We start from the raw sequence: 113,417 nt of genomic DNA on the forward strand, positions 1-113,417 counted from the left end.
CACTTTCTCCTGTAAGAAGAACATTGCAATCTGAATTTTTTATCTGTTCAATAATATTTAGGATATTTTTCATGCTTTCACTTTTACCAATGAAAGAGGTTTTTTTGTTTATTTCAAGAAATGTTTTTAATGCTATATTTTGTCTTTCAAGAATTTTTTTTTCCTTAATCTTGGAAATTTTGAGAATTAATTCATCCAGATCAAAGGGTTTTGTAATATAGTCATATGCTCCTTTTTTCATAGCTTCAACTGCTGAGGCAATGCTTCCAAAACCTGTAATTATAACAATTTCAATATCTGGCTCTTTTTTCTTGGCTATTTCAAGAAGTTGAATCCCGTCAATCTCAGGCATTTTAATATCTGTTATGAGAACATCAAATTTGTCTTTTTCAAGCATTCTGAAAGCTTCAAGTCCGTTGGTAACTCCTTCTACTTCATAGCCTTCTGCCTTAAGAGCGTATACAAGATGTTTTAATGTGATTTCTTCATCTTCTGCAACAAGAATTTTAAAGTTCATAAGATGTTCCCGGTAATAAAATTCTAAAGGTTGTTCCTTTGCCTTCTATACTCTCTACAAATATTTTACCATTGTGCTTTTGAATAATATTATAAACTATTGCAAGACCGAGACCTGTACCTCTATTTTTTGTAGTAAAAAAAGGTTCAAATATCTTTTCTAATTTGTCAGCAGGAATTCCGATTCCTGTATCTGATACAGATATTTCTACAAAGTCGTTTTTCTCTAAAATTTTTAATTTTATCTGTCCGTCCTCATGCATTGCATCTATTGCATTATCAAAAAGATTAAAAAATACTCTTTCCAGTTGATCCGGGTCAGCAGTGATTACAATTTCTTCTGGAATTTCTTTTAAATCTATATTTTTAAAGTTTCTCTGTTTGATTATTGAATTAGAGGCTTTTAAAATAATATCTTTTATTCTTACCTTTTTAAAAACTGGCTCTTTACCTCTTGCAAATTCAAGTAAATCTTCTATAATTCTTTTTACTCGTGCAATTTCATGGGATACATCATTTAAAATCTCATTAACAAATGCAGAAGGCTCTTTTAACTCTTTTTGTAAAATTTGTACTGAAATATAAATATTGTTCAGAGGATTGTTTAATTCGTGGGCTACTCCTGTAGCAAGAGTACCAATTGCAGCGAGCTTTTTTGATTGAAAAAGTTGTTTATTTTTCTCTTCAAGTTCTATTTTTCTTTGCATAAGCTTGTTTTCCATTTCATTGATTTTTCTGATAAGTAAATCAATTTCATCTTTTTTAGAACCATTAGAAATCTGAATAAATTTACCCTCACCAACTTTTTCCACCACAGAAGTTACTAAATTTAATCTTTTTATGATATTTTTTCCCACGATCCAAAAAATTCCATTGCCGCCTAAAAAAAACAATGTAAGGAATAGAAAAAACATTCCATATGATCGCTTCATTACTTTCTCAATATTGTCCCTTGAAATTTGATCAATTTTTTTTGATATATTTACAATTTCTTCTCCTGTTTTTCTGAGCTCTTGGATATTGTTATCAAGTTTTTTTAATAAAACAATCAGTTCTTTATTGTCTTCTGTGCTGGATTGCTTTAGAAAATCTATTACTGCACCTGGATTTTCTAACAGTGCAGAGTTTATAAGGATTAATTCTTTAGTTTTGAATATCTTATTTTTGTCAAGTTCCTTTTTAATCTGGCTAATTAAAATTAATAATTCATTGAATTTTTGCCTGTAATGAGCAATTAAATTTTTAAGATTATGTAGATATCCTGAGCTGTCGTATGGAAGATTGTTATTTACAATATCGTCCATTTCATCAAGATAGTTGTATAGTATTTTCATTTCTTTATTAGATTCTCTATAACCGAAAAGAAAAAAGTTTTTTTCATGTCTTCTTATTTGTAAAGATTTACTTTTTATTACATCAGATACTTCCAATTGTTGAATTTCATGTATTATTCTGGAAAAATTTAAAAATTCAAAAATACTTAAAATTACTACAATTGAAATGCTAATTCCCAATCCAATAAAAATTTTATTTTTAATAGTGAATTGCATCTATTTTATTCTATAAATATCATTAAACTTAAAACAAGATGTTTGTATAAAATTTTAAATCATTGACAAAATCATTGTGTTTTTTATATCTTAGTAAGTGCTTACATGCTGATATTCTAAGGGGGCAAAATGAATACAATGAAAATAATTTCATTGATTTTTTGTTTTTTTCTTCTTTTTTCCTGTTCAAAATCTCCTAAACAGAAGCACATGCCTTCAGTTCCTGTTATTGTTTCTCAAGCAATTATTAAAGATGTGCCAGTTCAGATTACAGCAATAGGGAATGTGGAGGCTTATTCTTCAGTTACAATAAAATCAAGAGTTGAAGGACAGCTTATTAAAGCAAACTTTAAAGAGGGAGATGAGGTCCATAAGGGACAACTTCTTTTTGTGGTTGATCCAAAACCATTTGAAGAAGCTGTGAGACAGGCTGAGGCAAATCTTTTAAGAGACAAAGCACAGCTTGAATTTGCTCGTGCTGATCTTGAAAGGTATGATGAACTTGTAAAAGAAGAGCTTGTTTCAAGACAACAGTATGAAAAAATAAGAACAACTTATGAATCTCTTAAAGCAACTGTAAAAGCAGACCAGGCAATTCTTGAAAATGCAAGATTGCAACTTAATTATTGCTATATCTATTCGCCAATTGATGGCAAAATTGGTTCATTGCTTGTTCATCCAGGAAATATGATAAAGGCAAATGACACTCAGATTGCTATAATAAATCAAATTGTTCCAATATTTGTCCGTTTTTCAGTTCCAGAACAAGAGCTTTTAAGAATAAGGAAAGCAATGTCTCAGGGATTGCTTAAAACAGAAGTTGTTGTTAAAGGTACTGATACCAGCTATACTGCACAGGGTAAGGTTGTTTTTATTGACAATGCTGTTGATGTAGCAACAGGAACAGTCAAGCTTAAGGCTGAGTTTGCCAATAAAGATAAAATGCTCTGGCCCGGACAGTTTGTTAATGTTGTTTTAACTTTGGGGGTTAAGAAAAATGCAGTGGTAATTCCATACAGAGCTCTTCAGACAGGTCAAAAAGGTCAGTATGTATGGGTTGTTAAAGAGGATAAAACTGCTGAAATAAGAGAAGTTACCCCTGGGTTGAGATTTGGCGATGATGTAGTAATTGAAAAAGGACTTAATGCTGGAGAAATTGTTGTTGTTGATGGACAGTTGAGACTAACACCTGGAGTAAAAGTGGAGATCAAAAAATAATGAACTTCTCTCAGCTTTTTATCCAACGCCCAGTAATGACAACTCTTTTAATGGTTGCTATTGTTGTCTTTGGAGTAGTGGGATATCGTTATCTACCAATAGCTGAACTTCCCAATGTTGACTTTCCTACAATACTTGTTTCAGCTTCGCTGCCAGGTGCCTCTCCGGAAACAATGGCATCAGCAGTTGCAACACCTCTTGAAAGAGAGTTTTCTACAATTTCAGGATTAAAATCAATGAACTCTGTCAATGCAAAGGGGCTAACCCAGATAACTCTTGAGTTTGACCTAAACAGAGATATAGATGCAGCAGCGCAGGATGTCCAAACAGCAATTGCAAGGGCGAGTAAAAATCTTCCCTCAAACATGCCAACTCCTCCTACTTACAATAAAGTTAATCCTGCTGATATGCCAATTCTTTATTTCGCAATTACTTCTCCTACAATGCCTCTTTACAGGCTTCATGAGTATGCAGATACACTTTTAGCACAAAACATTTCAATGGTAAATGGAGTGGCACAAGTTCAGATATTTGGAGCTCAAAAATATGCTGTTAGAGTAAGAATAGAACCACAGAAAATAGCAAGCAGAGGAATTGGAATTGATGAGGTAGAACAGGCAATAAAAAAGGGTAATGTTGAGCTTCCTACAGGCACACTTTATGGTGATTATCAAGCATTTACAATTGAGGCAACAGGACAGCTTCTGAATGCTTCCCATTATAATGAACTGATTGTAAAAAGTAAAGAAGGCTTTCCTGTAAGAGTTAAGGATATTGGAGAGGCTATTGACAGTGTTGAAAACGATAAACTCGCTGCATGGTACGGAAGTGAAGGAAAACTTCAGAGAGCAATGGTTCTTGCAATTTACAGACAGCCTGGAACGAATACAGTTAAGGTGGCTGATGATGTAAAGAAGAAAGTAGAAGAGCTTAGAGCACAGATGCCAGCAAGTGTTTCTTTAAATCTTCTTTATGATCGTTCTCAATCAATAAGAGAATCTGTAAGAGATGTGGAGTTTACTCTGCTTTTTACTGTTTTTTTAGTGGTAATGGTAATTTTTGTCTTTTTAAGAAGACTTTCAGCTACTGTAATTCCTTCTGTTGCCCTTCCAATCTCAATAATTGGAACATTTGCTGTTATGTATCTTCTCGGATACAGCCTTGATAATCTCTCTCTTATGGCACTTACTCTTTCAATTGGCTTTTTAGTTGACGATGCAATTGTTATGCTTGAAAACATTGTAAGGCATGTTGAAAAGGGAGAAAAGCCCTTTCAGGCAGCCTTAAATGGTTCAAAGGAGATATGGTTTACAATTCTTTCAATGACTCTTTCACTTGTGGCAGTTTTTATTCCTGTGCTTTTTATGGGTGGAATTATTGGAAGACTCTTTAAGGAGTTTTCTGTAACCATCTCTGTTGCAATTTTAATTTCAGGATTAGTTTCTCTGACGCTCACCCCAATGATGTGTAGCAGATTCATTAAAGTGGAAAATCAAAGACATGGTAGACTTTATAATGCGTTAGAAAAAGGTTTTGAGTGGATGGTTAATGTTTATAAAGTGGCTTTAAGATGGTCATTAAAGCATCATAAATTAATGATGATTGGCTCTACAGGCATTCTTCTTCTTACGGTTTACATTTTTACGAGGATTCCTACTGGTTTTCTTCCCAGTGAAGATAAGAGTCAGATTTTTGTAATTACTGAAGCATCAGAAGACATATCCTTTGACGAGATGGTGAGACATCAGCTACAGCTGGCAGATATCATTTTAAAAGAACCATCAGTTCAGGATTTTATGATCTCTGTGGGACCTGCTCCTGCATCTCCTGCTCCAAATAATGGAAGAATGTTTATGCATTTGAAATCTTCATCAGAAAGACCCCATGTAGATAAACTAATTGAACAGCTTAGAGCAAAGCTTAATTCAATCCCAGGGCTTAAAGTATATCCTCAAAATCCTCCAACAATCCGCATAGGAGGGACTCTTACAAAAGCTCTTTATCAATTTACTCTCTCAGGAAGCAATCTTCAGGAGCTTTATTATTATGCTCAAATTCTGGAAGCAAAAATGAAGCAGATTCCAATTATTCAGGATATTTCATCAAATTTGCAGATAAAAACTCCGCAAATTAATATAGAAATTGATCGGCCTAAAGCAGAGTCTTTAGGTGTTACAGCAGATCAGATAGAAAATGCTCTATGGTCAGCATTCGGAAGCAAATGGATTTCCACAATTTATGCTCCAAATAATCAGTATCAGGTTATTCTTGAACTTAAGCCTGAGTATCAGAAAGACCCTTCAGCACTTTCAATGCTTTATATTCGTTCATCAAAGGGAGAGCTTGTTCCACTTAATTCTGTTGCCACTGTATCCCAGAGCATTGGTCCATTAACTGTTAATCATACAGGCCAGCTTCCTTCTGTAACAATATCATTTAATCTTAAGCCAGATGTCTCTCTTGGTGATGCGGTTACTGAGATTCAGAAAGTTGCAAAGGCAACACTGCCTGATACAATAATGACAAGCTTTCAGGGTGCTGCGCAGGCATTTAAAGAGTCTTTTCAAGGACTGTGGTTTTTGCTTGTTGTTGCAGTATTTGTTGTCTATTTAGTTTTGGGAATACTTTATGAAAGCTTTATCCATCCACTTACAATTCTTTCTGCTCTTCCCTTTGCAAGTTTTGGAGCTCTGGTTACTTTGCTTGTCTTTGGAGTTGAATTAAACATTTATGCCTTTGTTGGAATAATCATGCTTATAGGACTTGTTAAGAAAAATGGAATTATGATGATAGATTTTGCACTTCATGCTCAGAGAAATGAAGGCATGAAACCACAGGAAGCAATTTATAATGCCTGTCTTATAAGATTTCGTCCAATAATGATGACAACTGCTGCAGCAGTGTTTGGAGCGCTTCCAATTGCGCTTGGAATTGGAGCAGGTGGTGAGGTTCGCCAGCCACTTGGTCTTGCAGTTGTTGGAGGCTTGCTTTTTTCACAAATGCTTACCCTTTTTGTTACACCCGTGTTTTATCTTTATATGGATAGGCTTCAGAACTGGCTTGGCAAGAAAAAAAGTATATGATATAATTACATAAAAAGAGGAGGTGGCATATGCAGCTTCACTCTATAAAAGTTGAAATTCCAGAAGGATGCAACATAATTCTTGGACAGACTCATTTTATAAAAACTGCTGAAGACCTTTATGAAATTCTTGCAACCCATATTCCCCATGTAAAATTTGCAGTTGCCTTTACAGAAGCCTCAGGCCCATGTCTCATCCGTTCTGAAGCAAACGATGAAGAGCTAAGAGAGGTTTGCATTCGCAATCTTCAAAACATAGGAGCAGGTCATGTATTTTGTATTCTTATGAAAGGAGCTTTCCCAATAAGTGTTTTAAACGCAATAAAAATGTGTCAGGAAGTATGCACCATTTATTGTGCAACCGCAAATCCTCTTGAGGTAATAGTTGCAGAAACAGAGCTTGGTAGAGGAATTCTCGGAGTAATTGATGGAGCAAGCCCGAAAGGTGTAGAAAAAACTGAAGATAGAGAGCATAGAAAGGGATTTCTTAGAAAAATAGGCTATAAAATTTAATCACTTAAAAATGTATTTTTTAAATTAACAAAGCCTATTTTAAGGTGCGTAACATTTTTTAAGTCAATTGGAGGAGATGAAAATATAACATTTTCTTTTGTTACTTCTTCAAGTATTCCTAAGGCAATGCAGTCTTCGGAATTAAATATGCCCAAAATTGTTCCTTCAAGATTTTCTGTTATTTGCTGTTTTTTAAGCAGTCTTTTTTCCAAAGCAAAACTTTCTAATTTTTCAAAGTACTTTTTAAATTTAGATAGTCTATAGCTTGCTCTCTGGGCAGAATTTCTTGGTATAATCCTGCTGGATGGCTTCAGGGTTATTACTTTAGATTTGATTTCATTTATAATGTGGTCAATCTCTCCATTTTTGTTAAAGGCAATAACCAGATCAGGCTTGAAGATTTCAATTTTTCGTAGCTTTAGTTGTTTTCCTTGTTCTGCTGATATTAATCCAGTGGTGTCAATTAATGTAGTAGTATTTAAGTGTTCAGCGAACTCAGCAGCTTTTTTAAATTCATCTAAAAATATCTGGGGACACACTGATGGAGTTGTTGCTCCTACAAAATAAATTTTATCAAAATCTATAAGAGGAGATTTTTCTTCAAACTTAGTTGCCTCTTCCTTCTTGTAATATTTTAGAGCAATGGTTGTCGGGATACCGATACTGCTTTGACCTATGTCAGAGTCAATAAAAATTAATGGCTTTTCAAGATTAAGATTTTTTATTAAATATTTTATAAAGGTAGATTTTCCAGAATCAACACTCCCAATGACTATAACTTTTTTACATTCTTTTGCCTCTTTTAATACAACTTCCCAATCAGGTTCAGGTATCATACCTGTAGTTATGGCAGTCCAACTCCGTTAATTTCTGTGCCACAATTCATGCATTTTGAGTTTAATGTATTTATTTTTGAAATAAAATAACCAAATCTTTCAATTACAATGTTTTTGCATTTAGGGCAGCAAGTATTTTCTCCACCTTCACCAGGAACATTTCCAGTATAAACAAACTTAAGTCCTTCTTCAAAACCAATATTTCTTGCTTTTCTTAATGTTTCAACAGGTGTTCTTGGTTTATCAGTGAGCTGATATGTTGGATAAAATTGAGTTACATGCCATGGAATTGAAGGATCAATGGAGACGAGAAAACGGGCTATACTTCTTAAAAATTCCTCTGAATCATTGAGTTCAGGAATAATCAAGGTTGTTACCTCAACCCATACTCCAAGTTCTTTAAGAAGTTTTATATTTTTCATTACAGGCTCAAGCCTTGCTCCGCAGATTTTTTTATAAAAATCATCGTCTCCTTTAAGGTCAACATTTATTGCATCAAGATAGGGTGCAACAAATCTCAAAGCTTCATCTGACATGTAGCCATTGCTTACCCATACATTTTTAATTCCTTCCTTATGAGCTAAAACCATGCAATCATAGGCAAACTCAAGAAATATAGTTGGTTCAGTATAGGTGTAGGAAATACTCTTACAGCTGCTTGCTCTTGCTTCCTTTACCACATCTTCGGGTGTGAAGTCTTCACCAGGAATATCTTTATAAAGCCTTGGATATTGAGAAATTGTATAGTTCTGGCAGTGAAGACAGCGGAAATTGCATCCAACTGTAGCAATTGAATAGGATACAGAACCTGGATAGAAGTGGAAAAGAGGCTTTTTCTCAATGGGATCAATGTGATAGGCAATTATTTTTCCATAGACAAGACTGTAAAGTTTGCCCTCTCTGTTTTCCCTGACTCCGCAAATGCCTCTTGCCTGAGGAGAGATTATACAATGGTGATTACAAGCTCCACATTTTACCTTTCCATCAGAGAGTTGTTCATAAAATAAGGCTTCTTTCATGATTTTTTGCCTCTACTTTTACCTTTTTTTGTTGCAGAGCCTGTCTTACAAACTCTTCTGCCTCTTTTTTTAGGTTTATCCTCCTTTTCTGCTTCAGCAGTTTGAGACTCTTCCTCTTGTCCTATAAGTCCGTATTTAACCATAACAATTTTTTCAGCTTCAAGCCAGTTATCAAGATCTCTTCCTGGAATGCATCCGCTTTTAACATAGAGTTCATAGGCAACCTGCCTTATTTCTTCTTCAAGCCTTTCTCTGTCAATCATTTTTACACCTCCAAATTAAATTTTAAGAGTTATTTATCCCTCAAGCATCTTTTTTAAATTATATCAAACTTTTCAAAAAAGTTTTTTGGCTATCCTTAAATTTTCATACTTATTGCTTCACATAAAAATCATATTTTACTGCCTGTGCTACGGCATACAGGCCTGCCAAATAGGCGGGCAGGTCGCTCAAGAACTCTCTTAAATATCCAAACCTTTTGCCTATACTCCAATGCTCCACATGACAATTATCATTTTTTCAATAAGGTCTTGATCTTAGTAAAAACTATAGCTTTTTCATAAAGATAGATTTTTAAATGAGACAATTCGCTTAATTTATCTGTAGGCAATTTCAGGTTATGTTATAATTTTTTCTATGCAATACACTATTGACTCTATAGGAAGCATAAAAATCTGCCAGCCTGAGGAAGGTTATCGTTTCAGTGTAGATGCTTTGATTCTCGCTCATTTTGTTAATTTAAAAAGGGTCAAAAAAGCTTTGGATATTGGTGCAGGAACCGGAATAATTGGAATTATTCTGGCAAAAAAATATCCAGAAGCTTATGTTACAATGATAGAAATTCAGCCAGATCTTGCGGTGCTTGCTCGTATAAGCTCTAAATTAAACAATGTTGAAGATAGAGTCAGAATACTATGTGCTGATGCAAAAGAATTTAATGATTCCGGTTATGATTGTGTAATTTCAAATCCACCATTCAGAAGACCAGGAACAGGTAAGATGAGTCCTCTGGGAAAAAGGGCTCTGGCAAGGCATGAATTGAGTCTTACGGTTAAAGATATCTCCCAGGTGAGTCAGAGAGCATTAAAACATAGAGGTAGACTTTACATGATTCATCTGCCTGAAAGACTAACTGAAATTATTAAAATAATGGATAATTACTCTCTTGAGGTAAAAAGGGTTCGTTTTGTTCATTCAAAAATAAATGCAGAGGCAAAAATGGTTCTCATAGAAGCAGTCAAAGGAGGTAAGTCGGCTCTTAAAGTAGAACCTCCCCTTTTTATTTACAGGGAAGATGGAAAATATACAGAAGAAATGGAATTAATATACAAACTATGATTTACATCATAAATCCTGCCTGATTTCCTGTGATAGAATTAATTATATCAATTAAATTAAAAATGGACAGTGGATTTCACGAAAATTTATTGAAGAACAGAAAGTTGCTAATAGCATGTCCCAAGCTTGATGATGCTGGTTTATGTATCGAAAAACTTGCAGAGGTTTTCAGGTTGAATGATATTAAATCCATAACTGTTTTAAGAATGATAGTTCCATGTTGTGGAGGATTAAACTGGATTGTAAAGGAGGCAATAAAAAGAGCTCAGGTAGAAATTCCAATGGAAGAGAAAATAGTGGACATAGAGGGTGTTTTAAGGATTTCCAAATAACTGCATTTTATTGTAAAATTTAGTCTATGCTTTTTTACATACTCAGGCGATTTTTCCTGATGATACCGATTCTCTTTGGTATCACTCTTATATGTTTTGTTGTAATAAATCTTGCACCAGGCTCACCTGCGAGCTTTACTGAAGAACTATTACCAAAGGCATCTCCTGAGGCAATGGAGGCTCTAAAAAAGCTTTACGGACTTGATAAACCACTTCATGAAAGATACCTTAACTGGCTTAAAATGGTTATTACACTGGATCTGGGAAAGAGTTTTGTTGATGGAAGGCCTGTTAAAGAGAAAATTAAAGAAAGACTTCCAATTACTGTCACCCTTAATTTGCTTTCTCTGCTTTTTATTCTTGTGGTCTCTATTCCAATTGGAGTTTTTTCAGCTTTGAAACCAGGAAGCCTCTTTGACAGAGCTCTTACAGTTTTTGTTTTTACAGGCTTTTCTGTTCCAACCTTCTGGATTGCTTTACTTGCTATGATTGTTTTTGGTGTAAATCTTGGTTGGCTTCCCATTTCTGGAATTCAGAGCGTCGGAGCTGAAACAATGCCATTTTATGAAAGACTCCTTGACTGGGCAAAACATCTTATTTTGCCAGTTACAATAATGTCCTTTGCAGGACTTGCTGGAATGTCCAGATATACACGTTCAAGCATGCTTGAAGTGCTGAGACAGGATTTTATAAGGACAGCAAGAGCAAAGGGCTTGCCTGAAAGAGTAGTGTTGATAAGACATGCTTTAAGAAATGCTCTTTTGCCAGTTGTAACGCTTTTAGGACTTGCAATTCCAGGACTTATTGGAGGAAGCGTTATTTTTGAAAGCATTTTTTCCATTCCAGGAATGGGACAGCTTTTTTATTCTTCTGCCATGGCAAGGGATTATCCAACAATAATGGGTATATTGCTGATCGGTGCATTATTGACATTGATTGGCAATCTTCTTGCCGACCTTGCATATTTTGTTATTGATCCAAGAATAAGGGTAAAACGGGATGTTTAAGCTGATACTGAAACGAATTTTAAGAAATAAACTGGCAGTTGGTGGTCTGATATTTATTTTTTTTGTATTTTTTATTGCAATTTTTGCTTCTCATGTTGCCCCATACGATCCATACAAAATTAATGTTTATCATGTTCTTGAACCACCATCAAAGGAGCATCTCTTTGGCACTGATGAGCTTGGACGGGATGTTTTTTCAAGAATAATATACGGTGCAAAAGTCTCTCTTAAAGTAGGATTTCTTGCAATGGGAATTGCTATTTTTACTGGAACAGTGCTCGGTGCAATTGCAGGATATTACGGAGGATGGATTGATACATTGATAATGAGAGTTGTTGATGTAATGCTTGCTTTTCCTACACTTTTTTTAATACTTGCTGTTGTTGCTGTGCTTGAGCCGAGCATTTACATAATTATGGTAGTAATAGGGCTTACAGGATGGATGGATGTGGCAAGACTTGTCCGGGCAGAAGTTTTGTCATTAAAGGAAAGAGAGTTTGTTCTTGCTGCAAGAGCAATTGGTGCAAGCTCTGGCAGAATTATCTTTAAGCATATACTTCCTAATGCAATCTATCCTGTTATTGTAGCTGCCACTTTCTCGGTTGGCGGAGCTATATTAATTGAAAGCGGTTTAAGCTTTCTTGGACTTGGAATCCAGCCGCCTGAGCCAAGCTGGGGAGGAATTTTAAGCATTGGTAAAGACTACATTACTGTTGCATGGTGGATGAGCCTGTTTCCTGGTTTAGCCATATTTTTAACAGTGCTGTCCTTTAATCTTCTTGGTGAAGCATTAAGAGATGCTCTTGATCCGAAGCATTGGACTGAGGATTAAATAGTTTGAACTGATAGGTAAAAATTAAAATATGGTTCTTCTTCTAATTCGTAACAGTCTGATTCAACAAGATGTTTTAAGAAGTTTATATGAGCAGTGTGTCCACCCTTTTCAATTATAAAATGTCCCTGAACTGGATAACCTAATAAAGACAGATCACCGATTGCATCAAGAATTTTATGTCTTACAAATTCATCTTTGAATCTGAGTTTTCCTCCTACAACACCTTTTTCATCAAGAACAAGAGCATTTTCCAATGAACCTCCACGAGCAAAACCGTTTTGAAGAAGATACTGTATGTCCTTTAAAAATCCAAAAGTCCTCGCAGGTGCTATTTCTTTGAGAAAATTTTGTTCATTGATTTCAATGGATAGAGATTGTGCTAAAATTAACGGATGTTCATAAAAAATTTTATAGGTTATCCTGAAGCCTTTGTGTGGTCTGGCAACGATCCGTGAACGTGACTCTTCGTAAATACAAGGCTTTGTTATTTTTAATGTAGGGATTGTTTTACCCTGTTTTGCAATGCCTGTTTTCATAATGAGTTTTACAAAATCCTGAGCACTTCCATCCATCACAGGGATTTCTGAACCATCTATCTCAATTATAAGATTGGTTATTCCAAAAACATAAAGCGTTGCAAGCAGATGCTCAACAGTTCTGACTTTTACTCCATCAATTCCTATTGTTGTTGCAAAAGATGTATCAATAACAAATGGAAGTTTTGCTTTAATTTGCAATCCTTTATCTGTTCTATAAAAGATTATCCCTGTATCCCTTTGGGCAGGAATAAGCCTTATATTAATTCTTTTGCCAGTGTGTATTCCCACACCGGACAATGCAATTTCTGATTTTATAGTCTTCTGAAAAGGCATCAAGAAATAATATACAAAAAAAATGCCAGAAAAAAATTGCTGAAATTATTAGTTCAACCAGGATATTAATGTGGTAAAAATGAAACATTTATGGAAAAAATAAAACATTTACTTTGCTTGTCCACCAACAACTATCTCAGGAATTCTTACTGTTGGCATTCCATCTGTAACAGGAACTCCCTGAGAGTTTTTTCCACATGTGCCAATGGAAAATCCCAGATCATTGCCAACCATATCAATATTTTTTAGAATCTCCTGTCCAGTGCCAATCAATAATGCACCCCTTACAGGCTCTCCAATTATACCTTTTTCTATAAGATAACCCTCTTGAACTTCAAAAACAAACTCTCCAGTAACAGTGTTAACCTGCCCACCACCCATTTTTTTAACAAACAGCCCTTTATCAACTGAGCGAATTATTTCTTCTGGATAGTGTTTCCCAGGGGCAATAAAAGTATTGCTCATTCTTGGAATTGGATAATGCTCATAAGACTGTCTTCTGCCATTTCCTGTGGATTTTTTTCCTTCTTTTATTGCAGTGTATTTATCATAAAGATAATTAACGAGAACTCCATTTTCAACCAAAACTGTCCTCTGTGAAGGCGTTCCTTCGTCATCAAAAACATAGGACCCCCTCATATTGGGAAGAGTTGGATCGTCAATTACCGTAATTAATTCTGAAGCTATTTTTTGACCGATTCTGCCACTGTAAACTGAAAGTCCTTCCTGAACAAGGTCTGCTTCAAGTCCATGTCCTATTGCTTCATGTATCATTGTTCCACCTGCTTCAGAGGAAATTACAACAGGCATTCTTCCTCCTTGTATGCGTCTTGCCTTGAGCATCATTAAAGCTCTCTTTGTTGTCTTAAGTGAAATCTCTTCAGGTAGAATTTCCTCAAAAAGCTCAATTCCTTTAAATCCTCCTACTGCTTCATATCCTGTTTGAATAACTCCATTTTCATGGGTTACAACATGAATCAGAAAAAGCGTTTGAATTCTTTTTTCTTCCGAAAAAATTCCTTCTGAACTGGCTATTTTAATTTTCTGAAAAGAATCAGCATATAACACTCTTACCTGTTTGACTTTTGAACTTTCTTTCCATGCCACTTCATTGGCTCTTTTTATAAAATTTATTTTCTGTGATATTTCAACATCTGCTGGATTGATTTTTATAAAAAATTGCATTGAAGGTTCAATTTTTTTCAGATTGATATGGTTACCATTATCCTTGCTTTTTAAAGAGGAGATTAACTCTTCAATACCATTTTTAGTTAAATCATTTGTGTAGGCATAAAAGGTTTTTCCTTCTTTGATTACTCTTACTCCCAGTCCTTTATCAAAAACTGAAGAGCATTTTTGAACTTTATTTTCTTCCATCTGAAGCTGATTTGTTATTTTTTCCTCAAGGAAAATATCAACATACTCTCCTTTTAACTTTCTTAATATGTCACTGAACAAATCCATAAATACCTCCTTAGAGTTTTCTCAAACCCGAGCACCCTCAAGTTGCAAGGAATCTCTTTATTTCTTATAATAGCATATAAAGGTTTGAATTTTGATAAAATGTTGTGGTATTCTTTAATTTATGTCGCAGGATTACAAGAATACTCTTAATTTACCGCAGACAGGATTCCCTATGAAGGCAAATCTTGCTGAAAGGGAGCCTGCAATTTTAAAATTCTGGAAAGAAAATAGGATATACGAGAAACTTCAGGACAAAAACAGGGCTTCTGGTGGAAGATGCTTCATTCTTCATGATGGGCCTCCCTATGCTAATGGGCATATTCATATCGGGCATGCGTTAAACAAAATTCTCAAAGACATAATTGTTAAATATCATTCAATGCTCGGGCAGTACTGTCCTTTTGTTCCTGGATGGGATTGTCATGGTCTGCCAATTGAGCTACAGGTAGATAAATCACTGGGAAAAGAAAAAGAAAATATTGATATTTTTAAAAAACGGCAGCTCTGCAGGGCTTACGCTGAGAAATTTATAAATATTCAAAGGGATGAGTTTATCCGTCTTGGAGTTTTTGGTTACTGGGACACCCCTTACATAACTATGTCCAATGACTATGAAGCCACAATTGTAAGAGAGTTTCTTACCTTTTTTAAAAATGGTTATGTTTATCGTGGCAAAAAGCCTGTTTACTGGTGCCCTTCCTGCGTAACAGCACTGGCTGATGCAGAAGTTGAGTATGCTGATAAGGAGTCTCCATCAATATTTGTAGCTTTTGAAGTTATTGATAAAGAGAAGTTGTCAGTTAAAGAATCTCCAGTGTATATAGTAATATGGACAACAACTCCCTGGACTTTACCTGCAAATCTGGCATTAGCTGTTCATCCAGATTTTGATTATGTTGGAGTTAAAAGTTCAAAAGGTGTGCTTATAATAGTTAAAGAAGCAATTAAGAATTTAAAAGACAAAGTTGATGTAGATGAGACACCTCTTTTTGAAATTAAAGGTAGAGATCTTGAAGGAATAAAAGCTAAGCATCCTTTCATAGATAGAGTTTCAAAAGTGGTAGTGGCTGATTTTGTTGAAATAGGCGAAGGCACTGGTGTGGTTCATATAGCACCAGGACATGGAGAGGAAGACTATGAAGTTGGTTTAAAATACGGACTTGACATTTACGCTCCTGTTGATGATAGAGGAAGATTCACAGAGGATGTTCCTTATTTTGCAGGGGAAAATGTTTTTAAAGCAAACAGAGCAATAATAGAGCATATGAAGAAAAATAACTCACTTCTATGGGAAGGCAGTATTAAGCATTCTTATCCCCATTGCTGGCGGTGTAAAAAACCAATTATTTTCAGGGCAACAACTCAGTGGTTTATTTCAATGAGCCATGGCGAACTTCGTAAGAGGGCTCTTGCAGAGATAGACAAAGTCAGATGGATTCCTTCATGGGGTAGAGATAGAATTTATTCTATGGTAGAAAAAAGACCAGATTGGTGTCTTTCCCGCCAGAGAGCATGGGGCGTGCCGATTACATTATTTGTCTGTAAAAAATGCGGATATATAATAAATGATGAAAATTTATTTGACAAAATTTGTAGTCTTGTTGAAATGGAAGGCTCTGATGTATGGTTTAAACTCAACCTTGAAGATTTAATGCCCGGGTATAGCTGTCCAGAATGTGGTTCGAAGGATTTTCAAAAAGAAAAAGACATTCTTGATGTATGGTTTGACTCTGGAGTAAGTCATGCAGCAGTTCTTGAAAGAAATCCTCTGCTAAGCTGGCCAGCTGATATGTATCTTGAAGGAAGTGACCAGCACAGGGGATGGTTTCAGAGTTCATTAATTGCTTCACTTGGGAACAAAGGAAGAGCACCTTATAGAATTGTTCTTACCCATGGATTTACAGTTGATGGGCAGGGAAGAAAGATGTCCAAATCTCTTGGAAATGTAATAGCTCCACAGGAAATTATAAAAAGTAACGGAGCTGATATTGTAAGATTATGGGTTTCTGCAGAAGATTATAGAGATGATATAAAACTTTCCCAGGAAATTCTTTCAAGACTTACAGAGGCTTACAGAAAAATAAGAAACACATTGAGATATCTTCTTGGAAATATCCATGACTACGATGGTAAAGATTATTCAGACTGTCTTCTTGAAATAGACAGATGGGCAATGATGAGGCTTCAAAAACTAATTAAAAAAGTGAGAGCTGCTTATGAAAATTTTGAATTTCATCAAGTTTTTCATGCAGTTCATAATTTCTGTGTTACTGATATGAGTGCCTTTTACCTTGATATTTTAAAGGACAGGCTTTATACATTTAAATCTGACTCATCAGAAAGAAGGGCAGCTCAATGGGTTTTGTATAATATTGCAGAGTCTCTTATTAAATTAATTGCTCCAATTCTTTCATTTACAGCAGAAGAGGCATGGCAACATCTTCCTTTCAGGAAAACAGAAAGTGTATTTTTAGAAAAAATGCCAGAAGTTAAGGAAAATTTCATTGATGAAGAGCTTCAATTGAAATGGGAAAAACTGATTGAGATAAGGGATGAGGTTAATAAAGCTCTTGAGATCGCAAGACAGGAAAAATTTATAGGAAATTCTCTTGAGGCAAAGGTGGTGCTTTCTGTTAATGAAAAATTAAAGAGCTTTTTAGAACCTTACTATTCGTTTTTACCGACTTTATTTATTGTCTCCCAGGTGCAATTAATAGACTCTCAGGATACTGAATTTACCGTTACAATAGAAAAAGCTGAAGGAGCTAAATGTCAGCGCTGCTGGAATTATTCTGCCATGGTTGGAAAGCTTGAAATTCCTGATGTATGTCCAAGATGTTATCATGTCCTTAAAAATTCATAAAGCATTGATTTTGATTTTTCTTGTTGTTTTCTTTGATCAGCTTACAAAGTATCTTGCTATTAAGTTTTTAGCTCCACGGGGAGTAATTAAGCTTTTACCTTTTTTTAATCTTGTTTATGTTGAAAACACAGGCACAGCCTTTGGAATGTTTAAATTTTTAGGTGCAGGATTTTTTATTGTAATTGCTTTATTTGCTATAGTATTTCTTATTTATATGTATTTCAAGGATTCTCAAAACTGGTTGATTTACTCACTTATAATTGCAGGAGCTTCAGGAAATATTCTTGACAGGCTTATTTATGGTTATGTTATAGATTTCATAGACCTTCATCTGAAAAATCTTCATTGGCCAGCTTTTAATGTGGCGGATTCAGCTATAAGCATAGGAATTGTTCTTTTTCTTTACAAGAGCCTGAAAAAATGAGGATTTTTACCTACTCAGAGGAAGAAACAAAAATTCTTGGTAAAATGCTCGGAAGTTTTGCACAGAAACAGGGAATAAAAGTTATAGCTCTTTATGGAGAAATGGGAGCTGGTAAAACTATTTTGACAAAAGGAATTGCTTCATCATTTGGTATAGAGGAAAAAGATATAGCAAGCTCAAGTTTTGTAATAGTTTCTCATTATCCAGAAGCAGACTTCTGTCATATTGACCTTTACAGGCTTGACAATGTAAAAAATGAAGATATTGATTTATGGGAATACTTTGAAGTTTGTACATGTGTAATAGAGTGGGCTCAGAGACTCAGTGATTTGCCTGAAAATGCTTTAAAGATTAAAATAGATTTAGTTGATGAGACAACAAGAGTTTTTGAGATGGAGATTTAAATGTTTAAAAAACTTTCAATTCTTTACAAGGAAAATGATAATTCAGCCATTGAAACAGCCATTAAAGTTCAGGATTGGCTGAAAAATAGAGGCGCTGAATGCATAGTTTTCCATTCTGTTGGAGTTTTTTCCAGTTTTAATCATTCTGAAATAATGGCAATTCAAAGTTCTGATGCAGTTGTTGTTCTTGGTGGAGATGGAACAATGCTCAGTGCTTCCAGACTTATTGGAGGAAAAAAAATTCCCATAATTGGAATAAACATGGGAAGGCTCGGATTTATAACAGAAATTCCAAAAACTGATTTATTTAATTCCCTGGAGCAGATATTTTCAGGAGATTATGAGATAGAAGAAAGAAGCATGATAAATGCTCAGGTTCTGAGAGATGAACACATAGTCAATGAGTATCTTGGACTTAATGACATTGTAATTGGTAAAGGTATAATGGCAAAGATTTCAGACTTTGGTTTAATCATAAACAATATATATGTTTCCACAATAAAGGCTGATGGAATAATAATTTCTACACCAACAGGTTCAACAGCCTATAATCTCTCAGCAGGAGGTCCTATTCTGTATCCCACATTAAAAGGCTTAGTATTCACAACAATATGCCCCCATACATTGACTGTTAGACCTATTGTTCTACCAGACGATTTTGTAATTGATGTGGTGATTTCTTCGCATGTTAGAGACATATTTTTAACAGTAGATGGACAGATTGGTTTGCCTTTGCAGAAAAATGATAAAGTTAGATGCAGGATAGCTGATGAAAAAACTTATCTTATTGCACCTCCAAGGAGAAATTATTTCAGAGTTTTAAGAGAGAAGCTGAGATGGGGCGAAAGATAGACAATATAGTTGATATCCTGAATTTTTATAAAAATCTTGGCTTTAAAGATCTACCAGGGCAGTTTGTTCAATCTTTGTTGGAGCAGTTTTCTGAAGAAGCATTTCCAGCGAACTATGATGAATCTTCAGAACATGGACAGTTAGCCATTGAGAAATTGAGTGACGAAATCAGACAATGTAAAAAATGTCCTTTGAGCAATTCAAGAAAAAATCCTGTATGTGGTGAGGGTTCTATTAATGCAAAACTAATGTTTGTTGGTGAAGCACCAGGAGTTGATGAGGATTTGCAGGGCAGACCTTTTGTTGGTGAGGCAGGTAAACTTTTAACAAGCTTAATAGAAAAAATGGGATTTAACAGAAAAGATGTTTATATAACTAATACTGTAAAATGTCATCCTCCAATGAATAGAGATCCTTTAGAAAGTGAAATTTTAGCGTGTTTTGATTATCTAAAAAGAGAGATAGAAATAGTTTCTCCTCAAGTAATTATGTGTCTTGGCAGAGTGGCAACCTATACATTAATGGGTATGGATGGAAAACTAAAGGATTTGCATATATCTAGAATAAGAGGAAAAGTTTTCTTTTACAATCAAATTCCTGTTATCCCCACATTTCATCCAGCTTATTTACTTAGAAACAGAAAAGATAAATGGCTTACATGGCAGGATGCACAGGAAGCTTTAAGGAGGATTAAATGAAGGTTTTATGGGCACCATGGAGAATTGAATACATACTTGGACAGAAAGAAAAGAGATGCATATTCTGTGACAAACCAAAAGAAGACAGAGACAGAGATAACCTGATTCTTTACAGAGGCAAGCTTTCTTTTATTATTATGAATAAATACCCTTATAACTCAGGACATCTTATGGTTGTGCCATACAGACATGTTCATACTCTTGAAGAACTGAATACAGAGGAACTCACAGAGTGTATGATTCTTACTGTTAAATGTTTGAAATGTCTTAAAAAGGTAATGCATCCTGATGGATTTAATATAGGACTTAATATAGGAGTTGTAGCATCTGCAAGCATTGATGAGCATCTTCACTGGCACATTGTTCCCAGATGGGCAGGAGATGTGGGATTTATGACCATACTTGAGGATGTGCGGGTAGTACCAGAGCATATCTTTGTAACCTATGACAAACTCTATCCATGTTTCAAGGAGGAAGAATAAATGCAGATAGAAGACAAAATCAGAAAAGCCTATGAAGATTCAATCAGGGTTAAGGAGCAATTTTTCAGAGAAAATATAAAGCTGATTAAAGAAGTTGCTGAAATTATTGCAAAAACTCTTAATGAGGGCAGTAAAATTTTAATTTTCGGTAATGGTGGAAGTGCCACAGATGCCTCACACATTGCTGCAGAGTTTGTTAACAGATTTAAAAGAGAAAGGCCAGGACTTCCAGCAATTGCTTTAAATACAGATATGGCTGTGATTACAGCAATAGCTAATGATTATGATTATTCTGAAGTTTTTTCAAAGCAGATTAAAGCATTGGGAACCTCAGGGGATATAGCAATCGGAATAAGCACATCTGGCTCATCAAGGAATGTTATTAAAGCAGTTGAGGTAGCTAAAAAAAGAGGACTTAAGACAATTGCCTTTACAAGCATAAGAGGTGAAAAACTGATTTCAAAAGTTGATTACGCTTTTGCTGTTCCGTCAGAGGATACTCCAAGAATTCAGGAAACTCATATTACTCTTGGTCACATTCTGTGCGAACTTGTGGAAGATATATTATTTGAGCTTCCAGCAACTAAAAAGAAAGTGAAATAATGATAGTCATAGGTATTGACCCTGGCAGCAGACATTTTGGCTATGGAATAGTGGATACTTCAGCGGGGACTGGAGCAATTCAAAATTCAAATTTCAGAATTCAAAGTTCAAACTCCAATGACATAAGATTAATCCATGCTGACACTATAAATATTTCTCACAATGTAAGCCTGCCAGAAAGACTTAAATTTATTTATGAATCTCTGTTAGAGGTAATTGAAAAATACAGTCCCTATGAGATGGCTGTAGAGAAAATATTTGCAGGTAAAAAAATTCCTTCTTCCTTTGTTCTTGGATATACTCGGGCGATAGCTTTTTTAGTTGCAGCTCAAAAGCAAATTTCTGTTTATGAATATAGCTCTACTGAGATAAAAAAAGCTCTTACAGGATATGGAAGAGCTCACAAGGCTCAGGTCAAAAGCATGGTACATAATTTTTTAAGCATTGATAAAAAAATTTCCTATGACTGTGCTGATGCTCTGGCTGTAGCAATATGCCATATTCATTCAAGGAAGCTTTTAAAAGTGTTAAAATAAATAAATGCTTGACTTTATAAAAGGTAAAGCTGTTACAGTTAAACCTGACAGAGTTGTTATTCAAACAGGCGGTCTTGGTTATTCAGTAAAAATACCAGTTAGAATTGCCAGATACATTAATACAGGCGAGGAAATTCAGATTTACACTTCTTTGATTTTAAAGGAAGAACTTGTAGAGATTTATGGATTTTTAGATAGCTCTGAAAGGGATCTGTTTCAGGAATTGATAAAAATTTCTGGTATTGGTCCAAAAATGGCAATAAACATTCTTTCAACCTATGATAAAGAAACTCTTTATAAAACCATTGAGCAGCAAGACATAAAATCACTGAGTAAGATTCCAGGAATTGGTAAAAAAACTGCTCAGCGAATTTTTCTTGAATTGAAAGGAGTGCTGCCTTCTTTAACATATGAAAAAGATCAGAAATATGAAGATGTTTTATCAGCTCTGGTAAATCTTGGATATAAAAGATTGCAGGCAAAGGAAGTTCTTGATAAAATTTATGATAATGAAAAAGACGAAGCAACAATAATCAGAGAGTCCTTGAGCATCTTAGCAGGGAAAGATGGAAAATAATGAAATTTTAGATATAACACTCAGACCAAGAACATTAAAGGAATTCATAGGTCAGAAAAAAATCAAAGACAATATAGAAGTTTTTATTAAAGCAGCTCTTATAAGGCAGGAACCTCTTGATCATGTTCTTTTCTGCGGTCCTCCTGGACTTGGAAAAACAACTCTTGCAACAGTGATAGCAAATGAACTGGGTGTTAACATTAAAAGCACATCCGGTCCTGTTCTTGAAAGAGCAGGGGATGTGGCTGCAATTCTTACAAATCTGTCTGATAGAGACATTTTATTTATTGATGAAATTCACAGGCTTCCAAGAGTTGTTGAGGAAATACTTTATCCTGCAATGGAAGACTTCACCCTTGATATAATTATTGGGCAGGGACCTTCTGCTCGTTCAATAAAGATAAATCTTCCAAGATTTACACTTATTGGAGCTACAACAAGAACAGGCTTGATTACATCTCCTTTGAGAGACAGATTTGGTGTTGTATTCAGGCTTGAGTTTTATAATCCTGAGGAGCTTAAAGAGATTGTACAAAGATCAGCAAAAATTTTGGGAATTTCCATAAATGAAGATGCTGCAATGGAGATTGCAAGAAGGTCTCGTGGAACTCCAAGAGTGGCAAACAGACTGCTTAAAAGAATAAGAGATTTTGCGCAGGTTCAGGATAAAGAAATAATAGATTTAGATATAGCAAAACAGGCTCTTACAGCAATGGATGTTGATAATTACGGACTTGACGAGATGGATAGAAAAATTTTGTTGACGATAATTGAAAAATTTAATGGTGGTCCAGCAGGAATTGAGTCAATTGCAGCTTCTTTAAGAGAAGACAAGGATACAATTGAAGATGTTTATGAACCCTATCTAATGCAGGAAGGATTCATTGAGAGAACAGCAAGGGGGAGGGTGGCTACCCGACTTGCTTATGAGGTTTTAAAAAGAAAGGTTCCTGAGAGGTTGTTTTGATGAAAATACTGCTTCATACATGTTGCAGCAATTGTGCTATTTATCCTTTGGAGGTTCTTACAAATAAAGGATTTGATGTAATTTTATTCTGGTATAACCCAAATATCCATCCCTATACTGAATACAGAGCAAGAATTGATTCTTTAAAAAAGCTTGAACAGCTCTGGAGCCTTAAAGTTATTTATGATGACAATTATAGAGAATTTTACAAGTTCTTAAGAGCTGTGGTAGGGAAAGAAAAAGAAAGATGTGAAATATGTTATAAAATGAGACTTGAAAGGACAGCTGAAAAAGCTAAAGAACTTGGAATTGAAAACTTTACAACCACTTTGCTGGTAAGTCCATATCAAAAATTTGATAAAATAATAGAGATTGGAATTGAGATAGGCAAAGACAACACTGTTAATTTTATTTCTGAGGACTTTAGAGGATGTTTCAGAAAAGCGATGAAAACAGCAGCAGAGCTTGAACTTTACAGGCAAAAATATTGTGGGTGCATATATTCAGAGGCTGAGAGATATTTAAAAAGGATAGATTATGAATGAGATTGGAAAGTTTTTAATTCTTGTTGGAATAATAACAGTGGTAATAGGTTTAATTCTGATGCTGGCTGGGAAAATTCCTTTCATTGGAAGACTTCCAGGTGATATTGTAATTGAGAAAAGAAACTTTGTGTTTTACTTTCCCTTAGGCACATCAATACTTTTAAGCATTATCCTCAGTTTAATATTTTACCTTTTAAGCAAAAGATGACCATGAAGAGAGTAATTTTATCAATTCTGATTACATTGTTCTTTACTGTTCAGGTCTATGGAATGGATAAAAACGAGAATTCTTTTATAAGAGTTCTTATAGGAGATAGAAGACCTGCTTTGAATGATTTAAAAAAAATAAAGAAAGTTTCAGCAAAAACAATTATAGATGGTTCAACCTATTCTGGAGAAATTGAGATATGGAAAGGGTCTGAAGGATATTTTTTGATAAATGTTGTTCAGCTTGAAGACTATGTAAAAGGAGTGGTGGCATCAGAAGTTGGAATTGACTGGCCAGAGGAAGCTTTAAAAGCACAGGCTGTTTTGGCAAGAACCTATGCGGTGGCGCACATTATCAGAAACAGAACTAAAAATTTTTACGATGTTACATCTTCAGTGTTTCATCAGGTTTACAGAGAAGATGAAGAAAAAGAAGAAGTGAAAAAAGCTGTTAATGATACAAAAGGTCAAATACTTACCTATCAGGGCGAACCTGTAATGGCTTTTTATCATGCATGCAGTGTAGGACAAACTGAAGATCCTCAAGAGGTTTTTGGAAGACAGTATCCTTATTTGAAGCCTGTAAAAGTTCCTTCAACCCCTTCACCTTATACCTTTTGGGAAAAAAAGATTTCTTTCAATACTCTTAAAAGTGTTTTATCAATGGGTAAAATATCTGATGTTAAAATATTGAATTATACATCTACTGGAAGGGTAAAAGAGATTGAATTCAGTGATGGAAAAAATAAGAAATTAATAAAAGCCACTGAATTAAGAAGACTTCTTCACTGGACAGCTCTTCCAAGCACAATGATTAAGTCTATTAGAGTTGAAGAGGATGGAGTTGTTTTTGAAGGAAGCGGATATGGTCATGGAGTAGGGATGTGTCAGTGGTGTGCTTTTCAGATGGCGCAAGAAGGAAAAAATTATAAAGAAATACTTCAGTATTTCTATCCCGGGACAGAAATAATAACAATCAATGAAAATAACTGAACTCGATTATTCTTTACCAGTAGATCTAATTGCCCAGTATCCTTTGCCAGAAAGAGATAAAGCTCGTTTAATGGTTTTACACAAACAAACAGGACAGATAGAGCATAAAATTTTTTCTGAAATCGTAGAATATTTTTCCAGAGGTGATATGCTTATCATCAATAATACAAAGGTAATTCCTGCAAGAGTTATCGGGAAAAAACCAACAGGAGGCAAAATAGAAATTCTTCTTGTTAAGCAAAAAAAAGTTTCCCATGATTGTGTAATCTGGGAAGTAATGACAAAGTCAGGATATGAAGGTGAGGTTCTTATTGATGAAGTTAAAGCCGAAATCAAAACTAATTGTGATGGAAAACAGATTGTTTTCAGGATGACTCCTCAGGATGTAAAAAAACTTATAGATAAAAAGGGTTTTATGCCTTTACCTCCCTACATTAAAAGAAAACCTGAGGATTCTGACAGACATTACTATCAAACAGTTTTTGCAAAGGCGAATGGTTCTATCGCAGCACCTACAGCAGGGCTTCACTTTACAGAGGAACTTCTTAAACACATTGAAAATAAAGGTGTTAAACTGAGAGAGATAACTCTTCATGTGGGAGTTGGAACTTTTAAACCAATTAAAGTGGAAAACTTAAAGGAACATACAATGGATGCTGAATATTTTGAAATACAAAGAGCTCTTGTAGAAGAAGTAAATTTAGTTAAAAAGGAGGGAAAAAAAATTTTTGCAGTAGGCACTACAACAACAAGAGCCCTGGAAGGTTATGCTTCTGGAAAATACGAAGATATGGGCTCTGATGAGCATAAAATAAAAGGTAGCACAGATATTTTTATTTATCCAGGGTATAATTTTAAAATTGTGGATGCTTTAATTACAAACTTTCATTTGCCAAAATCAACTCCTCTTGCTCTTGTTTATGCGTTTTGTGATATTGATAAGGTTAAAAAAGCCTATAAAGAAGCCATAGAAAAGGGGTATAGATTTTTTTCCTATGGTGATGCTATGTTAATCATATGAAACAAAAAAGTGAGGAACTTTTAGTGATAAATAAAAAGATATTTTTCTTGATATTATTTGGAATTGCTGTGCTTGGAATTATTGTTGGGTATGTTATTGGATATATTACAACTCCAGTAAAGGAAATTTATGTTAGCAAGGCGGACAATTCTGAAAAAACTGTGTTATCAACCACTGTAGGAACAGCCTTTGCAAAAAAACAGGAAGACTCTACTGCAAAGACTGAAGTCAAGCAGGAACAACAAGTCCAGCAAACTAATGAAAAAGATAAATTAAAACCAGAGATTGAAATAGCACAAAATACTGTGCAGACTAAACAGGTTGAGACAAAGAGTCAAACTTCAGAACAAAAGGTTAAAAAGCAGGATTTTGAAAAACCTGTAAAGTCAATTAAATATAAAACTCATAAACAAATTTTTTATACAATTCAGGTTGGCGCTTTTTCAGATATAGTAAATGTTCAAGAATTACAGAAAAGACTTAAAGAAAGAGGGTATGAAAGCTTTCTTGTAAAAGAGGATTTGTATAAAGTGAGAATAGGTAAATACAAAAAATTTTCTCAAGCAAAAAAACTCTCCCAGGAATTGCATTCTAAGGGATTTGAAAATTTTATACTTAAAATAACTTATAAAGGAGGCAAGCCATAGCACGCATATTAGAGCTTGATGAAGAAAGAGAATATCCCTTCATTCATGGAGGTCTGGACAAAATATTCACTCTTATAGAAGAGGCATTGAATGTTACTTTAAGTGTGAGAGGAAACAAATTGATTATTCAGGGTGAAAATGAAGGAGATATTGAAAGAGCTGAAAAAATAATAGAAGATATAAGAGCTGTCAACAGGGAAGGTTATATAATTAAGCCCGAAGATGTTATGCATTCTATTCAAGAGCTTAAGGAAGGTAAACCTGTCTCAATAATCAGTCTTTTCAAAGGCGGAATTGCTGTTCCTTCCAAAAAAAGAGTTATTATTCCTAAAACACCAACTCAAAAAGAATACATGGAAGCAATGCTCAAGTATGACATTGTTTTTGGAATAGGACCTGCAGGAACAGGAAAAACCTATCTTGCCATGGCAATGGCAATTCATTTTTTGCTTACAAGACAGGTATCAAGAATAGTGCTTGTAAGACCAGCTGTTGAAGCAGGAGAAAAATTGGGATTTCTACCAGGAGCTATTGAAGAAAAGGTAAGCCCTTATCTACGGCCTCTTTATGATGCTCTTTATGACATGCTTGACCTTGACAAGGCATCAAAGCTCATTGAAAAAGGTGCCATTGAAATCGCACCTCTTGCATTTATGAGAGGAAGAACCCTTAATGATGCTTTTATAATTCTTGATGAAGCTCAAAATACAACCACAGAGCAGATGAAAATGTATCTTACAAGACTTGGTTTTGGTTCAAAAACTGTGATAACAGGGGATATTACTCAGATAGACCTTCCACCTCAGAAAGTATCAGGATTGGTAGAAGCGTTGAAAATTCTGAAAGATATTGAAGGAATAAAGATTATTTATTTCACTGAAAAAGATGTTGTCAGGCATAGACTTGTTCAGGAAATCATAAAAGCTTATGAAAAACATGAAAGACACGCCACCACTTAAGCCTGTTACTCCTGACAGGTCATATTTAAGAAAATTTATTGAAAAATTTAAATCTTCCCAGAATGGAAAAGACAAAAAGATATTTATTGAAAGACAAGCATTACTTTTTCTTATTGGTTTATCTGTTTTAATTGCCTTTTTACTTCATGATTTCAAATCAGAGACTTCCTTTTTAGGAAGCCTGATTCTTGTTATGCTTCTTGTTGTTTTTTTCTATAGAGATCTTCTTAGATATAAGCCTGCTTATATTAAAAAGAAAAAAATGAAGGCATTACTTGGAATTCTTACGATTTTTACATTAGTTATTGCAAGAGTATTTGATCATGTATTTTCAGTGTTTTCTAAGGGATTAGGAATTGAAGGTTTGGGTTTGCATACCCTTGGCATACCTTTTGCTTTAGGTCCTGCATTGGTGGTATTATTGTTTGATTTCCATACAGCTATTACATTTTCTTTAGTTCTCAGTTTTATGGCAGGGATATGGGTGAAAATACCTTTAATACCTATTTATGTTTTTATTGGCTCTCTCATTGGTGCTTTTGCTCTTCTCAGATGTAAAAAAAGAACTGACATAATAAATGCTGGAATATACATAGCAATAGCTAATACAGTTAGTTCAATCTCTATTCTTCTTATAATGAGAGATGTTAGTTTTTCTAAGATTTATTTTTCCTCTGTTTTTTCAGTTATCAATGGATTGACAGTATCAGCAATGTGTTTTCTTTGTTTGCCTGCTATAGAAAGATTTTTTCATGTGACAACTCCTTTAAGTTTTATTGAACTGCTGGATATTGATCATCCTTTAATGAAACAGCTTTCGGTTGAAGCTCCAGGAACTTATCATCACAGTATGATAGTTGGCTGTCTTGCAGAGGCTGCAGCTGAGGTTGTAGGAGTTAATCCTTTGCTGGCAAAGGTTGCTTCTTATTACCATGATATAGGCAAAATAAGAATGCCAGAGTATTTTGTAGAGAATCAGACAGGATGTGTAAGTAAACATGAAAAGCTTAATCCTCATCTGAGTAGTATGATTATAATTTCGCATGTAAAGGATGGAGTTGAGCTTGCAGAAGAGTATAATCTACCTGAAATTATAAAAGATGTAATCCAGCAACATCATGGAACTGCTCTTGTTACATATTTTTATCAAAAAGCACTAAAAGAGATGGAAACTCCTCCATCTGAACAGGATTATAGATATCCAGGACCAAAACCACAAACAAAACTTGCAGCTTTAGTAATGCTTGCAGATGCTGTGGAGGCAGCTTCAAGAACTCTTGATGATCCAACACCTGCGAGAATTTCAGGACTTGTAGATAAAATCGTAAAAAACATATTTATTGACGGACAGCTTGATGAATGTGAAATAACTTTAAAAGACCTAAGCGAGATTAAAAAGAAGTTTGAATACATCCTTACAGGAATATTTCACAGAAGAATTTCCTATCCAGAGCCTTTGAAAGAAAAGACTTTATGAGAGTTATTGTGGAAGTCATCAACAGTCAGAGAAAATTTAAAGTTTCAATAAAAAAGCTAAAGCAGAGCACTAAAAAAATTTTTCAATTTTTATATGACGATAAAAACAAAAATCTGCTCAAAATAATGGAAAAGAATTCAACTTCTCTGATAATCTCTATAATAGTTGTTGGCAGTAGAAAAATGAGAGAGCTTAATTTTCAATACAGGGGCAAAAATTCTACTACTGATGTTCTGTCTTTCCCTTATTTAGATAAAGAGCCTTCAGGTAGCTTATTTCTCGGAGAAATCATAATTGATCCAGAAAAAGTCTCATCTCAGGCAAACCAATACGGTCTTCAATTTTCGCATGAACTTGACAGAATTCTTGTTCATGGTATTCTTCATCTGATAGGTTATGACCATGAACGCTCAGCCTGCGAAGCAAGAAGAATGCGCAAGATTGAGGAAAAAATTTTAACCCATCTACAATCCTAATTCCTCTGGTGTTCCAATTCTTCCAAGCACACCAGTTGCAGCAGCCGTAGCTGGAGAACTCAGGTAAACCTCACTTTCAGGATGTCCCATTCTACCAACAAAGTTTCTGTTTGTGGTAGCTATTGCTTTTTCTCCTTTTGCAAGAATTCCCATGTGTCCACCAAGACATGGTCCGCAGGTTGGAGGTGATACAACAGCCTGAGCTTCTATAAAGATTTCTATTAAACCTTCTTTTAATGCATCCATATAGATTTTTTGAGTTGCAGGAATTATTATCATCCGGACTTCAGGATGCACTTTTCTTCCTTTAAGTATTTGTGCTGCCTCTCTCAGGTCTTCAAGCCTTCCATTTGTGCACGAGCCTATTACAACCTGATCAATTTTTATGTGAGTGAGTTGCTGTGCTGGTTTAACATTTGAGGGAAGATGAGGACAGGCAACCATTGGTGGAATCTTTGAGCAATCATATTCTTTTATCTCTGCATAAATTGCGTCAGGGTCTGAGCTATAGAATTTATAAGTTCTTTTTGCTCGTTCTTTTACATATTCCTCTGTAATTTTATCAGGCGCAATAATTCCAGCCTTTGCACCTGCTTCAATTGCCATGTTACACATTGTAAACCTTCCAGACATTGGCATTCTATCAATAACCTCACCTGTGAATTCCATTGCCATGTAAGAGGCTCCATCAACTCCGATGTCTCCAATTGTATAAAGAATTAAATCCTTTCCACTTACCCAGGGCTGAAGCTTTCCATAGTAGATAAATTTGATTGTTTCAGGTACTTTAAACCAGCACTCACCGGTTGCCATTGCAACAGCTGCATCTGTTGAGCCAACACCTGTTGCAAAAGCACCCAGAGCTCCATAGGTGCACGTGTGGCTATCTGCACCAATTACAAGGTCGCCAGGAAGCACAAGTCCTTGTTCAGGTAAAAGAGCATGTTCAATGCCAACTCTTCCAATTTCAAAGTAATGTTTTATTTTGTATTTGTAGGCAAATTCTCTAAGCATTTTGCACTGCTCTGCAGCCTTTATATCCTTCTGTGGAGTAAAATGATCTGGCACCAGAGCAATTTTTTCTTTATTAAAGACATCTTTTACTTCGAGTTTTTCAAACTCTTTTATGGCAATTGGTGCTGTGATATCATTGGCAAGGACAAGGTCAACCTTTGCATTAATTATTTCTCCCGCAGAGACCTCTTTTTTTCCTGCATGCTCTGCAAGAATTTTTTCAGCTATTGTCATTCCCATGATAACTCCTCCGAGAAATTTTTTCATTTCGAGCCTGCCAAGCAGGCGAGGAATCTCCTTCACACTTTCATGCAAAACAGAAAAATTTAAGTAAAATTTATTATTGCATAAAGGGTTGAAAATAATCAAAAATATGAAATGGATGAAATAAGAGATACCCTTGAACGGTTGTATAATTCCTTTAATTTTGAAACTGCTATCCAGAAAGACCCGATAAGATTCCCAAAAAGATACAGAGAACCTTTAGACATAGAAATAGCAGGGATTATTTCATCTTCCTTTGCCTACGGAAGCATACAATGTTTCTGCAATTTTCTTGAAGGACTTTTTAATATTATGGGAGAACATCCCTCGGAATTCATACTTGATTTTCAACCATCTTATATCCTTAAAAAGTTTTCAATTAAGTACAGATTCAGTGATGTGGATGATATAGTTGCCTATCTTTTTATTATTCAAAAGTTACTTAAAAATTCTCCGTCAAATTCTCTGGAATACTATTTTCAAGGAGAAAACACTATTCTGAAAATTTCAAATTTTGTTAAATGGGCATGCACAGTGAATTTGACCCCTGTTTATGGGAAAAATATTAAATCTCCTGGTTTACTTCATCTTTTACCAGATCCTCTGAAAGGCAGTCCCTGCAAAAGAATCAATCTTTTTGTCCGATGGATGGTCAGAAATCAAGACATTGATTTTGGCTTGTGGAAGAGCATAAAGCCTTCAGAGTTAATTATCCCTCTTGATGTTCATGTGTTGAGGGTCTCAAAAAGAATAGGACTAACACAGAAAAGCTCTCAGAGTATGAAAACTGCTTTGGAAATTACAGAAAAGTTAAAGAGGATCAATCCTACAGATCCTTTAAAATACGATTTTGTCCTCTGTCATGGAGATATCAATAAGTTGATTTAATAACAGCTTTCAGTAAAGAAACTGACCATGAAATCTGTTCAATCAGTTCTTCCTCAGTAGGCATTCTTTTTTCTTTGTAACATTGATTTGCAATTTTTATTGCTGAATTTGCAATTTTTGAAATTTCATTTTTTAAATTCTCTGTGTTTGAGATTTTTATTTCTTTTAATGCTTTATTGAGTTTTTCTTCTGTTTGAGGTTTACCAATATAGGAATCAAAGGCTTCATCAAACTTTATATGGTATTCTTTATTAAAAGCTCCTTCATCAATATATATTTTCCCATCACTTGCTGATGAGTCTGAATAAGGAAAATTGTGCAGCGGCTGAGAAAGATCTCCGATGTAGTGAGCAATTGTTACGAGATAGTACTCATAAGAAAGCCTATTATCTGGTTTAGTTTTATCAAGAGATTTCATTTTCTCATAAAGGTTGACAATTTTCCAGTAAAGAACCCCTGCCTGATGAGGTAGAAGAATTTTTATTGTTCTCCCATCAATATTCACTGTTACTTCTTTAACAGCATATTTATCAATGTATTCAGGCGTTACAACCGTATTTGGTGCAGCATTATGATAATGCATTGGAGCAAGAAGCTCATAGTTTTCATCGCGGATTATGTCTGGCATACATGCTGCTTCAGGAATTCTTATACCTGCTTTTTGAGCAATATAGGCATGGGTTTTACAATCCCATGCATTTGCATAGGAATAAAAAATAAGGATGAGAAGAAAAATCGTATAATTTATAATTCTTCTCATCCTCATCAGCTTTCTCCTCCTATAATTTATACTGAAGCTGCCATCTTATGAATGTGGCATTTCTTGCTTTATCTGAATAAAAGTTGCCAGGTTCAAAATACTCAAGCTGAAGCATTCCATCAAGATTTTTTGTGAATTTGTAGTTTGTGATAAATGCCCACAGATCACCACGATTTTTTCCATCATTGGAAAACATTATTGAAGGTAAATCACTTGTTTTTTCATCCGCCCAGAGATGTTGATATGAGAGCTTTATGCTTAAATCCTTAATTGGTTTCAGCAATAAATTTGTAACTACTGCTTTTAGATTTGTCCAGTAACCAGGAATTGGTCCACCCTTTTTAGAGGTTTCAGGTACTAATGTATAAATCAAAAGCTCATTCCACTGGGGTGCTCTTGAAAAAAGCGGATCAAAGCCTTCATCTTTGTCTTTTGTTCCTGTTTTATCACCTGAAAGATAAACATAACCAACTTCTACAGTAGGAATTACAGGACAGCTGGAAAATGTATATCCAGCAAAGGCATAGCCACCAAGCCCGCTTCTTTTAGTTCCATCTTGATATTTTCCATATTGTTTTGCAAGCTCGCCTCTTAAGGAGAAATCACTTATTTTAAATACTGCTCTCATTCCAAAAGTGTTAATATGGCTTTCTTTTATTACATCATAAGCATCTTCCTTTTTGTAGATATAATAAGGTTCAACATTTAGCCATTCAAATATTTTATTTCTTCCATAAATCCAGAAGCCTTTTTCATTTGAGGCAGCGAGCCTTTTTTTGTGATTGATGTAAAGACCACCTGAAGCTTTATCATAGTAGGCAGGATGAATACTTGGTAAATACTGATCTGTTTTAGGATTTGAAACATAAACTAAGTCAATTGAATTATCAGGAGCAATATTTATAGTTGCTTTTATAGCGTTAAAATAAAAAGTTCTTGAGCCATCAGCCGGAGTGCCATCAAGAATAAGAAATCCTTCGCCATACATGTCTTTACCGAGAAAATCCTGCCTTCCAATTCTGAAGTTTACAGGTAAATCAAAAGGTTTTTTAATGTCAATATAGAGATTATCAATTATAACTTCATCCTGATCCAATCTTTTCCTGTTTGTTTCATTATCAAGAGTTAAGCGATATGGACCAGTGTAATACTTTGGCTCTGTTGCTAATCTTATGTAAGCTCCAAAGTTATCATTAAGTTTTACATTATCCCATAACTGAATACGCAGTCTGAAAAAGTTTCTGTCAGGTTGCTTGTTTGGCATTGTTCCGAGGTCAACAACATTGTCCCATATCTCCTGTCTTAGCCTAACAGATGCACCATGTTCATTTTCAATGGCAAAGGAGACTTGAAAAAAAAAACTGATTAAAAAAACAAAGCTTAATAAAACTCTTAAAAACTGATTCATAATCACCTCCAATAAAAATTTAGAAAATGAAAAAAATTATAACATATTTTTTTTTATTTGTTGTAAAATTTAAAAAAACATTTTTGGAGGTGTTCCATGAAAGAAGAAGAGATCATTGAGATTCTTAAAAAAGAAAACGAAGAGTTTCGCAAGCTTTATGAGGAACACAGACACCTTGATAGCATTCTTGATGAAATGAACAAAAAGCCTTATTTAACTCCAGAAGAAGAAATCGAGAAAAAAAGAATGCAGAAAGAGAAACTTTATAAGAAAGATAAAATGGCTGAAATGATAAGACAATATAAAGCTAAATTGCAAAGGGAGGCAACCCAGTGAGAAGTGACATAGTTAAAAAAGGTCTTGAAAGAACTCCTCATCGCGCACTTCTTTATGCAACAGGAATTCCTCATTCTGAAATGAATAAACCATTTATTGGTGTAGCTACAAGTTTCACAGATATAATACCTGGCCATATTTCAATGAATGAACTCTCAAGATTTATAGAAAAAGGGATTCATACAAGAGGGGGCTATCCATTTTTCTTTGGTATTCCAGGTATCTGTGATGGGATTGCTATGGGTCATAAGGGAATGAAGTATTCTTTGCCATCGAGGGAGTTAATTGCGGATATGATTGAATGTATTGTAGAAGCCCATCAATTTGATGGTATTGTGCTTCTTACAAACTGTGATAAGATTACACCTGGAATGCTTATGGCTGCTGCAAGGCTTGACATTCCAGCAATAGTTCTTACAGCAGGACCAATGCTTGCAGGATACTACAAAGGTCAAAGAAGAAATCTTACTTCTGACACTTTTGAAGCAGTTGGAAAGTTTAAAAAGGGAGTTTTAACAGAACAAGACCTCCAGGCTCTTGAACTTTGTGCGTGTCCTACTGCGGGTTCATGTCAGGGGATGTATACAGCAAATACTATGGCTTGTGTTACTGAGGCTATGGGAATGAGCCTTCCAGGAGTAGCTGCTACTCCAGCTGTTATGTCTGAAAAGAGAAGGCTTGCCTTTGAAACTGGAGTAAAAATTGTTGAACTCGTAAAAAAGAAATTAACCGCAAGAAAGATACTTACAAAAGAAGCTTTTTATAATGCTATTATAATTGATATGGCACTTGGTGGTTCTACAAATACTGTTTTACATATAAAAGCAGTGGCGCATGAAGCAGGAATAGAGCTTCCTCTTGAGATTTTTGACGAAATTAGCAAAAAAACTCCTCACATTGTAAATATAATTCCTTCGGGACAGCATTATATGGAAGACCTTTACAGAGCTGGTGGAATTCCAGCTGTGCTTCAAAGACTTAAAGATAAAATTTTTTCAAATCCAACAGTTTCTGGTTTTGATATAAAAGAAATTGCAGAGAAAGCTCAGATCTACGATGAAGATGTAATTAGACCAATTGAAAAGGCCTATCATAAAGAGGGAGGAATAGCAATTCTTAAAGGAAATCTTGCGCCAGATGGAGCTGTAGTTAAGCAAACTGCTGTTTCTCCAAAAATGCTTCGTTTTGAAGGAACAGCTTGCTGTTTTGATTCAGAAGAAGAAGCTATGAACGCAATTCTTGATGGAAAAATAAAAGAAGGAGATGTCATTATAATAAGATATGAAGGCCCATCTGGCGGTCCTGGAATGAGGGAAATGCTTTCTCCAACAAGTGCAATCACTGGAATGGGACTTAATGAATCAGTTGCTTTAATTACAGATGGAAGATTTTCAGGTGGAACCCGTGGTCCCTGTATTGGTCATGTCTCACCAGAAGCTGCTCGTGGTGGTCCAATTGCTCTGGTTAAGGATGGTGATAGAATTTTGATTGATATACCAAACAGAAAACTCGATATTATGGTTTCAGAAAGTGAGTTAAAAAAGAGGAGCAAGGATTGGAAGCCAAGAAAGTCAAAAATAAAAAGAGGATATCTTTCAAGATATGCTCATATGGTTAGCTCTGCTGATAAAGGTGCAATAATGCAGGAGCACTTGAATAAAGTCTAAATTTTTTTGTATCTTAAATATAGCCGGAGTGGCGGAACTGGTAGACGCAAGGGACTTAAAATCCCTCGGAGGGCGACCTCCGTACGAGTTCGAGTCTCGTCTCCGGCATTTTTTATGTGGAGGCACTCCAGATGATTAGAAAAGCAGTCTTGCCAGTAGCAGGCCTTGGAACAAGATTCCTTCCAGCAACAAAGGCTTCTCCAAAAGAAATGCTTCCGGTAGTTGACAAACCTCTTATTCAGTATGCAGTTGAAGAAGCTGTGAGAGTAGGGATTGAGGAGTTTATCTTTATTACAGGTAAGCACAAAAGAGCAATTGAAGACCATTTTGACAAGGCTTATGAATTAGAAGAAAGGCTTAAATCTGCAGGGAAATATGAACTTCTTGAAAAAATTAACTGTTTTGAAAATCTTAATTTTGCCTTTATAAGACAAAAAGAACCAAAAGGACTCGGAGATGCCATTTTATGTGCTAAGCCTTTTGTTAAAGAGGAACCTTTTGTAGTGATTTTAAGTGATGATTTGATAGATCCTGAGTACTCTGTTCTTGATGAAATGATAAAAATTTATAAAGACAAGAAAGCTCCAGTAATAGCTCTTGAAGAGGTTTCTTTAAATGAAGTTTCAAGATATGGTATAGTTTCAGGCAAACAAACAGACGGATTTTATATTATCAATGATTTGGTAGAAAAACCAGAGCCTCAAAATGCTCCATCCTCTCTTGCAATAATTGGCAGGTATATTTTAACTCCTCAGATATTTAAACATCTTGAAAATTTACAGCCAGGTAAAAGCGGAGAGATTCAATTAACTGATGCTTTAAGATCCCTTTTAGAGGAAACGCAAATATACGGTTGTATAATTAAAGGTAAGAGATATGATGCTGGAGAAAAGCTTGGTTATTTAAAAACGATAGTAGAATTTGCTTTAAAAGACAGGGAAATCTCTTGCCAATTTATAAATTTTCTGAAAGAAAAGCTTTCAACCATCGAAAATCATTAAAAATTTTTTAAAAAATATCAAAAATTCTTGAAAAACTGTTAAAATTAACTAAAGATTAAAAAAGTTTTTTCAGGGGGTAGAAATGGACGAAATAAAAAAAGAAAACAAAGAAAAAAATGATGAAAAACAGGACAATAAAGAGATAGAGATTCCACATGAACTTCCAATTTTAGCTGTCAGAGATATAGTAATTTTCCCATATATGATAATTCCTCTTTTTGTGGGAAGAGATATCTCTGTTAAAGCTGTGGAACATGCATTGAATACCAACAGGCTTATTCTTTTGCTAACCCAGAAGGACTTCAATGTTGAAATTCCGGAACCTTCAGACCTTTACAGTATTGGAACAGTCTGCATGATTATGAGAATGCTGAGGCTACCAGATGGAAGATTAAAAATTCTTGTTCAGGGACTTTCTAAGGCAAAAGCAGTAGAGTTTTCTCAACAAGAAGGTTTTTACCTTGCGAAAATAGAAAAAATTGAAGACATTCAGATAAAAGAGTTTACACTTGAACATGAAGCACTGGTAAGAACTGTGAAAGAGCAGCTTGAAAAAGCTATCTCACTTGGTAAAAATATACCACCTGATGCCATGGTAATAATTGAAAATATTGATGAACCTGGAAGACTTGCTGACCTGATTGCTTCAAATTTAGGATTAAAAAGCTCTGAAGCTCAGCAAATACTTGAGATTACCGATCCTTTTGATAGATTGAATAAGATAAGAGAAATTCTTAACAGAGAGATTCAACTCCTTACAATTCAACAGAAAATTAAGAAAGAAGCAAGGGATGAAATAGATAAGACGCAGAGGGAGTATTTTTTGAGAGAACAGCTTAAGGCAATTCAGAAGGAGCTTGGAGATATTGATGAAAAGGCTGAAGAGATAAATGAATTCAGAAGAAAGATTGAAGAAGCAAAAATGCCTGAAAAGGTTAAAGAAGAAGCCGAGAAACAACTAAAAAGACTTGAAAGAATGCATCCTGAAGCAGCTGAATCAGCGGTGGTGCGCACATATCTTGAATGGCTTACAGAATTGCCATGGTCTCGTTCAACAGAAGACAGGCTTGATATAAAAGCTGCAAAGGAAGTTCTTGATAAAGACCATTATGATCTTGAAAAGGTTAAAGAAAGAATTCTTGAATATTTAAGCGTAAGAAAACTAAAAGAAAAAATGAAAGGACCAATTCTCTGCTTTATAGGTCCTCCCGGAGTTGGTAAAACCTCCTTAGGCCGTTCAATTGCAAGGGCTTTAGGTAGAGAATTTGTTAGAATTTCTCTTGGTGGTGTAAGAGATGAAGCTGAGATAAGGGGCCACAGAAGAACCTATGTGGGTGCTCTTCCAGGTAGAATAATTCAGGGTATAAGGCAGGCAGGAACAAATAATCCTGTGTTTATGCTTGATGAAATAGACAAACTGGGAATGGACTTCAGAGGTGATCCTTCATCAGCTCTTCTGGAAGTCCTTGATCCTGAACAGAATAACAGCTTTGTTGACCACTATCTTGCTGTTCCCTTTGATTTAAGCAATGTTATGTTTATTTGCACAGGTAACATAGCTGATACAATTCCATCTGCATTAAGAGACAGAATGGAGATAATATATCTTTCAGGATACACTGAAGAAGAAAAGCTCCAAATTGCAAAAAAATATCTAATTCCAAAACAGCTTGAAGAACACGGACTTAACTCTTCAATTTTAAAAATTAGTGATAGAGCAGTAAGATATATTATTACTCATTATACAAGAGAGGCAGGAGTCAGAAATCTTGAAAGAGAAATAGCAAATCTCTGTAGAAAAGTGGCTAAATTTATTGCAGAAGCCAAAACTAAGAAGTTTTACATAACACCTAAGAAGGTATCGAAATTTCTTGGTGCACCCAAGTATCTTCCTGAAGAGGAACTCAAAAAAGAAGAGGTTGGAGTTGCAACAGGTCTTGCATGGACAGAGGCAGGTGGAGATGTTATATATGTTGAGGCAACAATTATGAAAGGCAAGGGGAATCTTATTCTTACAGGACAGCTTGGAGATGTGATGAAAGAGTCTGCACAGGCTGCATTGAGCTATGTTAAATCAAAAGCTAAAGAGCTCAAGATTGATGAAAAAATTTTTAGCACTATGGATTTACATATCCATGTTCCTGCAGGTGCTATTCCAAAGGATGGTCCTTCAGCAGGAATTACAATGGCTTCAGCAATTGCCTCAGTTTTCACTGGAAAACCTTTGAGAAAGGATGTTGCCATGACAGGTGAAATTACTTTAAGGGGTAGAGTTCTTCCCATTGGGGGCCTTAAGGAGAAGGTGCTTGCAGCTAAGAGAATGGGCATAAAAACAGTCATTATACCAAAGAGAAACAAAAAAGACCTTGAAGAGCTGCCAAAATATGTGAAAGAAGGAATGAAGTTTATTCTTGTTGAGTCAATGGATGAGGTTTTAAAGCATGTTTTTTCAAAGGTTAAAGTAAAGGCTAAAACTCAGAAAATAGCAGCTAAATCTAAATGAAAAAAGATGAACTGGGACTTATTAAGTATATAAGGGAGAGGTTTTCCTTTCCTGAAGGAACAGGAATAGGCGATGATGCTGCGGTTTTGAATTTTAAACAGTCTGCATTGCTTACAACGGATTTGATGATTGAGGATGTTCATTTTGACCTTAGCTATACTTCCTTTTATCATCTTGGATTTAAAATTGTTTCTGTTAATGTAAGTGATATTTATGCAATGGGTGGTGATTTTAAGGCTTTTTTATTTTCTGCAGGCATTCCAGAAACCTTATCTGAAGAGGATTTTAAAGAGCTATTTGATGGCATACAGGATGCATTAAGGCATTACAGAGGATTTTTAGTTGGAGGTGATCTTTCAAGGAGCGAAAAGGTTGTTCTTTCAGGTTTTGCAGTGGGAGAGGCTGAAAAGCCTGTTTTAAGAAAAGGCGCTGAGCCTGAAGATTTAATTTTCATAACATCATCTCTTGGACTTTCACAAGCAGGTTTAAATCTTTTAAAAAGCCTTTCTGATGATAAAAGGAAAGTTATTAAATCAATGAAAGATTTCAAAAAACATCCTGACATTATAGAAATTGAAGGCACAAATGAACTTTTACAGAGACATCTAATGCCAGTTGCAAGAAACCCTGAAAAATTCAAAGATATTGCAAAGGCAATGATGGATATAAGTGACGGCTTACTCATTGATTTACACAGACTCTGTGAAGAAAACAATGTGGGTGCTGAGATATATCTTGAAAAAATTCCAAAACATCCAGCAGTAATAAAGGTTGCAGAGTATTTAAATATTGACGCAATAAAGCTCATTTTATCTGGTGGGGAGGACTATGAGCTTTTAGTTATCTCTGACAGAAAGGATGCTCAGGAGTTCGGCTTAATTCAAGTGGGAAGAATAGTTGAAGAAAAAGGCCTCTATCTTATACACCCTGATAAAGGTAAAATCCCTGCAAAACCAGAAGGTTGGCAACATTTCTGAAATGAAAAAATTTACAGTAATCACACTTGGATGTCCTAAAAACACTGTTGATTCAAGACATTTAATAGAGGAACTAACAGCAGAAGGATTTTTATATGTGGAGGAGTTTAAAAAAGCAGATTTTGTTTTTATCAACACCTGCTGTTTTATAAATGATGCAAAAGAGGAATCAATTGACGAAATCTTAACAGTAGCGAAGTGTAAAGAGCATAGAAAGCTTATTGTAATTGGTTGTCTTTCCAAAAGATACAAAAATGAACTTAAAAAAGAAATACCAGAAATTGATGCTTTATTTGGAGTAAATGAGACAGCCTCTATTATTAGTTTCATGAGGCAGTTTAAGAATTCTGACAGTTATTCCTTGATCTGTGCTTATACTATGGAACCACCAAGTTACAGATATATTAAAATTGCCGACGGCTGTAGTCGTAGATGCAGTTTTTGTGTTATTCCTTCAATAAGAGGTCCTTTTAAAAGCAGAGAACCTGAAAAAATATTAAAAGAAGCCGAGGGTTTTGTTTCCTCTGGAATAAAAGAGTTGATTATTGTTGCTCAGGATATTACCCAGTACGGCAAAGAATTGAAGGGATACAATTTAGTAAGTCTTCTTAAGGATTTATGCTCAATTAATGGAGATTTTTGGATTAGACTTCTTTACCTTTATCCTACTGATGTTGATGAGGCTATAATCCAAACAGTGGCAGAAAATGATAAAATTGTTAATTATCTTGATATACCAATGCAACACAGTGAAGAAAGAATACTGAGGCTTATGGGCAGAAGGGGAACAAAGAAGGAGTATTTTAAAAAAATAAGGCAAATCAGGGAAGCAATACCGGGAGTAACATTGAGAAGCACTTTTATTGTTGGATTTCCCACTGAAACAGAAGATGAGTTTCAGAGACTCGTTGATTTTATTGAAGAAGTTCAGTTTGACCGTCTTGGAGTTTTTAAATACTCAAGAGAAGAAGGAACGGTAGCTTACAATTTAAAAGGGCAGATTCCTGAAAGTGTAAAAAATAGAAGATTTGATGAGATAATGACAAGGCAGGCTTTAATATCCCTTGAAAAAAATCGCGCCCTTGTGGGGAAAAAATATGATGCCTTGATAGACTATATTGATGCAGATCTTGCCCTTGCAAGACTTTACTGCCATGCACCAGAGATTGATGGTGTGGTAATATTAGAGAATGTGTCAGAGTTAAAAGCAGCAGATAAAGTAAAGGTTTTGATCACCGAAGCCTATGAATATGACCTTAAAGGAGTTATTGTTAAGTGAAAAAATATATTACTCCGTTGATTCTTTTTTGTGCTACTGTTTTAACAACACTTTTTGCAGGAGCTCTTCAACAGGGAATTAATCTGCTTAAAGAACCTTTCAGAATCTGGGAGGGTTATCCTTTTTCATTAAGTATAATAACAATTTTGCTTGGACACGAGATGGGTCATTACTTTGCTTCAAAGGCTCACAGAACAAAGGCAACACTGCCATATTTTATTCCTGCACCTTCAATAATTGGCACCTTTGGTGCTTTTATAAAGATGAAATCACCAATACTAACAAGAAAAGCACTAATTGATATTGGAGCAGCAGGACCTTTAGTAGGATTTTTCTTATCTGTAGCTGCTTGCATAATCGGGCTTAGAATGTCAAAAATTATTCCTCTTACTCGAGGAGGAGAAGACTTTTTTGTGCTTGGTGATTCTATACTTTTCTCTTTACTTGTTAAACTCATTTTAGGAGACATTCCAGCTGGATATGATGTTGTTTTAAGCCCTGTTGCTTTTGCTGGATGGATCGGGCTTTTTGTAACTTCCATGAATCTTTTGCCTGTTGGACAGCTTGATGGAGGCCATATTGCTTATGCTTTGTTTGGTAGATTTCATTCTTACATTTCAAGAACGGTTATTTTTTTGATTGCTTTTTTGGGAATTTTTTACTGGTATGGATGGCTTGTGTGGGCATTGCTTCTTCTTTTTTTAGGTTTGGATCATCCTCCAGTACTGTTCTGGGAAAATAGACTTTCTTTAAGCAGACGAATAATTGGGGGAGTGGCATTTTTAATTTTTATTTTTACTTTTGTTCCTGCACCTTTTAAGTTTTAAATGATGAAACACTACATTGACTGGCGTAAAGTAAAAAAACCTCTTGAATTTGAAAACATTACAGTTGAAATTGGGTTTGGCTCAGGTGATTTTTTAATAAAGATGGCAAAGGAAAATCCAGAAGAAATATTTTTTGGTATTGAAAAGTCATGGATACCAGTTAATAAACTTTTAAAAAAATGCAGCAGTCATAGCATCAATAATGTTTTTTGCACAAAGCTTGATGCTTATTGGGCAATCCAGCTTTTATTTAAGGATAAAGCTATAAAAAAAATATTTATGAACTATCCAGATCCCTGGTTTAAAAAGTCCCACGCTGAAAGAAGGCTTACAAAAATGGAAAATCTTTATCTTTATGCAAAAAAATTGATTTCCTCTGGTGAAGTTAAAATAAGAACTGATGATTATTCCTTTGTTGAGTTTACATTGCAAGAAGCGGCTTTTTTAAACTGTTTTTCTATAAATGTTTCAAATCCCTCAATAGATGAACCTTTAACAAAGTATGAAAAAAGATGGCTATCAATGGGTAAAAATATATGGGATATTGTTCTTAAAAAAGAAAAAGAACCTATCACATTGAAAATCAGTGAAATAAAGGAGGTGACTGAGTTGTATCCAGTAAAGGTTTCAGCAGATATAGTAGATGTGGAGCTCATAGCCAATAAGGAATTTAAAATTGAAGATGCACTTTATATAAAATGTTTTTCTGTATGGGAAAGGGGACAGGATTATGCTTTGGAGGTTTTACTCAGTGAGAATGAGTTTTTACAGAGTTTTATTGTCACTGTAAAGAAAAAGAATGATTATTTTATAATAGATGTGTCTAAATTTAGTGAAGTTTTGAAAACAGAGGGGATACAAAAGGCTTTAAAATTTTTAGGTAAAATTATTGGAAAGGAGAAATTATGAAAAAGAAGATTCTTGTATGTGTTCAAAAGGATATTAAAAATACTGTTAACTGGGCTTTGAAGGACCTTTCTGAAGTATCATTACAATATTTTGACCATGTTTATCAAATTGAAAAGCTTTTTGAATCAGATATAAATTTTTGTGCAATGATAATCGACTCTCAGATTGATGGTGAAAGCACAATCCCTTTTTTAGAGAAAATCAGGGATAAATCAAAAATTAAAATTCTTTTGATAATTTCAGCTGATACTGCTAAACAGGAAATAGTAAAGCTTATTCAGGATAAAATTGTTGACAACATTATTCTAAGACCCTTTAATGCGAATCAAATAGTTGATGCAGTGGCAAAATTATGCGGCATTCATAGAGCTACGGAAAAACCCTGGTATATGTATACAAAACCTGAATAAATTTGATATAATTTTTCCTATGGAAAAGCAGGATTTTGAAGCAAGATTTGAAGAAGCAAATTTAATGCTCAGGTATAAAGAATTTGAAGAAGCTTGCAAAATATATAGTGAGCTAATTAAGGAAAACTCTAATTTACCTGAACTTCATAACAATTACGGGCTCGCTCTTTTTTATCTCAGTAAATTTGAAGAAGCAATAGAAGAATTTAAAAAAGCCATTGAAATTAAGAAAGATTTTGCTTTACCATATGTAAATATAGGGCTTGTCTACCTCAATAAAGAAGAGTATGAAAAAGCTATAGAGTACTTTTTAAAAGCCCTTGAATTTGACCATGAAAATCCAGAAACTCATTATAATCTTGCAGTAACTTATTACAGAATTGATAGAAAACTCGATGCTTTAAATCATTACGAAGCTTTTATAAAATATTCAGGCGATGATTATTCAAAATTAAAGGAAAGTGTACAGAGGATTATTGCACAAATTAAAGAGACTCTTCAAATAGCTTAATGTGTTCAAGAATAAATTTTTGAACTATCATGGAAGCTTTCGATATCTCTTTTAAACTTAGAAGTTCAGCTCTATCAGTAACTATATTACTAATGCTTCTTATTTCAATGCAAGGAATTTTATAAATCTCACAGACCTTTGCCACTGCTGCGCCTTCCATGTTTTCGCATATGCCATTGAAGTTTTTTTCAAGAAATATAGCTCTTTCAAGATTTCCTGTGCAGGATGAAACAGTAAGAAATGTTCCTTTTGGAAGGGTTTTTAAAAAATGAGGCACATAAAGAAGAATTTCTTCAGAATTCAAAAAAATAAACGAATCTATATTTGCATTACAATTTCTTAACAGTCCTTCATCAGCAAAGATTTCTTTTTCTGCTACTACAATACTTCCTATATCAAGTCCAGAGGAAGGATAGGCACCTCCTATGCCTGAAACAATAGTTCCTTTTATGGAGAATTTTTCAAAACAAATTACAGAAGCTAAAGTTGCCGAAGTTTTTCCAATGCCTGAAATACATAAGAGTAAATCAACATCTTTTATTTTGCCTTTAATAAAGGATACAGTCTTTATTGAAAAAAACTGCTTATTGCTTAAACTGTTAATAATTAATTCACATTCTTTTTCAGTGGCAAAAAATAGAGCTATCAATTTATGCTGCTTCAAGAGCTTTCAGTCTTTCTTCAAAATCTTTCATTCTTTGGGATAAAGCTTTTCTTTCTTCAAGTAAGTCCTTTAAAACTCCTGCGAGATAGTCATTTTGTTTAAGGAGAAAGTCAAAGTCATACATTTTTAACTTTACCTTTATATCTTCTAAATCACTGTGAACTTCTAACATGGAAAACCTGAGAGCTTCTCTTAGTTTTTCAAGTGTATTGGTAAATCTCTGCTCCATGCTCATCAGGTCAGCCTTTGTAGCCATCTCTTTCTTAATTTCTTCCACATCATTTTTAAGTATAGTTACATCATTTTTGAGCGTGGTTACATCATTTTTAAGGGTATTCACATCATTTTTAAGCATTTCCACGTCTTGTTTTAGGATTCCAACATCTTGTTTCAGTGTTTCCACATCTTTAACTAATCCCTTAATTTCCTCTTTCACGACAGCTCTTACTTCTTGTTGAACAATCGTTCTAATTTCCTCTTTCACGACAGCTCTTACTTCTTGTTGAACAATCGTTCTAATTTCCTCTTTCACGACAGTTTTTACTTCTTGCTGAACAATCGTTCTAATTTCCTCTTTCACGACAGTTTTTACTTCTTGCTGAACAATCGTTCTAATTTCCTCTTTCACAATAGTTTTTACTTCTTCTCTTATAACTGTTCTCATTAACTCTGCTAATTTTTTTTCATCCATTTATGACCTCCAGGATAAAAACTTTGCCACCTATAATATCAAATTAAAATTGTTGACATCAAGTTTTAATTTTTGTAATTCCATCCTTGAATATCCTGCAAAAATTTCTGAAAAAATTGAATTATTCGTTAAAACAGGATCTATGTCATCAGAAATAACGCCGGCTTTTACAAGCTCATGCCAGTAATAGGTTCCTCTGATTGGTGAAAACTCTGTTAAATGAATCCTTACTTTTAATTTTTTAAGAAACTCTACTCCGGCTTTCACCTCTTCAAGACTTTGCCTGGGAAGTCCATACATTATATAAACTCCTATTTCCTGAGAAAGAAAACCCGCTTCTTTAAGATATAAAACTGCTCTTTCAAGTTCTTCACATGTAACCTTTCCTCCGGTTTCAATCTGCCTTTTTATATTAACTGTCTCAAGGCTTAATCTTAATGTCTTAAATCCAGCTTTTTTCATCAAATAAGCAAGTTCTTTATCAATATAGCGGGCATGAAGTCCATTGGGAGTGTGAAATCTTGCCTGTAAATTTTTTTCAAGTAGTTTTCCAATCAGAGGCTTTATATGAGTATCAGCTTTGTATAATAGAGCATCATCATAAAAAGCAAAATCTCTTACTCCAAGGTTGTATAGTCCTTCAATTTCACCAACCACTTCATCTATATTCCTTTGTTCAAAGGATTTATATAACAAGGAAGAAGCACAATAAGGGCATCTAAAAGGACATCCTGTTGAAGTTAAAATCGGCGCATAAGGCATTTCTTTGTAAAAGTTCATCTGCCACCAATATTTTGGCTTATTGTTTATTCTTTCAAGCTTTAATCCGAAGTATTCAATTACTTTAATTAATTTGTCATCTATCTGTCCTTCATAAATAAAGTCAGCATTTGTATTTTTTTCTGCATGTTCTTTGTAAACAGTAGCATAAATTCCTCCAAGAATAATTGGAATGTCTTTGAATTTTTCTCTTAGAATTTCTATAACTTCCTTTACTCCGTACCACCAGTAAGCCATAATAGAAGTAACTAAGATAAGGTCAACAGAGCCAGCAAAGCTCAATTTTTCAATGAATTCTTCTCTGGTGCATCCATATCTTCTATATTTTTTAGGTATATTTTTTAAAATTTCGGGTTTTTCAATAAGCTCTGTCTTATACTTTCCTGTTCCATATTTTTTTACTTTAAAGGAATCACAGCAGTCTATCAAGAAAAGTTCAACATCAAATTGACTAAGGAATTCAGCTACTTTTAGCAATCCAATTGGTCTTGCCCAGAAATTATAGGCAGCAAAGTCATAAATCCAGGGATTTACAAGAAGACACCTTAGTCTCATGCAAGTTTTCTAAAAACAACAATAAATCCTGTGTGAGCAACCATTCTTAATGCTGGTCTTAGGCTTAATCCCTCTTTTTCCCATTTTCTCTCAAGAATTTCAAATATGCCGATTTTATGAAGTGTTTGATAAAAGTTTTTTTCAAATTCTTCCATCAAACTATATATTTGCAAAACTGTTGTCAGGTAGCATCCCAGAATTCCACCAGTTTTTAAAGCATTCACCACCTTATCAAGAAAAAGCCATGGTTCTGTTAGGTCAAGAATTGCTCTATCAAAGTCTGATTCTTCTATTCCTTCAGCAATGTCTTTATTTAAAAGAATTAATTGCCCTGTAGTCTCATTTCCAATGAATTTTTCAATATTTATCTTTGCGTTTTCATAAAAATCCTGTCTTTTTTCATATGAGACAACTTTGCCTTTTTCTCCAACTGCTCTTAAAAGATAAAGAGTTAAGGCTCCAGAGCCTGTTCCAGCCTCAAATACTTTTGCTCCAGGAAAAACATCAAGAAGAGTGATAATTCTTGAAATATCTTTTGGATATATTATTTGAGCTCCTCTTTTCATTTTAAGAATGTATTCTTCAAGGGTAGGGCGAAAAACAGTTAAAGTTTCGCCATGAGATGATTTAATTTTAATTCCATCAGGCTTACCGATTATTTCATTGAAAGAAACATTACCCTTATGAAATGAAAAAAAAGCGTCTTTTTTTAATTTGACAAGATATTTTCTTTCCTTTGAATCTATCAGAATAGCTAAATCACTTTCTTTGAATACTGACAAGCTGACCTCCAATAAAAAAGCGGGCGACGGGATTCGAACCCGCGACCTTCAGCTTGGGAAGCTGACACTCTCCCGCTGAGTTACGCCCGCAAAGGTATATAGTTTTTTATATCATCATGGATGAAAATATGTCAACTTTTGAAAATTTTTGGTAAAATATAAAAATGGAAGTTGAATCGCTAAAAAAATCAGTTTTTATCAGTCCTACATTTGGAAATCTTTCATTTCAGCAGGTTTTTGAAAAAATAATTGAGTTTGTAAAGGAACAGCCAGACAGACAATACAATTTGATAGTAGGAAGCGATTCTTTTCCTGGAGAAGAGACTGTATTTGTAACTGCAATAATAATTCATAGAAAAGGTTCTGGTGGAAGATATTTTTATAGAAAAATAAAGCATGAAAAAGTGGATAGTTTAAAGTTGAGAATTTTTACTGAAGCCTCACTCAGCCTTGAAGTGGCAGAGGCTTTAAAAAAGAAACTATCGGAAAATGGAGTTTCAAGATTACCTGTTGAGATTCATCTTGATGTAGGAAAAAATGGAGCAACAAGAAGTATTGTTAAAGAACTAATTAAGATGATTGTTGGTTCAGGATACATTGCTGTAACAAAACCTGATTCTTTTGGTGCCACAAAAGTAGCAGACAGGCATACAAATTAAAGCCGGGAATGGGATTTGAACCCACGACCAGTCGATTACGAATCGACTGCTCTACCGCTGAGCTATCCCGGCATATTTATATCTTATCAAACTCTTCTTTAAAGTATCGATAACTGTCTTCATCAAAAAGGCAGAATTCTACAATTTCCACAGTTGTATTCTGATTTTTTAGATATTCTAACACTGTTTGAATTAAAATCTTTGCAACCATATCTTTGGGACATCCATATATTCCAGAGCTTATTGCAGGGAAGGATATGCTTTTTAATTTATATTCATTGGCAAGCCTGAGACTGCTTAATACCGCATTTCTGAGTTTTTCTTCTTCGTTGCCTTCACCCCATTTTGGTCCAACAGCATGAATAATATATTTTGCTTTTAAAGAACCAGCAGTGGTTATTGCTGCAGAACCTGTTGGTACAAAGCCAATTCTGTCACTTTCTTCTTGTATGATCTGTCCACCTTTTCTGACAATTGCACCAGCTACTCCTCCACCGTGTTTGAGATAATTATTGGCAGCATTAACTATTGCATCTGTATCCCTTTCTGTAATGTCTCCAATAATTATCCGTAATGTTTTTACATTAATTTTTTTCTCCTGCATCTTTAAGCTTCACCTCTAAAGCATCTAATTAGCAAACTGGAGAGTTTCAAAATTCAATGCGAGAGGAGGGATTTGAACCCTCACGGATCTCTCCACTGGATTCTAAGTCCAGCGCGTCTGCCATTCCGCCACTCTCGCTTATTTTTTATTTTAAAAATTTTTTAAATATTTAATCCAATGTCCTTTCTGTACTGCATGCCTTCAAAGTGAATTAACTCAACAGCGCTATAAGCTTTCTGCCTTGCTTCTTTTATATCTTTTCCTAAGGCAGTAACACCAAGAACTCTTCCTCCATTTGTTACAACTCTTCCGTTTTCATCAAATTTAGTACCTGCATGAAATACAATTACATCTTTTAATCTTTTAACCATTTCAAGACCTTTAATAGGCAGTTCTTTCTTATATTTTCCAGGATATCCTTCTGAGGCAAGAATAACGCATAAAGATGATTTATCTTTCCATTTTACATCTATTTTATTCAACTTTTGCTCTGTTATTGCCATAAAAATATCAACTAAATCAGTTTCAAGCCTTGGCAAAATTACCTGTGTTTCAGGATCACCAAATCGGCAATTAAACTCAAGCACATAGGGTTTGTTATTGACAATCATAAGTCCTGCATAAAGAATGCCTTTATAAACTATTCCTTCAGATTTTAATCCTCTTATTGTTGGCTTAATTATTGTTTCAATGATTTCTTTTTCAAGCTCTGCAGTAATAATTGGATTTGGACTGAATGTTCCCATGCCTCCTGTATTTGGTCCTTCATCATTGTCAAGAAGTCTTTTGTGATCCTTTGATGTAACCATGGATACTATATTTTTACCATCTGTAAAAACAAGATATGAAGCTTCTTTACCCTGAAGATATTCTTCAATTACCACTTTATCTCCAGCAGAGCCAAAAATTTTTTCTTTCATAATAAGTTTTAATGCCTCAATTGCTTCTTCATACCTATGGCATACAAAAACTCCTTTGCCTGCTGCAAGTCCATTTGCTTTTACAACAATTGGTGTGCCTTTTAGTCTTATATATTCTTCGGCGTGAGTGTAAGAGGTAAAGACTTTATATTCTGCTGTTGGTATTTTATGTCTTTTCATAAATTCCTTTGCAAACACTTTGCTACTTTCAAGTTGAGCAGCTGCTTTTGTTGGACCTATTATTTTTCTTCCCTCTTTCTGAAATGTATCAACAATTCCCTTTGCAAGGGGGTCTTCAGGTCCAACTACTGTAAGATCAATCCACTCATATTTAACAAAGTCAACCAGACCAGAAAGATCTTTGTTCTCAATTTCTATGCATTCTGCCAGATCTGAAATTCCTGCATTTCCAGGCACACAGTAAATTTTATCAACCACTCTTGATTGGGCAAGCTTCCAGACAATGGCATGTTCTCTTCCCCCTGACCCTATAACAAGGACTTTCATCTTCTGTCCTCCTCTGTCTTTTTTACTAACCAGTAAACTATACCCATTATAAGAATAGCAGCTATCAATGAAGTTATAAATTCAATTGTTTCATGTTTTAATGTTGCTATCATCGTCTCTCTTATTACAGTAACAAGAGCAACTCCAACAAAAACACTTATTTTGAATTTTCCTCCTTTAAGATGTGTAATTTCAGTGTTTAAAAGTTCAAGCATAACCCATAGAATAAGAACTGAACCAAGTGCTGTTACGATTGTCTGCTCTAATTTACCTGATAATATTTCATATATATCTTTTCCGCAAAGATAAGTAACAGCAACAGTAATAATGCTCAATCCAACTATTAGTACAAGACTTACAACTTGAGAAAATATCTCACCATATCTTACAAGTTGAATTTTTATTCTGTATGCAGGGGAATAACCTTTTATTTCTTCCTCAAGGTATGCAGAGGTTATAATATCAAGATTTATGTCAAGTATTTTATTAATTGAGATTAAATATTTTTCTCTATTATGTTCCATTTCCTCACAAAGTATATCAACGCAGGCATTTCTTATAATATTTATTGCTCTTGTCATAAAATGAGGATCTACACCAACTTTTTCATGCTTTTGACCAATTCTTATCAGAGTATCGTAAAAGTAGTTATCATATCTACCAGAAAAAAGACTTATAAACCAGGTTCTTACAAGTCTCATTACATGCTTTATTAATGATTCATTTTTAAAAATTCTTTTTGCTGAATCTGTCTGGATGATCCATTGATAGAGAGCTCCTACAACTTTTTCAGCTCTTTTTTCCATAAGAGGCTTAAGTTCTGATAGCCTGGCCTCATCCTCTTTTGTAAAATAATAATTTGCTTTAATTTCTTTAAAAGGTCTCATCTTAGTGTCTGAAATGTCTTATTCCTGTAAATACCATTGCCATACCATATTGGTCTGCTGCATCAATTACTTCCTGATCTCTAACAGAGCCACCTGGCTGAATTATAGCTGTGACTCCATTCTGAGCAAGGACATCAATGTTATCTCTGAATGGGAAGAATCCATCAGATGCAACAACAGTTCCTTTTAATGAACTCAAGGCATGCATGGCACCTATCTTTGCTGAAAATACTCTGCTTGTCTGACCAATGCCAAGCCCCACTGTTCTGTCCTCTCTTGCATAGACAATAGCATTTGATTTTACATGTTTGCAAACCTTCCATGCAAATTTCAAAGCTCGCCATTCATCCTCTGTGGGCTTTCTTTTTGTTACAATCTTAGCCTGAGCAAATTCATCCTCAAGAGTATCCCACTGCTGGACTATGAATCCACCGATAATTCTCTTTAAATCAAAACCTGATGGTTTAATTTTATCAGAAAGAGCTGGAAATTTCAGTAATCTCAGATTTTTCTTTTTTGAAAAAATTTTCAATGATTCTTCATCAAATCCAGGCGCAATAATAACTTCATAAAAAGTTTGAACAATTTCTTCTGCTGTGGTTTTATCTACAACTCTGTTAAAAGCAATTATTCCACCAAAAGCACTTACAGGATCACATTCAAAGGCTCTTTTATAAGCATCCAGAGGATTTTCAGCAATAGCAACTCCGCAGGGGTTATTGTGTTTTACAATTACACAGACAGGTTCTTCAAATTCCGAAGCTAAAAGCACTGCTGAATGAGTGTCAAGATAGTTATTAAAGGACATTTCTTTGCCCTGTAATACTTCTGCATCTATCAATGATGGTGTTTCATTCAATGCATAAAGTGCAGCTTTCTGATGAGGATTTTCTCCGTATCTCAATGTTTGCACCATTCTTAATAGCAATATCCAGTCTTCTCTAAAACCTGAAGGTTGAGTGTTGAAGGCTGAAGAGCTGATTTTATCAAAATAATCAGCAATTAAGGCATCATATCTTGCCGTGTGAGAAAAGACCTTCTTTGCAAGTTCAAATCTTTTCTCAATAGAAGCTTCTCCCTTTTTAAGATCCTCAATTATGGAAGGATAATCATCAGGGTCAACAATAACTATCACATCTTTGTAGTTTTTAGCAGCAGCCCTCAGAAGGGTAGGTCCGCCAATGTCAATGTTTTCTATTGCTTCTTCTAAAAATTGCTGAAGGCTCAGTGCTGAAGGCTGAAGTAAATGTTTTTTTGTAACAGATTCAAATGGATAGAGATTGACAACAACTATGTCAATAGGTTTAATTCCAAGCTTTTCCATTGAATCTATGTCATTTTTATTGTCCCTTCTTGCAAGTATTCCACCGTGAATAAGTGGATGAAGGGTTTTTATCCTTCCATCCATAATTTCAGGAAATCCTGTATACTCTGAGACATCTATTACATTTATATTAGCTTCCCTTAAAATTTTTGCCGTTCCACCTGTGGAAATAATCTCCACCCCAAGCTGAACAAGTTCCTTTGCAAAATCTATTAATCCCCTTTTGTCAGATACACTTATTAATGCTCTTTTTATCACTCGAGCACCTCCCTGTGGTATTCCTGTATTGATTTTACTTTAATTTTACTTTCTTTAAGCCGTTTTATGGCTTTAATAATTGCGTTAGCTCCTGAAATGGTTGTGGTGTAAGGAATTTTATATTGCAATGCTCCTCTTCTTATATACATTGAGTCCTTTTGAGCTTGCTTTCCAAAAACCGTGTTTATTATAAAATGAATCTGTCTGTTTTTTATTAAATCAAGGACATGGGGACGACCCTCTTGAAGTTTATTTATAGTTTCTACATTTAATCCTCTTTCTTTCAAAAATCTGGCAGTTCCACGAGTGGCAATCACTGTAAAACCAAGTTCTATAAACTCCTTTGCAATAGGAACAACAAGAGCTTTATCTTTATCCTTAACACTTATAAATACTTTTCCACTTAAAGGAATTTTACCCATTGCACTCATCTGAGCCTTGGCATAAGCAAGTCCAAAGTCTTCATCTATTCCCATTACTTCACCAGTTGATTTCATCTCAGGACCGAGAATAACATCCACTTCAGGGAATTTATCAAATGGAAAGATCGCCTCTTTCACTGTAACATAGGGCATTTTTATATGACTTGTAAGTCCAAGTTCCTTTAATGTTTTGCCAACCATAATCTTTGATGCCATTGCTGCAAGAGGAATTCCGATGCTTTTGCTGACATAGGGAATTGTTCTTGACGCACGGGGATTTACTTCTAAAACATAAACCTCTCCATCTTTTACAGCATACTGAACATTCATCAATCCTTTTACTTCAAGTTCCTTTGCAATTGAAATGGTTTCTTCTTTAATTTTTTCAATTATCTCTTCTGGAAGACTGTAAGGAGGAAGTGAGCAAGCAGAGTCTCCAGAATGAATTCCTGCTTCTTCAATGTGCTGCATTATACCTGCCACAATCACATCAACTCCATCGGAGATTGCATCAACATCCACCTCAATGGCATCTTCAAGATATCTATCAATTAGCACTGGATGGTCTTCTGAGGCTTTTACTGCCTCTCTCATATATCTACGCAATGATTCTTCATCATAAACAATCTCCATAGCTCTTCCACCAAGCACATATGATGGTCTTACAAGAATGGGATATCCAAGTTCATTTGCTATTCTTAAAGCTTCTTCAAGGGATATGGCTGTTCCACTTGGAGGCTGTTTTAGATTTAATTTATCCACCAACTCTTTAAATCTTTTTCTGTCCTCAGCTCTGTCGATGGCATCAGCCTTTGTTCCAAGAATATTTACACCATGAGCTTCAAGAGCCTTTGCAAGTTTTAAAGGAGTCTGACCTCCGAATTGCAGTATCACTCCAAGAGGTCTTTCTCTTTCAATAATATGTAAAACATCCTCGAGTGTTAGTGGTTCAAAATAAAGTCTGTCTGAAGTATCATAATCAGTGCTCACTGTCTCTGGATTACAGTTTATCATTATTGTTTCGTATCCAAGCTCTTTTAAACCAAAAACTGCATGAACACAGCAGTAGTCAAACTCAATTCCCTGTCCGATTCTATTGGGTCCTGAACCAAGAATTATTACTTTATTTTTATTTTCAGTAGGAGGAGCATCAGCATCTACTATGGTTTGGTTTTTAAAGGTAGTGGCTTCAGGTTGAAGACGATAAAATTCTTTTTCATAGCATGAATACATATAGGGAGTATAGGCTACAAACTCTGCTGCACAGGTATCAACAAGTTTGTATACTGGTTTAATTTTAAGGTTTGCTCTTAATTGCCTTATTTCTTCTTCTTTTTTTTCAGTAAGCATTGCTATTCTTTTGTCAGAAATGCCGTTTTGTTTAGCTTCAAAGAGAAGATCATAGTTTAATTCTTTAGTTTTCAGTCTGTTCTCAATCTCTAAGATTTCTTTTATGTTGTTTAAAAACCATGGGTCAATACCGCTCAATTCATATATCTCCTTTATACTGAATCCTCTACGAAGAGCCTCTGCTAAGTACCAAATCCTTTCAGCATTAGGATTTTTAATTCTCCATCTTATTTCATCATCAGAAGCATTGAGTTCTTCAAATCCGTATGAGCCAATCTCAAGGGAACGAATTGCCTTTCCAAGTGCTTCTTTAAATGTCCTTCCTATTGCCATTACTTCTCCAACTGATTTCATCTGGGTTGTAAGCACAGGATTTGCCTCTGGAAATTTTTCAAAAGTAAATCTTGGAATTTTAACGACCACATAATCAAGGGTAGGTTCAAAGCTTGCAGGTGTTATTCTTGTTATGTCATTGGGAATTTCATCCAGTGTGTATCCAATAGCAAGTTTTGCCGCAATTTTTGCAATTGGAAATCCTGTTGCCTTACTTGCTAAAGCAGAACTCCGGGATACTCTTGGATTCATCTCTATTATACACATTCTTCCATTTTCAGGATTTACTGCAAACTGAATGTTGCTTCCACCTGTGTCAACGCCTATCTCTCTTATTGCTTTAATGGCACTGTCACGCATAACTTGATATTCTCTGTCTGTTAGAGTCTGTGCCGGGGCAACAGTGATGGAGTCTCCTGTATGAACACCCATGGGATCAAAGTTCTCAATTGAGCAGATTATAACAACATTGTCTGCTCTATCTCTCATTACCTCAAGCTCATACTCTTTCCATCCAAGAAGACTTTCTTCTACAAGAACCTGACTAATAGGACTCAGCTTAAGCGCTCTTTCAAGAAGTTCTTTAAACTCTTCTATGTTGTATGCGATTCCTCCTCCAGTTCCACCCAGAGTAAAAGCAGGCCTTAAAATTGCAGGAAAACCTATCCATTCAATTAGTTCAAGTCCTTCTTTTAAATTATGAACTGTTGCTGAGCGAGGGACATCAAGCCCTATTTTTGTCATTGCCTGTTTAAAAAGTTCTCTGTCCTCTGCTTTTTTTATAGCCTGTAGATTTGCTCCAATAAGCTCAACAGAGTATTTATCAAGGATTCCTGCCTCTCCAAGCTCTACGGCAAGATTTAATGCAGTCTGGCCACCCAATGTGGGAAGCAAAGCATCAGGTCTTTCCTTCTCTATAATTAATTCAAGGATTTCTGCAGTCAAAGGTTCAATGTAAGTAGCATCAGCCATTGAAGGGTCTGTCATAATTGTTGCGGGATTAGAATTTACGAGCACTACTTCGTAGCCTTCCTGCTTTAAAGCTTTACAGGCTTGAGCACCAGAGTAATCAAATTCACAAGCTTGACCAATTATTATTGGACCAGAACCGATAATCATTATTTTTTTAATATCTGTTTTCTTTGGCATATTATTTCAGAAGCTCCTCTAATCCTTTCAATCTTTCTTTTTCCCTTTGAAGGGCAAGTGTTTTTTCATAAAGTTTTTTTATTTTTTTGTCCTTTAACATTTCCTGAGTTATTTGACAAGAGCTGATACCAAGTTTTTTCTCAAGGTTTTTGATTTCCTTTTCATAGGCATTTATGTAATCTTTGCAGATATTTATCTCACGCATGGTAGAAATGAATATTTCATCATATTTTACAGGCATACATACCTCACGATGTTTTTACGATTTCCATAAATCTTTCAAATACATCAAGGGCATCATTTGGTCCTGGTCCTGCTTCAGGATGATGCTGAACCGAGAAAATTGGATACTCCACATGCTCCATTCCTTCTTCTGTTCCATCATAAAGGTTTTTATGAGTCAGCCTTACCTGATCTTTAAGACTTGCAATATCAACACAGTAGTTGTGATTTTGAGCTGTAATGGAAATTCTTCCTGTTTTTAAGTCCTTTACTGGATGATTGCCTCCATGATGACCGAATTTAAGTTTGTATGTCCTTCCTCCCAGAGCAAGTCCTAAAAGCTGATGACCAAGACAGATTCCGAATAGAGGTTTTTTTCCTATAATTTTTTTAACATTTTCCAATGCGTAAGAGAGAATTTGAGGGTCTCCAGGACCATTGCTTAACATCACACATGAAGGATTCATCTCAAGAACATATTCAGCAGGTGTTTTTCCGGGGACAACATAGACGGAAAATCCGACTCTTTTTAAATTTCGGAGTATGCTCAGTTTTACTCCATAGTCATAAACCACACACAGAGGTGCCCCCTCTTTATTGAAGTACATGTAAGGCTCTTTACACATCATAGCACTGACATGGTCAATCTCTGAGATATCTGGATGGGCAAGAACTTTTTTATATAAGCTTACAGGATCAAGGTCTTCTGTTGATAAAATTCCCATCTGGGCACCTTTGTCCCTTAGATGTTTTGTCAATGCTCTGGTATCAATTCCCTGAATTCCTACAATGCCATATTTTTTAAGATACTCTTCGAGACTTCGCTCTGCTCTCCAGTTACTTGGATAATCTTTATATTCTCTCACAACAAATCCTTCAACTTTTGGTCCTCCATAAGATTCTACATCTTCATCATTTACTCCGTAATTTCCTATTTGAGTATAGGTCATTACCACAATCTGTCCCTTATATGAAGGATCAGTTAGTATTTCCTGATAACCGGTCATGGATGTATTAAAAACAACTTCTCCAATGGATTCTCCCTCTGCTCCAAAGGAGTATCCTTCAAACACTGTTCCATCTTTTAGAACCAGCATTGCTTTTTTCATTTATCCTCCTGCCACATCTTAAAAACTTTTTTACCTTTTACAGTCATAAGAACCTTTCCTTTAAGTTTCCAGCCTTCAAAAGGAGTATTTTTCCCCATTGAGGCAAATTCATCTTTTTTTACAGTCCATTCTCTGTTTATATCAACAACTATTAAATCTGCCTCTGCTTTTTCTTTGATTCCAGATTTATTTATCTTTAATATCTTTGAGGGGTTTAAAGTAAATTTTTCAATTAGTTGTCTTAAAGTTAAAACTTTGTTATGTACCAGTTTAAGGCTCAAAGCTAAAGCTGTTTCAAGCCCTGAAATTCCATTTGCTGCTTCCTGAAAGGGAGTATTTTTATCATCAAGGCTATGCGGTGCATGATCTGTGGCTATTACATCAATTACTCCTTCAATGAGTGCTTCTTTTATTGCTTCTATATCTTGTTCTGTGCGTAATGGAGGATTTACCTTTGCATTGGTATTGTAATCTCTCACTGCCTCTTCAGTAAGAGTAAAGTAATGGGGACAGGTCTCTGCTGTCACAGGCACTCCTTCTTGTTTTGCTCTTTTTATTAACTCAACAGAGCCTTTAGTTGATACATGGGCAATGTGTAAAGGTGAACGAAAGTGTTTGCATAAAATTATATCCCTTGCTACCATAACTTCTTCTGCTGCCTTCGGGATTCCTTTAAGTCCCATATAAAAGGAAAGTTTTCCTTCATTCATTGCTCCATTCTCACTTAAAAATAGATCTTCACAGTGGGATATAATCGGGGCATCTACTGCTTTAGAATACTCAAGAGCTCTTCTCATTATCATTGCATTCATTACAGGCATGCCATCATCTGAGAAAGCAATACAGCCTGCCTGCCTCAGCATTGCCATTTCAGAAAGTTCTTCACCTTTAAGTCTCTTTGTAATGGCTCCTACTGGATACACATCGCAACTACCTTCTTCTTTTGCTTTAGCAAGAATGTAGTATGTAACTTCTGGATTATCATTTACAGGATTAGTATTTGCCATGCAACACACAGAGGTAAAACCACCTTTTACAGCAGCAAGAGTTCCTGTGCGAATGGTTTCTTTGTATTCATAGCCTGGTTCTCTTAAGTGGGTATGCATATCAATGAGACCAGGGAAAACATATAGTTCTCGGGCATCTATTTCTATAATGTCATGCTGAAAGTTTAAGGCTGAAGGCTTTTTTTCATGCTGAAGGTTTAAGGCTGAAGGCTTAAGAATTAATCTGGAAATGATTCCATTTTCAATCAATATATCAGCAATACCTTCTGTGCCAGTAAAGGGGTCAATTATGTAAGCGTTGTAGATTTTAATAATCAACTATACCTCCCTTGGAGTTAAAAGATAAATGACAGCCATTCTCGTAGCAATTCCGTTTGTTACCTGCCTTAGAATTATTGAATGGGGACTGTCTGCTATTTCTGTGGAAATCTCAACTCCTCTGTTCATCGGACCTGGATGCATAATAATTGCGTCATCTTTAATGTATGAGAAAGCATCCTTTTTGACCCCCCAGACATGAAAATACTCTTTTAATGATGGTATAAATGCCGCATTCTGTCTTTCAAGCTGAATCCTGAGAAGCATAACAACATCAGCATCTTTTATACCTTCTTTAAGGTCATAAAAAATTTTCACATTATCAGGTGCATGCTCTGGGATAAGAGTAGGAGGACCAACAAACCTTATCTCAGTGTCAAACTGGCTTAAAAGATAAAGGTTTGAACGGGCAACTCTGCTGTGAATTATATCTCCCACAATGGCGATTTTAAGTCCATCAAGTCTGCCTTTAATCTCAAGAATGCTGAAAGCATCCAGTAATGCCTGAGTGGGATGCTCATTTGTTCCATCTCCTGCATTTATGACAGAGGCTGGCGTATGATTTGCTACAAACTTTGCGGCTCCTGAACAGGAATGTCTTATAACAATATAGTCAACATTGTATGCCTCAATGGTTTTCAATGTATCATAAAGGGTCTCTCCCTTTACAACACTGCTTGTGCTTACAGAAAAATTAAGCACATCAAGGCTTAAGCGTTTTTCTGCCAGTTCAAATGATGTGCGTGTTCTTGTTGATGGTTCAAAGAAGAGATTGATTGCTGTCTTGCCCCTGAGGGTGGGAACTTTTTTGATGTCTCTCTGAAGAACCTCTTTAAAGGCCTTAGCGGCATTGAGGATTTCCTCAATGTCCTGCCTTGAAAGCTCTTTTATTCCTACAAGATCTTTCATTGTTTGATTAATAACACTGAGTCTTTACCCGCAATTTCTTTAAAATTTACCTTTATTTTTTCATCCCTTGAAGTGGGAATATATTTACCTGTGTAATTAGCCATAATTGGAAGTTCTCTGTGCCCTCTATCAATTAGTACAGCAAGCTGTATCTGAGCTGGTCTTCCAAAGTCCATCAATGCATCCATTGCTGCTCTTGTTGATCTTCCTGTGAAAAGCACATCGTCAACGAGAATAACATTTTTACCCTCTATGCTGAATGGGATATTAGAAGGTTTTATTGGTTTTCGTTTTTTTGAAATATTTATATCATCTCTGTAAAAGGATATATCAAGAATACCTAAGGGCACATCAACACCTTCAGTCTCTTTTATCTTATTTTTGATTCTTTCCGCAAGATATACCCCTCCTGTAACAATTCCTATCAGACAGATATTTTCAGCACCTTTATTCTTCTCCAATATTTCGTGAGTTATCCTTGTAAGAATTCTTTCTATTTCTTGTTCATTGAGAAGTTCTTTTTCCATGCTTTTGTCCTGATTTTCTTTTTTACAATTTCCGAGATAAGTCTTATAGACTCCTTAATCAGATTAAACTCCAAATTGATACATTATACACAATTTTAAAAAATTTTTCTATTAGCCGAATTGCCTCATTTAAAATCTACTTGAAATACCATTCGTTGCCGATTCCTTTTCGTACCCACAAGGTATGCAAGGACAACACGATGTTAAGAAAAAGGTAAAAACTCCTTTTGAGAGAGTTTTTGAACGAAAGGATGTAGCAGAAGAAATAAAAGAGGGATAAAATATGAATAGATTTTTAAATGAGGCAATAAGTAGTGTTTGACATTTCTTGGCATAACTTTGTAGTATTTACAGTATGATTAAAATTGCTGTGATTGATGGACAGGGTGGAGGAATTGGTAGTTTTATTATTAAATCTCTCAGGGAAGCCTTTGGAGATAAAATAGAAATCCTGGCACTTGGAACAAACGCAGCAGCTACAGCAAATATGATGAAGTGTAAAGCCAACAAAGGAGCTTCTGGTGAAAATGCCATTGCATGGAATGTTAAAAAAGTTGATGTTATAATAGGTCCCTTAAGTATCCTTGTGGCAAATGCAATGATGGGAGAGCTGACTTCAAAGATGGCTGAGGCAGTAGGAAGCAGTTCAGCAAAAAAAATCTTATTACCAATTAATCAGGAAGGCATTGAAGTTATTGGGGTTGTAAAAGAACCCCTTCCACATCTTGTGGAAAAATTAATCCTTCATATAAGGGAGGAGTTCAATGTGTGAGGCAAATGCATATGTTATCAAAAATGGACAGGAGGAGATTTATTTAGAGAGTGTTGATATACTGAGACCTGAAGGCAATCAGATATATCTTCGGAATATATTTGGAGAGCAAAAGGTTTTTAAAGGCAAAATTAAAGAGATGTCTTTACTGAATCATAAGATTATTCTTGAAGAAGAAAAATAAGCTCAAATCCTGTAGAATGCTCATTCGCTTTATTGAGTTTCAGGAACATGACCCCAGCTTGAACATGGCAGTTGATGAAGCAATTAGTATTTTTGTACGTAAAGGCAAAGTTTTACCCACTTTTAGACTTTATGGATGGAATAAAAAAGCAATAACAATCGGAGAATTTCAAAAAATTGAGGAGATTAATCAAGCCTTTTGCATTGCCAGTGGAATTCCAGTTATTAGAAGACCAACTGGAGGCAAGGGCATTTTACATTATGACGATATTACATATAGCTTTTCCTGCAGAAAAGAAGGAAAATTTCGAGGAAATCTTTTTCAAACTTATGAAATTTTAAGTCACCTATTTGCAAAAGCTTTCAATTTAACAGGAATCCATGTTGAGTTTAAAAAAGAAAAAAGAACTGTAAATAAAAGCTCTTTGTGTTTTGCTCGTTCTTCTTTTGGAGAGTTATGTTTTAAAAATGTAAAGATTATTGGTTCTGCTCAGAAAAGATGGGTTAATGGTTTTCTTCAGCAAGGAACAATTCCTGTGACAGTTAATAGAGATTTATTAAAAAAAGTTTTTTTGTGTAATACAGAAGAAGTAAATACAATTTTTGGTATAAAAGAATTATTTGATAGTTTTGAGATTGATATTTTTCAGGAAAATATTAAGAAGGCTCTGAAGGATGATGGTTTTGAGATTGTTGTTGAGAATCTTCAGCAAGAGGAGCTTGCTCTGGCTCAGATTTTACAGAAAAATTATCAATCCTTATGTAATAAGACAGAAATGCAGCAAAGACAACCATGCTTATATAAATATGAGCAAACTGAATGATGAATTGGTAAACAGCTACAAGTATAGTTCCCACACGAGGAATTATTGCCAGTAGAGGGCTAAAAGAAAGAATAATTCCACCTGCTAAAAGGTATATTACAAAGAGAAGTCCTGCTCTTGCAATTGATTGAGGATAAAGAATTATTAATTTTTTTGTTTCTTTTATCGTTTCTATAACTGTGAAATTTTTTATAAAAATTCCAAAAAATCCAAAAAGTGTGAATGTTATCCATAAAAGAAAAACAATAACACCAGTAAGAAGCATACTTAAGTAAATAAAAACACTAAAAAACATTGAAACAGACTTCCATTGACTTAAAAATTTTACTATCTTAGAGCTTATTTCACTTAAAAATCCGAAAATAACACTTAAGCAAATAAAAATAATAAGAGAGAAGACGGTGAAAAAAGCAACTTTCCAGAAAAATTTTTTACCATTCTGATGAAATCCTTTTAAAGTAAAAACTTTCCCTTCTCTTAAATACTCACACATTGTTCCAATTGTGCCTGACAGAATATAAATCCAGAGGCTGATGATTAATATAACATAGAGGAATAAAGTAATTATGAAAATGATGGCAAAAATCAAAAATTTTTTCATAATGTTTACAGAAGATAAAAATATTTCAATAAAACTGCCTTTCAATATGTCTGTAAGATCAATCCCAAAAATGACAAAAAGAATTCCAAGAGGTATGCTGAGAATAAAAAATAGCCCGAAAAAGCTGATAAATAAAAATGCAAAATGTATCAATAGTAATTGATAGTTTTTATGAACTGTTTTTAAACCATCATTTATGCAGACAAAAAAATTCAAGATTGTTTTACACCTACCACTGTTATATTAAATTCATCAGCTTTTTCAATAACTTTATCTCTTTCTATTAAAAAAGTTTTTTCTGCTTCAAGGGCTAAGACCTTAGCATTAGCTTTTCCCATGATTATTATTGTATCCACTCCAGCAGCAGGAGGGTCAAGTTTTAAATCCTGCTGAGGTTTGCTAACCTTTACTACAACCGAATTTTTTACAAAACTTCCTGCTCTTAAAATTGTTTCATCTGTCCCTTCTATTGCTTCCACAGCAATTACAGATCTTTCTTTTACTACTACTGTTTGCCCGATGTCAAGTTCACCAATTTTTTTTGCAATTCTAAATCCGTATTCAATGTCTTTCCATTCTTCTTTTGTAGGTTTTCTTCTTGTAAGAACTCCCTGAGTAGTAAGTAACTCTGGGCAGAATTCTGACAAACAGGCAATTTTTATTCCTTCTTTAAAAAGTTCTTTCTCAACTATTTTGAGAAGTTCATTGTCTCCTCTGAGTTTAGCCGAAAAAAGCATTTTTATTGCTCTTAGGTCAGGCTTAATTTTTTCTCTTTCAAAAATAATTTTTTTAGGCACTTTACCTGTTAAAATCACTTCTTTAACATTATTTTTTTTTAAAAAATCTATAATCTCTCCTGCCTTACCTATGTTTATCCATTCAAATAAGTCGCTGTATTTGCTCAATTCATCATTGGCAAGTCCCTGTAAGGCGACTGTAATAACTCTGTAACCCCTACTCTGTAGCGCTTTTACAGTGATAAGAGGAAAGTAGCCTTCGGCAGCAATGACTCCTATCTGCATATTCCTCTTTTGTTTGCTTCTATGAATTCTATTAAATGAATGATTTCAGGAATCTGAGGAAGCTCTTTTTTAACTTTTTCAATCGCTTCTTTTAATTGAAGTTTGTCTCTGAATAGAATTTTATAAGCTTTTTTTAATATATTGATGGTTTCATCACTGAACCCTCTTCTTTTAAGTCCTACAGAATTCAATCCATAAAGTTTTGCTCTTGGACCTGAAGCCATTGTAAAGGGAGGGACATCCTGTCCAACTCCGCTAAAGCCTCCTATCATTGCATGAGCACCTATTCTTGTAAATTGATGCACTGCAACTAATCCTCCAATAAATGCAAAGTCTTCAACTTGAACATGACCAGCTAATGTGGCAAGATTTGCCATGATTACTGAGTTTCCTATTTTGCAGTCATGAGCAATATGGACATAAGCCATGATAAAATTATTATCTCCGATTACTGTCCAGCCATCTCCTGAAACACTTGCTCTATGGATTGTTACATATTCTCTGATGGTATTATTACTGCCAATTTTAACTCCTGTTGGTTGTCCTTTATATTTAATATCCTGCGGCGGAAAACCTATTGATGTAAATGGAAATATTGTGCAGTTTTCCCCTATTTCAGTTATTCCTTCAATTTGAACATGATTAATAAGACGTGTGCCTTTGCCTATTCTAACATTGTCTCCAATTATACAATAAGGACCTATAACTACATCTTCATCTATTTCTGCTTTAGAACTAACAATTGCTGTTTTGTGTATTTGACTCATTAACCTTTACCTCACTTTGTAACCATTGCTGTAAATTCTGCTTCTGTGGTAATTTTTTCATTAACTTTAGCAATACCTGAAAATTTCCAAACTCCTCCTCTTCTATGAACAACATTGACTTCAAAAACAATTTGATCTCCTGGAGTAATAGGCTTGCGAAACTTAACCTTTTCTATGCTTAAGAATAAAACACCTGTTCCTTCTATACCTGATTTAAAGGCAAGAACACCTGCTACCTGAGCCATTGCTTCAACTATCAGAACCCCTGGCATTACAGGATTTCCTGGAAAATGTCCCTGGAAAAAGGGCTCATTTATTGTAACATTTTTTATTCCTATAGCTTTTTCATTGGGTATAATTTCTAAAACTCTATCAACCAGCAAAAAAGGATACCTGTGAGGGAGAATATTCATTATTTCTTTAATATCAATCATCGCGAACCTCCTTTTTAAGCTTGCTCAAGTTGTTTAATTTTTTCTTCAAGCTCTCTTACTTTTCTGTAAAGCTCTGGAAGTTTTTGAAAAATTGCATTTGCTTTAAGCCACTCTCTGTGAGAAAATACAGGTATGCCTGAGTAAACTCCCTTTGATAGTTTTCCAGGCATTACTCCAGATTTTGCTGTAATTATTGTTCCTGCTTCAACTTCTACATGGTCAGAAATACCGACCTGTCCTGCGAGTATGCATCCATCACCAATATTAGAGCTTCCAGCAATTCCTACCTGTGCAACGATTATACAATTCTGTCCAATTTTTACATTGTGTGCAATTTGAACAAGATTGTCAATTTTCGTCCCTTTTTCAATAATTGTATTTCCTGTTGTAGCTCTGTCTATTGTAACACAAGCACCAATTTCAACATCATCTTCAATAACTACTCCACCAACTTGCGGAATTTTATGATGTTTGCCTTCATGGAAGATATAACCAAATCCATCAGAGCCAATGACACTTCCAGAATGAATTATTACTCTTGAGCCGATTTTAACTTTTTCTCTTATTGTAACATTAGGATAAATTATACAATCAGAACCTATTAAGGTTTCCCTGCCAATAAAGACAAAGGGATAAACTACAGTGTTGTCTCCTATGTAAACATTTTCTTCAATATAGACAAAAGGATAAATTGTTACATTATTGCCAAGTTTAACTGTATTAGCCACCAATGCTTTTTCGCTTATTCCTTTATGTGTATGAGGTTTTACATAAAAGATTTCAAGAAGCTTGGCAAAGACAAATTGAGGATTTTCAGTAATAAGTTGAGGTTTGTTTATCTCTTCAATTTTTTCTTTTACAATAAATGCAGAAGCTTTACTGTTTTTAGCAGATTCAATATATTTTGAACTTGCTATGTAAGTAATATCGCCTTCCCGGGAATCTTCAAAGCCTTTTACTCCCGTTATTTCAATATTACCATCTCCCTCAACTTTTGCATTAAAAATTTTCGCTATTTCAAAAAGCTTCATTTTTTCCCTTTTTGCTGGGATGTTTTTTGATTATAAAGTGATATTATTTTATCTGTAATATCAACCTCAGGAGTTGTAAAAATGATAATCTGTTCAACTTTTTCAATTATGAGACTATATCTTTCTTTTTGAGCATATTCATTAATTAGTTGTTTTATTTCTTTAAACATGCTCTGAGTAATTTCATTCTGTTTTTTCTGAAACTCCATCTGATAATCGGCTGCTGTTCTTTGAAGTTCTCTTCCAAGACGATCAATTTCATCTTCCTTAGCTTTTCTTGTATCTTCACTTAAAACAGAGCGTTTTTTCTCAAGTTCGTCCTTTAAGGTTTGAATTTTTTTCTGTTTTTCTTCAAGAATTTTCTGTATCTCTTCAAGCATATTCTGAAGTTGTCCTACAGCTTTTTTCCCTTCCTCTGACTCATTTAACACCCTGTAAACATCAACCACTCCAATTTTAAGCTCTGCACGAGCAACTGAAACAAAAGACATTGTTAAGAAAACTGCAACTACCAGAAATAGAAATTTTTTCATTTCCTTTTCCCTCCTGTTTTATTGTTTTAATTAGAAGAATGAACCAAATCCAAACTCAATTTTTGACTTTGATTCTCCTTCCTTTCTATTAAGATTTATTCCATAGTCTATTTTTACAGGACCAAGTGGTGAAAACCATCTAAAGCCAAATCCTGTTGTATATTTTATATCAGAACCAAATTTTTCACCTTCATTGTATCCTTTACCCATATCAACAAAGAGTAATCCTTTTAACTTCATTTCAGCTACAATTGGGAAAAGATATTCAATGTTGAATATTATTGCTCTTTTTGCTCCAATTGGTTTATTTTTACTGTCCTTTGGTCCAGCTTCACCATACCCAACGCCTCTTATCGTATCAAGTCCACCAATATAAAATCTTTCATAAAGTGGATATTTTTTACCAAAAAGAGTATCAGACATGCCAAGCCTTCCTCTTAAATGTAGCGTTGATTCTTCAAATACTGGAATATACCAACCAAGATCGAGTAAAGTTTTCCAGAAACCTGTATTTCCTCCAAGACCTGCTGTGGTTAAATTTAAGGAGTATCTTCTTCCCTGACTGGGATCAATATAACTGTCACGGGTGTCGTTTATTATTTGAAATGTAACAGCACTTGTAAGAAGGTTTCCTTCCATGTCTTTTATTATAATATCAGCATCTGTTGCAACATCTGTAACTCTGGATTTTTCAATATCATAAGTTATTGAAGCAGACCAGTCTTCTCCATACCTTTTACCAAATGTAAAAGACAAGCCTTTTGCATCTCTTGTGTAGTTAACATACTCTCTTTTTTGTTTGTAAATGTTAAAACCAAAAAGCAATGGTTTGTCCATAAACCAGGGATCTCTAAAAGCAACTGTGTAATAAGAACTTCTTCCACCAAGTTCTCCCCTTAGAGTTAAGGAATAACCTCTGCCAAAAAGGTTATTTTGAGTGACATCAACCATACCTATTAGATTGTCAATTGAGCTATAACCACCACCTATTGTTAAAAATCCTGTTGGTTTTTCTTTAACATTAACATCAAGATCAACTGTTTTGTTGTCTGGGTTAGGTTTCTGATTTATATCTACAGTTTCAAAATACTGAAGATCTTCAAGCCTTTTTTTACTTTTCTGGATTTTTGATGCAGAGTATTCATCTCCTTCATCAACCCTGATCTCTCTTCTTATTACTTTGTCAACTGTTTTGGTATTTCCTGAAATATTTATTCTTCCGATGGTAAATTTATCCCCTGGTTTTACATTGTAAATTACATCAACTGTTAATTTTTCTTCATTTGGAATAACATCAGGAGAAACACCTGCAAGTGCATATCCACGATCAGAATAAAATGAAGTTATTGCCTCCACATCTTTACGCATCTTTGCTTTGCTAAATATTTCTCCAGGTTTTAGTTTTATAAGCTCTTTAAGCTCTTTTTCTTCTTTACTGTCTCTGTAACCTGTGAGTTTAACTGAAGATATTTTAAACTGCGGACCTTCAGAAATAGGAATTGTTATTGTCATCCATTTCTTGTCCTGAGAAAACTCAATCTTTGGCTCTCCTACAGAAACTTTTAAATATCCATTGTCATAGTAAAGGTCTTTTATTTTCTCTAAATCCTGCATCATCTCATATTTTTTATAAAATCCACTACCAGTAATGAAGGAGTAGAACTTTCTTTCAGAGGTTGACATAACTTTCTTAATTTTTCTTGAGGATATTGCTTTGTTACCTTCAAATTTGATTTCTTTTATTTTTACTCTGTTACCTTCATCTATAACATAGGTAAGTTCAACCTCTTGTTCTGTTTTTTTCTTTAATACTGGAACGATTTTAGCGAAATAATAACCTTCAGATTCATAAAATGCTTTAAGCTTTAACGCATTATCATTTATAAGAGTTATATCTGCAATAGCTCCTGGAGTAACTCCAACAACTTCCTTGAGTTTGTCTTCATCGTATTCTTTATTTCCTTCAAAGCTTATTTTCACAATTGTTGGTTTTTCCTTAACAGTATAGATTACCTTTACACCACCTTCAAAGGGCTCAATATCAACTTTTACATCCTCAAAATACCCCATTTTGTAGATTGATTTAATGTCTTCAGAAATTTTTTCCTGAGAAATAACTTCACCAAGTTTAAGAGAGATCTTATTTTTTACCGCAGCCTCTTCAATTCTTTTAAGCCCTTTAATCTCAATGGCTGTAACTACAGGAAGTTCCTGGGCAAAAGACTTCAATGTAAATAGAAAAACAAACAAAATTATGACAACCATTGCTCTTTTCATAAAAACCTCTTTTTTAAAAGTTTTTAAGTATATCATAATATTTTGAAAAATTGAAATACTTCAAAAAGCTTTTGATGGACAAGAGTTTTTATATCTTCCATATCCTCTTCTGTTTGAGCTTCAAATCTTAAAACCAATGCAGGCTGGGTATTTGAAGCTCTTATCAAAGCCCATCCTCTGGGAAAGTTTACTCTTACTCCATCTATGAAATTGCACTCAAATTGCTTAAAATGCTCTTTAATTTTTTCTACAATCAAAAATTTTTTTTCATCAGGGCAGTCAATTCTTATTTCAGGTGTGCTTTGCATTTTTTTTACTCCCTTTAAAAGTTTTTTTAATCCATAAGGTTTACCTGATTTTTTTATTATTTCTATTAATCTCAATGCTGCATATATTGCATCATCATATCCGAAATATCTATCACTGAAAAATATATGACCACTCATCTCTCCTGCTAACACTGCTCCTTCCTCCTTCATCTTTTTCTTTATAAGAGAATGTCCAGTTTTCCACATAATTGGAGTTCCGCCGAATTTTACAATTTCCTCATACATTACCTGTGAGCACTTAACTTCGCCAATTATTTTTGATTGAGGGGTATTTTGTAAAATATCTCTTGCAAATATAATAATTAGCCTGTCTCCCCATACTACATCGCCATCTTCATCAACAACTCCTATTCTGTCTGCATCTCCATCAAAGCCAATACCAACATGAGCTTTTTCAGCTATTACAGTGTTTATCAAATCCTGAATATTTTTCATAACAACAGGATCAGGATGATGATTTGGAAATCTACCATCAGGCTCGCTGTAAAGCTCTATAACCTGAGCACCAAGTTTTTTTAAAATAGCAGGAGCAACTATCCCAGCAGTTCCATTTCCAGAATCAACAACTACTTTAATTTCTTCAAAAGATTTAAATTGATTTATCATGTAGTTAATGTAGTCATCAAGGATGTTGTATTTTTCAATATTTCCGATTTTGTTAGAGTGAATAAAATTTTTATTTTCAATAATTTTTCTTAATGTCTGAATTTTCTCTCCATATATTGTTTCCTTACCAATGCTTAATTTGAATCCGTTAAATTCAGATGGATTATGACTTCCTGTTATCATTACTCCACCATCAACTGGAAGATTAAAAAGTGAAAAATACTGAACTGGAGTCGGGCATAGACCTATATCAATAACACTTACACCACTTTCAGTAATACCCTTTATTAATGCCTTTTTTAAAGGCTCTGAACTTAATCTTGCATCCATTCCAATTGATAATTTTTTCGGTTCTCTTCCAATCTCATTAAATATTAAAGAAACAAAAGCTTTTCCAATTAAATAAGCTACATTTTCAGTGAGGTCTTTTCCATAAATGCCTCTTATATCGTATTCTCTGAATATTCTATCTTCCATAAAGATCCTCAAATCTTTTTATATCATCCTCTTCAACATATTCTCCAACCTGAACTTCTATTATTTCAAGAGGAATTTTACCTGGATTTTCAAGTCGGTGTAGGGTGCTTTTTGGAACATATACTGATTCATTTTCGTGAACAAACTGTTCTTTTTCACCAATTTTTACCTTTGCTGTTCCTCTTACAACAATCCAGTGCTCAGATCTATGATGATGCATCTGAAGTGAGAGAGCTTGTCCTGGATTTACTGTGATTCTTTTTATTTTGTATCTATGTCCTGTTTCAAGAAGAGTAAAACTTCCCCAAGGTCTGTAAACAGTTGTATGCTCTTCAACCAGTGGAGCTGCCTTATGGGAAAGAATTTTGACAATTTCTTTAACTTTCTGACATTCACCTTTTTTTGCAATGAGCAATGCATCTTGTGTTTCCACAACCACTGTGTCTTGAAGTCCCAAAGTTGCGATAACTCTTTTGTCGCCAACAATTAAGCTTTCTTTTGTCTCTATGTTTATTGACTCTGCAAGTACTGCATTTCCTTGCGAATCTTTTTCAAGGATTTCATAAAGAGATTCCCAGGAACCTATGTCAGACCAGAATATGTTTACAGGAATCAGTGCTGCTTTCTGTGTTTTTTCCATAATAGCATAGTCAATTGATATCTCTGGAAGAGTTTGAAAATCATTTAATACTCTTTCATAAGATTCTTCAAAGATTTTACCAAGCTGGGGAGCATGTTGTTTAAATTCTTCAATTATTGTATCAGCTTTGAAAGCAAACATACCCGAGTTCCAGAAGTAGTTTCCTTCTTCAATGTATTTTTTCGCAGTTTCAATGTCAGGTTTTTCAACAAATTTTTCTACTTTAAAAAATTTTTCAATTTCAGGCGCTCGGACTTTTATATATCCATAGCCTGTTTCAGGACGGGTTGGTTTTATTCCAAATGTTACAATGTGTCCTTTTTTAGCAATCTGTTCTGCGGTTTTTATATAATCTATAAATTCTTTATCAGGCTTAATGAGATGATCAGATGGGGAGACAAAAAATATTTCCTCTTGAGAAACTCCTTTTTCCATTGCATATCTTATAGCCAAGGCAATTGCAGGAGCTGTATTTTTTGAATCAGGTTCAAGAATTATCTCGAATTTGGGATCATTTTTTAATTTTTTTGAAATTTCTTCAATTTGATTAATAACATAAAATTTGTGTTTGTTATTTGTTACAACAAAAAATTCTGCTTCTTCATAAAAACTGAGTCTTTTCAATGTTTTCTGAAAAAAGCTTTCAGCCTCTTGAGGATGTAACTTTAAAAACTGTTTTGGAAAGTTTTTTCTTGACAGAGGCCATAGCCTTGTTCCAGAGCCGCCTGCTAAGACTATAAATTTCATCTGGACTCCTTAAAAATAATCATACTGTTTAAGTTTTCTAAGAAGTCTGTCTTCTTTATCAAGAGATTGATTTACAAATTTTTCTACATATTTAGCAATTATATCAGATTCAAGGTTAACTTTGTCTCCAACTTTTTTTAATCCAAGAGTTGTCATCTTTGCAGTATGAGGAATAATCACAACTGTAAAGGAATTTGAAAATAAATCAACAATTGTAAGACTTACTCCGTCAACAGCAATAGAGCCCTTTTTTATACAATATCTGAGAATTTCCTCTGAGGCTTCAATTTCTATCTTTAAATCATTCCCTATCTTTTCAATTTTTTTTATTTTCCCAATTCCTTCAACATGACCACTTACAAGATGGCCTCCAAGAGGAGTATTAAGGGTAAGTGCAGGCTCCAAATTAACAGAATCACCCTTTTTTAGCTCACCAAGTGTTGTTTTTTGAAGTGTTTCATGAGATATATCAAAAGAAATTATGTTTTTTGTTTTATCTATCTCGCAAATTGTGAGGCAAACTCCATTAACACAAATACTGTCGCCTATCTGAGAGCTCTCTGTTAATTTTTTTGAAAATATTTTTAGCCTTGCTCCTTGAGCAATTTTCTGGATTTCATGAATTTTTCCAACTTCAACAATAATTCCAGTAAACATTACTTTATAATTTTACCAATTCTTTCAAGTCTTGGTTTGTGATTTTCATTATCCCAGGACCAGTATATGATGAGTGCTTTGCCTTTTACATCCTTCAGATCAACAAATCCCCAGAAACGGCTATCATAGCTTTGATCACGGTTGTCTCCCATTACAAAAAGCTTTCCTTGAGGAACTTTTACAGGTCCAAAATTATCGCGTGGATCAAGGTCTCTTGGATGAATATATGAATCAGTATATCTTGCATAGGGCTCCTTAAGTTCAACTCCGTTAACAAAAACTTTTTTATTTCTTATCTCTACAGTATCTCCTTCAACTGCTATAACTCTTTTTATGAAGTCTCTGCTTGGGTCTTCAGGATATTTAAAAACTATAATGTCTCCTCTTTTTGGTTTTTCAAAAACAAGAATTCTTTGATCTGAAAAGGGTGGATGAATTCCATAAATAAACTTATTTACCAAAAGATGATCTCCTATTAAGAGCGTTGGAATCATTGAACCTGACGGTATTTTAAAGGCTTGAACAATGTAAGCTCTTATGAAAAGAGCAATCAATATTGCAATGCCTATGCTTTTTATATATTCAAGAATTTTTTTGCCTGTCATTTATCCTCCTATTCAACTTTTAAAACTGATAGAAATGCTTCCTGTGGTATTTCAACTCTTCCAATTTGTTTCATTCTTTTTTTCCCTTCCTTTTGCTTTTCAAGTAACTTCTTTTTTCTTGTTACATCACCTCCATAACATTTTGCTAAAACATTTTTTTTAAGTGGAGCAATACTTTCCCTTGCTATAACTTTGCCTCCAATAGCAGCCTGAATTATAACTTCAAAAAGCTGTCTTGGTATTACTGTTCTTAATTTTTGAGCTATTGATCTGCCTTTCCAGTAGGCTTTGTCTTTATGAACAATGACAGATAAAGCATCTACTGGCTCTCCATTAATGAGTATGTCAAGTTTTACAAGTTCGCCTGGTCTGTATCCGATGAATTCATAATCCATTGATGCATATCCTTTTGAAAGGGACTTGAGTTTATCATAAAAGTCCCACAGGATTTCATTTAATGGCATTTCATAAACAAGAAGAACTCTTTCTTTTGTGATGTATGAAAACTCTTTCTGAATTCCTCTTCTTTCCTGACACAACTTTAGAATTTCTCCTACAAACTCTTCAGGAACAATTATTGAAACCTTCATAAAAGGCTCTTCAATTCTTTCATAAATTTTGGGTATTTTGCTTGGATTGTCAATGAGATATTCACCTTTTTTATCAACAATTTTATATCTTACTGTTGGAGCTGTGCTTATCAGCGAAAGATTAAACTCTCTTTCAAGTCGCTCTTTTATAATTTCCATATGAAGCAAGCCTAAAAAACCGCATCTAAAACCAAATCCAAGAGCTGCTGAGGTCTCTGGCTCAAAGAAAAATGAGGAGTCATTAAGTCTTAGTTTTTCAAGTGCAGATTTTAATTCTTCATATTGATTTGTCTGTACTGGATAAAGTCCACAAAATACCATTGGTTTAACTTCTCTGAAACCTGGTAGAGGCTCACTGGCAGGAGTCTCTGCAAGAGTCACCGTATCTCCTATTTTTGTATCAGAAATATTTTTAATTCCAGCAATAATAAATCCAACTTCACCTGCTGAAAGCACTTCAATGTCTTTTGGGAAAGGAGTAAGTATCCCAAGTCTTTGAACCTCGTATTCCTTTGAAGTTGCCATTAGTTTTATTTTCATCCCAGGTTTAATTTTTCCATCAAAAACTCTAACAAGAATAATAACACCTAAGTAATTGTCAAACCATGAATCAAATATCATTGCTCTGAGAGGCGCTTTAGGATCACCCTTTGGCGGAGGTATTCTTTTTACAATTGCTTCAAGAATTTCTTTAGTTCCAATACCTTCTTTTGCAGAAGCAAGAATTGCTTCTGAACTGTCTATCCCAAGAATGTCTTCTATCTGTTTTTTTACTCTTTCTGGATCTGCCTGAGGAAGATCGATCTTATTTATAACTGGAATTATTTCATGATTGTGATCTATTGCGAGATAAGCATTTGCAACTGTTTGAGCCTCTACCCCCTGTGTAGCATCAACAACAAGAAGACTTCCTTCACAACAGGCTAATGAACGGGATACTTCATAGGAAAAATCTACATGTCCTGGAGTATCAATAAGATTCAAAATATAAGTTTCACCATCCTGAGCTTTCCAGTTAAGCCTTACTGCATGAGCCTTAATAGTAATACCTCTTTCTCTTTCAAGATCCATTGAATCAAGAATTTGTCCCATTTTCCCTCCAAGATTAACAGCACCTGTAAACTCAAGGAGTCTGTCAGCAAGGGTAGATTTTCCGTGATCTATATGGGCAATTATTGCAAAATTTCTTATTCTCTGCATAATTCTCTTAATACTGCCACTGCGCCTAAAACACCACCCTTGTCTACAAGGCTTGATGTAGTGATTTGCACAGCTGAGGCAAGGGTTTTCATTGCTCTTTTTTTAGCTTCCTGAATAGCTGTCTCAATATAAATATTTACTGCCTGAGAAAGTCCTCCAGTTAAAATGATTTTTTCTGGTCTGAAAAGATTTATTAAATTTGCTATTGCAGCGCCAAGGGCTTTACCTGCTTCTTTAAGAACAGCTCTACAAACAGGATCACCTTCCATTGCTACTCTGTATATGTCTAAAGAAGTTGCTTTGTAAAAATTTCCTTCATAGAGCTCTTTTATATAACTTTCTTCACCATTTTCGATTTTTTCTGTTAAACTGTCTTTTATTGCTCTCGCTGAAGCATACAGTTCCACACATCCTAAAGAACCACAACTACAGGATTTTCCTTTATAATTTATGCTCATATGTCCAACTTCCATTGGAAACTGAGCAATTTTTCCATTAAACCATAAACCACTACCAATGCCTGTTCCAAGTGTAAGAAGAATAAAATTTTGAACACCTCTGCCTTCTCCAAAAAAAGCTTCTGCAACTGTTGCTACATTTGCATCATTATCTATTTTTACTTCCACATTATATCTGTTTTTTAATTCTTTACCCAACGGATAATTATTGAAAAATGGGATGTTGGCTGTCTCAATTACATTGCCTTCAGTATCCACCAGCCCAGCAACACCAGCTCCTATTCCAAGCACATTAAATTCCTTCAAAATACTGTCCAGTTCATCAATGATTATTTCCATTGGATTACTACCAGTTGGGAATTTACATATTTTTCTAATTTTCCAGTCTTTTGAGATTATTCCAATCTTGATATTTGTGCCACCTATGTCAATTCCAATGTAATGCATAAAAAAATATTATATCATAAATATAGAATATTGTTAGCTATCCTGATTTCAAGTTTCAGAAAAGGTATTTCAAAAAGCTCAAGTTATGGTAATATATTTTATTATCTAAATTATGTAGATAAAAGGAGGAAGAGATGCTTTTGAAAAAATATCTGCTTGCACCAGGACCAACTCCAGTCCCGCCGGAAGTACTTCTTAGTATGGCAATGCCCATAATTCATCATCGCAGTCCTGATTTTTTACCAATTCTGGATTCAGCCAAAAAGGGCCTTCAATGGATTTATCAGACTAAAAATGATGTTTTAATACTTTGCTCTACTGGCACAGGTGGAATGGTTGCTGCAGTAAACAACTTTTTTTCACCCGGTGAAAAAGTTCTTGTAATAAATGGTGGTAAATTTGGTGAAAGATGGGTAAAAATTGCTCAGGCTTATGGTTTAACTGTTCATGAAATTGCAGTTGAATGGGGATATTCAGTTGATGTTAATAGAGTTGATGAAGAATTAAAGAAACATCCAGATATTAAAGGCATTTTTATTCAGGCAAGTGAGACTTCCACAGGTGTGTATCATGATGTTGAGGCAGTTGGAAAGATAGTAAAAAATTATGATGACACATTATTTATTGTTGACGCCATTTCCGCACTTGTTGCCCATGACATAAAAACTGATGAATGGGGAATTGATGTAATGGTAAGTGGTTCTCAGAAAGGATTTATGCTTCCACCAGGGCTTGCATTTATAAGTGTAAGTGAAAAGGCTTGGAAAAGAAATGAAAAATCAAAAATGCCAAGATTTTATTTTAATCTTAAAAAAGAAAGAGAAAACCTTGCAAAAAATCAAACAAACTTTACTTCAGCTGTATCTCTTATTGTCGGGCTTAATGAAGCTTTGAAACTCATGCAAAAAGAAGGACTTGAAAACATATTCCGAAGGCACTCTCTACTGTCTCATGCTACAAGAGAAGCAGCAAAAGAAATAGGACTCAATTTGTTTCCAAAAGGCACACCAAGCAATGCTGTTACAGCAATTGAAGCACCTGAAGGAATTGATGGACAGATGATTTACAAAACTTTAAGAGAAAAACATGGTGTTACAGCAGCTGGTGGACAGGATAAACTTAAAGGTAAGATATTCAGAATTGCCCATCTTGGATATGCTGATAAATTTGATGTAATTGTTGGAATTTCAGCACTTGAAATGACACTTAAAGAGCTTGGATACCCTGTTACTTTTGGTAAAGGTGTTGCAAAGGCAGAAGAAATTTTTTCAAAGGAGGAGATTAAGTGAAAGTTCTTGTCAGTGACAGCATTTCTCCAAAAGGAGTCGAAATTTTAAAAAAAGCAGGACTTCAAGTTGATGTAAAAACAGGATTGAAATCAGAAGAACTTAAAGCAATAATTGGAGAGTATGATGCTTTGATTATAAGAAGCGCTACAAAGGTGACTGCTGAAATCATTGAAGCTGCAGATAAGCTTAAAGTTATAGGTAGAGCAGGAACAGGTGTAGACAATGTGGATAAAGTTGCTGCAACAAAGAAGGGAATTGTTGTAATGAACACTCCTGGAGGAAATACTATAACTACTGCAGAACACACAATTGCAATGCTTTTTTCTTTAGCAAGAAGAATTCCTCAAGCAACAGCTTCAATGAAAGAAGGAAAATGGGAAAAGAAAAAATTCATGGGAGTTGAACTTTACAATAAAACTCTTGGAATAATCGGACTTGGTAGAATTGGTTCAGAAGTTGCAAAAAGAATGCAATGTATGGGTATGAATGTTTTAGCCTACGATCCTTTTTTAAGTGATGAAAAAGCTGAAGAACTTGGAATTATAAAGACTGACCTTGATAGACTCTTTACTGAATCAGACTTTATTACAATTCATACTCCTTTGACTGCTGAAACCAAGTATTTAATAAATAAAGATACGATTGCGAAAATGAAAAATGGAGTTTATATAATTAACTGTGCTCGTGGCGGTATAGTAAATGAAAAGGACCTTTATGAGGCAATTCAGTCAGGAAAAGTTGCCGGCGCTGCTTTGGATGTTTTTGAAAAAGAACCTCCTGAAGAAGGCTATCCTCTAATAGCAGATGACCGAGTAATCTGTACTCCTCATCTTGGGGCATCTACAGTAGAAGCTCAGGAAAATGTTGCAGTTGCAATAGCAGAACAGGTAGTAGATTATTTAATTAATGGAACTATCCGTAATGCTGTTAATTTCCCATCAATTCCCTTTGATCAGGTCCCACTTATCAGACCCTATCTTGTATTGCTTGAAAGAATGGGAAGTTTTGTTTCTCAGATTTTTACTAAAAGCATCAAACAGGTTCAGATTGAATATCTTGGTGAAATTTCTGATCTTAACACGCAGGCATTGACTGCTGCAGCACTAAAAGGAATTTTAGATCCCATACTTGGAGAGCCTGTAAACTATGTTAATGCTTCATTTATTGCAAAAGAAAGAGGTATAGAAGTTAAAGAAATAAAAGGAAAAGAAGCAGGTGATTATCAGAGTCTTGTCCGAATAATTCTAATTGGAAAAGATGACAAAGCAGTTATTGCTGGAACACTTTTAAGTAGAAAAGACCCAAGAATTGTTCAAATTAATGATATTTCCATGGAGATCATTCCCGAAGGCAACATGATATTTATGAGAAACTGGGACCGTCCCGGTGTTATTGGCAATATCGGAACTCTGCTTGGACAGAACAATATCAATATTGGGCACATGCATTTTGGAAGGAAGGAAGCAGGAGGCATAGCTTTTTCTGTTATAAGTATTGATGCTCCATTGACAGAGGAAATAATTGATAGAATAAAGAAACTTCCAAATATTCTGGAAGTAAAACCAGTTTATATTTCTACTCATTAAATAACAGGAGAAAGAAAATGCCAACAGTTGTTATCATAGGAGCACAATGGGGAGATGAAGGAAAAGGTAAAATAGTTGATTTTTTAACAGAAAAGTGCGATTATGTTGTGAGATTTCAGGGAGGATGTAATGCAGGACATACAGTTGTTGTAGGAGATGAAAAGTATATACTTCATTTGATTCCATCTGGTATTCTTCATAAAAATAAGAAATGCATTATAGGAAATGGAGTGGTTTTGGACCCGGGAGGTTTATTAAAAGAAATAGAAACTCTTAAAAATAAAGGAATAGAAATTGACAACAATCTATACATTGCAAAGCACTGTCATCTCATAATGCCCTACCACATTGCCATAGAAGAGCAATCTGAAAAAAAGAAAAAAATTGGAACAACAAAAAAAGGCATAGGGCCTTGTTATACTGATAAGATTGCTCGAAACGGTGTTAGAATGATTGATTTGCTTTATCCTGAAATCCTCAAAAACAAAATTCAGGCAAATCTTGAAGTTATAAATTTTTTACTTAAAAATTTATACAATGCTGAGTCATTGAATGCAGAAGATATATTCAATCAATATATGAATTATGGAGATAAACTGAAAAAATATATTGCTGACACAGATATCCTTATAAATGAAGCAATTGACAGTGGTAAAAATGTCCTATTTGAAGGTGCTCAGGGCAGTCTTCTTGACATTGACCATGGAACATATCCCTATGTTACTTCTTCAAATACAGTAGCTGGAGGTGCCTGCACAGGAGCTGGAGTAAGTCCCATAAAAATTAACAGCATTATAGGAGTTGTAAAGGCTTATACTACCAGGGTAGGTGGTGGACCTTTTCCTACAGAGATAAAAGATGAACTTGGTGAATACATCAGGCAAAAGGGTGGAGAATATGGAGCAACTACTGGAAGACCTCGCAGATGCGGATGGCTTGACCTTGTGGGATTACGGCATTCTGTAAGAGTAAACGGATTTACAGGTTTAGTAATAACAAAGCTTGATATTCTTGATGGAATTGATAAATTGAAAATATGCGTTGGATATAAATACGGCAGCAGGATTTTGGAGGAGTTTCCGAAAGAGCTTGAAATTCTTGAAAATTGCACTCCTGTGTATGAAGAACTTCCAGGCTGGAAAGAAAGCACAAGAGGTATCAAAAATTATGAAAACTTACCTGATAATGCTAAAAAATATCTCCAACTCATAGAGGATTCATTAAAGATTAAAATTCAGATTATTTCTACAGGACAAAAAAGAGATGAGATTATCGTTAAGGAGTCTCCTTTATGATTTAGTTTTTTTCGAGCACTGCCCAATTTGCAATAAAAAATCATACTGGATGTATTCGCCCTTTTGTGAGTGTTGCTGGAGGAAAATTGAGGGTTTCAGTTTACACAAAATCACAACAGGAAAGTTTCACAGCGATTTCTGGAAATATGTTGATTCTTTAAATTCTTTTGGAGCATATGAAGGAGTTCTCAAAGAGGCTATACATTGTTTTAAATATGGAGGAATAAAAAGAATTGGCAAACAACTTGGCAGACTTCTTAGCTCAATTACAGCACCAGATGTTGAAATTTTAATTCCTGTGCCTTTGCATATAAACAAACTCCGACAAAGACAGTTCAATCAATCAGCAATCCTTGCAAAGGAATGTGCGAAGGCATGGAAAATCCCTTTATCCCTATCAATTCTTGTTAAAATCAAAAATACCCTTGACCAAGCCTCTCTTGATGCTAAAGATAGATTGAACAATGTAAAAATGGCTTATCAGGTAATAACCTTGGTTAAAGGCTTAAAAATAGGACTTATTGATGATGTGGTTACAACTGGAGCTACTTTAATGGAATGTTCAAAGGAGCTTAAAAAAGCAGGAGCGAAAGAAGTTCACGCTATAACCCTGGCACGAGCTTAATAGAAAAACTGAATAATGTATCTTAAGGCAATATAAACTATCAAGATGCTTAAAATAAGCTTTATATATTTCTGAGGAACATGTTTTTGCATTCTTGCTCCAAGATATATACCAAAAGCACCACCAATACCAAAAAGTAAACCAAGTAACCAGTCAGGACTTGTCTGAAGTCCCGCAGGTGAAGGAAGAATTGCATAATAAAGAACCCCAAAAACAGAAGCTGTGGCAGTACCCATAAGACATGCTCCTGCTATACTGTGAACAGGAAGCTTAAAAAATGTTACCAAAAAAGGTGACATGATTGCTCCACCACCGATTCCATAGGCTCCACCTATTACTCCAATAACAAAGGCGACAATAAATACCCAGATTGTGCTGAATGAAAATCTCTCACCCCAAAATTCGTATTCAGTTCTTTTTAAACTGAAAGAGATTGTTTTAACAGTAGCTTCTTTGGTAAGCTTCTGGTCAAACTTTTTCTGTGTTTCTGCTTTTTTCTTTTTAAAGGCATCAAGAAAAAGTCTTACACCAATATAAAATAATACAAGACCTACGAAAAATTTAAAAGACTTAGGGTCTGGAAGGATTTTTATTCTTATGTAATAACCAATTATAATTCCAGGAACAGTTCCTATCATAACAACCCATGCAAGAGGCCATGGAATTCTCTTTTCTTTATGATATCTATAAACCCCAGAAGGAATGGCAACAACATTAAAAATAAAGTTTGTTCCACTTACCCCTGGAGAACTATATTGAAGAACACTTACTTGAAAAGGCAGAAGAAGAAAAGCACCTGATACTCCTCCCATTGATGTAAAAAAAGAGACAATAAAAGCAACGAGCGGCGGAATAAGAACATTGGTTGTAACTCCAGATATGGGAAATGTATATGTGAGGAAATCTAACATATCTCAATTTTATTCGATTTCCTCACACAAAACAAATTAAATTTTTTTTATTTTCGTATAAAATTATTTTGAACTGAGCTCTTCAATCAAGATATTTCTTATTTTATCTTCTGATGGAAGTGGAAATCCTGCATGTTTAAGTTTTCCATTAACAAGTAAGCCAGGCATGACTTGTGTATATTTAAAAATCTCCTTCATATCCTTGATATGACTCATTTCTGCCTGAATACCAAGTTGGGATACAACTTTTTTCACTGTTTCTTCAACCTTATAGCAGTTAGCACAACCAGGACCAAGAATTTTAATATCCATAATCCCATCCTATAAGAATTTTTTTATTTATAATATATTTTTCACAATTTCAAAAATTTTGCTAACTCTTCTGGCTCATAGATTTGATCAAAATACTTTGAGCCAACTGAGGGGATTATGTAGTTGCCGTCCTTTTGTCTATGAGCAATAACTGTAAAAGGTGTTATCTGATGAATTGTTGCTTTTCCAATATTAGACTCTACAGTAGTATAAAAATTCAATGTTAGCAAGTCAAAATAACTGAGCAATGCTTTAATATAGTAAGGCGAAAGATATGGGGAAGCTAAATTTGAAAAGGCTTTTAAAGACATGTTTGCAAGATCAAAATATTTTTCATTTCTCTTAATTGCATGCAATTTCAGAAGATTAATTATCATTATTGAATTTGCTGAAGGGTAGGGCGTGTCATGAATACTCTTATGTCTGATGGAAAAAATTGACTCTTCAGAGTCATAGAATCCACCATATTCTTCATCCCAGAGCTTATTTATTGCCATTTCTGTTATGATAGTTGCCTTATTTAAATACTCATCTTTTGAAGTTACCTCATATGCTGAAATTAGCGCTGAAGTTATATAGGCGTAGTCATCAAGCAAAGCATGTATCTTTTTGGTTCTGTAAAGAGTGTTTTCATCAAATAAAGCTCTTAGAGTATTATCAATGGCTGATAGAGCCATATTAAGCAGGTTTTTATCTTTAATAATTCTCCATGCTTTAATAAATGCCTCGGCACAAACTCCATTTACAAAACAATAAATTGATTTATCTGTTTCTGGAGACTGCCTATGTTTTCTTTTTAAAATGAAACTCTCCTTTAACTGTTTAATCAATTCCCTATCTCTGCCAATGAGAACAAATCTCTCACCAATCATTGCCTTTCCCTCTACAAGTGTAATTGTCATGTCAGAAATTTCTCTGAGTTCTTGCTCCTGCCATGTGTAGTAAAAAGGATCGGCAAATTGGCTTGAATAAAAATAGCCTTCCGGAGAAAAGAGATTGTTTTTCAGGTAATTAACTATTTCAATAGCTATGTCCATGTAAAAGGGATCCTTTAAGATATTGTATGCATCAAGATAATTTATTATGTGCCATGCATTATCTATGGCGAGTTTTTCAAAATGTGGCATTAACCATGCTCTGTCAGTGGCATATCTATGAAATCCTCCCTCAAGGTGGTCATAAATTCCTCCAGAAACCATGCTTTTTAGGGTTGTTTCAATTGCAGATTTAATCCATGGTTTTGGTCTTATCCAGTATCTCCACAAAAGCAAATCAATATGAGCATAAATCGGGAATTTAGGAGTCTTTTTAAACCCGCCAAATTCAAAATCAATTTCTTTTACTATCTCTTCCTCAGGATTTTGAAGAAGTTCCTGCCTAATTTCAGAAGGCATAACCATTGTTGGCTTAACTGCATCAACAATTGTTTGAGAACGCTGCAAAATTTTTTCTTTGTTCATTTTATAAAGATCAATAACTTTTTCTATCATTGTTTTAAAATGATTTTTTCCTTCATTAATGCTATAGTTCACACCAGAAAAAGGCTTACCCTCGGGAGTTAAAAAAAGATTAAGAGGCCAGCCACTTCCCTGTCCAATAATGTATGAAGCCTTTTGATAAAATAGATCCAGATCAGGTCTTTCATCTCTGTCAATATGAACAGGAATAAAGTTTTTATTTATAATTTCTGCGATTTCATAATCATCAAGGCATTCTTCTTTCATTTTTTTACAGTAATTACACCATTTTGCAGTAATGTGAAGAAAAATTGGTTTGTCTTCAATTTCTGCCTTTTTAAATGAATTTTCTTCATAAGGTAACCATTCAATCATCTTTTTCTCCTTTAATTTTTTTAGATTTTGCTTTTTCAATAAATTTTTTTACAAGCTCAGGGTCTTTTTTGCCTTTGTAAAGCTCCACCCCACTGCTTACATCAACTCCGTAGGGAGATGTTTTTTTTATTGCCTCTTCCACATTGAATATATTCAATCCACCTGAAAGTATAACCCTGCCAAACTGTTTCGCTACTTTGACACATTCCCAATTAAATGTTTTTCCTGTTCCACCATATTCATCTTTACTGAAACTGTCAAGAAGAAAGGCTGATACATTGTAATCATTCAATACTTCTTTTAAAGATTTACCATCTGGTAGATTTCCAGTTTCATTAATTCTAAATGCCTTAATAACCCTCTGGAAATTATTGCAAACTTGAGGAGGCTCATCTCCATGAAGCTGAACTGTATCAATTCCGGTAAAGGCCATGATTTCTTTAATTTTTTCAAAATCTTCGTTTACAAAAACACCAACAAAGTTTACAAAAGGAGGAAGAGACTTTATTATCTCTTTTGCTTTCTGAGGTTCTATATATCGTGGACTTTTTTTATAGAAAATAAAACCTATGGCATCAGCTCCACATTCTGCTGCCCACAAAGCATCTTCAAGATTTGTTATTCCACAAATTTTAACTCTAACCATCTCATACCTTTTTGATACTTCATGTTGCCATCCATTCAACTACTCTATTATATACCACCTGAGGTGTGATTTCTCTCATACATTTTTGATCCCTGCAATGTCTTCTAAAGCATGGGCTGCATGGCAGCTCTGACTTTACTATCAAATGACCTTGTCCAAATGGTCCTGTTCTTTGAGGAGATGTGGGGCCGAATAGGGCAACTACTTTTTTACCACAGGCAACTGCAAGATGCATGGTTCCAGTATCAGGGGTTATAACAAAGAGAGATTTTTTAAATGCGGCAATTAATTCTTTGAGAGTTGTTTTACCTGCTACTGACCTTGCCTTACCTTTTGTATATTGTTCAATTTTGAAAGCCTCTGCCTCATCAGACTTTGAACCAATAATTAAAAAATTGTAAGGTAACATCTTTATAATCTCAATGAAATAGGGTAGGGGCCAGTTTTTTGACTGCCATCTCGTTGATGGAATTATTACAACAAAATCATTAAATTCACTGAGCCAGTCTGGTTCTTTTTCCTGAGGAAGAGGGAACTTTACGGAATTGATTTTGCACCCAAATGCTTTTGCAACCTCAAGATAACGCAAAACAGCATGTGTGTCTACTGAAACAGAGATTTTTTTGTTGTAAAAACAGGAGCTAAACTCCCTTGCTTCCTTAAATCCTGCTCTTACTGGAGAAGCACTCAACCATGTAATAAATCCACTTCTAAAAAGCCCCTGAAGATCCACTGTAATATCATATTTTTCATTTTTCAACTTTTCTCTCAAACTTTGAAACTCCTTGACAGTCAGAGCAATGTTTTTTATGTCCTTCCATCTGTTTTTATCCACTGTAATAACTTTGTCAATCAAGGGATGTTCAGTTAAAAGCTCTTCAAATTCCTTTGAGACAATCCAGTGAATTTTAATATCTGGAAAGTTTTCTTTTACTGCATTTAAAAAAGCTAAACTGTGAACAATATCTCCAAGAGAACTTGGTTTAACAAGAAGAAGTTTTTTTACTCTTTCAAGCATTCATATCCCTTTTTATAATCTCCACTGCTTCTTTCAAATTCTTAGCATCTTTTCCAATAAGAATACCTCTTGCACCAATTGATCTGGCAAGCTCAATATCTATCTGTTTGTCTCCCACAACATAGGAGTTTTTAAAATCAATATTGTACTTGTAACGGGCTATTAAAGGCATTCCAGGATTTGGTTTTCTGCAAAAACATCCGTCCTCAGGATGATGTGGGCAGTAAAGAAAATCATCAAATCCGTATTTTTCAATAAAAAATTTATTAACTTCTTTTACAAACTCCTCTTCAACAATACCCCTTCTGATGCCAGACTGATTTGTAACTCCAATGAGAAGAAATCCAGCATCCTTCAATTCTCTGAGGCTTTCAATCTCGGGAAAAAGCTCAAAATTTTCCCATCTTCTTAAGTAATTTGCATCTTTACATAGTGTTCCATCTCTATCAAAAAATACTGCACGATTAGAGGGAAAAAGTTCTAAAAGAACATTCCATACTTCTTCAACATCAATGGATTTCATGCATTTTATGTCATCGCATCTGTTTTTAAAACAAGGACTACAGCTCATATTACTTCTTATAACTTTTCCTGCAAATTTTGGTGGTCCTGTTAGCTCTGGCGAGGTAGAGCCAAATATGGCAACAAGAGGAACTCCTGTTGCATAACCAAGATGCATTATCCCAGAGTCATTGCAAAGCAAGAGATCACATTCTGAAAGAAGACATATTAATTCACTTAGAGAGGTTTTCCCTGTAAAGTCATAAACACTGGAATTTTCAATTTTTAAGCCCTCCGCAGAGTTTCCAAAAATAACAACAGAGCCCTTTTCAGTAAATCTTTCAACTATTTCAATAAATTTGTGAGTTTCCCATTTTTTAGTATCTCCATATTTTGCACCGGGAGCAACTGCAAGAACAGGTCTTTTAAGTCCTTTTAATTTCTCTCTTGCTTTTAATCTTTCTTCAATTGGAGGATTTATCCATGGATAATCAGGAGAAAGAGAAGGATTAAATCTTTTAGGAATCTCAAAAAAATAATCAATGTGGTGGATTTTTCTGTCCTCTCCATGATACGGAACAGGATGGGTAAGAAGCAGTCCTCTCATGTCTCTGTTCCATCCAACTCTTTCAGGAATTCCTGAAAGAAAGCTTATTAAAGCAGCGTCAAAGGCATTCTGAAGAAGATAGGCTCTCTTGAATTTCTTTTTTCTTAATTCCTTGATTATCTTTATTTTATCTGTAATTCTGGTTTTATAAATAATTACCTCATTAATGGAACTTTCCCATTTAAATAAGTCAGCAAGTTTTTCCTTTACGAGAATTGAGATATTTGAATCTGAATGAAGCTTCCGAATTCCTCTTATAGCAGGCAGACTCATTACAGCATCACCGAGCCAGTTAACAGCACGGATTAAAACATTGTCCATGCATGTATTTTAAAGCTATTTGCACCTGTATTGCAAATGGTATAATTAAAAAATGCGTGCACGAACTTATTTAAAAATAGGCGATAAAGTAAGGCATCTAAATTATGCTTGCTGGGGTATAGGAGAGGTCATTGAAGAAAAAAACTCACATCTGCCCGGTGGACTATGCCTTGTCAGAATTATCTTTGAAGATGGTATTGAAAGATGCTTTATTAACAATTTTGACCATGAAATGTGCTGCTATTATACTGGAATTAGATTAATTGAAGAGTTTAGTATCTGGGAGACATAATTGGGATTTTTAAAAACAATTGACTTAAATAAAACTTTCAAAATTGAAACCTTAAAAATTCCAGCAGTGGAAAACCTAAACATTGAAATTAATAGAGATGAAATTTTTGCTCTTGTTGGGGAGAGTGGTTCTGGAAAATCTACAGTGGCAAGACTTTTAATTAAGTTGATAAAACCAGATAGTGGACATATCCTTTTCAAAGGACACAATATATGGCAGATGAAAAAGGATGATTCAGTGATTTTCAGAAAATCAGTAAGTATAGTATTTCAGGACCCGTATGCATCTTTGAATCCACGAATGAAAATTCAGAGTATTGTGGAAGAACCATTAAAAATACATGGTCAATTTTCTGCAGAGGAGGCAAAATTAAAAATTATTGAAATTATCAAAGAAATGGGACTTGATGAAACAATACTTGACAGATATCCCCATCAACTAAGTGGTGGTCAAAGACAGAGAGTAGCCATTGCAAGGGCATTAATACTGAATCCAGAAATTTTGATAGCTGATGAACCACTTTCTGCTCTTGATATTTCTCTGCAGGCTTCTCTTTTACAGTTATTGACAAGAATAAAAGAAAGCAGGAAAATGGGAATTTTATTCATTACTCATGATTTAAACATTGTGAGAACCATAAGTCACTATGTAGCAGTAATGCATCTTGGAAGAATCGTTGAAGAGGGGCAGACAGGAGAAATATTTAAAAATCCACTTCATCCTTATACACAGGTTCTTATAAATAGTATTCCAGGTTTTCATAGAAGAAATAGAAAAAAAACACCAAGAATATCAACTGAAGAGAAACTCTCATGGAATTTAAAGGGTTGCAGATTCTTCAATAGATGCGACTACAAAATGTCTATCTGTGAAAATAATATTCCCGAACTTAAAACTATCCGAGGCAGAAAAATCAGATGTTTACTATATTAGCAGGATCTTAATAAAACTCGTTGCACTTATGAGTAAAACTGTTTTCATAAGTGTTCATCTTTTTAATGGTGATGCTCTTTCTCTGAATGTCCACCTGCAATTATATAGATTGTCTCTTCACTGGAGAGATTTTCAAAGTAAAGGCTTTCTTCCTCTACAATATGAATAGCCTGTCCTTCAGTAAGAATTCCATTCCATATACCGGTTGCTCTAACTTTTCCTTTCAGTATCAACACGATTTTTTCATGTCCCTTACCAGGCTTTATAATTCTGTTTTTTAGAGGGTCTCTTTTGAACCAGTAAATAGCTCTCTTATACATCTAAATCTTCAGGATAGGGTTCCAGATATTTTTGAACAAGTATGTATTCATTGTCAAACCTGTAAGACAGGCTCTTAATTAGCTCAAGTATGACTTTTAAAGGTATTTTTCCCTCATTATATTTATTGATTAAATTAATTAGATGATTCCTTTCTCTGGAAGTTATTTTTTTTGAAACATAACCCATTAAATGCATGAGTGTATTTACATGTCTTTTTTTTGAGGGTTTTTTTAAAAAAGCTTTGTAAAATTGTATTCTGTATCTGTTAATTTTTTCCTCAAAGGGAATGCTTGCATCAGCTACTAATTGACCGAGTTCTTTCAGAGATTTTTGACTATAGGTCATAAGGAGATATTTATATTGAGAATGAAACTGTATCAATTTTTTGGGTTCTGGATTTTTAAAAAGATTTCTAATCTCAGAAAAGGCGAATATTCTTGTAAGAAAATTTGTTCTGATTCCTTCATCTCTTAACCTTCCTTCATCTTCAACGGGCAGGTATGGAAAGTGTTTTCTTATTGCTTCAGCAAAGAAACCATCAGTTTTTCCAGCTACAGAACCATTTCTGTAAAGCTTTGTTGAACCCACTCCGCAGGAAGGGGACTTTGCTTTAAGAATAAATCCGTCAATGTTAGTTATTGAAGAGATGGTTTTATCAACATATTCAAGCATTTTGTCAGTGAAGTCTTTTCCAGTCTCAGGTTGAATTAATCTTTTTGATGATCCATTGTCAACAATTATTAATCTTTTCCTTGGAACTCCTAACCCTATGTCAGATTCAGGACAAAAATCTATATATTCAATGTAAGGCTTAAGTTTTTCAACAAATTCATCAAAGACCATTCCACCATTATACCTCACAGGTTTTAAAAAACATCTGCTGAGCACTATTTTTGGCTTTGTCATGATTTATATTATAATTGAAAAATGATAGAAACTTACATGCAGTCCATATCTCCTGCTGTTCAGGCTCTAATTGCTGGAGTTTTTACATGGGGATTGACTGCTGTGGGAGCATCCCTTGTTTTATTTGTGAGAAATGTTAACAAGAAACTTCTTGATGTTGCTCTTGGTTTTGCCGCAGGCGTGATGATAGCTGCAAGCTTCTGGTCTTTGCTTGAGCCAGCTATTGAGATGTCTCAGAATCTAAATATACCTTCATGGATACCTCCAGCTACTGGTTTTCTGATCGGTGCTTTATTTCTTAGATTGATTGATGTTATTCTGCCTCATCTTCATCTTCAAGCGCCCATAAATGAAGCAGAGGGAATAAAAACTTCCTTTAGAAGAACCACTCTTCTGGTTCTTGCTGTTACACTTCATAATATTCCAGAAGGGCTTGCAATTGGAGTTTCTTTTGGTGCTCACGGAGCTGATCCTCAAGCTGTGAGTATTTTATCCTCGTTAATGCTCGCATTTGGAATAGGAATTCAAAATATTCCAGAGGGATTCGCAATCTCTATGCCATTGAGAAGTGAAGGTTTATCAAGGAAAAAGAGTTTTTTTATTGGACAGCTTTCAGGACTGGTTGAGCCAGTTTTTGCACTTATAGGTGTTTTAATGCTTGAGATCATGCATAATCTTTTACCATATGCACTGGGTTTTGCTGCAGGTGCAATGATTTTTGTTACAGTGGAAGAATTAATTCCAGAGTCTCAGAGAAATGGCAACTCTGATGTTGCTACTGCAGGATTAATTATTGGATTTACATTAATGATGATTCTTGATGTGGCATTTAAATAAGTCATTGCATATGGGAGACAGTAAAAATTTGACTGTTTATGTTGATTTTTGCTAATGTAAAAATTAAAGTTATGAAACAAAAGACGAGACAGGAAAGAATTCTGGAGATAAAAAAGAAACTTCTTGAACAGAAGAGACAGATTCTTATTGAGGCTGGAGTAATGCTTTCAAATCTTCCCTCTGAAAGCAACTTATCTGAAATAGGAGATATGGCATCTCAGGAGATTGACAGAAGCTTTCTTTTGAGACTCAGAGATAGGGAAAGGAAGCTACTTAAAAAGATTGAAAAAACGCTTGAAAAAATTGAAAATGGTACTTATGGAATATGTGAGTCCTGTGGCGCAGAAATTCCTATTGAAAGGCTTGAGGCAAGACCTGTCACTGATTTATGCATTGAATGCAAAACAGAGCAGGAAGAAGTTGAAAAGCTTAAAGAGAGTTAATTTTAAGCAATCTTTCAGGATTTGTTTCTCCAGCCAGTTTTAGCTTATTTTCATCAATATTTAAATTTTTAAGCCTTTCCACCACATCCTTGAGACTCATTGAACCACCTTGAAGTTTCTTGCTTTCTTCGTTCTGTTTTACCATATCAGAAATCAAAATAATTCTTTCAGGATTTTTAATATGAAAGAGCCATTTTAAAAGTTTATCACTTAAATGTCTGCCATCTCCAATCAACTCAACATAAATTTCCTGATTAATAACTCCAAATCCTGCTATTCCAGGTTCTCTATGATGAATTCCACGCATAGCATTAAAAAGATGAGTTATAAGCCGAGAACCTGCTTTAAAACCTTCCTCAGCTTCTTTATATGTAGCATTGGAATGTCCCATGCTTACGATAATTCCCATTTGAGCGCATTTTTCTATTATTCTAATTGCACCAGGAAGCTCTGGTGCTACCGTGATTACTTTAACAATATCTTCAAATCCTTCAATTAAGCGATTTAAAACCTCAACATCAGGCTTCAAAAAATAATATCTCTCCAATGCTCCTGCTTTCTCTGGATTTAAAAAAGGACCTTCAAGATACACACCAATTAATTTTGCCTCCTGCCTTTGATATTCCATTGCTTTTTTTATGTTTAAAAGAGTTTTTCTCATGGTGTTAATCTCAGCAGGATAAAGAGTAAGTAAGAATTTGTCAACTCTCATTGAACAATATTCCTGAGCAATTAAAAGAACCTGTTCTGGACTGTTAATATCTCTTACATCTATCTTGTTTGTTCCGTGAAAGTGGACATCAATCAAAGACATTTTTTATCATAACATATGCGTTTTAAAACAGGTAAAATTTATATAAATAGCTTACTGAATAATATTAAAGAACTTCCCACTGAACGAAGAATTACTGAAATATCCCGATATTTTCTTGGTATTCCCTATAAAAAAAATTCACTAATCGGTAGTCTCACTGAAGAGGAACAACTTGTAATTGATTTTGAAGGAGTCGACTGTATGACTTTTATTGAGTATGTTGAGGCATTGAGGCTTTCTAATGATTTAAACTCTTTCATTGAGAATTTGAAACATGTTAGATATTTTGATGGAGCTGTGGATTTTAAAAAAAGAAAACATTATTTTACTGACTGGAATGAGTTAAAAACAGTAAAAGATGTTACTGCAGAAATTACTGAAAAGTTTGTAACAGTTGTGAAAGAGCTTAGTTTTATTGATGGATTAGAGCCAAAACAAAGAATTGTTAATTACATTGCAGCAGATATAATAGAAAAAATTTTATTTAAACTGAAAACAGGCGATTACTGCGGTTTTTATACATCAAGAGACTGCCTTGATGTTACCCATACAGGAATAATTATTATAGACGAAGGCAATGTGAAGCTCAGGCATGCTTCAAGCCATAAAGGTTGCGTAATTGATGAAGACTTTTTAAAATATGCAAAACAAAAAGAAGGTATAATAATTTTTAGACCTGAGGAAAATGCTACATCTTCATGATAGAAAAAAACAGATAAGAAAAGTTCTTCTTATAACACTTTTTCTTAATCTATCTGTTTCTTTAGCAAAAATAATTTATGGGTATTTATCAAACTCTGTAGCTATTTATTCAGACGGATTTCATTCTCTTTTCGATGGAATTTCAAACATCGGTGGATTAATTGCTCTTTACATAGCAAGTCATCCACCTGACAGAGAGCATCCCTATGGACATAGAAAGTTTGAAACAGTTTTTGCAATTTTTATAGGTGTTTTGATGTGTATTACAGCATTAGAAATAGTGAGAAACGCTTATGAATCAATTATTGAATCAAAAAAGCCTCTGACAGATGAAAAAGCTTTTATCATTCTCATCGGCACTCTCATAGTTAACATTTTTGTGTCAGTTTATGAAAGGAAAAAAGGAAAGGAGCTTAAGAGCGAATTTTTAATAGCTGATTCAGCCCATACAAAGGTTGATATTTATATAACCATTGGAGTAATAGTAAGCGTGGTCATTACCACATTAACAGAGTCTAATTTTGTTGATCCATTAGCTGGTTTAGTTGTTGGAGTTTTTGTTGCAAGAGAGGCAATTCTGATAATAAAAGAATCTGCCAATATTCTTGCTGACAGAACAGCTCTTGATGGTGAAAAGATTATCAGTATTGTTGAAAGATGTAGAGATGTTGAAGCTTGCAGGGATGTAAGAACACGGGGCACACCAGGTCAGATATTTGTTGATTTAAAGATTTTAGTAAATCCTTCAATCTCTATCTCAGAAGGACATGATATAGCAGAAAGAGTTGAAGAATTAATTAAAAAAGAATTTCCCGATGTTGTTGATGTTGTAGTTCATATAGAGCCATTTGAGAAAAATTAAAGAACTTTTTCAGAATCAAAAGAATTCAGAGATTGTAAATATTGCTCCCATTCTAAGGGAAGCATATACTTCTTTTTATTATTGCATTCTTTGCAGGCAGGAACTATATTGCTTTTTACTGATTTACCTCCTCTAATAAGAGGCACCACATGATCCATTGTAAGCTCTTTTTCTGATACTTCTTTCCCGCAGTAATAACATCTTCTTTTGGAAATTTTTTTGCGCCACCAGGAACTCTTTTTAAGAAGTTTCGCTTTCTCTTTTTCTTTTTTAATTTCTTCAAGGGTCACAGAAGGTATAAATCTATCCATTAACGGCTGAATCTCTTTTTTTCTTCTTCTTCAAAGAATTTATTATAAAGAACATTCCATTCAGGACTTCCTTCAATGATTTTCTTTGAGAACGATTGAAGTTTCCTTCTTACAATTTCATCAATTGTTTCACCAATTTTTAAAGCTTGAATAAAACTTCTTTTAATTTCTCTTCTTACTTCCTGTTCTTCAACCTTAAGCTTGATTAATCCTTTATTAATCAAGCCATTGAATAAAACATGGGAAGTATGAGTTATTTTTTCCTCTGAAAGCATCATAGAACTAAATTTCTCTGCTTTACAAGTTTTTGTTTAGTCATCTCAAAAAGCTTTCTGTAGTCAAGTTTATCTCTTTCAATTTCAGCTTCATATTTCTTAAGAAGCTCTCTCACTTCTTCATTGAGTCTGTCCTCCACCATCAATTCGTCTAAAATAAGCTTTTCAGCTTCCTCAAGAAGCTGTTCCTTTGGAACAGTTATTTCAATCATATCTTTCTTTAAGAGATTTTCTATTATCTTGTTTGCTATGTATGGTACCCAGCTCTTAGGTATCCTCATTTTTAAATCTCTATATATGGCAATAGTGCAATTGATCTCGCTCTCTTAATTGCTCTTGTTAACTGTCTTTGATGCTTTGAGCATGTTCCTGTCATTTTTCTTGAGAGGATTTTACCTCTTTCAGTCATAAAACCTCTCAACATTTTAACATTTTTGTAATCAATAAAATCAATTTTTTCTGCACAGAATCGGCAGTATTTTTTCTTGAAAAATCTTCTTTGTGTTGCCTGTTGCACATTAACCTCCTTTAAAATGGTTCTAAATCTGTGTATTCTTCTGGTGGAGTCTCTGTTAATTCATGTTGCTCCACAGGTTCTCTTTTTGGAAAAAATCTTATATTGTTTGCGATAACTTCAAATTTGCTCCTTTTCTGTCCTTCATACTCCCATCTTCTTTCTCTTAATCGTCCTTCAACCAGTACAGTTCTTCCTTTGTTCAGATACTGACTACAGGTTTCAGCCTGTTTACCAAAAACTATAGCATCAATAAAAAGAGTTTCTTCTTTAAGCTCTTCACCCTGTTTATATCTTGAATTAACAGCTATTGGAACTGTAGCCACTGCGACTCCCGAAGGCGTATATCTTATTTCAGGGTCTCTGGTAAGATTTCCTATGAGTATTATTCTATTAAACATCCTAAACCTTGGCAGTAACTTCAGATGGTTCTACTGGTATACCTTTTATTTCAGGTGGCAGTGCAGCAATCTGTTGTTTTGTGAGTTTAACTATCATAAATTTGAAAACCGGGTCATAAACTCTGTAAAATTCTTCCATTTTTTTTATTGCTGAAGATGGAGCTTTAAAAAGAAACAAAACATAGTATCCCATTGTTTGTTTGTTAAGTTTATAGGCAAGTTTTCTTTTGCCCCAGTTGTCAATCTTTAAAATTTCTCCACCATTCTCAGTAATAATAGAAGAAATCTTGTTAACTACTTCCTGCACTTCTTCTTCAGAAAGTGTTGGCAGAAGAAGAACCACTTTTTCATAAAAATTATTCATACAATACCTCCATATGGATTTTAAGCCCTTCTCCTTAAGGTAAGGGCATGGAGTAACAAAAGTTTCAACATATTTTATAACATATTTGTTAATTTTAAATCAAATTATAATGTTTCAATTTTTTATTCAAGGTATTTCTATTTATTCCAAGAATCTTTGCAGCTTTTACCTGATTGCCTCCTGTTTCATTAATGGCAAGAATAAAGAGTGCCTTTTCCACTTCCTGCATAACAGTTTCATAAAGATTTGAATTTTCAATCTTTGCAAAATCTTTTAAGAGATTGCCGATTTTTAATTCAAGAAAATTTTTTATTGACAGCTGATCATTGTATTCACCGAACAAATCTTTTGATGTAAGTCTTTGATGTCTCGCTAAAATACAGGCTTTAGCCAGACAGTGCTTGAGTTGATAAGCATTTTCCGTCCATGAATGCTCTAATATTGCCTCCTGAGCATCTTTTGATAATTCTTTTTTAGGAAGATTTAGACATTCTGAAATTTCCTTCAGAAAAAAGTTAGCAAGAGGAATTATATCCTGTTTTCTTTCTCTCAGAGGGGGTATATAAAACTTTTTGGAATTTAATAAATTTTCGTATAATTCAAAGGTTATTAAACCATTTTTATAAAGCTCCACATAGTCCCAGTCAGATAAAAAAATGATGCATTTAAAACTTCTTTCAGGATTAAAAACAAAGGATGCATCAATATTTTCAGGATTTTTAATAAGATAAACTATATTTTCATGCTTAAAAGAAGTTTTTTTATTTATATCCTCAGGAATTTTTACAATTTCTGCCTGAGTTATGTTTGCAAGTATTATTTTAGCTATGTAGTCTTTTTCAGTCCCCTTTTCTCCATATATAAAAAATACAGTATTATCAAAAGAAAGTTTTTTTATGCTTTCCAAAAGCTCTTGCATTACTGGGCTTTTGTATACTCTCTGAAATTGCATTGGCTCCATAAATCTACTCCCTGTAAAGTTTGTTGTCTTCAATATACTTCCGCACTTCTTCTGGTACAAGGTAACGAATACTTTTTTCATTCTGAATCATCTTTCTTATTTGAGTTGATGATATCCAGAATGGTGAAACTGAAATAAAAAAAGCTCTTTTATCTGAATTTTTTATTTTAAAACAGTTTTCGGCCTCTTCATCTTCAATAAATTCATAATTCTGTAAATTATCAAAACCAGGTCTTGACATTATTATAAAATCAACCATTCTTAATAGTTCTTCATACCTGTACCAGGATTTTAATTCAAGAAATGCATCAATACCCATTATAAAAAAAAGAGTATCCTTTTGGTAAAGTCTTTTTAAATGTGTAAGAGTATTTATGGTATAAGAAGGTTTTTTCTGTTTAGCTTCAAAATCAGAAACTTCAAAAAAGGGATTGTCCTTTACTGCCAATTCAGTCATTTTCAATCTGTGCATAGCTTCCACAATATCGTATTTTTTTAATGGCGGAATTCCTGCTGGAATAAATATAATTTTGTCCAGCAAAAAAGCTTCCCTTACCTCTTCTGCGACTCTTAAATGCCCATAATGAATGGGATTAAAGGTTCCACCAAAAAATCCTATCTTCATTGCCTTAACTGTCCTGATCCGAAAACTATGAATTTGGTGCATGTAAGCTCTTCAAGTCCCATTGGACCACGAGCATGAATTTTGTCCGTTGAAATTCCTATTTCAGCACCGAGACCAAATTGATATCCATCATTAAGTCTTGTCGAAGCATTAACAAAAACAGCAGATGAGTCAACCTCTCTTAAAAACTTCATTGCCTTATTATAATCTCTCGTAACAATTGCATCAGAATGGGCTGAACCGTATTTTGTTATGTGCTCAATAGCCTCGTCAATATCCTTTACAACCCTCACATTTAGAATTAAATCAAGGTATTCTTTATAAAAGTCTTCTTCAGTAACATCCATTACATTTGGATATATTTTCTTTGTCCTTGAACATCCTTTAAGCTGAACTCCAGCCTGTTCAAATCTTTTTAACATTGCTGGCAAAAATACTTCTGCTACAGCTTCATCTACTAACATTGTTTCCATTGCATTACAGGTTGCAGGTCTCTGTACTTTAGCATTAAAACAAATCTCCTGAGCCATTTCAAGGTCAGCATCTCTATCAACAAATACATGACATACACCTTTGTAATGTTTAAGTACAGGAATCCTTGAATTTTCAGTAACAGTTCTTATGAGGGACTCTCCACCACGAGGAATTATTAAATCTATTAAGCCCTCAAGTTTTATCATCTCAAGAACAGCTTCTCTTTGAGGAATATCAATAAAGCTTACTACACCATCATGCATTCCTTCATCTTTTAAAGCTTGTTTTAAAATTTTTACCAATGCTGTGTTTGAGTTTATAGCTTCAGAACCTCCTCTTAAAACAACTGCATTGCCTGCCTTAAGACATAATCCCGTTACATCTACTGTAACATTTGGTCTTGCTTCATAAATTACTCCAATTACTCCTATGGGAACCCTCATTCTACCAACAAGCATTCCATTTGGTCTGAGCCACATTTTTGTTATTTCGCCAACCGGGTCTGGTAAGCTTACGACTTCTTCGAGTCCTTTTATCATCTCGTCAATTCTTTTTTCTGTTAAAGTAAGCCTGTCAATTAAAGCTTTTGAAAGTCCTTTTTCTTGAGCTCTTTGCACGTCAACTCCGTTTGCCTTAATCAGTTCATCCTTTCCATGCTTAAGATACTCAGCCATCCTATTAAGAATTTTGTTTTTCCTTTCTGTTGAGGCTTTTCCAATAAGTATTGAAGCCTCTTTAGCTTCCTTTGCTTTGCTTAAAACCAATTGTTTAAGCTCCATCTTTTCACCTCCGAAAAAATTTAATTGCATATTTTAACTTTTTTTGGTATATTTTATAAAAATATAATTTTAAAAAGGAGGAGGGTATTATGCCAACACCAGTAGTTGATTACGATCTTTGTGTAGGATGCGGCTCCTGTGTGGAGATATGTCCAGAAGTTTTTGAATTGAGAGATGACAAAGCCTGGGTTATTGGTCCTGACAAATGTAACACCTGTGACTGTCAGCAAGCAGCTGATCTCTGTCCTGCTCAGGCAATCAAATTGGAGTAGTTTTTTGAGGGTGGAGGATAAGCCTCTACCCTCAATTAATTTATAAATTTTTTTGCAAGCTCTAAAAAACCAAAAATTTTTAAATCTAAATAGTTTCCCTGCTCTCTTAATTCTTTGAGTTTTTCTAATGCTTCATCAAGGGGAATTTTTAAGACTTCAATATTTTCACTTTCATCAGGAGGATAACTTTTTTTAAGTTTTTCAGGAGCTTCTTTTACATTTTTTGCAATAAACACTGTTAGAATCTCTGTAGAAAGTCCTGAAGAAACAGGTCCTTCTGCAAGAAAGACAATTTCATCTGAAAACAGACCTGTCTCCTCAATCAATTCTCTCTTTGCCACTTCTATCAGTGACTCTTTTCTATCATTTAATCCTGCTGGAAACTCCACAACAAAGCCACCAAGCACAGGTCTGAACTGCCTGATAAAGATAATTTCATTGTTTTCTGTTACTGGTATAACAACAACAATTCCTTTGCAGTTTACTCTTTCAACAGCTTCCCACTTTCTTATTCTTCCATGATTGTCCTCATAGGAAAGCAAAACAACTCTGAGATATTTTCCCTGCCATGCTATTTCTTTTTTAACAATTTTCATGGTATTATCCGGGAGGCCAATGCATCTGCCTTCCAGCTAAAAGATGAAAGTGAACATGGTAAACTGTCTGACCTGCCTCATGATTGCAGTTCATAACCACTCTAAAGCCTCTTTCATCAATGCCTTTTTCTTTAGCTATTTTTTTTATAACCATAAAAATATGTCCGATAAGTTCTTTATCCTCAATTTCAAGCAGGGTAGAGTAGTGCTTTTTCGGAATTACAAGAATGTGAACTGGTGCCTGTGGAGCAATATCTTCAAAGGCTAAAACTAATTCATCCTCATAAACAATCTTTGATGGAATCTCCTTTTTTATAATTCTGCAAAATATACAATTCATTTTACACTCTGGAAATCAATTTTTCTATAAAAACAGGTTCTGTTTCCAGTATGGCATGCTCCTTTACCATGTTGTTTAACCATGACAAGAAGGGTATCAGCATCACAATCGTAGTAAATCTCCTTTACTTCCTGAACACAGCCAGAGGTTTCACCCTTTTTCCAGTAAGTCTGTCTTGAACGAGACCAGAAATGGGTAAACCCTGTTTCAATGGTTCTCCTTAATGCTTCTTTATCCATGTAAGCAACCATTAAAACTTCCTTTGTATCTATCTCCTGAATTACTGCTGGAATGAGACCATTTTCGTCAAATTTCAGTTCTGGCAGATTCATTTTTCTCCTTTTTTATTTTTTCTCTGCAAAGTTTATACTCAATACTGTCAACTATTGCTTGCCATGAAGCTTCAATTATATTTTCAGATACTCCAACAGTACTCCACACGCTTTCTTCATCTCCTGATTCTACTAAAACTCTAACTTTTGAAGCAGTGCCTCTGCCTGAATTAACCACCCTGACTTTGTAATCTTTAAGTTTTACTTTTTTTAGTTCAGGATAAAATCTTTCAAGAGCTTTTCTTAAGGCATTATCAAGAGCATTTACTGGTCCATTCCCTGTGGCAGCAGTATGCTCAATGCTTTTACCAACTTTTACCATTATTGTTGCCTCACTCAATGTTGGTTCATCTCCTTTTCTTTTTTCATCTATAACTCTAAATCCAATTAAATCAAAAAATTTCCTCTTTAATCCCAGCGTCTTTCTGAATAAAAGTTCAAGCGATGCTTCAGCTCCTTCAAATTGAAATCCTTCATTCTCTAAAGTTTTCACAGCATCAACTATTGCTTGGACCTCAGGAGAATTGGGATCAAGATTAATACCAAATTCTTCTGCCTTTTTAAGGATATTGCTTTTCCCTGCAAGGTCAGAAACAAGTATTCTTTGACGATTTCCAACAAGCTCAGGTCTTATATGTTCATAGGTTTCTGGACGCTTTCTAACTGCACTGACATGAACTCCTCCTTTATGAGCAAAGGCACTTTCTCCTACAAATGGCTGTCTTTTAAAAGGAATGAGATTGGCTATTTCATAAATAAATCTTGAAATTTCAGTGAGTTTTTTTAATCTGTCTTCATCAAGGCATTTAAATCCAAGTTTCAACTGCAGATTTGGAATAACAGAGCAAAGGTTGGCGTTTCCACATCTTTCACCAAATCCGTTCATAGTTCCTTGAACCTGAGTAACTCCATTTAAAACTGCTGTAATACTGTTAGCAACAGCGCAGTCAGAATCATTATGAGCATGAATTCCTAAAGGAGTATTTATTGATTTTTTAACCTCTTTTACAATTTTTTCTACATCAGCTGGAAGGCTTCCACCGTTTGTGTCGCAGAGTATAATACAGTCTGCCTTAGCCTCCTGAGCAGTTTTTAAACATTTAATGGAATACTCGGGATTGTCTTTATATCCATCAAAAAAGTGTTCAGCATCAAAAAAGACTTTTTCAGCGTACTTTTTTAAATAACTGACTGTATTAAAAATAAGCTCAAGGTTTTCTTCAAGAGATATTTTAAGAGCTTCTGTTACATGAAAATCCCAGGTTTTGCCAAAAATTGTTAATATTCTGGCTTCTGAGGCAATAAGGGATTTCACATTTGAATCACTTTCTACTTTTATTTTTGGTCTGTGGGTGCTTCCAAAGGCAACTACAGTGGCGTTTTTGAGATTAAGTTTCTTTACTTTTTTAAAGTATTCAGCATCCTTTGGATTTGAGCCAGGCCATCCACCTTCTATGTAATGAATTCCAAGTTCATCAAGTTTTTCAGTGATTCTTAATTTATCATCAACTGAAAAAGAGATATCCTCTGCCTGTGAACCATCTCTTAGAGTTGTATCGTAAATTTCTACAGTTTGCATAAAAGTAATATATTATATTTTTGAATTATTAAGCAAGATGTGTTATATTAAATAGCATTAAATTTTTGAAAAGGTGAAGTTATGGCAAAGATTTTAATGTTAGGATGTGATGCAATTGCTCAAGGGGCTATTGAAGCAGGAATCTCTTATGCTTCTTCCTATCCAGGAACTCCTGCAACACAAATCCTTGAATACATTGCTAAAAATTCTAATGTTGCTGCTGAGTGGTCTGTTAATGAAAAAGTAGCCTATGAAGTTGCATATGGTGTGTCTTTGACTGGAAGAAGAGCACTTTGTTCAATGAAACATGTGGGCTTAAATGTTGCATCTGATCCTTTTATGACATCAGCATATCTTGGAGTAAGAGGTGGTCTTGTTCTGGCAGTGGGTGATGATCCTGGTGCCTATTCTTCACAGAACGAGCAGGATAGTCGTTTTTATGCTTCTTTTGCAAAAATTCCATGCTTTGAGCCCTCAGATGCTCAGGAAGCCAAAGATATGACTTATTTAGCCTTTGATATATCTGAAGAATTAGCTCTTCCAGTAATGGTAAGAAGTATTACAAGACTGCTTCATTGTTATGCTCCTGTAAGCCTGGGCAACATCAATCCTGAAAAAGAAATTAAGCTTGAAAAAAATCCTGATTATTTGATTGCCGTGCCAAAAAATGTAATAAGACTCCATAGAGAATTAAATAAAAAGCAGGAAAAAATAAAACAATTTATAGAAAAATACGAATTCAATAAGATTTTTCCGGGTAAAGAAAAAAGGGGTATAATTGCTTGTGGTATTACATATCTTTATGCAAGAGAATTGGAAGAATCTCTGCCCATTCTTAAAATTTCAGCCTATCCAGTGGATGAAAACTTAATTAAAGATTTTGTTACAGCTCTTGATGAGGTAATTGTATTAGAAGAGGGTTATCCTTTTATTGAAAATATTGCAAGAAAATACAGTTCAAACATCAGAGGAAAGCTTTCAGGAGATTTACCTCTTGAAGGAGAACTTGGTCCAGAGCCTTTATTTAGAATTTTTGGCAGAATAAAATCTTCTGATTCAGAAAACGGAGTTATTCCAAGACCTCCAATGCTCTGTCCTGGATGTCCTCATAGAGAGTTTTATAAAGCATTAAATGAAGCCAAACCAATCTTTGTTACCGGAGATATTGGCTGTTATACTCTTGGAGCAAATCCTCCTCTTAGGGCAATTGATACATGCCTTTGTATGGGCGCAAGTATAAGTAAAGCAGCAGGAATTGCTTCACAGGGAATAAAGGGAGTTGTTGCTGTAATTGGTGATTCAACCTTTATTCATTCAGGAATCCCAGCACTGATAAATGCAGTTTACAACAAATTAAATATTCTTGTTTGCATTCTTGATAATTCAGCAGTTGCAATGACAGGACATCAACCAACTCCGATTATTGGAATTACAGCAAAGGGAGAAGAAACAAAAAAATTAGACCTTGCTGAACTATGTAAAGCCTGCGGCGCAGATTCAGTGGAAGTTGTTGATCCCTACGATAAAAAAACAACCTATGAAGCAATTAAAAGAGGACTTGACAATCCTGGAGTTAATGTCATAATAGCTCGCAGAGCTTGTGTTTTACTGGCTAAAAAATTAAAGAGCTAAATCTAATAAAATATTTCCCGACATATATTCTAATCAAGCCGTCTGTCTTTTCAACACGATCTCTGGTTGGCTGAAGCCTTCTTTAATCTCTTTCCTACTATGTAAGCCTGACCAAGGGATATGCAGGCGTCATTGCTTGGAACATTTATGTGATAAAGGGGCTCTATACCTATTTTTTTTAGAGCTTTTATGGTTTCCTTTATTAAATAGGCATTCTGAAAGACTCCTCCACTTAAGCCAGCTCTGTCAAAGCCTAATTTTTTTCTGAAATATTGTGTAAGTTCAATGATTATTTTGATTATGGTGTTATGAAACTTCCATGAGATTTCCGAAACTGGTCTGCCTGCAAGAAAGTCATCAATGAGCTGTTTTATCATGAAGGTGTAATCAATAACTAAAGAACTGGTCTCTTTTTCAGCTACACTAAAACTGTAGCAGGCTTTTTCAGAATACTCCATACTTGCTTCAATCAAGCTTTCAAGAGCTATTGCTGCCTCTGCCTCAAAGGTGTTGTAATGACAGACTCCAAGAAGGGAGGAAACTCCGTCAAAAAGCCTTCCCATTCCAGAAGAAGGGGGGCTAAACTGAGAGAGTTTTTTAAGTTTCAGTATTTGTCTGATTTTGTTTTCTTCCATTGTCATTACAACAGGAAGCTTTTTTATTAAACTCATATCTTCTCCGAAAGCATCATCAATCAGAGAAAGAGCTATTCTTGAGCACTCCTTTATAGCACTTTCACCTCCTGGCAAACTGATTGGCTTTAGATGGGCAAGTCTTATGAAATCATCAACACTGCAGTATAAAAACTCACTTCCCCAGATGCTGCCATCTGTGCCATAGCCTGTTCCATCAAAGGCAATTCCAAAGAGTTCATCTAATCCGTATTCTGCCATGAGGGATGCTATATGACAGTAATGATGCTGAAGAGCAAATGCTGGAATTGTCTTTTTTTCTGCATGCTCCTTTGCCCATTTAGTTGAAAAATACATGGGATGTAGATCATGCCCTACAGCTACAGGCTCTATGCGGTATACTAATTTTAGATTGTTTAAAACCTCCTCATAAAACTCAAGGGTTTCAAGATTTTCCATATCTCCTATGTGCTGACTCATTATTGCATAGTTTGACTTTATAAGCGTGAAAGTGTTTTTCAGGTCAGCACCTGCTCCGAGAACTTCAGGCAGTTGTTCCCTTAAAGATATTGCTTTTGGAACAAATCCTCTTGCCCTTCTTATAAAGTAAATATTGCCTTCAAGCTCTCTTACAACAGAGTCATCAACGCGCATAAAGATTTCTCTATTATGCAGCAAAAAAGCATCTGCCACATTACCAAGTTTTTCTATCGCTTCTTCGTTTTTTGTTATTATTGGTTCTTCAGAGATGTTTCCGCTTGTCATTACAAGAGCTTCAAAGTGAGGCTGCATCGGTATCTCAAAAGGTTGAGGACTGAGGACTGAAGGCTGAAGGAGCGAAAGCAAGGAGTCTTCTTTTTGCTCTGGATAGTAAAACAACAGATAATGAAGTGGCGTATATGGTAACATGAATCCAAGACATGAATTTTTCAGAGCCAGCATATCTGGAAGCATACATTCAGGCCTTTTTCTTAAAAGAACAATAGGTCGAGTTGGTGAGGTCAAAATTCTTTTTTCAGCTTCTGAAAGAAAACAAAACTTTTCTACTGACTCAATATGAGGACTCATTAAAGCAAAGGGCTTGTTGCTTCTTTTCTTTCTCTTTCGTAATTCCTCTACTGCCTTTTCATTCTTTGCATCACAGCATAGATGAAATCCTCCAAGCCCTCTTATTGCAAGAATCTTTCCCTGTTTTATAAGCCTTATAGCCTCTAAAACAGGATTTTCCAGCTCCTTTAATCCTCTGTCAGTCTTTAAAAAAAGCCTTACCTGAGGACCACATACAGGACATGCATTTGGCTGAGCATGAAATCTTCTATTTGATGGGTCTTTGTATTCTTTAAGACAATCAGCACACATATTAAAAACAGACATTGTTGTATTTGCTCTATCATAGGGAACTTTCAATGTAATCGTATAACGAGGACCACAGTTTGTGCAGTTAATGAATGGATAGAGATATCTCCTGTCAGAAGGAGTAAAAAGCTCTCTTAGACAGTCATTACATATGGATACATCCTCTGAGACATGGGTAAATCCTGCATCATCTATGCTTTCAATTATGTCAAAGCTTTGATAATTATTGGGCGGAAGCTCCTCAGTATCAATTGAATAAATCTTTGCAAGTGGAGGAGGCTCGTTTCGCAATCTGTTCAGGAACTCATTAACCTTTTCACCTTCTATCTCAATTGTTACTCCCTTTGATGTATTTGTAACATATCCATTTAAATTCAGACTTTTTGCAAGATTGTAAACAAAGGGTCTGAATCCTACTCCCTGAACAACTCCTTTGACTCTTATGTGGAGGCGTTTCATGTATTAGAATAACATTAATTCTCTTACTGGAGAAAAGCTTTTTCTGTGAATAGGGCAGGGTCCGAATTTTTTTAAAGCCCTTAGATGTTCCTTTGTAGCATATCCTTTGTGTCTGTCAAAACCATACTGATAGTATTTTTCATGATATTGCCTCATTATTCTGTCCCTTGTTACTTTGGCTACAATGCTTGCAGCAGCAATCGAAGCACTCTTCTGGTCTCCCTTTATGATTGCTTTCTGTGGAATTTTTAAATCTGGCAGGTAAACAGCATCTATCAGTAAAAACTCTACATTTCTGCCAAGATTTTTATAAGCAAGGCTCATTGCAAGACGGGTAGCTTCAAGAATGTTTATTCTGTCAATCAGCTCTACATCAATAATTCCAATTCCAACAAAAGCGTTGCTGATTATTTTTTCAAAAAAGCTTTCTCTTTGTTCAGGAGTTAATTCTTTTGAATCCTTTATGCCTTCAATAAAAACGTTATCTCTGAAACTCACACAGGCTGCTACAACAGGACCTGCAAGGCATCCTCTTCCAGCTTCGTCTATACCTGCAATGCTTCTGTAACCCTGAGAAAGGATTTCATCATCAAAGGCAAAGAGGTTCATGCCTTTTGATACTCTGTCTTTTCTTTAACCTTTGCCTCTTTTCCTTTCTTTGTTCTCAAGTAATAAAGTTTAGCCCTTCTTACATCACCTTTTCTTACCACTTCAATTTTGTCAATTATTGGGCTATGGAGTGGGAATACACGCTCTACACCGACTCCAAAAGAGATTTTTCTTACTGTAAAGGTCTCTCTTAATCCTCCGCCTCTACGAGCAATAACAATACCTTCAAAAACCTGAATTCTTTCTTTGTCTCCCTCTTTTACCTTGACATGAACCTTAAGAGTATCTCCTGGTTTGAAATCAGGAATATCTGTTTTCTTAAATCTCTCCTCTATGGCTCTAATTATTAACTGGTTCATAGACTCCCTCCAGAATTTTTTTGTTTATTTCAGAGCAAAGCTCTTTGAGAATTTTCATATCATCTCTGGATAAATTTTTCAACAAATCAGGTCTGTTTTTCAATGTGTTTTTCAAAGCTTGACGTTTTCTCCACAGAGCTATTTTTTTATGGTCACCACTTAATAAAACCTCAGGAACTTTCATTCCCTTAAAATCCTCTGGCCTTGTGTAATGAGGATAGTCTAAAAGTCCTTTCATAAAGGAATCCTCCACTGCTGAAAGCTCATCTCCCAGTGCACCTGGTATTAGCCTTACAATACTATCTATTATAACCAATGCTGCCAGTTCTCCACCACTTAAAACATAATCTCCCACTGAGACTTCCTCATCCACAAATGCTTTAACCCTCTCATCAATACCCTCATATCTACCGCATATTAAAACCATTCCTTTATTTTCTTCTATAAACTCCTGTGCAAGTTTCTGCATAAATTTTCTTCCCTGAGGAGAAAGCAGTAACAGCTTTTTGGGCTTTTTGTCCTCCTTTACATGCATTATGGCTTTGTAAAATGGCTCTATCTGCATAACCATTCCAGCTCCACCACCATAGGGATAATCATCCACTTTTTTATGCTTATCAGATGTAAAGTCTCGTAAATTGTATATCTTCACCTCTGCAATCCCTTTATTTAATGCTTTTCCAACAACGCCATGCTTTATGTAGCATTCAATTATTTCAGGAAATATTGTTAACACTTCAAATTTCATAAATTTTAATTCAAACTCAAAAGAAAAGGGCGTGGATTTCACGCCCTTTATTTAACTCTTTTTAATGGACTATTCTAAAATTTCAAGGACACATCTTTTGCCAACTTTTGTTCCAGCAGCACCAAGAATGGTCCTCATAGCCCTTGCGGTTTTACCCTGCTTTCCGATGACCTTTCCAAGATCACTTGGAGCAACTCTGAGTTCATAAACAGTTGTTTTCTCACCCTCAATCTCAGTAACCTTAACCTCCTCTGGTTTGTCCACCAGTGACTTTGCCATTGTCTCAATGAGTGTCTTCATGCTCATGTTCTAACCTCCGTCAAAAGAGTAGTAAAATACCCCAATGGGTATGTTAAGCAGAAACCTGTTCAATTAATTTTTTAACAGTATCCGAAGGTTGTGCGCCCTTCTGTAGCCAGTATTTGACCCTTTCCATATTAAGATTGACTTCTGCAGGGTCTTTTTTGGGATTATAGGTACCTACAATTTCAATAAAAGGGCCATCTCTTCTAGCTCTTGCATCAGCTACAACAACTCTGTAGAAAGGTTTTTTCTTTGCTCCCAATCTCATAAGTCTTATTCTAACCAATTGCATACCTCCGAGTAGTTAATCCTTATATATTAAATTATATATTACATATTTATAGCCATTAAATTCAACTTTTTTTTAAATTCAAAATTTCCAATAGAATTTAAGCTGGATTGAGTGACATCTGAGAATTTTATATGTTTTCAAGGTCTTGCAAGTATTAAAGAACTAAAACATCATCCCAGCTTAAAAGAGTTATACCTTTTTCCTGAAGAATTGATATTGTCTTGTCAAGATTTTCAGTCCTAAGAACAACAACAGCCTTCTGTCCTGATTTTTCCACAAAGGCGTAAATATATTCAATATTTATGTTTGAATCGTAAAGATGTTTCAGAGCCTCTGCCAGTCCTCCTGGTTGGTCCTTAACTGCAATAGCTATTACATTGGTAAGTTTTACTGTAAATTCATTTTTTTCAAGAATATCTTTAGCTTTTTCAGGATCTGTAACAATCATTCTCAGAATTCCAAACTCAGAAGTATCAGCAATTGAAAGAGCTCTTATGTTTATATCTTGCTCTGCCAGTGCTTTTAAAGCTTCGTAAAGTCTTCCTCTTTTATTTTCCAGAAAAACCGAGATCTGCTTTATTTTCATTTTTTCCTCCTAATCTATTAATGTTCTTTTATCAATAACTCTTTTTGCTTTTCCTTCGCTTCTTGGCAGACTTTTTGGTTCAACAAGGCTAACTTTTACTCTTATGCCAATGGTTTCTTCAATTCTTTTTTCAAGCTTTTTCCTGAGATTCTCAATGTGTTTTACTTCATCAGAAAAAGTTTCCTTTGACATCTCCACCATTACTTCTATCTCGTCAAGATGCTGAGGTCTTGTAACAACAATCTGATAATGGGGTTCAATTCCTTGAACTTCCAGAATAGCTCTTTCAATTTGATATGGGAATATCATAACCCCTCTTACTTTTATCATGTCATCAGTTCTTCCACGAATTCTTTCAATTTTTGCAAAAGTTCTTCCACAGGCGCATTTTTCCCGAATGATTGAAGTTATATCTCTTGTTCTAAATCTTAACATGGGCATTCCTTCCCGGGTAAGGGTTGTAAGGACAAGTTCTCCTCTTTTTCCATCAGGCAAAGTATCACCTGTGTCAGGATCAATTATTTCCACATAAAAATGATCTTCAAAAACATGCAATCCTTTTTTCTCAATACATTCATGGGCAACGCCTGGTCCGATTATTTCAGTTAATCCATAAATATTAAGCGCGTTTATGTTAAATCTCTTCTCAATCTCTTTTCTCATCTGCTCGGTCCACATTTCAGCACCAAAACATCCTGCCTTGAGCTTAAGAGTTCTCGGTTCAACTCCCATCTCCTCTGCTACTTCAGCCATATAAAGAGCATAAGAGGGTGTACATGTAAGAATCGTTGAGCCAAAATCTCTCATTATTTCAATCTGTCTTCTTGTATTTCCAGCACTTGCTGGCACAATCATTGCTCCGATTTTTTGAGCTCCATAGTGAACTCCAAATCCACCAGTAAAAAGACCATATCCATAACAGTTCTGAATAATATCATCTTTTGTGGCTCCAGCCATTGTAAGGCATCTTGCCATTACTTCAGCCCATACTTCAATGTCATTGCGTGTATATCCTGCCACAACAGGTTTTCCAGTTGTTCCACTGGACATGTGAATCTCAACAATTTCACTCAATGAAGCAGCAAACATTCCAAAGGGATAAACCTCTCTTAAGTCTGCCTTTGATGTAAATGGAATGTTTTTAATATCATCAAGAGTTTTTATGTCTTCTGGCTTAAGTCCTACTTCATCAAATTTTTTTCTGTAGTAAGGAACTTTTTCATATGCCCTCTTAATTGTTTGTTTTAACCGCTCAAGTTGTAATGCTCTGAGTTCTTCTTCTGACATGCATTCCATTTCTTTATTCCATATCATCATATCACCTCATTCAATAGGTTTTAAAAAATTAAGATTTTCACTTTTAAGAGCTTCCATAGCCTTTTGAGTGTTTTCTACTTCAACAATTAAGTAAGCTTTTTTTCTTGTTTCAGCAACATAAACAGCAGCACTTTCAATATTTATGCCCTTTGAAGATAAAATTTTAACAACTTCATGAAGTCCACCAGGTTGATCCTTCATTTCAATTCCAATCGCTTCATTGAGCGACACCGTAAATCCTTTTTCTTTTAACAGTTGGAAGGCTTCTTTACATCTGTCAACCATAAACTTTATTATTCCAAATCCATTGGTGCTTGTAATGGAAAAAGCGAGAATATTTATGTTTGCTTCTGCAAGAACTTTTGTAATTCTTTCAAGTCTTCCAGGTTTGTTCTCAGCAAATACTGAAATTATGTAAATTTTATCCATATAAGCCTCCTAAATTGTTCTTTTATCAATAACTCTTTTTGCTTTTCCTTCACTGACAGGTAGTGTCCCTGGTTCAAGAAGTTCTACTTTTGGCTTTACCATCGTAGCAGACCTGATTTTCTCTACGATTTCCTCTTTTAATTTAATTAATTTCTCAATTTTTCCGTCAAAAAGCTCTCTGTCAATCTCCACCTTGACAATCATTTCATCATAAGACTCAAGAACAATTTGATAATTTTGGGCAACACCCTTAATTCCCATAAGCACCTGCTCAATCTGCTGCGGAAAGATATTGACTCCTTTAACTATGAACATGTCATCAGATCTGCCAAGAATTCTTGAAATTCTTCTATGAGTTCTACCACATTTGCATGGTTCTGAAATAATTCTTGTTAAATCCCTTGTTCTATATCTTATAAGAGGCATTGCTTCCCTGTTAAGGGTTGTTAAAACGAGTTCACCAATCTCACCATCAGGTAAAGGGGCGCCTGTTTCAGGATTGATGATCTCCATAAGAAAATTGTCTTCCCATATATGAAGTCCCTCTTTGTATGGGCATTCAAATCCAACTCCAGGACCATTCATCTCTGTAAGTCCATAACAGTTATAAATATCTATGCCAAGCATATTTTCAATTTTTTTTCTTGTCTCTTCAGAGTACGGTTCTGCACCAAGATAGGCTCTCTTAAGTTTTAGTTCCTTTCTTGGATCAATTCCTTTTTCATAAAGCACAGAGGCAACATAAAGAGCATAACTTGGAGTAATGTGAAGTATGGTTGTTCCAAAATCTTTCATTAAATTAATCTGCCTTTCAGTATTTCCAGGTCCAGCAGGAATTACAAGAATCCCCACTTTTTCAGCTCCATAATGCATTACAAAAGCTCCAGTAAAGAGTCCATAGGTCATACTGTTTTGTAAAATATCCCCCTTTGTAGCACCTGTCATAACAAGACAACGAGCAATTAGCTCTGCTGAGTTATTTATATCTTTTTTTGAAAAAAATATTGCCTTGGGTTTTCCAGTTGTTCCACTTGATGTATGAAGTCTGATTACCTTTTCAGGAGTAACGGTAAGAAGTCCATAAGGATAATCAACAAAAAGGTCCTCCTTCGTTGTAAAGGGAAAACATTTTATATCTTCAAGAGATTTAAGCTTTGAAGGATTTACTCCTGCATCCTGAAATTTCTTTCTGTAGTGAGGGACTTTTTGATAAACTCTTGTGAGAACCCTTTTTAATCTTGCAAACTGTAGCTTCTCAAGTTTTTGCCTCGGCAATGTTTCTAATTCTTTGTTCCAGAATGGCATTTTCTTTTATTAACCTCCTGCCTTCATTGAATGCTTTTATATTAAGATCAATTGTGTTTGGTGGAACTGCCTTTGAAATCACATCATGCCATGTTTCTTCCTTAAAAGATAGCAAAGTTGAGAGAATCCCAAGTATTACAGAGTTTTCTACTTTGGCATTTCCCAGTTGTTTTGCAATTTTGTCTGCTTGCACTGGAATGACAACAAAGCCTTTTTGATTAAGGAGACTCTCCACATCCTGAGGATAGTCTTTTTCTTCAGCCATTGCTGGAAGAATTTTTTTCTTATTTAAAATTACAATCCCATTTTTTTTAAGAAATCGTAAATATCTTAATGCTTCAAGTTCTTCCAGTGCTACTATTATATGAGCTTTACCAGAGGGAATCTGTGGAGAGAAAACTTTATCTCCAAATCTTATATGACTTATAACACTTCCACCTCTTTGAGCCATTCCATGAATTTCACTTTCTTTAACATCATATCCACTCTGAAAAGCAACCTGGGCAATAATTCTGCTTGATAGAATAATTCCCTGCCCGCCGGTTCCAGATAAAATTATGTTGGTTGTAGACATGGAAAAATTCTAACATATGATAAAAATAGTTTGCAATAGTATGGCAGAATTTTTTGAATCAGGCTTGCAGAGTCAGCAAAGAATAACTGAGTTATGGTATCATAAATTACATGAACATTGCAGAAAAACGAAAGATTTTAAACATTTTTACTTTCCTATTGATTTTTAGCCTCATTCTGCAGAGCTGTGGATACAGGATTTATACAAAGGCTGATTTGCCTTTTCAGGAGCTTTACTTTAGAAATGTTGAAAATCTTACTCTTGAACCAGGACTTCAGGATAAAATGAGAAAAATTGCCTATCAAACACTTATTGACAACGGCTTTACTCTTACATCATCTGCCAGCAGAGTGCTTGACATTCAAATAAAAAATTATCGCCTGATTACTCTTTCGGAAATTGGACTTAATACTGTGGAGTATCAGATCGTTATGGAAGTTAAGGCAATTCTTTATGATGAAAAAGGGAATAAAATAAAAGAGTTCACACCATCTTCACCTTTTACAACATTTTTTAGAACTACAAGGGACTTACCAAATGTAATTGCTAATAAAGAGCTTGCTATAGATTCTTTAATAAGGGACATATGCGATGACATGGTAAGAAAGCTTATTTTTGATAAAGAAGAAAAACATGAAGAATGAGAGATTCCTTACTTGAAATACAGAAATTTGAACAGGAAATAAAAAAGGGACTCCTGAAATACCTTTATTTTTGCTATGCTCAGGAACAATTTTTTCTTTTTGAAGCAGGAAGTCTCATTCGTAGAAACTTTGATTCAATTTCCATTGAAATATATGATTCACCAGAAGAAGTTGATACAAATTCATTTGCATCTATTTCTTTATTTACTCCAAAAAGAATACTGCTCGTATACAATTTTGAAAAAATAAAAAAAACTGAAAAAAGAGTTGAATGGTTGAATAAGATTAAAGTAAGGAGTAATACATATGTTAATCTCATCGTTCTGTGCAATGCTTCATACAAAGATATTTCTGAAGAGGTCAATTTTGTAAAAAAAGCTGCTGATGGTAGCAGTGACAAAGAGAGATTTAGTGCTGCTGTTTATAATTTTGATATTTATGAAAGAGAGCTTCCTGCATGGATAACTTACAAGGCATCACAATTTGGAATCTCTCTCAAACCAGATGCGGTCTATTATTTAATTGATATTACCGGTGGACAGCCGGGTTTGATTTCTTCTGAGATTGAAAAAATATCGCTTCTTACAGAGAAATCTCATATAGGACTTTTTGACATCAAGGATATTCTAACAGAGCTTGGAGAGTTTACACCCTTTGACCTTGTTGATGCTATAAAGAAAAAGGACAGACAAAGAGCATTCAAACTTCTTGATAAACTTCAAAATACTGAACCAGACATGATTCTTGGAGCATTGAACTGGTATTATAACAATAAAAACGATTTAGATGAAAAAGTCTACTCACTTCTTTACAGAGCAAATCTTTCATTAAGACAGGCTCGTAGCTTAAGCCTTGATATGCTTGTCTATGAGTTGATGAAGGATTAGGAGGATTTTATTCTTTCAGCCCACCACAGTGCTTTATCAATTATCTCATCTTCATCAACAAACTGATGCCTGCCATTGATTATCACAGGAACACCATTAACAAAAACATCTTCAATGTCAGATGCCTTTGCAGAATAGATTATTGTTGAGTATATATCATAAACAGGCTGTAGATGGGGCTTTCTTAGATTTATTAAAATCATGTCAGCTTTTTTACCTATTTCTATACTTCCTGTTTCATTTTCAATCCCAAGGGATTCTGCTGCCCATACTGTAAGCATTTTCATGGAGGTTTTTACATCAAGCACGGTTGGATCTGCTGTAATTCCCTTTTGAACCTTTGCTGCAATTGCAATCTCTTCAAGAAGGTCAAGGTTGTTGTTGCTTGCTGCACCATCTGTTCCCATGCTTACTTTTACACCTTTTTTGATCATTCTTGCTACAGGCGCAACCCCACTTGAAAGCTTGAGATTGCTTTCAATGCAATGGGAAACTCCGATGCCTCTTTCAGCCATAATCTCCATTTCTTCATCATCAAGCCATACTGAATGTGCAGCGATTATTCTCCCTTCAAGAAAGCCTATTTCATCAAGATATTTAACAGGTCTTTTACCATGCTCTTTAATGCATTCCTCAACTTCATGAAATGTTTCACTGAGATGGATATGAATGGGAACTCTGTTTTTCAATGCAAACTCTTTTGATTTAATAAGCGTTTCCCTGCTACATGTATAAATGGCATGAGGTGCCACAGCAGGAATAATGAGTTCGTCGCTTCCGTATTTTTCAATGAATTCTTTAGCTTTTTTAAGATAGTCATCAGCTCCATTTCCTGATGCAGTGGGGAAATCAAGAACCCCCTGTCCAATGACTGCCCTTATCCCGAGTTTTTTTGCTGCATCTGCAACGGATTCAGTGAAAAAATACATGTCATTAAATGTTGTTGTTCCGCTTTTAAGCATCTCCAATGAGGCAAGCAAGGTTCCATCATAAACAAATTCATGGCTTAAGAATTTTGCCTCTCTGGGCCATATATGCTCAGTAAGCCACTGTTTAAGAGGCAGGTCATCGGCAATGCCTCTGAATAAGACCATTGCAGCATGTGTATGGGTGTTTATAAACCCAGGCATCAAGGCTGAATGAGAGTTGCCATATATGGGAATTG

Annotated in this window: 124 protein-coding genes and 4 tRNA genes (2 of these 128 cut by a window edge); 55 read left to right on the forward strand and 73 right to left on the reverse strand. The window is 34.8% G+C overall.

What is annotated here, in order from left to right; all coding sequences use genetic code 11:
- Together V4D31_RS03780 and V4D31_RS03785 are read right to left on the reverse strand one after the other, a co-directional pair.
- A protein-coding gene (locus V4D31_RS03780) for a sigma-54 dependent transcriptional regulator (protein WP_353686912.1) crosses the window boundary here: on the reverse strand, positions 1–517 show its 5' portion. It extends 821 nt beyond the left edge of the window; only the first 517 of its 1,338 coding nucleotides appear in the window; it begins with the start codon at positions 515–517; the stop codon falls past the left edge of the window.
- Positions 507–2,066 carry an ATP-binding protein gene (locus V4D31_RS03785; protein WP_353686913.1) on the reverse strand — a complete coding sequence of 520 codons (1,560 nt, stop codon included), beginning with the start codon at positions 2,064–2,066 and terminating at the stop codon, positions 507–509. The genes V4D31_RS03780 and V4D31_RS03785 overlap by 11 nt, the downstream gene beginning before the upstream one ends.
- Before the next feature lie 129 nt (positions 2,067–2,195).
- Between V4D31_RS03785 and V4D31_RS03790 the strand changes: the two genes are divergently transcribed.
- From V4D31_RS03790 to V4D31_RS03800, 3 genes are read left to right on the forward strand one after another with little or no spacing between them, the layout of a single operon-like run.
- Positions 2,196–3,284 carry an efflux RND transporter periplasmic adaptor subunit gene (locus V4D31_RS03790; protein ID WP_353686914.1) on the forward strand — a complete coding sequence of 363 codons (1,089 nt, stop codon included), beginning with the start codon at positions 2,196–2,198 and terminating at the stop codon, positions 3,282–3,284.
- Entirely contained in the window at positions 3,284–6,367 is a 3,084-nt protein-coding gene (locus tag V4D31_RS03795; RefSeq protein WP_353686915.1) for an efflux RND transporter permease subunit, read from the forward strand. Before V4D31_RS03790 ends, V4D31_RS03795 begins: the two co-directional genes overlap by 1 nt.
- Before the next feature lie 29 nt (positions 6,368–6,396).
- Positions 6,397–6,879: an adenosine-specific kinase gene (locus V4D31_RS03800; RefSeq protein WP_353686916.1), complete on the forward strand. Its 483-nt coding sequence runs from the start codon at positions 6,397–6,399 to the stop codon at positions 6,877–6,879.
- Here V4D31_RS03800 and V4D31_RS03805 read toward each other — a convergent pair.
- Genes V4D31_RS03805 through V4D31_RS03815 form a run of 3 tightly spaced genes read right to left on the reverse strand, consistent with a single transcriptional unit; the run spans position 6,876 to position 8,997 of the window.
- Positions 6,876–7,715 (reverse strand): polynucleotide 5'-hydroxyl-kinase, encoded by an 840-nt coding sequence (locus V4D31_RS03805; RefSeq protein ID WP_353686917.1) that lies wholly within the window; start codon positions 7,713–7,715, stop codon positions 6,876–6,878. The genes V4D31_RS03800 and V4D31_RS03805 overlap by 4 nt on opposite strands.
- An 8-nt stretch (positions 7,716–7,723) precedes the next feature.
- Positions 7,724–8,734 (reverse strand): AmmeMemoRadiSam system radical SAM enzyme, encoded by a 1,011-nt coding sequence (amrS, locus tag V4D31_RS03810; RefSeq protein WP_353686918.1) that lies wholly within the window; start codon positions 8,732–8,734, stop codon positions 7,724–7,726.
- Positions 8,731–8,997 (reverse strand): DUF2934 domain-containing protein, encoded by a 267-nt coding sequence (locus tag V4D31_RS03815; protein ID WP_353686919.1) that lies wholly within the window; start codon positions 8,995–8,997, stop codon positions 8,731–8,733. The genes amrS and V4D31_RS03815 overlap by 4 nt, the downstream gene beginning before the upstream one ends.
- Before the next feature lie 373 nt (positions 8,998–9,370).
- Between V4D31_RS03815 and V4D31_RS03820 the strand changes: the two genes are divergently transcribed.
- The 4 genes from V4D31_RS03820 to opp4C are packed head-to-tail and all read left to right on the forward strand — an operon-like array spanning position 9,371 to position 12,243.
- Positions 9,371–10,072 (forward strand): methyltransferase, encoded by a 702-nt coding sequence (locus tag V4D31_RS03820; RefSeq protein ID WP_353686920.1) that lies wholly within the window; start codon positions 9,371–9,373, stop codon positions 10,070–10,072.
- Between the two features lie 29 nt (positions 10,073–10,101).
- Positions 10,102–10,404: a hypothetical protein gene (locus V4D31_RS03825; protein ID WP_353686921.1), complete on the forward strand. Its 303-nt coding sequence runs from the start codon at positions 10,102–10,104 to the stop codon at positions 10,402–10,404.
- Positions 10,405–10,430: 26 nt separating this feature from the next.
- Positions 10,431–11,411 (forward strand): ABC transporter permease, encoded by a 981-nt coding sequence (locus V4D31_RS03830; RefSeq protein ID WP_353686922.1) that lies wholly within the window; start codon positions 10,431–10,433, stop codon positions 11,409–11,411.
- Complete coding sequence (opp4C, locus tag V4D31_RS03835; RefSeq protein WP_353686923.1) at positions 11,404–12,243, forward strand: oligopeptide ABC transporter permease; 840 nt, start codon at positions 11,404–11,406, stop codon at positions 12,241–12,243. The genes V4D31_RS03830 and opp4C overlap by 8 nt, the downstream gene beginning before the upstream one ends.
- On the opposite strand, the gene lpxC is transcribed toward opp4C, so the two are convergent.
- Both lpxC and V4D31_RS03845 read right to left on the reverse strand, forming a co-directional pair.
- Entirely contained in the window at positions 12,240–13,118 is an 879-nt protein-coding gene (lpxC, locus tag V4D31_RS03840; protein WP_353686924.1) for a UDP-3-O-acyl-N-acetylglucosamine deacetylase, read from the reverse strand. The two genes, opp4C and lpxC, sit on opposite strands and share 4 nt — an antisense overlap.
- Positions 13,119–13,226: 108 nt before the next feature.
- Positions 13,227–14,582, reverse strand: a complete 1,356-nt coding sequence (locus tag V4D31_RS03845) for a TldD/PmbA family protein (protein ID WP_353686925.1) — start codon at positions 14,580–14,582, stop codon at positions 13,227–13,229.
- A gap of 121 nt (positions 14,583–14,703) precedes the next feature.
- Between V4D31_RS03845 and ileS the strand changes: the two genes are divergently transcribed.
- From ileS to ybeY, 18 genes are all read left to right on the forward strand, one after another.
- Entirely contained in the window at positions 14,704–17,445 is a 2,742-nt protein-coding gene (gene ileS / locus V4D31_RS03850) for an isoleucine--tRNA ligase (protein ID WP_353686926.1), read from the forward strand.
- The gene (lspA, locus tag V4D31_RS03855) at positions 17,426–17,869 is read left to right on the forward strand and encodes a signal peptidase II (RefSeq protein WP_353686927.1); all 444 of its coding nucleotides are present in this window, start codon (positions 17,426–17,428) and stop codon (positions 17,867–17,869) included. The genes ileS and lspA overlap by 20 nt, the downstream gene beginning before the upstream one ends.
- Positions 17,866–18,273 carry a tRNA (adenosine(37)-N6)-threonylcarbamoyltransferase complex ATPase subunit type 1 TsaE gene (gene tsaE, locus V4D31_RS03860; protein ID WP_353684973.1) on the forward strand — a complete coding sequence of 136 codons (408 nt, stop codon included), beginning with the start codon at positions 17,866–17,868 and terminating at the stop codon, positions 18,271–18,273. Before lspA ends, tsaE begins: the two co-directional genes overlap by 4 nt.
- Positions 18,274–19,125, forward strand: a complete 852-nt coding sequence (locus tag V4D31_RS03865; RefSeq protein ID WP_353686928.1) for an NAD(+)/NADH kinase — start codon at positions 18,274–18,276, stop codon at positions 19,123–19,125.
- A complete protein-coding gene (locus V4D31_RS03870; RefSeq protein ID WP_353686929.1) occupies positions 19,110–19,823 on the forward strand; it encodes a uracil-DNA glycosylase in 714 nt (237 codons plus the stop codon). The genes V4D31_RS03865 and V4D31_RS03870 overlap by 16 nt, the downstream gene beginning before the upstream one ends.
- Positions 19,820–20,305, forward strand: coding sequence for an HIT domain-containing protein (locus V4D31_RS03875; RefSeq protein ID WP_353686930.1), 486 nt, complete (start codon positions 19,820–19,822; stop codon positions 20,303–20,305). Before V4D31_RS03870 ends, V4D31_RS03875 begins: the two co-directional genes overlap by 4 nt.
- The gene (locus tag V4D31_RS03880) at positions 20,306–20,908 is read left to right on the forward strand and encodes a D-sedoheptulose 7-phosphate isomerase (protein ID WP_353686931.1); all 603 of its coding nucleotides are present in this window, start codon (positions 20,306–20,308) and stop codon (positions 20,906–20,908) included.
- A complete protein-coding gene (gene ruvC, locus V4D31_RS03885; RefSeq protein WP_353686932.1) occupies positions 20,908–21,444 on the forward strand; it encodes a crossover junction endodeoxyribonuclease RuvC in 537 nt (178 codons plus the stop codon). The genes V4D31_RS03880 and ruvC overlap by 1 nt, the downstream gene beginning before the upstream one ends.
- 4 nt (positions 21,445–21,448) lie before the next feature.
- A complete protein-coding gene (gene ruvA, locus V4D31_RS03890) occupies positions 21,449–22,021 on the forward strand; it encodes a Holliday junction branch migration protein RuvA (RefSeq protein WP_353686933.1) in 573 nt (190 codons plus the stop codon).
- Positions 22,011–22,988: a Holliday junction branch migration DNA helicase RuvB gene (gene ruvB, locus V4D31_RS03895; protein ID WP_353686934.1), complete on the forward strand. Its 978-nt coding sequence runs from the start codon at positions 22,011–22,013 to the stop codon at positions 22,986–22,988. Before ruvA ends, ruvB begins: the two co-directional genes overlap by 11 nt.
- The gene (locus V4D31_RS03900) at positions 22,988–23,533 is read left to right on the forward strand and encodes an epoxyqueuosine reductase QueH (RefSeq protein WP_353686935.1); all 546 of its coding nucleotides are present in this window, start codon (positions 22,988–22,990) and stop codon (positions 23,531–23,533) included. Before ruvB ends, V4D31_RS03900 begins: the two co-directional genes overlap by 1 nt.
- The gene (locus V4D31_RS03905) at positions 23,526–23,741 is read left to right on the forward strand and encodes a DUF2905 domain-containing protein (protein WP_353686936.1); all 216 of its coding nucleotides are present in this window, start codon (positions 23,526–23,528) and stop codon (positions 23,739–23,741) included. The genes V4D31_RS03900 and V4D31_RS03905 overlap by 8 nt, the downstream gene beginning before the upstream one ends.
- 2 nt (positions 23,742–23,743) lie before the next feature.
- The gene (locus V4D31_RS03910; RefSeq protein WP_353686937.1) at positions 23,744–24,733 is read left to right on the forward strand and encodes a SpoIID/LytB domain-containing protein; all 990 of its coding nucleotides are present in this window, start codon (positions 23,744–23,746) and stop codon (positions 24,731–24,733) included.
- Entirely contained in the window at positions 24,720–25,754 is a 1,035-nt protein-coding gene (queA, locus tag V4D31_RS03915; RefSeq protein WP_353686938.1) for a tRNA preQ1(34) S-adenosylmethionine ribosyltransferase-isomerase QueA, read from the forward strand. The genes V4D31_RS03910 and queA overlap by 14 nt, the downstream gene beginning before the upstream one ends.
- Complete coding sequence (locus V4D31_RS03920) at positions 25,751–26,401, forward strand: SPOR domain-containing protein (protein ID WP_353686939.1); 651 nt, start codon at positions 25,751–25,753, stop codon at positions 26,399–26,401. Before queA ends, V4D31_RS03920 begins: the two co-directional genes overlap by 4 nt.
- A gap of 119 nt (positions 26,402–26,520) precedes the next feature.
- A complete protein-coding gene (locus tag V4D31_RS03925; protein WP_353686940.1) occupies positions 26,521–27,360 on the forward strand; it encodes a PhoH family protein in 840 nt (279 codons plus the stop codon).
- Positions 27,329–28,837 (forward strand): HDIG domain-containing metalloprotein, encoded by a 1,509-nt coding sequence (locus tag V4D31_RS03930; protein ID WP_353686941.1) that lies wholly within the window; start codon positions 27,329–27,331, stop codon positions 28,835–28,837. Before V4D31_RS03925 ends, V4D31_RS03930 begins: the two co-directional genes overlap by 32 nt.
- Complete coding sequence (gene ybeY, locus V4D31_RS03935; protein ID WP_353686942.1) at positions 28,834–29,313, forward strand: rRNA maturation RNase YbeY; 480 nt, start codon at positions 28,834–28,836, stop codon at positions 29,311–29,313. The genes V4D31_RS03930 and ybeY overlap by 4 nt, the downstream gene beginning before the upstream one ends.
- Here ybeY and leuC read toward each other — a convergent pair.
- Positions 29,302–30,567, reverse strand: a complete 1,266-nt coding sequence (gene leuC / locus V4D31_RS03940) for a 3-isopropylmalate dehydratase large subunit (RefSeq protein WP_353687081.1) — start codon at positions 30,565–30,567, stop codon at positions 29,302–29,304. The two genes, ybeY and leuC, sit on opposite strands and share 12 nt — an antisense overlap.
- 138 nt (positions 30,568–30,705) lie before the next feature.
- Here leuC and V4D31_RS03945 point away from each other — a divergent pair, with 138 nt between their 5' ends.
- Positions 30,706–31,479 carry a TIGR02757 family protein gene (locus tag V4D31_RS03945; RefSeq protein ID WP_353686943.1) on the forward strand — a complete coding sequence of 258 codons (774 nt, stop codon included), beginning with the start codon at positions 30,706–30,708 and terminating at the stop codon, positions 31,477–31,479.
- Here the strand turns inward: V4D31_RS03945 and V4D31_RS03950 are convergent.
- Together V4D31_RS03950 and V4D31_RS03955 are read right to left on the reverse strand one after the other, a co-directional pair.
- Positions 31,463–32,239, reverse strand: a complete 777-nt coding sequence (locus V4D31_RS03950; protein WP_353686944.1) for a S1/P1 nuclease — start codon at positions 32,237–32,239, stop codon at positions 31,463–31,465. The genes V4D31_RS03945 and V4D31_RS03950 overlap by 17 nt on opposite strands.
- 19 nt (positions 32,240–32,258) lie before the next feature.
- Positions 32,259–33,647, reverse strand: coding sequence for an alginate export family protein (locus V4D31_RS03955; protein WP_353686945.1), 1,389 nt, complete (start codon positions 33,645–33,647; stop codon positions 32,259–32,261).
- Positions 33,648–33,743: 96 nt separating this feature from the next.
- On the opposite strand from V4D31_RS03955, the gene V4D31_RS03960 reads away from it, so the two are divergent.
- From V4D31_RS03960 to V4D31_RS04010, 11 genes are all read left to right on the forward strand, one after another.
- A complete protein-coding gene (locus V4D31_RS03960) occupies positions 33,744–33,983 on the forward strand; it encodes a DUF465 domain-containing protein (RefSeq protein ID WP_353686946.1) in 240 nt (79 codons plus the stop codon).
- The gene (ilvD, locus tag V4D31_RS03965) at positions 33,980–35,650 is read left to right on the forward strand and encodes a dihydroxy-acid dehydratase (protein ID WP_353686947.1); all 1,671 of its coding nucleotides are present in this window, start codon (positions 33,980–33,982) and stop codon (positions 35,648–35,650) included. Before V4D31_RS03960 ends, ilvD begins: the two co-directional genes overlap by 4 nt.
- 22 nt (positions 35,651–35,672) lie before the next feature.
- Positions 35,673–35,758 (forward strand) — tRNA-Leu (locus V4D31_RS03970).
- Positions 35,759–35,781: 23 nt separating this feature from the next.
- Positions 35,782–36,651 carry a UTP--glucose-1-phosphate uridylyltransferase GalU gene (gene galU, locus V4D31_RS03975; RefSeq protein WP_353686948.1) on the forward strand — a complete coding sequence of 290 codons (870 nt, stop codon included), beginning with the start codon at positions 35,782–35,784 and terminating at the stop codon, positions 36,649–36,651.
- A gap of 82 nt (positions 36,652–36,733) precedes the next feature.
- Positions 36,734–39,154, forward strand: coding sequence for an endopeptidase La (gene lon / locus V4D31_RS03980; RefSeq protein WP_353686949.1), 2,421 nt, complete (start codon positions 36,734–36,736; stop codon positions 39,152–39,154).
- On the forward strand, positions 39,151–40,131 hold the full coding sequence (gene thiL, locus V4D31_RS03985; RefSeq protein WP_353686950.1) for a thiamine-phosphate kinase: 981 nt from the start codon (positions 39,151–39,153) through the stop codon (positions 40,129–40,131). Before lon ends, thiL begins: the two co-directional genes overlap by 4 nt.
- Position 40,132: 1 nt before the next feature.
- The gene (gene rimO, locus V4D31_RS03990; RefSeq protein ID WP_353686951.1) at positions 40,133–41,410 is read left to right on the forward strand and encodes a 30S ribosomal protein S12 methylthiotransferase RimO; all 1,278 of its coding nucleotides are present in this window, start codon (positions 40,133–40,135) and stop codon (positions 41,408–41,410) included.
- Positions 41,407–42,237, forward strand: coding sequence for a site-2 protease family protein (locus tag V4D31_RS03995; protein WP_353686952.1), 831 nt, complete (start codon positions 41,407–41,409; stop codon positions 42,235–42,237). Before rimO ends, V4D31_RS03995 begins: the two co-directional genes overlap by 4 nt.
- A 3-nt stretch (positions 42,238–42,240) precedes the next feature.
- Positions 42,241–43,146 (forward strand): tRNA (guanosine(46)-N7)-methyltransferase TrmB, encoded by a 906-nt coding sequence (gene trmB, locus V4D31_RS04000; RefSeq protein ID WP_353686953.1) that lies wholly within the window; start codon positions 42,241–42,243, stop codon positions 43,144–43,146.
- A complete protein-coding gene (locus tag V4D31_RS04005; protein WP_353686954.1) occupies positions 43,143–43,556 on the forward strand; it encodes a hypothetical protein in 414 nt (137 codons plus the stop codon). The genes trmB and V4D31_RS04005 overlap by 4 nt, the downstream gene beginning before the upstream one ends.
- A gap of 19 nt (positions 43,557–43,575) precedes the next feature.
- Positions 43,576–44,067 carry a tetratricopeptide repeat protein gene (locus tag V4D31_RS04010; RefSeq protein WP_353686955.1) on the forward strand — a complete coding sequence of 164 codons (492 nt, stop codon included), beginning with the start codon at positions 43,576–43,578 and terminating at the stop codon, positions 44,065–44,067.
- Here the strand turns inward: V4D31_RS04010 and mqnB are convergent.
- From mqnB to V4D31_RS04035, 5 genes are all read right to left on the reverse strand, one after another.
- Positions 44,042–44,716: a futalosine hydrolase gene (gene mqnB, locus V4D31_RS04015; protein ID WP_353686956.1), complete on the reverse strand. Its 675-nt coding sequence runs from the start codon at positions 44,714–44,716 to the stop codon at positions 44,042–44,044. The genes V4D31_RS04010 and mqnB overlap by 26 nt on opposite strands.
- 1 nt (position 44,717) lies before the next feature.
- Positions 44,718–45,422 carry a hypothetical protein gene (locus V4D31_RS04020; RefSeq protein ID WP_353686957.1) on the reverse strand — a complete coding sequence of 235 codons (705 nt, stop codon included), beginning with the start codon at positions 45,420–45,422 and terminating at the stop codon, positions 44,718–44,720.
- A gap of 30 nt (positions 45,423–45,452) precedes the next feature.
- Positions 45,453–46,757: a radical SAM protein gene (locus tag V4D31_RS04025; RefSeq protein WP_353686958.1), complete on the reverse strand. Its 1,305-nt coding sequence runs from the start codon at positions 46,755–46,757 to the stop codon at positions 45,453–45,455.
- A complete protein-coding gene (locus V4D31_RS04030) occupies positions 46,754–47,539 on the reverse strand; it encodes a tRNA (adenine-N1)-methyltransferase (protein ID WP_353686959.1) in 786 nt (261 codons plus the stop codon). Before V4D31_RS04030 ends, V4D31_RS04025 begins: the two co-directional genes overlap by 4 nt.
- 18 nt (positions 47,540–47,557) lie before the next feature.
- Positions 47,558–47,629, reverse strand: a tRNA-Gly gene (locus V4D31_RS04035).
- Positions 47,630–47,703: 74 nt separating this feature from the next.
- Here V4D31_RS04035 and V4D31_RS04040 point away from each other — a divergent pair.
- Complete coding sequence (locus V4D31_RS04040) at positions 47,704–48,198, forward strand: ribonuclease H-like YkuK family protein (RefSeq protein WP_353686960.1); 495 nt, start codon at positions 47,704–47,706, stop codon at positions 48,196–48,198.
- Here the strand turns inward: V4D31_RS04040 and V4D31_RS04045 are convergent.
- The 12 genes from V4D31_RS04045 to pyrR all read right to left on the reverse strand — a co-directional run bounded on the left by V4D31_RS04045 (position 48,199) and on the right by pyrR (position 60,044).
- Positions 48,199–48,270, reverse strand: a tRNA-Thr gene (locus tag V4D31_RS04045).
- A gap of 4 nt (positions 48,271–48,274) precedes the next feature.
- Positions 48,275–48,802 carry a macro domain-containing protein gene (locus tag V4D31_RS04050; RefSeq protein ID WP_353686961.1) on the reverse strand — a complete coding sequence of 176 codons (528 nt, stop codon included), beginning with the start codon at positions 48,800–48,802 and terminating at the stop codon, positions 48,275–48,277.
- Between the two features lie 57 nt (positions 48,803–48,859).
- Positions 48,860–48,940: transfer RNA gene (locus V4D31_RS04055), tRNA-Leu, on the reverse strand.
- A gap of 23 nt (positions 48,941–48,963) precedes the next feature.
- The gene (gene purD, locus V4D31_RS04060; RefSeq protein WP_353686962.1) at positions 48,964–50,229 is read right to left on the reverse strand and encodes a phosphoribosylamine--glycine ligase; all 1,266 of its coding nucleotides are present in this window, start codon (positions 50,227–50,229) and stop codon (positions 48,964–48,966) included.
- Positions 50,226–51,116, reverse strand: coding sequence for a protoglobin domain-containing protein (locus tag V4D31_RS04065; protein WP_353686963.1), 891 nt, complete (start codon positions 51,114–51,116; stop codon positions 50,226–50,228). The genes purD and V4D31_RS04065 overlap by 4 nt, the downstream gene beginning before the upstream one ends.
- Before the next feature lies 1 nt (position 51,117).
- The gene (gene purH / locus V4D31_RS04070) at positions 51,118–52,698 is read right to left on the reverse strand and encodes a bifunctional phosphoribosylaminoimidazolecarboxamide formyltransferase/IMP cyclohydrolase (RefSeq protein ID WP_353686964.1); all 1,581 of its coding nucleotides are present in this window, start codon (positions 52,696–52,698) and stop codon (positions 51,118–51,120) included.
- Positions 52,695–55,952 (reverse strand): carbamoyl-phosphate synthase large subunit, encoded by a 3,258-nt coding sequence (gene carB / locus V4D31_RS04075; protein ID WP_353686965.1) that lies wholly within the window; start codon positions 55,950–55,952, stop codon positions 52,695–52,697. Before carB ends, purH begins: the two co-directional genes overlap by 4 nt.
- A 1-nt stretch (position 55,953) precedes the next feature.
- Entirely contained in the window at positions 55,954–56,193 is a 240-nt protein-coding gene (locus tag V4D31_RS04080; RefSeq protein WP_353686966.1) for a hypothetical protein, read from the reverse strand.
- A gap of 7 nt (positions 56,194–56,200) precedes the next feature.
- A complete protein-coding gene (gene carA, locus V4D31_RS04085; protein WP_353686967.1) occupies positions 56,201–57,283 on the reverse strand; it encodes a glutamine-hydrolyzing carbamoyl-phosphate synthase small subunit in 1,083 nt (360 codons plus the stop codon).
- On the reverse strand, positions 57,280–58,608 hold the full coding sequence (locus tag V4D31_RS04090; RefSeq protein WP_353686968.1) for a dihydroorotase: 1,329 nt from the start codon (positions 58,606–58,608) through the stop codon (positions 57,280–57,282). Before V4D31_RS04090 ends, carA begins: the two co-directional genes overlap by 4 nt.
- The gene (locus V4D31_RS04095) at positions 58,609–59,517 is read right to left on the reverse strand and encodes an aspartate carbamoyltransferase catalytic subunit (RefSeq protein WP_353686969.1); all 909 of its coding nucleotides are present in this window, start codon (positions 59,515–59,517) and stop codon (positions 58,609–58,611) included.
- On the reverse strand, positions 59,514–60,044 hold the full coding sequence (gene pyrR / locus V4D31_RS04100) for a bifunctional pyr operon transcriptional regulator/uracil phosphoribosyltransferase PyrR (RefSeq protein ID WP_353686970.1): 531 nt from the start codon (positions 60,042–60,044) through the stop codon (positions 59,514–59,516). The genes V4D31_RS04095 and pyrR overlap by 4 nt, the downstream gene beginning before the upstream one ends.
- A 355-nt stretch (positions 60,045–60,399) precedes the next feature.
- Between pyrR and V4D31_RS04105 the strand changes: the two genes are divergently transcribed.
- Genes V4D31_RS04105 through V4D31_RS04115 form a run of 3 tightly spaced genes read left to right on the forward strand, consistent with a single transcriptional unit; the run spans position 60,400 to position 61,823 of the window.
- The gene (locus tag V4D31_RS04105; RefSeq protein WP_353686971.1) at positions 60,400–60,816 is read left to right on the forward strand and encodes a DUF3842 family protein; all 417 of its coding nucleotides are present in this window, start codon (positions 60,400–60,402) and stop codon (positions 60,814–60,816) included.
- Entirely contained in the window at positions 60,809–61,000 is a 192-nt protein-coding gene (locus V4D31_RS04110; RefSeq protein WP_353686972.1) for a CooT family nickel-binding protein, read from the forward strand. The genes V4D31_RS04105 and V4D31_RS04110 overlap by 8 nt, the downstream gene beginning before the upstream one ends.
- Entirely contained in the window at positions 60,984–61,823 is an 840-nt protein-coding gene (locus tag V4D31_RS04115) for a lipoate--protein ligase family protein (RefSeq protein ID WP_353686973.1), read from the forward strand. The genes V4D31_RS04110 and V4D31_RS04115 overlap by 17 nt, the downstream gene beginning before the upstream one ends.
- A gap of 813 nt (positions 61,824–62,636) precedes the next feature.
- Here V4D31_RS04115 and lpxI read toward each other — a convergent pair.
- From lpxI to V4D31_RS04175, 12 genes are read right to left on the reverse strand one after another with little or no spacing between them, the layout of a single operon-like run.
- Entirely contained in the window at positions 62,637–63,446 is an 810-nt protein-coding gene (gene lpxI, locus V4D31_RS04120) for a UDP-2,3-diacylglucosamine diphosphatase LpxI (protein WP_353686974.1), read from the reverse strand.
- The gene (lpxA, locus tag V4D31_RS04125) at positions 63,437–64,213 is read right to left on the reverse strand and encodes an acyl-ACP--UDP-N-acetylglucosamine O-acyltransferase (protein WP_353686975.1); all 777 of its coding nucleotides are present in this window, start codon (positions 64,211–64,213) and stop codon (positions 63,437–63,439) included. The genes lpxI and lpxA overlap by 10 nt, the downstream gene beginning before the upstream one ends.
- 11 nt (positions 64,214–64,224) lie before the next feature.
- The gene (fabZ, locus tag V4D31_RS04130) at positions 64,225–64,647 is read right to left on the reverse strand and encodes a 3-hydroxyacyl-ACP dehydratase FabZ (protein ID WP_353686976.1); all 423 of its coding nucleotides are present in this window, start codon (positions 64,645–64,647) and stop codon (positions 64,225–64,227) included.
- A 14-nt stretch (positions 64,648–64,661) separates the two neighbouring features.
- Positions 64,662–65,678: a UDP-3-O-(3-hydroxymyristoyl)glucosamine N-acyltransferase gene (gene lpxD / locus V4D31_RS04135; RefSeq protein ID WP_353686977.1), complete on the reverse strand. Its 1,017-nt coding sequence runs from the start codon at positions 65,676–65,678 to the stop codon at positions 64,662–64,664.
- Positions 65,675–66,211, reverse strand: coding sequence for an OmpH family outer membrane protein (locus tag V4D31_RS04140; protein ID WP_353686978.1), 537 nt, complete (start codon positions 66,209–66,211; stop codon positions 65,675–65,677). The genes lpxD and V4D31_RS04140 overlap by 4 nt, the downstream gene beginning before the upstream one ends.
- Before the next feature lie 30 nt (positions 66,212–66,241).
- On the reverse strand, positions 66,242–68,488 hold the full coding sequence (gene bamA, locus V4D31_RS04145) for an outer membrane protein assembly factor BamA (RefSeq protein WP_353686979.1): 2,247 nt from the start codon (positions 68,486–68,488) through the stop codon (positions 66,242–66,244).
- Positions 68,489–68,520: 32 nt separating this feature from the next.
- On the reverse strand, positions 68,521–69,900 hold the full coding sequence (locus V4D31_RS04150) for a phosphomannomutase/phosphoglucomutase (protein ID WP_353686980.1): 1,380 nt from the start codon (positions 69,898–69,900) through the stop codon (positions 68,521–68,523).
- On the reverse strand, positions 69,890–71,287 hold the full coding sequence (locus V4D31_RS04155; protein WP_353686981.1) for a mannose-1-phosphate guanylyltransferase/mannose-6-phosphate isomerase: 1,398 nt from the start codon (positions 71,285–71,287) through the stop codon (positions 69,890–69,892). Before V4D31_RS04155 ends, V4D31_RS04150 begins: the two co-directional genes overlap by 11 nt.
- 9 nt (positions 71,288–71,296) lie before the next feature.
- Complete coding sequence (locus V4D31_RS04160; RefSeq protein ID WP_353686982.1) at positions 71,297–71,944, reverse strand: riboflavin synthase; 648 nt, start codon at positions 71,942–71,944, stop codon at positions 71,297–71,299.
- On the reverse strand, positions 71,944–72,549 hold the full coding sequence (gene lepB, locus V4D31_RS04165) for a signal peptidase I (protein ID WP_353686983.1): 606 nt from the start codon (positions 72,547–72,549) through the stop codon (positions 71,944–71,946). The genes V4D31_RS04160 and lepB overlap by 1 nt, the downstream gene beginning before the upstream one ends.
- Positions 72,550–72,557: 8 nt before the next feature.
- Complete coding sequence (lepA, locus tag V4D31_RS04170; RefSeq protein WP_353686984.1) at positions 72,558–74,339, reverse strand: translation elongation factor 4; 1,782 nt, start codon at positions 74,337–74,339, stop codon at positions 72,558–72,560.
- Positions 74,327–75,244 carry an ROK family protein gene (locus V4D31_RS04175; protein WP_353686985.1) on the reverse strand — a complete coding sequence of 306 codons (918 nt, stop codon included), beginning with the start codon at positions 75,242–75,244 and terminating at the stop codon, positions 74,327–74,329. The genes lepA and V4D31_RS04175 overlap by 13 nt, the downstream gene beginning before the upstream one ends.
- Positions 75,245–75,378: 134 nt before the next feature.
- Between V4D31_RS04175 and V4D31_RS04180 the strand changes: the two genes are divergently transcribed.
- Genes V4D31_RS04180 through V4D31_RS04195 form a run of 4 tightly spaced genes read left to right on the forward strand, consistent with a single transcriptional unit; the run spans position 75,379 to position 80,039 of the window.
- Positions 75,379–76,533, forward strand: a complete 1,155-nt coding sequence (locus V4D31_RS04180) for an alanine--glyoxylate aminotransferase family protein (protein ID WP_353686986.1) — start codon at positions 75,379–75,381, stop codon at positions 76,531–76,533.
- Positions 76,530–78,119 carry a phosphoglycerate dehydrogenase gene (gene serA / locus V4D31_RS04185; RefSeq protein ID WP_353686987.1) on the forward strand — a complete coding sequence of 530 codons (1,590 nt, stop codon included), beginning with the start codon at positions 76,530–76,532 and terminating at the stop codon, positions 78,117–78,119. Before V4D31_RS04180 ends, serA begins: the two co-directional genes overlap by 4 nt.
- Positions 78,120–78,136: 17 nt before the next feature.
- Positions 78,137–79,414: an adenylosuccinate synthase gene (locus tag V4D31_RS04190; protein ID WP_353686988.1), complete on the forward strand. Its 1,278-nt coding sequence runs from the start codon at positions 78,137–78,139 to the stop codon at positions 79,412–79,414.
- Positions 79,415–79,463: 49 nt separating this feature from the next.
- Entirely contained in the window at positions 79,464–80,039 is a 576-nt protein-coding gene (locus V4D31_RS04195; RefSeq protein ID WP_353686989.1) for a ComF family protein, read from the forward strand.
- Here V4D31_RS04195 and V4D31_RS04200 read toward each other — a convergent pair.
- From V4D31_RS04200 to waaF, 6 genes are all read right to left on the reverse strand, one after another.
- Positions 80,036–80,950, reverse strand: coding sequence for a sulfite exporter TauE/SafE family protein (locus V4D31_RS04200; protein WP_353686990.1), 915 nt, complete (start codon positions 80,948–80,950; stop codon positions 80,036–80,038). The two genes, V4D31_RS04195 and V4D31_RS04200, sit on opposite strands and share 4 nt — an antisense overlap.
- 63 nt (positions 80,951–81,013) lie before the next feature.
- Positions 81,014–81,262, reverse strand: a complete 249-nt coding sequence (locus V4D31_RS04205) for a thioredoxin family protein (RefSeq protein WP_353686991.1) — start codon at positions 81,260–81,262, stop codon at positions 81,014–81,016.
- Between the two features lie 41 nt (positions 81,263–81,303).
- Positions 81,304–83,094 carry a DUF255 domain-containing protein gene (locus V4D31_RS04210; RefSeq protein ID WP_353686992.1) on the reverse strand — a complete coding sequence of 597 codons (1,791 nt, stop codon included), beginning with the start codon at positions 83,092–83,094 and terminating at the stop codon, positions 81,304–81,306.
- A complete protein-coding gene (locus V4D31_RS04215; protein ID WP_353687082.1) occupies positions 83,087–83,740 on the reverse strand; it encodes a phosphoribosylanthranilate isomerase in 654 nt (217 codons plus the stop codon). The genes V4D31_RS04210 and V4D31_RS04215 overlap by 8 nt, the downstream gene beginning before the upstream one ends.
- A gap of 19 nt (positions 83,741–83,759) precedes the next feature.
- Positions 83,760–84,758 (reverse strand): lipopolysaccharide heptosyltransferase I, encoded by a 999-nt coding sequence (gene waaC / locus V4D31_RS04220; RefSeq protein WP_353686993.1) that lies wholly within the window; start codon positions 84,756–84,758, stop codon positions 83,760–83,762.
- A complete protein-coding gene (gene waaF, locus V4D31_RS04225; protein ID WP_353686994.1) occupies positions 84,751–86,187 on the reverse strand; it encodes a lipopolysaccharide heptosyltransferase II in 1,437 nt (478 codons plus the stop codon). The genes waaC and waaF overlap by 8 nt, the downstream gene beginning before the upstream one ends.
- Positions 86,188–86,239: 52 nt before the next feature.
- Here waaF and V4D31_RS04230 point away from each other — a divergent pair, with 52 nt between their 5' ends.
- Both V4D31_RS04230 and V4D31_RS04235 read left to right on the forward strand, forming a co-directional pair.
- Positions 86,240–86,479, forward strand: a complete 240-nt coding sequence (locus V4D31_RS04230; RefSeq protein ID WP_353686995.1) for a DUF3553 domain-containing protein — start codon at positions 86,240–86,242, stop codon at positions 86,477–86,479.
- Positions 86,480–87,412 (forward strand): ABC transporter ATP-binding protein, encoded by a 933-nt coding sequence (locus tag V4D31_RS04235; RefSeq protein ID WP_353686996.1) that lies wholly within the window; start codon positions 86,480–86,482, stop codon positions 87,410–87,412.
- Between the two features lie 62 nt (positions 87,413–87,474).
- On the opposite strand, the gene V4D31_RS04240 is transcribed toward V4D31_RS04235, so the two are convergent.
- The gene (locus tag V4D31_RS04240; RefSeq protein ID WP_353686997.1) at positions 87,475–87,732 is read right to left on the reverse strand and encodes a hypothetical protein; all 258 of its coding nucleotides are present in this window, start codon (positions 87,730–87,732) and stop codon (positions 87,475–87,477) included.
- Entirely contained in the window at positions 87,725–88,639 is a 915-nt protein-coding gene (locus V4D31_RS04245; protein ID WP_353686998.1) for a DUF523 and DUF1722 domain-containing protein, read from the reverse strand. The genes V4D31_RS04240 and V4D31_RS04245 overlap by 8 nt, the downstream gene beginning before the upstream one ends.
- A 21-nt stretch (positions 88,640–88,660) precedes the next feature.
- Between V4D31_RS04245 and V4D31_RS04250 the strand changes: the two genes are divergently transcribed.
- Both V4D31_RS04250 and dksA read left to right on the forward strand, forming a co-directional pair.
- Complete coding sequence (locus tag V4D31_RS04250) at positions 88,661–89,476, forward strand: ZIP family metal transporter (protein WP_353686999.1); 816 nt, start codon at positions 88,661–88,663, stop codon at positions 89,474–89,476.
- 71 nt (positions 89,477–89,547) lie between these two features.
- Positions 89,548–89,919: an RNA polymerase-binding protein DksA gene (gene dksA / locus V4D31_RS04255; RefSeq protein ID WP_353687000.1), complete on the forward strand. Its 372-nt coding sequence runs from the start codon at positions 89,548–89,550 to the stop codon at positions 89,917–89,919.
- On the opposite strand, the gene V4D31_RS04260 is transcribed toward dksA, so the two are convergent.
- Positions 89,906–90,733 (reverse strand): amidohydrolase family protein, encoded by an 828-nt coding sequence (locus tag V4D31_RS04260; RefSeq protein WP_353687001.1) that lies wholly within the window; start codon positions 90,731–90,733, stop codon positions 89,906–89,908. The two genes, dksA and V4D31_RS04260, sit on opposite strands and share 14 nt — an antisense overlap.
- A gap of 15 nt (positions 90,734–90,748) precedes the next feature.
- Here V4D31_RS04260 and V4D31_RS04265 point away from each other — a divergent pair, with 15 nt between their 5' ends.
- Both V4D31_RS04265 and V4D31_RS04270 read left to right on the forward strand, forming a co-directional pair.
- Complete coding sequence (locus V4D31_RS04265; RefSeq protein WP_353687002.1) at positions 90,749–91,435, forward strand: N-acetylmuramoyl-L-alanine amidase-like domain-containing protein; 687 nt, start codon at positions 90,749–90,751, stop codon at positions 91,433–91,435.
- Positions 91,419–92,297, forward strand: a complete 879-nt coding sequence (locus V4D31_RS04270) for a cation diffusion facilitator family transporter (protein WP_353687003.1) — start codon at positions 91,419–91,421, stop codon at positions 92,295–92,297. The genes V4D31_RS04265 and V4D31_RS04270 overlap by 17 nt, the downstream gene beginning before the upstream one ends.
- Here V4D31_RS04270 and V4D31_RS04275 read toward each other — a convergent pair.
- From V4D31_RS04275 to V4D31_RS04315, 9 genes are all read right to left on the reverse strand, one after another.
- Positions 92,294–92,608 (reverse strand): HNH endonuclease, encoded by a 315-nt coding sequence (locus tag V4D31_RS04275; protein WP_353687004.1) that lies wholly within the window; start codon positions 92,606–92,608, stop codon positions 92,294–92,296. The two genes, V4D31_RS04270 and V4D31_RS04275, sit on opposite strands and share 4 nt — an antisense overlap.
- Positions 92,608–92,886 carry a DUF507 family protein gene (locus V4D31_RS04280; RefSeq protein WP_353687005.1) on the reverse strand — a complete coding sequence of 93 codons (279 nt, stop codon included), beginning with the start codon at positions 92,884–92,886 and terminating at the stop codon, positions 92,608–92,610. Before V4D31_RS04280 ends, V4D31_RS04275 begins: the two co-directional genes overlap by 1 nt.
- A complete protein-coding gene (locus V4D31_RS04285; protein ID WP_353687006.1) occupies positions 92,883–93,164 on the reverse strand; it encodes a DUF507 family protein in 282 nt (93 codons plus the stop codon). The genes V4D31_RS04280 and V4D31_RS04285 overlap by 4 nt, the downstream gene beginning before the upstream one ends.
- Positions 93,165–93,166: 2 nt before the next feature.
- A complete protein-coding gene (gene rpsR / locus V4D31_RS04290) occupies positions 93,167–93,400 on the reverse strand; it encodes a 30S ribosomal protein S18 (RefSeq protein WP_353687007.1) in 234 nt (77 codons plus the stop codon).
- Between the two features lie 11 nt (positions 93,401–93,411).
- Positions 93,412–93,798, reverse strand: coding sequence for a single-stranded DNA-binding protein (gene ssb, locus V4D31_RS04295; protein ID WP_353687008.1), 387 nt, complete (start codon positions 93,796–93,798; stop codon positions 93,412–93,414).
- A 1-nt stretch (position 93,799) separates the two neighbouring features.
- Positions 93,800–94,162, reverse strand: a complete 363-nt coding sequence (gene rpsF / locus V4D31_RS04300; protein ID WP_353687009.1) for a 30S ribosomal protein S6 — start codon at positions 94,160–94,162, stop codon at positions 93,800–93,802.
- 94 nt (positions 94,163–94,256) lie between these two features.
- A complete protein-coding gene (locus V4D31_RS04305; RefSeq protein ID WP_353687010.1) occupies positions 94,257–95,081 on the reverse strand; it encodes a helix-turn-helix domain-containing protein in 825 nt (274 codons plus the stop codon).
- A 46-nt stretch (positions 95,082–95,127) separates the two neighbouring features.
- Positions 95,128–95,748, reverse strand: coding sequence for a nicotinate-nucleotide adenylyltransferase (gene nadD / locus V4D31_RS04310; protein ID WP_353687011.1), 621 nt, complete (start codon positions 95,746–95,748; stop codon positions 95,128–95,130).
- A complete protein-coding gene (locus V4D31_RS04315; protein ID WP_353687012.1) occupies positions 95,745–97,001 on the reverse strand; it encodes a glutamate-5-semialdehyde dehydrogenase in 1,257 nt (418 codons plus the stop codon). Before V4D31_RS04315 ends, nadD begins: the two co-directional genes overlap by 4 nt.
- Positions 97,002–97,090: 89 nt before the next feature.
- Between V4D31_RS04315 and V4D31_RS04320 the strand changes: the two genes are divergently transcribed.
- Positions 97,091–97,273, forward strand: a complete 183-nt coding sequence (locus V4D31_RS04320; protein ID WP_353687013.1) for a ferredoxin — start codon at positions 97,091–97,093, stop codon at positions 97,271–97,273.
- A 35-nt stretch (positions 97,274–97,308) separates the two neighbouring features.
- On the opposite strand, the gene V4D31_RS04325 is transcribed toward V4D31_RS04320, so the two are convergent.
- Genes V4D31_RS04325 through cimA form a run of 4 tightly spaced genes read right to left on the reverse strand, consistent with a single transcriptional unit; the run spans position 97,309 to position 100,120 of the window.
- Positions 97,309–97,869, reverse strand: a complete 561-nt coding sequence (locus tag V4D31_RS04325) for an NUDIX hydrolase (RefSeq protein WP_353687014.1) — start codon at positions 97,867–97,869, stop codon at positions 97,309–97,311.
- 4 nt (positions 97,870–97,873) lie between these two features.
- Positions 97,874–98,209, reverse strand: coding sequence for a histidine triad nucleotide-binding protein (locus tag V4D31_RS04330; RefSeq protein WP_353687015.1), 336 nt, complete (start codon positions 98,207–98,209; stop codon positions 97,874–97,876).
- Positions 98,206–98,541, reverse strand: a complete 336-nt coding sequence (gene hisI, locus V4D31_RS04335; protein ID WP_353687016.1) for a phosphoribosyl-AMP cyclohydrolase — start codon at positions 98,539–98,541, stop codon at positions 98,206–98,208. Before hisI ends, V4D31_RS04330 begins: the two co-directional genes overlap by 4 nt.
- Positions 98,516–100,120, reverse strand: a complete 1,605-nt coding sequence (gene cimA / locus V4D31_RS04340; protein ID WP_353687017.1) for a citramalate synthase — start codon at positions 100,118–100,120, stop codon at positions 98,516–98,518. Before cimA ends, hisI begins: the two co-directional genes overlap by 26 nt.
- Before the next feature lie 81 nt (positions 100,121–100,201).
- On the opposite strand from cimA, the gene V4D31_RS04345 reads away from it, so the two are divergent.
- Complete coding sequence (locus V4D31_RS04345) at positions 100,202–101,752, forward strand: thiamine pyrophosphate-dependent enzyme (RefSeq protein WP_353687018.1); 1,551 nt, start codon at positions 100,202–100,204, stop codon at positions 101,750–101,752.
- Between the two features lie 50 nt (positions 101,753–101,802).
- Here V4D31_RS04345 and V4D31_RS04350 read toward each other — a convergent pair whose 3' ends face one another.
- The 11 genes from V4D31_RS04350 to V4D31_RS04400 all read right to left on the reverse strand — a co-directional run bounded on the left by V4D31_RS04350 (position 101,803) and on the right by V4D31_RS04400 (position 110,721).
- Positions 101,803–104,199, reverse strand: coding sequence for a carbamoyltransferase HypF (locus tag V4D31_RS04350; RefSeq protein ID WP_353687019.1), 2,397 nt, complete (start codon positions 104,197–104,199; stop codon positions 101,803–101,805).
- Positions 104,200–104,202: 3 nt separating this feature from the next.
- Positions 104,203–104,808 (reverse strand): ribonuclease HII, encoded by a 606-nt coding sequence (locus V4D31_RS04355; RefSeq protein WP_353687020.1) that lies wholly within the window; start codon positions 104,806–104,808, stop codon positions 104,203–104,205.
- The gene (rplS, locus tag V4D31_RS04360; protein ID WP_353687021.1) at positions 104,805–105,167 is read right to left on the reverse strand and encodes a 50S ribosomal protein L19; all 363 of its coding nucleotides are present in this window, start codon (positions 105,165–105,167) and stop codon (positions 104,805–104,807) included. The genes V4D31_RS04355 and rplS overlap by 4 nt, the downstream gene beginning before the upstream one ends.
- Positions 105,148–105,915, reverse strand: coding sequence for a tRNA (guanosine(37)-N1)-methyltransferase TrmD (trmD, locus tag V4D31_RS04365; protein ID WP_353687022.1), 768 nt, complete (start codon positions 105,913–105,915; stop codon positions 105,148–105,150). The genes rplS and trmD overlap by 20 nt, the downstream gene beginning before the upstream one ends.
- Positions 105,916–105,984: 69 nt before the next feature.
- The gene (locus tag V4D31_RS04370; protein ID WP_028841925.1) at positions 105,985–106,215 is read right to left on the reverse strand and encodes a KH domain-containing protein; all 231 of its coding nucleotides are present in this window, start codon (positions 106,213–106,215) and stop codon (positions 105,985–105,987) included.
- A 52-nt stretch (positions 106,216–106,267) separates the two neighbouring features.
- On the reverse strand, positions 106,268–106,510 hold the full coding sequence (rpsP, locus tag V4D31_RS04375) for a 30S ribosomal protein S16 (RefSeq protein WP_353687023.1): 243 nt from the start codon (positions 106,508–106,510) through the stop codon (positions 106,268–106,270).
- A 154-nt stretch (positions 106,511–106,664) separates the two neighbouring features.
- The gene (locus tag V4D31_RS04380) at positions 106,665–107,096 is read right to left on the reverse strand and encodes an ACT domain-containing protein (protein WP_353687024.1); all 432 of its coding nucleotides are present in this window, start codon (positions 107,094–107,096) and stop codon (positions 106,665–106,667) included.
- A 9-nt stretch (positions 107,097–107,105) separates the two neighbouring features.
- Positions 107,106–108,410, reverse strand: coding sequence for a phenylacetate--CoA ligase (locus tag V4D31_RS04385; RefSeq protein WP_353687083.1), 1,305 nt, complete (start codon positions 108,408–108,410; stop codon positions 107,106–107,108).
- Positions 108,411–108,419: 9 nt separating this feature from the next.
- A complete protein-coding gene (locus V4D31_RS04390) occupies positions 108,420–108,842 on the reverse strand; it encodes an ACT domain-containing protein (protein WP_353687025.1) in 423 nt (140 codons plus the stop codon).
- Positions 108,843–108,851: 9 nt separating this feature from the next.
- Complete coding sequence (locus V4D31_RS04395; RefSeq protein ID WP_353687026.1) at positions 108,852–110,147, reverse strand: phenylacetate--CoA ligase; 1,296 nt, start codon at positions 110,145–110,147, stop codon at positions 108,852–108,854.
- A complete protein-coding gene (locus V4D31_RS04400) occupies positions 110,098–110,721 on the reverse strand; it encodes an indolepyruvate oxidoreductase subunit beta (RefSeq protein ID WP_353687027.1) in 624 nt (207 codons plus the stop codon). The genes V4D31_RS04395 and V4D31_RS04400 overlap by 50 nt, the downstream gene beginning before the upstream one ends.
- 110 nt (positions 110,722–110,831) lie before the next feature.
- Here V4D31_RS04400 and lptE point away from each other — a divergent pair, with 110 nt between their 5' ends.
- Complete coding sequence (gene lptE / locus V4D31_RS04405) at positions 110,832–111,365, forward strand: LPS assembly lipoprotein LptE (RefSeq protein WP_353687028.1); 534 nt, start codon at positions 110,832–110,834, stop codon at positions 111,363–111,365.
- Entirely contained in the window at positions 111,362–112,252 is an 891-nt protein-coding gene (gene holA, locus V4D31_RS04410; protein ID WP_353687029.1) for a DNA polymerase III subunit delta, read from the forward strand. The genes lptE and holA overlap by 4 nt, the downstream gene beginning before the upstream one ends.
- On the opposite strand, the gene V4D31_RS04415 is transcribed toward holA, so the two are convergent.
- Positions 112,249–113,417: the 3' portion of an amidohydrolase family protein gene (locus V4D31_RS04415; RefSeq protein WP_353687030.1), read on the reverse strand. The gene runs 142 nt beyond the window's last position; only the last 1,169 of its 1,311 coding nucleotides appear in the window; its start codon lies beyond the right edge, outside the window — the gene reads right to left on this strand; its stop codon occupies positions 112,249–112,251. The genes holA and V4D31_RS04415 overlap by 4 nt on opposite strands.

This window comes from Thermodesulfovibrio sp. 3462-1 (genome assembly GCF_040451425.1).
Lineage (GTDB): Bacteria > Nitrospirota > Thermodesulfovibrionia > Thermodesulfovibrionales > Thermodesulfovibrionaceae > Thermodesulfovibrio > Thermodesulfovibrio obliviosus.

Bases quoted from the DNA above. Each gene is read 5' to 3' on its own strand.
- V4D31_RS03785 (WP_353686913.1), bottom strand. From the start codon at position 2,066: ATGCAATTCACTATTAAAAATAAAATTTTTATTGGATTGGGAATTAGC.
- V4D31_RS03790 (WP_353686914.1), top strand. From the start codon at position 2,196: ATGAATACAATGAAAATAATTTCATTGATTTTTTGTTTTTTTCTTCTT.
- V4D31_RS03795 (WP_353686915.1), top strand. From the start codon at position 3,284: ATGAACTTCTCTCAGCTTTTTATCCAACGCCCAGTAATGACAACTCTT.
- V4D31_RS03800 (WP_353686916.1), top strand. From the start codon at position 6,397: ATGCAGCTTCACTCTATAAAAGTTGAAATTCCAGAAGGATGCAACATA.
- V4D31_RS03805 (WP_353686917.1), bottom strand. From the start codon at position 7,715: ATGATACCTGAACCTGATTGGGAAGTTGTATTAAAAGAGGCAAAAGAA.
- amrS (WP_353686918.1), bottom strand. From the start codon at position 8,734: ATGAAAGAAGCCTTATTTTATGAACAACTCTCTGATGGAAAGGTAAAA.
- V4D31_RS03815 (WP_353686919.1), bottom strand. From the start codon at position 8,997: ATGATTGACAGAGAAAGGCTTGAAGAAGAAATAAGGCAGGTTGCCTAT.
- V4D31_RS03820 (WP_353686920.1), top strand. From the start codon at position 9,371: ATGCAATACACTATTGACTCTATAGGAAGCATAAAAATCTGCCAGCCT.
- V4D31_RS03830 (WP_353686922.1), top strand. From the start codon at position 10,431: ATGCTTTTTTACATACTCAGGCGATTTTTCCTGATGATACCGATTCTC.
- opp4C (WP_353686923.1), top strand. From the start codon at position 11,404: ATGTTTAAGCTGATACTGAAACGAATTTTAAGAAATAAACTGGCAGTT.
- lpxC (WP_353686924.1), bottom strand. From the start codon at position 13,118: ATGCCTTTTCAGAAGACTATAAAATCAGAAATTGCATTGTCCGGTGTG.
- V4D31_RS03845 (WP_353686925.1), bottom strand. From the start codon at position 14,582: ATGGATTTGTTCAGTGACATATTAAGAAAGTTAAAAGGAGAGTATGTT.
- ileS (WP_353686926.1), top strand. From the start codon at position 14,704: ATGTCGCAGGATTACAAGAATACTCTTAATTTACCGCAGACAGGATTC.
- lspA (WP_353686927.1), top strand. From the start codon at position 17,426: ATGTCCTTAAAAATTCATAAAGCATTGATTTTGATTTTTCTTGTTGTT.
- tsaE (WP_353684973.1), top strand. From the start codon at position 17,866: ATGAGGATTTTTACCTACTCAGAGGAAGAAACAAAAATTCTTGGTAAA.
- V4D31_RS03865 (WP_353686928.1), top strand. From the start codon at position 18,274: ATGTTTAAAAAACTTTCAATTCTTTACAAGGAAAATGATAATTCAGCC.
- V4D31_RS03870 (WP_353686929.1), top strand. From the start codon at position 19,110: ATGGGGCGAAAGATAGACAATATAGTTGATATCCTGAATTTTTATAAA.
- V4D31_RS03875 (WP_353686930.1), top strand. From the start codon at position 19,820: ATGAAGGTTTTATGGGCACCATGGAGAATTGAATACATACTTGGACAG.
- V4D31_RS03880 (WP_353686931.1), top strand. From the start codon at position 20,306: ATGCAGATAGAAGACAAAATCAGAAAAGCCTATGAAGATTCAATCAGG.
- ruvC (WP_353686932.1), top strand. From the start codon at position 20,908: ATGATAGTCATAGGTATTGACCCTGGCAGCAGACATTTTGGCTATGGA.
- ruvA (WP_353686933.1), top strand. From the start codon at position 21,449: ATGCTTGACTTTATAAAAGGTAAAGCTGTTACAGTTAAACCTGACAGA.
- ruvB (WP_353686934.1), top strand. From the start codon at position 22,011: ATGGAAAATAATGAAATTTTAGATATAACACTCAGACCAAGAACATTA.
- V4D31_RS03900 (WP_353686935.1), top strand. From the start codon at position 22,988: ATGAAAATACTGCTTCATACATGTTGCAGCAATTGTGCTATTTATCCT.
- V4D31_RS03905 (WP_353686936.1), top strand. From the start codon at position 23,526: ATGAATGAGATTGGAAAGTTTTTAATTCTTGTTGGAATAATAACAGTG.
- V4D31_RS03910 (WP_353686937.1), top strand. From the start codon at position 23,744: ATGAAGAGAGTAATTTTATCAATTCTGATTACATTGTTCTTTACTGTT.
- queA (WP_353686938.1), top strand. From the start codon at position 24,720: ATGAAAATAACTGAACTCGATTATTCTTTACCAGTAGATCTAATTGCC.
- V4D31_RS03920 (WP_353686939.1), top strand. From the start codon at position 25,751: ATGAAACAAAAAAGTGAGGAACTTTTAGTGATAAATAAAAAGATATTT.
- V4D31_RS03930 (WP_353686941.1), top strand. From the start codon at position 27,329: ATGAAAAACATGAAAGACACGCCACCACTTAAGCCTGTTACTCCTGAC.
- ybeY (WP_353686942.1), top strand. From the start codon at position 28,834: ATGAGAGTTATTGTGGAAGTCATCAACAGTCAGAGAAAATTTAAAGTT.
- leuC (WP_353687081.1), bottom strand. From the start codon at position 30,567: ATGGGAATGACAATAGCTGAAAAAATTCTTGCAGAGCATGCAGGAAAA.
- V4D31_RS03945 (WP_353686943.1), top strand. From the start codon at position 30,706: ATGGATGAAATAAGAGATACCCTTGAACGGTTGTATAATTCCTTTAAT.
- V4D31_RS03950 (WP_353686944.1), bottom strand. From the start codon at position 32,239: ATGAGAAGAATTATAAATTATACGATTTTTCTTCTCATCCTTATTTTT.
- V4D31_RS03955 (WP_353686945.1), bottom strand. From the start codon at position 33,647: ATGAATCAGTTTTTAAGAGTTTTATTAAGCTTTGTTTTTTTAATCAGT.
- V4D31_RS03960 (WP_353686946.1), top strand. From the start codon at position 33,744: ATGAAAGAAGAAGAGATCATTGAGATTCTTAAAAAAGAAAACGAAGAG.
- galU (WP_353686948.1), top strand. From the start codon at position 35,782: ATGATTAGAAAAGCAGTCTTGCCAGTAGCAGGCCTTGGAACAAGATTC.
- lon (WP_353686949.1), top strand. From the start codon at position 36,734: ATGGACGAAATAAAAAAAGAAAACAAAGAAAAAAATGATGAAAAACAG.
- thiL (WP_353686950.1), top strand. From the start codon at position 39,151: ATGAAAAAAGATGAACTGGGACTTATTAAGTATATAAGGGAGAGGTTT.
- rimO (WP_353686951.1), top strand. From the start codon at position 40,133: ATGAAAAAATTTACAGTAATCACACTTGGATGTCCTAAAAACACTGTT.
- trmB (WP_353686953.1), top strand. From the start codon at position 42,241: ATGAAACACTACATTGACTGGCGTAAAGTAAAAAAACCTCTTGAATTT.
- V4D31_RS04005 (WP_353686954.1), top strand. From the start codon at position 43,143: ATGAAAAAGAAGATTCTTGTATGTGTTCAAAAGGATATTAAAAATACT.
- V4D31_RS04010 (WP_353686955.1), top strand. From the start codon at position 43,576: ATGGAAAAGCAGGATTTTGAAGCAAGATTTGAAGAAGCAAATTTAATG.
- V4D31_RS04020 (WP_353686957.1), bottom strand. From the start codon at position 45,422: ATGGATGAAAAAAAATTAGCAGAGTTAATGAGAACAGTTATAAGAGAA.
- V4D31_RS04025 (WP_353686958.1), bottom strand. From the start codon at position 46,757: ATGAGACTAAGGTGTCTTCTTGTAAATCCCTGGATTTATGACTTTGCT.
- V4D31_RS04040 (WP_353686960.1), top strand. From the start codon at position 47,704: ATGGAAGTTGAATCGCTAAAAAAATCAGTTTTTATCAGTCCTACATTT.
- V4D31_RS04050 (WP_353686961.1), bottom strand. From the start codon at position 48,802: ATGCAGGAGAAAAAAATTAATGTAAAAACATTACGGATAATTATTGGA.
- purD (WP_353686962.1), bottom strand. From the start codon at position 50,229: ATGAAAGTCCTTGTTATAGGGTCAGGGGGAAGAGAACATGCCATTGTC.
- V4D31_RS04065 (WP_353686963.1), bottom strand. From the start codon at position 51,116: ATGAGACCTTTTAAAGAAATTAAAGCAAATTATTATTTTACAAAAGAG.
- carB (WP_353686965.1), bottom strand. From the start codon at position 55,952: ATGCCAAAGAAAACAGATATTAAAAAAATAATGATTATCGGTTCTGGT.
- V4D31_RS04080 (WP_353686966.1), bottom strand. From the start codon at position 56,193: ATGCCTGTAAAATATGATGAAATATTCATTTCTACCATGCGTGAGATA.
- carA (WP_353686967.1), bottom strand. From the start codon at position 57,283: ATGAAAAAAGCAATGCTGGTTCTAAAAGATGGAACAGTGTTTGAAGGA.
- V4D31_RS04095 (WP_353686969.1), bottom strand. From the start codon at position 59,517: ATGAAAGATCTTGTAGGAATAAAAGAGCTTTCAAGGCAGGACATTGAG.
- pyrR (WP_353686970.1), bottom strand. From the start codon at position 60,044: ATGGAAAAAGAACTTCTCAATGAACAAGAAATAGAAAGAATTCTTACA.
- V4D31_RS04105 (WP_353686971.1), top strand. From the start codon at position 60,400: ATGATTAAAATTGCTGTGATTGATGGACAGGGTGGAGGAATTGGTAGT.
- V4D31_RS04110 (WP_353686972.1), top strand. From the start codon at position 60,809: ATGTGTGAGGCAAATGCATATGTTATCAAAAATGGACAGGAGGAGATT.
- lpxI (WP_353686974.1), bottom strand. From the start codon at position 63,446: ATGCAGATAGGAGTCATTGCTGCCGAAGGCTACTTTCCTCTTATCACT.
- lpxA (WP_353686975.1), bottom strand. From the start codon at position 64,213: ATGAGTCAAATACACAAAACAGCAATTGTTAGTTCTAAAGCAGAAATA.
- fabZ (WP_353686976.1), bottom strand. From the start codon at position 64,647: ATGATTGATATTAAAGAAATAATGAATATTCTCCCTCACAGGTATCCT.
- lpxD (WP_353686977.1), bottom strand. From the start codon at position 65,678: ATGAAGCTTTTTGAAATAGCGAAAATTTTTAATGCAAAAGTTGAGGGA.
- V4D31_RS04140 (WP_353686978.1), bottom strand. From the start codon at position 66,211: ATGAAAAAATTTCTATTTCTGGTAGTTGCAGTTTTCTTAACAATGTCT.
- bamA (WP_353686979.1), bottom strand. From the start codon at position 68,488: ATGAAAAGAGCAATGGTTGTCATAATTTTGTTTGTTTTTCTATTTACA.
- V4D31_RS04150 (WP_353686980.1), bottom strand. From the start codon at position 69,900: ATGGAAGATAGAATATTCAGAGAATACGATATAAGAGGCATTTATGGA.
- V4D31_RS04155 (WP_353686981.1), bottom strand. From the start codon at position 71,287: ATGAAATTTATAGTCTTAGCAGGCGGCTCTGGAACAAGGCTATGGCCT.
- V4D31_RS04160 (WP_353686982.1), bottom strand. From the start codon at position 71,944: ATGTTTACTGGAATTATTGTTGAAGTTGGAAAAATTCATGAAATCCAG.
- lepB (WP_353686983.1), bottom strand. From the start codon at position 72,549: ATGACAGGCAAAAAAATTCTTGAATATATAAAAAGCATAGGCATTGCA.
- lepA (WP_353686984.1), bottom strand. From the start codon at position 74,339: ATGCAGAGAATAAGAAATTTTGCAATAATTGCCCATATAGATCACGGA.
- V4D31_RS04175 (WP_353686985.1), bottom strand. From the start codon at position 75,244: ATGCATTACATTGGAATTGACATAGGTGGCACAAATATCAAGATTGGA.
- V4D31_RS04180 (WP_353686986.1), top strand. From the start codon at position 75,379: ATGCTTTTGAAAAAATATCTGCTTGCACCAGGACCAACTCCAGTCCCG.
- V4D31_RS04190 (WP_353686988.1), top strand. From the start codon at position 78,137: ATGCCAACAGTTGTTATCATAGGAGCACAATGGGGAGATGAAGGAAAA.
- V4D31_RS04195 (WP_353686989.1), top strand. From the start codon at position 79,464: ATGTATTCGCCCTTTTGTGAGTGTTGCTGGAGGAAAATTGAGGGTTTC.
- V4D31_RS04200 (WP_353686990.1), bottom strand. From the start codon at position 80,950: ATGTTAGATTTCCTCACATATACATTTCCCATATCTGGAGTTACAACC.
- V4D31_RS04205 (WP_353686991.1), bottom strand. From the start codon at position 81,262: ATGGATATTAAAATTCTTGGTCCTGGTTGTGCTAACTGCTATAAGGTT.
- V4D31_RS04210 (WP_353686992.1), bottom strand. From the start codon at position 83,094: ATGATTGAATGGTTACCTTATGAAGAAAATTCATTTAAAAAGGCAGAA.
- V4D31_RS04215 (WP_353687082.1), bottom strand. From the start codon at position 83,740: ATGGTTAGAGTTAAAATTTGTGGAATAACAAATCTTGAAGATGCTTTG.
- waaC (WP_353686993.1), bottom strand. From the start codon at position 84,758: ATGCTTGAAAGAGTAAAAAAACTTCTTCTTGTTAAACCAAGTTCTCTT.
- waaF (WP_353686994.1), bottom strand. From the start codon at position 86,187: ATGGACAATGTTTTAATCCGTGCTGTTAACTGGCTCGGTGATGCTGTA.
- V4D31_RS04230 (WP_353686995.1), top strand. From the start codon at position 86,240: ATGCGTGCACGAACTTATTTAAAAATAGGCGATAAAGTAAGGCATCTA.
- V4D31_RS04240 (WP_353686997.1), bottom strand. From the start codon at position 87,732: ATGTATAAGAGAGCTATTTACTGGTTCAAAAGAGACCCTCTAAAAAAC.
- V4D31_RS04245 (WP_353686998.1), bottom strand. From the start codon at position 88,639: ATGACAAAGCCAAAAATAGTGCTCAGCAGATGTTTTTTAAAACCTGTG.
- V4D31_RS04250 (WP_353686999.1), top strand. From the start codon at position 88,661: ATGATAGAAACTTACATGCAGTCCATATCTCCTGCTGTTCAGGCTCTA.
- dksA (WP_353687000.1), top strand. From the start codon at position 89,548: ATGAAACAAAAGACGAGACAGGAAAGAATTCTGGAGATAAAAAAGAAA.
- V4D31_RS04260 (WP_353687001.1), bottom strand. From the start codon at position 90,733: ATGTCTTTGATTGATGTCCACTTTCACGGAACAAACAAGATAGATGTA.
- V4D31_RS04265 (WP_353687002.1), top strand. From the start codon at position 90,749: ATGCGTTTTAAAACAGGTAAAATTTATATAAATAGCTTACTGAATAAT.
- V4D31_RS04270 (WP_353687003.1), top strand. From the start codon at position 91,419: ATGCTACATCTTCATGATAGAAAAAAACAGATAAGAAAAGTTCTTCTT.
- V4D31_RS04275 (WP_353687004.1), bottom strand. From the start codon at position 92,608: ATGGATAGATTTATACCTTCTGTGACCCTTGAAGAAATTAAAAAAGAA.
- V4D31_RS04280 (WP_353687005.1), bottom strand. From the start codon at position 92,886: ATGATGCTTTCAGAGGAAAAAATAACTCATACTTCCCATGTTTTATTC.
- V4D31_RS04285 (WP_353687006.1), bottom strand. From the start codon at position 93,164: ATGAGGATACCTAAGAGCTGGGTACCATACATAGCAAACAAGATAATA.
- ssb (WP_353687008.1), bottom strand. From the start codon at position 93,798: ATGTTTAATAGAATAATACTCATAGGAAATCTTACCAGAGACCCTGAA.
- rpsF (WP_353687009.1), bottom strand. From the start codon at position 94,162: ATGAATAATTTTTATGAAAAAGTGGTTCTTCTTCTGCCAACACTTTCT.
- V4D31_RS04305 (WP_353687010.1), bottom strand. From the start codon at position 95,081: ATGCAAGAGCTTTTGGAAAGCATAAAAAAACTTTCTTTTGATAATACT.
- nadD (WP_353687011.1), bottom strand. From the start codon at position 95,748: ATGAAGATAGGATTTTTTGGTGGAACCTTTAATCCCATTCATTATGGG.
- V4D31_RS04315 (WP_353687012.1), bottom strand. From the start codon at position 97,001: ATGGAGCTTAAACAATTGGTTTTAAGCAAAGCAAAGGAAGCTAAAGAG.
- V4D31_RS04320 (WP_353687013.1), top strand. From the start codon at position 97,091: ATGCCAACACCAGTAGTTGATTACGATCTTTGTGTAGGATGCGGCTCC.
- V4D31_RS04325 (WP_353687014.1), bottom strand. From the start codon at position 97,869: ATGAAAATTGTTAAAAAAGAAATAGCATGGCAGGGAAAATATCTCAGA.
- V4D31_RS04330 (WP_353687015.1), bottom strand. From the start codon at position 98,209: ATGAATTGTATATTTTGCAGAATTATAAAAAAGGAGATTCCATCAAAG.
- hisI (WP_353687016.1), bottom strand. From the start codon at position 98,541: ATGAATCTGCCAGAACTGAAATTTGACGAAAATGGTCTCATTCCAGCA.
- cimA (WP_353687017.1), bottom strand. From the start codon at position 100,120: ATGCAAACTGTAGAAATTTACGATACAACTCTAAGAGATGGTTCACAG.
- V4D31_RS04345 (WP_353687018.1), top strand. From the start codon at position 100,202: ATGGCAAAGATTTTAATGTTAGGATGTGATGCAATTGCTCAAGGGGCT.
- V4D31_RS04350 (WP_353687019.1), bottom strand. From the start codon at position 104,199: ATGAAACGCCTCCACATAAGAGTCAAAGGAGTTGTTCAGGGAGTAGGA.
- V4D31_RS04355 (WP_353687020.1), bottom strand. From the start codon at position 104,808: ATGAACCTCTTTGCCTTTGATGATGAAATCCTTTCTCAGGGTTACAGA.
- rplS (WP_353687021.1), bottom strand. From the start codon at position 105,167: ATGAACCAGTTAATAATTAGAGCCATAGAGGAGAGATTTAAGAAAACA.
- trmD (WP_353687022.1), bottom strand. From the start codon at position 105,915: ATGAAATTTGAAGTGTTAACAATATTTCCTGAAATAATTGAATGCTAC.
- V4D31_RS04370 (WP_028841925.1), bottom strand. From the start codon at position 106,215: ATGAAGACACTCATTGAGACAATGGCAAAGTCACTGGTGGACAAACCA.
- rpsP (WP_353687023.1), bottom strand. From the start codon at position 106,510: ATGCAATTGGTTAGAATAAGACTTATGAGATTGGGAGCAAAGAAAAAA.
- V4D31_RS04380 (WP_353687024.1), bottom strand. From the start codon at position 107,096: ATGAAAATAAAGCAGATCTCGGTTTTTCTGGAAAATAAAAGAGGAAGA.
- V4D31_RS04385 (WP_353687083.1), bottom strand. From the start codon at position 108,410: ATGATATGGAATAAAGAAATGGAATGCATGTCAGAAGAAGAACTCAGA.
- V4D31_RS04390 (WP_353687025.1), bottom strand. From the start codon at position 108,842: ATGGATAAAATTTACATAATTTCAGTATTTGCTGAGAACAAACCTGGA.
- V4D31_RS04395 (WP_353687026.1), bottom strand. From the start codon at position 110,147: ATGCCATTCTGGAACAAAGAATTAGAAACATTGCCGAGGCAAAAACTT.
- V4D31_RS04400 (WP_353687027.1), bottom strand. From the start codon at position 110,721: ATGTCTACAACCAACATAATTTTATCTGGAACCGGCGGGCAGGGAATT.
- lptE (WP_353687028.1), top strand. From the start codon at position 110,832: ATGAACATTGCAGAAAAACGAAAGATTTTAAACATTTTTACTTTCCTA.
- holA (WP_353687029.1), top strand. From the start codon at position 111,362: ATGAGAGATTCCTTACTTGAAATACAGAAATTTGAACAGGAAATAAAA.